Consider the following 115,343-nt stretch of genomic DNA (forward strand, 5'->3'; position numbering starts at 1 on the left):
GGAAAGTGAGTATCGCCCTTCATTTGGTGACCCGATGACAGGTCATCAAATTGCTGTCCATTGCCGGTTTACTTTGGAGGCGCTATCCGTTTGATCCTCTCGAACTTAGAAGGTTCAGATGAACAGAGCAATTCCAAATACGATCAGAATGCCGCCAGCGAATCTTTCTATAATGTGAATGCTTCGTTTTAAATAAGTTTGGACTCTCTGTTGACCTATCATTGAGGCAACTAAAAGATCCCAGATAAACACCGCGAAAACCATCCAGATACCGGAGCAGATTTGCTGGGTCAGGGTGACCTCGCTGCCCAGAATAACCGTCATTAAGCTCATATAAAATAACGCGTTTTTGGGGTTTAACAGCGCCGAGTTAATCCCTAGCACTAATTGTTTACTAACCGTAGGAAGGCTCTGTTCCTTGGTTTTGAGAACGGCATCACTTTTTTGACTGCGGAGCAGTTTGGATCCTATCCACAATAGATAGATAGCGCCGAGGGTTTCGACAACAGAAAAAATTTGAGGGGAGTCTCGGATGCTGGTCCATCCGATGATGGCGATTGCAATGTAAATTGCGTTTCCAGCCGCGACACCGACACAGATGTATTTACTTCCTTTCAGTTTATGTCTCACGGAGTGACCAATAATCAGAAAGAAATCTTGCCCCGGGCTTAACAAGGCAACGAAATGGGCAAGAGCCAGCGCAGGAAAAGCGGTCGGTAAAAGAGTACTTAACATGATAAAAGTGACCTATAGCTAATGAATCATCGAACTATAGGTTGATTGAGTCAGGATTTATTGTCGAAAAATGACTTTAACTGCTGATATTGGCGTGGTGTGGAAGCGGTGTAGTTCACAAAAGCTCGATGCAGTTGGCTTTGATCCGAATAGCCCACTTCGCTTGCGACATCGATAATATTTACTCCTGATTTTAAGAGGTATTTGGCCTTCTCAATCCGACTATTATTGAGAAACGATTTTGGCGTAATACCGAAGCAGCGCTTGAAGTTGCGAATGACAGACTCTGTTGAACAGCCTAGTTGTTGAGATATATCGTGGTTCGAAGGCGGAGAAACCATGTTATTTAGTAAATGTTGCTTAATTTGAAGTGCCAAGTTGTTGTCAGTTTTATTGAATACAGGCGCACAGTAGAGATTTAGAATATCAAATAATAGTGAATCTATATGCGAAGCGTTGTTTTTGGTTTTATTGGTCTTTTTTAATAAAGTATTTATTAAAAAAGAAAGCTCGTTTGCGATTTTCAGATCAGTGAGTCGAATATGGGTACATGTGATTTGATCAACTTGACGCTGGTATAATGCCGAGAGTGCTTCACAGCACCAGCTTTCATCAACATAGAGCATGTGGTAGCTACGAGCGTTGCCATTGACAGGGTTACAAGCGTGAACCGCATGTGGTTGAATCAAAACCATATCACCTTGATTTAAAAGTATTTTTTTATCTTTTATCGATAGGCAAGTGGTTCCGACTTCAATCAAGCCAATAGACAATGCTGAATGGCTATGGGCTTTGTAGCCTTGCATGCTGTTGTAGGTTGTTCTTACCTCGAGATGAGGAAGCTGTTGACTGCACCAAAACTGCTGTTCGATATGACGAACGCTGCCACTCACGTGATACTTGCTCCTGAACATTGTGCTGATTGAGCCTATTTTCACCTATATCATTCTAGAGTCAACTGAATGATAAAATATGTGGGCTTATGCTGCGGCATTCAATCAACCCAATACCTACCGCTTTTTAAGCGGCAATGCAGCGCATGATGGTGCTGCATTGCTATTTTATGAAGGCTTATAAGCCTCGTTTTTCCATCCAAAGAGCCAAGTCGACAAGGCGATTAGAGAATCCCCACTCATTATCATACCAAGCGAGGATCTTAACTAAATTGCCACCAATCACTAAAGTTGAGAGGCCATCGATAATTGAAGATCGAGGATCACCTTGATAGTCACTTGAGACTAAAGGCTCTTCACTATAACCGAGGATCCCTTTTAGCGGCCCGTTTTGCGCTGCCTGTTTAAATGCGGTATTAACTTGTTCTACTGTGACCTCGGTTTTTAATGTTACCGACAAGTCGACGATGGAAACGACTGGAACTGGCACGCGAAGTGAGTAACCATTAAGTTTACCGTCTAATTCTGGAATAACCCGGCCAATCGCTTTCGCTGCGCCGCTTGAATAGGGCACAATGGATAACGCCGCCGCCCGTGCGCCACGTAGATCTTTTTCGGGCTGATCATGCAGCGCTTGGCTCGCAGTATAAGCGTGAGTGGTATTCATTAAACCGTGTTCAATTCCAAAGGTTTGATGCAGAACCTGAGCTGCAGGGGCTAATCCATTAGTGGTACAACTCCCGTTACTTACCACAAAATGCTGACTTGGATCATACAACTGGTGGTTAATGCCCATCACAACGGTGAGTGCATCATTTTTGGATGGGGCTGAAATAATCACTCGTTTGGCTTTACCAAATTGAATATGCTTTTCGGCTTGCGACTTGTCAGTGAATAAACCTGTGGCTTCAATCACAATGTCTACGTCACAGCGCTCCCAGGGGATCTGCGCGGGCTCGCGTTCATTGAATACACGAATGGCTTGGCCATTGACCCAAATTGTTTCATCGTTGTTTTCAACATCGGCCGCAAGTACTCCCATTAAAGAGTCGTATTTAAGTAGATGTACCAAGGTATGGCTATCGGTTAAATCGTTAATTGCGACGACTTGAATCCGATCATTGTTTAAGGTTGCGCGAAGAACATTGCGTCCAATACGGCCAAAGCCGTTAATGCCCACTTTTAGCATAACTATTTCCTCATCAGTGTTATTGAGGAAAATTTTAATATGGATGCGGATGTCATAAATGACAACAAACAATCAATTTAAGACAGATTCTCTGCTGAAGGTTGGCGGATCGCGAAGCGTTCACGATAGGCTTTTGGCGTAACCTGTAGATGCCGTTCAAATACCCGTCGTAAGTTAAGGCTATTACCCAATCCGGTATCTTGGGCGATACGCTCTAATCTATCCATGCTTTGTTCAAGTTTGTCTCGGGCTGCGTTCAAGCGGATTTCTTCAATGTATTTTGCGGGGGTGATGCCCGTTTGCTTGCTAAATACTCGGGCGAAGTTACGCGGACTCATCGAGACTCGGTCAGCCAATCGTTCTATCGATAGATCATGATTGAGGTGTTCCTGGATCCAAATTTGTAGATCTCGGATTGGACCAAGCTCGGGTGTCTCAGGTAAGCGATAGCGACTAAATTGGGCTTGCCCACCGGGGCAGCGTAAAAACATCACCATTTCTTGCGCAACATCTCTTGCCAAGTGGTAGCCACAATCTTGTTCTATCATTGCCAGGGTCAAATCAAAGCCAGCGGTCACTCCGGCCGAGGTCCAGACTGGACCATCTTGAACAAACATTGGTCCGCGTTCTACGCTGACGTTGGGGTATTGTTCTGCCAGTAAATTAATTAGGCGCCAGTGGGTGGTCGCCTTTCTATGCTCCAAGAGTCCAGCTTGAGCAAGCAGTAGCGCTCCTCCGCAAATAGAGGCGGTGCGTATGGCATTAGGAGCGGCAAGTCTTAACCAATCGGCAATAATGCTACGCTCTTGTTCAATTCCCCCACGCCCTGTCACCATAATTGTATGGCGCTTGATGGTCGGGTCTAAGTCAATTAGCCGTGTGTTCGCGAGTAGCTTGAGTCCAGAATAACCATGCACAACATGATGAGACTGGGTGGTGGCGATTGTGACTTGATAAGCGATATCGTCGCCACTATCGGTGAGAAATTTATTTGCCCATTGCAAGAGATCGGCGATTCCGGTGGATTCAAATAGCATTCCACCTTCTGGGACGATAATCAGAAAGTCACGCATGATTTGTCCTTATTTGAATGAATACACAAATATAGACGCGTTGCGCTGGTTTTGTCTAGCAGGATGGTTTTTCTTTATTCGCTGATGTTGTGAGCAGTCTTTAGCGAAGCAAGTCAGTGCCAGCAATGCGACTGATGCGGTGGCTAAAATATATTCTGTGTCATTGGGTGAGCCGAAGCAACGGTGCCTTAGGGGGGGATCGTTGAGGTTTAGAGCCTCATACCGATCTAACTCATTATTTGTTCATTGTGGCTGGCTTAAATCACCGCTAACGGGGTTATGTATTTTGTAATTAGAGCCTCTAGTTACGGTACTTCATGGCTGGTTACCGACAAATTTATTCTGTGCAATAAGTTGATCACGTAATGAATCAGATTGGTATAAACAGCGCATGATGGGGTATAAAGCGGTACTCAGGAAAGGAGCCATATTGACTCAATGAGTTAAATTGCGTTGCTTGTCAAAGGTAAGTTGATTCGGTAAATAAAAAGCATAATCGAACCAACGATTATGCTTCGCTTGAGAGTTGTTTAAACAACTTCAACATTGGCCGCTTGTGGGCCTTTTTGACCGTCTTCAACGTCAAATGCGACTTTCTGGCCTTCTTCAAGTGATTTAAAACCTGTTCCTAGAATCGCGCGGAAGTGAACGAACACATCAGCTCCAGATTCTTGGGAAATAAAACCAAATCCTTTTTTTTCGTTAAACCACTTAACGGTACCAGTGCTTTTAGACATCGTGTCTCCTGAAACAATTGAAATAATACTCTATTTTTTATTTTGCTTAGTATTATTAGGGCTTGTAATTTGTATATTTTATGCTCTACCTAAATAAGCGCTGTCATCATAACACACAATAATGCGGCTAAGCCTAGTGACAAATTGCCGCAAATCAAGTTTTGCTTGATAACGTTTTCAATGCGTGAACTAGTTCACGAAACGTTCGGCTATTTTCTCGTTTTAGGGCGGATGTTAGAGCGTTTTCTACTGAAATGTACTCTTAGTAAGTTAGTGAAATCATTCAACTAATGGTTTCTTCCGGCCAAAGTTAATTGTGTAAATTTAATAAAACGCTGTTCCAAATATTGTGCGTTTTCTCTTTCATCATTTAAGGCGAGTAATTGAGCTGCCACTTCCGCAGTTGCCCATTGTGTTGTGATTGAACTAGAACGTAATCCATAGTTTGAGGCTGTACTGGGATGAATCGATATCACTGGAAATTGTTCCAACCAAGGACTTTGGTGAAACATTTTCCGTGCTTCTCGCCAGCTACCATCGAGCATAATGAACAGCGGTTTTACCCCTTGAGGCAAGCTGAGTTGGTAATTGACTCGCTCTGGTGGGCAAAAATGAGCAGGAAAAACTACATAGGGCTGCCATTGCACTTGTTGGCAAAGAGTGAGTAGCTCTTGACAGGCTTCGGTTCGTTGCCAAATAAAAGCGTAAGTATCAGGGATCACATCGGCGATAAATCGCCCAGTATTGCTCGGCCGAAGCACTTCTTTATTATGCATTAGCAGAGCGAAGCCACTTTGGCTCGCCTGTAATCTGGCTTGTGCGCAGAAGCAATGTGTTTGTGGCAGCTGGCAAATAGCACAGCGGGCTCGGCGGGCACCACGGCCCACAAATTGAGTGGTGGCTGCGGCTTTGCGCTCAGCATACAATTTTAAGAAACGGTTCACGACACGCGGCTCTACGTTATTCAATCAAGGGGCGAGTATAACCGAGCTTAAATCCAAGCACTATGTTCACAAAATCGACTTAGCGAAATAAATAAAGTCGAGGATAACCAAAGTAACGTCGGATCCGGTGATGTTGAAATAATAAGGCTGAAACGAAATGAAGGAGGCCGATAGCCCCAACAACAATCGCTATTTGTAACCATGCTTGAGGCAGGTCTTCTCGTTGAATGTAGATTTGGACGACGCGGTTGATCCACTCGCCACACAATAGCAACATGCCCGCCTGATTGAGCCTTAGGCAAATAGGATGTTTTACTAAGACGCTGCATAAGCTCAATACGCATAGCAATACATAAATCAGTTGCTGTGCTTGATAAAAATGAATCGCACTGAGGAGTAAGCAAAGGCAGCAAGGGCTGAGTAATAAACGGGGATGAGAAGTCATTCAATTACTCTATTGGCTAAAAATGGTGTTGCGATTGTGAATAGCTGTTTTATTCAAAGTACTGATTTAAATCAATATATTTATATTTACCAGCGCAGTTTTTGTGAAAGTAAGCGTTGGCTCTCACTCTAAGTCTTTCTGGTTTGGCTAGGGAGAACCGACCCGTCGTTATTTTGTGCAATCCGCTGTTGTTTGAATGCGCTATGATAAGCATTAGGGCAATATCTCAGTCGTCGTTTAATGGAGAGTTATCACGATGCGGATCTTAGTGATTGGTGCTTTTGGTACTGTTGGTCGCCAGTTAGTTCCGGCTTTAGTTGCTGCGGGGCACCAGCTGAGGGTGAGTTCTCGTGATGCCAATAAACCTTGGCCTTGGTCTGATTTGAGCTGTCAGCGCGTCACCTTAGATTTACTACAAGCCAATAGCTTGCCTTCGGCCTTGCTTGACATCGAGTTAGTCTATTACTTAATGCATGGCATGAGTGATGGGCAAAGTCACTGCGATCGAGAGATTCGCGCGGCAAGGCATTTAGCCCAGGCGGCCTCAGAAGCTAGCGTAAAGCGAATTATTTATTTGGGTAGCTTAATATCGGCTAAACCAAAATCAGAGCACATGCTAGCGCGGATTGCGACTGGCCAAGCCTTAGCGTCCACTGGTCTTGCGGTGACTGAGTTGCGAGCGGGGATCATTATTGCGCCAGGATCCGCGGCTTTTGAAGTGATGCGGGATTTAGTGGGACATATGCCTGTGGCGCTTGTCCCTCGGGCGATTGAGACTTTAACGCCGCCGATTGCCTTGAGTAACTTATTACACTATTTATTAGCTTTGGCGGAGTTGCCAGAGACCGCAGGTAAGGTGCTGGATGCGGCGGGTCCAGAATGGCTCACTTATCGACAGTTAATGTTAAAAATTGCCAAGGCTTTGGCGGCGCGGATCAAGATTATTGCTGTACCGGGCTTGCCGATCCGTTTGGCTTGCCTGGCTTTAGGCTTGATTACCTCGGTATCGCGCGAATTGGCAACGGCTCTGATTGCTGGGCTTGCTGAGCCGTTGCAAGCGAAACCCGATGAGTTACGGCGCTTAATCCCGCAACATTTATTGTCTGTTGATCAGGCAATTGCTCAGGTACTTCAAGAAGAGCGGGTGCTCTGTTATCCAAGTCGTTGGCGAGATGGTGTGCCAACTTTTCGAAAGTTTTCTCCCTTGCATGGTTTTTACGCTAAGTCAGCCAAACAGCAGCTTGTTGCCGTCGCCAGTCCGTCAGCTATTTGGCAAGTGGTGAATCTACTTGGCGGTAAGCATCGCTATTTTTATTTGAATAGCCTGTGGGCTTTACGCGAGTGGTTCGACTATATATTTGGCGGCCCCGGAAGAGAACATGGCCGAACTGATTACTTAAATCTGAATGTTGGTGAGCGGGTCGACTCGTGGACTATCTTAAGCGCCGAAGAAAATCGTTGTTTGGTGCTTGGTTTCGGAATGAAAGCGCCCGGTGGTGGTGGGATGCAAATTACTATTGAGCCGCTAGATAGTCAGCGTAGCCGTATAGAGGTGGGCTTATACTGGCATCCCGCAGGATTTTGGGGTTTGGTTTATTGGTATTTCTTTGCCCCTTGGCACCGATGGCTGTTATATGGCATGACTAAGAAAATGGCTTCGCTGGCGGAAAATAATGAGCAGGTTGAAGCGGCCTTGCGTAAATCGAAAATCCATTCAGGATCTACCGATGAAGGCCGCTTTGGCTGAATACAGATTTTGACTTTAGACCAGAACACCGAGTGCCCTAGTGATAAGCAACCGTCGCTGAAATCATTGGCGGTTGCTTATGGGGTGTCCAAATCCGATGTTTTAAGCTGCTGCTTAGAAGGGGGCTGGGTAGCGAGTTAGCACTTTACCTATATCGCTTAAGGCCCGAGAGCTAAGTGGTTTCGAAAAGGCCAAAATATCTTCTTCCAATTGCTGCATGTTGGTTGCGCCAATAATGGTAGAGGTGACTCCATCTACTTGGTCACACCAAGCCAAGGCGAGTTGCGCTGGGGTGTAGCCATGTTGCTTGGCAATCTCTACATATTCAGCAACCGCTTCGTGGCAGAGCTCGGTATTACGGAATAGACCCTTACGTTGAGTTAGTGACCAGCGACTCCCTTCTGGGCGCTGCCCATTGGCATATTTGCCAGTGAGTAAGCCTGTACAAAGTGGGGACCAGGGAAGATAGGCGATTTGTTCATGCACACAGTTCTCGATCAAATATGGCCAATCCTTGGTTTGTAGCAGGCTAAACTCATTTTGAATGGATACCATTCTCGGTAAATTATGGCTTTCGCTCAACTTAAGGTAGGTATTAATTCCCCAAGTGCTGTCGTCGGATAGACCACAATGGCGAATTTTACCCGCGTCAATACAACGTTGTAATCCTTGTAAAATATCGAGCATTTGGGCTTGGTGATCGGCCGCGTCTAACTGAGTAAATTGGATTTGATTTGGCCAGTGTTTTCCAAAGTGAGGCATTAAGCGATTTGGCCAATGTAATTGGTATAGATCAATGTAATCGGTATTGAGCCGTTGTAAGGAGGCGTCAACTGCGAGCTCAATGGCTTTTGCATTAATTGGCCCACCGTCGCGAACCCATTCAATGCCTGGCCCAGCAATCTTACTCGCGATAATCAAATCTTTACGCTGGTTTGGATTTTCTTTGAGCCATTGGCCGATGATCTGTTCGGTTTTTCCGTAGGTCTCTGCGGTTGGAGGGATGGCGTACATTTCGGCTGTATCGATGAAATTCACGCCTTGACTGATAGCATATTCAATTTGTTGATTTGCGTCTTGTTGGTTGTTTTGTACACCCCAAGTCATACTGCCTAGGCAAACTCGCGATACCGATAAATTGCTACTTCCTAGCTTCGAAAAATTCATGGATGTTCCTACATCAACTAAGTACTTAAATATTATATTACCGTATCAGAGGGTGATTAAAATAGTCTGAACTTTGGATAAAGCAATCAAGTGTTATCAGAAGGTTTTATTTTATTGTCTTTTTTACCGGTTTTATTCAAGCAAGTTTGTCTTGCCAACGCCTGGCAACCCTAGATGGGGAGGGCATTGAGGCTTGAATGAACAAGCTTCATCTCTTGCGGAGCTGAAAATGGTCCATAAAACCAGCGTGACTTTTCTAGGACTAGTATGTCAGCTGAGCTAGGGTTAATATTTGGCCATTATTTGTTGTAGATAGATGTGGGCGTTTGGTGGTTCGGGCAGAAACAAGATCGTTACCGATTGATAGTATTAAGTCGAAATTTTTATCGGATTTAGCGGATAATCATGTGGTGGTGGAAGCGGCTACTGGTTCAGGGAAGTCAACTCGTTTACCTCGTTGGGCGAGTCAGTTTGGTAAAGTTTTGGTAGTGCAGCCCAGACGAATTGCTTGCGAAGCTCTGGCGGCTTATGTGGCGCAGCAAGAGCGTGTAGAACAGGGAACTACCGAAGTTGGCTATGCCATTCGCTTTGCTTCCACGCTGACCTCGACCACCGACATTGCCTATGTGACACCGGGTATTGCCTTGCATTGGTTGGCAGAAAATAACTTAGCCAATTATGCAGTGATCATGATCGATGAGTTTCATGAGCGTCGTTGGGATAGTGATTTATTACTCGCCTTAGTGAAAGATTTACCATTACGGATCGTCGTGACGTCGGCGACTTTGGAAGGCGCGAAATTATGTGATTATTTGGGAGCTAAAGCGATACAGGCCCGTGGACGCGAATACCCCGTGTCGCTCAGTTATATCGCCAAACAAGCCCATCATTTACCCGACTTACAGCATTTGACCGAACGAGTAAGCGCTTGTGTTGAACAAGCCATGCTTAAAGATGACGGCGATATTTTGGTGTTTTTACCGGGGCGCGCAGAAATTCAAGCCTGTCAAACCAGCTTGTCGGGAATCGATGCCGAAATCTTACCTTTGCACGCCACCATTAGCGCCTCAGAGCGTCAGTACTTGCTAACGGCAATTGATGGGGAGCGAGCACGCCGGGTGATCTTAGCCACCAATGTGGCCGAAACAAGTTTAACCATTCCAGCGATTAGCACGGTGATTGATTCAGGTTTAGAGCGGCGAACCAAGCAGCGGGCAGGGCGTACGGTGCTTAGCTTAGAGCGGATTTCACGAGCCAGTAGTGAACAGCGTCGTGGTCGAGCTGGCCGGGTGCGCTCGGGTCATTGTTATCGTTTGTGGGGCGAATACGCACCTTTTGAAGCGGTCACTCCACCACAGATGCAGCGTGAAGAACTGCTGGAACCGATGCTGTTTGCTGCGAGTTGTGGCAAAGCGCTCACGCAGTTAGCATTTCTAGAAGCTTTACCGGATAAATCGTTACGGATCGCGAGCCAAAATTTAGCCAAAATGCAGGCTTTGGCGAGTGATAGTCAATTGAGTTCGCTGGGCAAACGACTAATGAATTTACCAATTGATAGTTATTTTTCTTATCTGGTTAATTTAATGCCGCGCGGGGCAGAACAGGAAGCAATGCTTGATTTGACTGCCGCTTTAACCATCAATCGTCGTTTGTGGCAGAAACCCAAGACGGAACATGGTTTGAAACAATTACAGCAGTGGCAACCGCTGGCTTGTGATATGACTGCAACCATCAGTTTGTTGCGTGGCCATTCTTGGCCCGAGGCGTTACAGCTGAACCTTGAAGCCTTAAAGCAAGCGAAGGAAATGGCAGAACAACTACGCAGCGTGATGGGGTTTGCCAAATTGAAACAGGCTCGGCCTTATCGTCGAGAGCTGATTATTGAGGCTTTATTAAGCGGTGCCAGTGAACTGGCTTATGTGCGCCGAGCTAAGCGTCATCAGGCGATGGGCAATGGTTATGCTGAATTACAGGTGGCTAGAGAAAGCTTATTTGATGATGAGCAGGTGGCTGCATTGGTGTTAGATCAATACAGCACGCCGGGACGTGGACTTAAGCAACTGACAAATATTGGCCTATGCTTGTTGCCAGTAAGTATTCAACAATTAATGCGGCATCAGTTAGGCGAGTTGAAGCCCAGCGGTGAGTTGGACGGACAAGGCCAACAGTTGATGCGGCGCTATTATGCTGGTCGATTCATTGGGTCTGAATATTTGGCGCTAACGGCAGCACAATATCGCCGCTCACTTGCCAAACGGATCTTAGCTCGGCAAGAGTTGTCTTTTACTGAGCTGAGTCTACAACAAGATGTTGATGCCTGGAATTTATGGGTGAGTCTCGGTGAAAAAAATGGCGGTGGCTCCGGTGAGCCCATTGATGCCGAGCTTTGGCTAAGTGAACACTTACAGCAACTTGGACTGGAGAGTGCCGAAGATCTTTGTCTTATTGATGCTAAGGATCTCACTTTTCCGGGGATCCCCGAATGGCAACGTGCAGCATTTGAACAAGCTTTTCCTCAAAGTCTACGCTTAGCCGATCTTCGTGTGCAGGTCGAATATGAGGTTCGCGTTAAGCGAGTGACGCTTCACTATCAAGCGGGGCGACGTAAAGATGGTCCTAAACGCTGGGAGTTGCCGAGTTGGGCTGGCTGGCGGGTGTTTTACCAAAAAGCCAGTAAACGCGTTGCGTTGACTTAGGGTTTATTCATGTTATTCGCTGCTTGTTGTGAAGCGCTAGTCGATGCTTCCAAGGCAATACAGCCGATTGAGCGAGTCAATCAGCTGGGGAATCTTGGTATACCGCTTAACCGGAGGTGATGCGCTTAAGCGTCTCGTCTTTGACCACAAAATGGTGATACAAGGCGGCTAATATATGTGCCGCTAATACTAAGTATAAAGCGGTTGCCGCAACCTCATGGATGGTCCCACTAATACTGTTGATGGTCGGTGATTTTTCGGCCCAACCACTAATGGTAAAAAAGTCGAAAAAGTTGATGTTATGTCCACCTGAAACGGACATGATTACGCCGGATATTGGCATGATTAACATGAGTAAATACAAGGCGTGGTGACCTAATTTGGCGAGGCTGAGCATTAACCCCATCCCCAGAGGGACAGGCGCTGCGCTGATTCTATGCCACACTATTCGCGCTAACACACATAACAATAGCAATACGCCGATGGCTTTATGCAAACCGATCATCTCCCATTTATCAGGACCTCTCTGCATTTCGTCCATGTATAAAGCAATGCCAATTTGAGCTATAAATAATGCGGCCATAAGCCAATGAAATAGCTTTGATATCATACCAAAATGGCTCGAGCTATTTTTTATCTTCATCAGTTATTTTTCCTTGAGACGGTTTGTTGATTTAATAAACAATTAATACTTGGGAGTCAAGCGGCTTGTTTGTTATATGGAACATGACGAAAGCAAAAAGCTTATGTTTATTCGATGCTTGAGCTTGTGCTAGCATGGTTGACCTTGTAATTATGGGCGGAGATGTACATTGAAACAATTTCTTGGCGTATTGCTGCTGGTTATCGTAGCGATGTTGCTAAGTCTCGTTGTCATCGACCGTTATATTTCAAAGCAAGTCGCCGGTCAGTGGTTTCGTGACATGGAACAGCTCCCAGCGGAGCCTGTGGCTCTGGTGCTTGGGACCAGTAAGTATGTAGGTAAACGGCTTAATACCTACTATCAGTTTCGTGTGGAAGCGGCAGCAAAACTCTACCATACCCACAAAGTGCGCGCATTGATCCTCAGTGGCGATAATGCCACCCGCTACTATAATGAACCTATTACCATGTTAAACGATGTGTTGCGGTTAAATGTGCCACGCGAGAATATAGCTTTGGACTATGCAGGCTTTCGAACCTTTGACTCAGTTGTGCGGGCAAAACAAGTATTCGGGCAACAAGCCTTGATTATTGTTTCTCAGCAGTTTCATGTCGAACGGGCTTTATACATAGCAAATCAATACGGTATTGAAGCCTATGGCTATGTGGTGGATGATGCGCCTTCTGAGTTTCATTGGCGAGTGCGTTTACGAGAAGTATTGGCTAGAGCCAAGGCTCTAATAGATTTACATATATTTAACACCCAGCCCCACTTCTTAGGTGACCCAGAACCAGTAAACTTACGCGGAGGTGACTCAACCCCCGAACTTTAGGACCAGTGCAATGCTTAAAAAGTTGCTTGTTGTCTTGTTGTTTAGCGTGAGTTTTTCTGTTCAAGCGAAACTTGAATCACCTTCTATTCCTATTGTGACCCCCTATATTGTTGGTGGTTATGATGCTCCCCAAGTTTACCCGTGGATGGCGCAGGTCTTTTTAGGTAATGTGCGGTGTGGCGGGGTATTAATTGCAGAGTCATGGGTGGTGACGGCTGCGCATTGTACCTATCGGTCTTATGCTCCCAACGCCCAGGTTGCGCCAGAACAGGTTACGGTGGTGTTAGGCCGATTGCTACGAACCACTCCCCTCGATGCGCAGTCGGTGACGGTGAGCGAAATTTATCAGCATCCTCAGTATATTAGTCCCACCATGGATGGCCCCAATTTTGATTATGATATCAGTTTGTTAAGGCTGTCGGAGTTTCAACAAGGTGAATTCCCGATTATTAATCTAAATATGCTTAGTGAGAGTTCCATGCTGGGAAGTTTTATGACGGTGATTGGTTTTGGCAGAATTAATTCCGATCCTTTTCATCCGGTGTATCCCGATGTATTGCAGCAAGGTAACTTGCGTTTAATCAGCCCTCAACAATGTGCTAATTATTGGGGAAGCTCAAAATTAACCGATCGAATGTTTTGCGCCTACGGCACCGATCAGGATGCTTGCGCAGGGGATAGCGGTGGTCCGGTATTTGTTAATCAAGGAGAAGACTATCGTTTACTCGGGATCGTGAGTTGGGGGAGTCTCGCTTGTCAGGGGCTCCCTGGCGTTTATACAGATATTGGGCGTGTTTGTGGTTGGATTAGCGATATTCTCAGCCAACAGGATAATATTACTATCGCTTGTGCCGAGATAGCACCTAATGCCTCGTCTGATAGTAGCGGTGGAGGCGCTGCAGCTTGGTTGCTGGTGTTGAGCTTACCGCTTTGGCTATTCAGGAGGGGGCGATTAGGTGCTAATTCACGGCGCTAAACCTTGCTATTACTGACTGCAATCACTAAAATCCTTGGCTTGTAAATTATTATTCATGCCAAAGAGTTGTACCTGTGATGCGCGTTGCCGATTTTTCTTTTGACCTTCCCGATGAGCTGATTGCTCGTTACCCAAAACAGCAACGCCGAGATAGTCGTTTACTTTGTCTCAATGGTCAAACGGGCGAGGTGCAACACCAACAATTTCCAGATTTGTTGGAGCATATTCAAGCTGATGATCTATTGGTGTTTAATAATACCCGAGTGATCCCAGCCCGTTTGTTTGGCCAGAAAGCGACGGGTGGCAAACTAGAAGTACTTATAGAGCGTGTGCTTGATGAGCATCGAGTATTAGCCCATGTTCGTGCTTCCAAATCGCCGAAACCGGGCAGCGAAATACGTTTAGCGGATGCTTTTGATGCGACGATGTTGGCCCGTCACGGCGCTTTATTTGAACTGCGTTTTGATGACTCAGCGACGGTCTTAGAATTACTTGAACAGCATGGTCATATGCCGCTTCCCCCCTATATCGATCGTCCTGACGAAGATGCCGATAAGGAACGCTATCAAACGGTTTATAACGAAAAGCCGGGCGCGGTTGCGGCCCCCACCGCCGGATTACATTTTGATGAAGACTTACTCGCACAGATTAAAGCCAAAGGCGCTGATACTGCCTTTGTGACTTTACATGTGGGGGCTGGTACTTTTCAGCCGGTGAAAGTTGAATCTATCGATCAGCATGTGATGCACTCTGAATATGCCGAAGTGAGCCAAGCGGTGGTGGATAAAATTGTTGCGACTAAAGCAAGAGGAGGGCGGGTGATTGCAGTTGGTACCACTTCGGTACGCTCTCTAGAAAGTGCAGCTAAAGATGCAAAGCTTAAAGGGCAGGCCCTGCAAGCCTACGCTGCAGAAACCGATATTTTTATTTTCCCCGGTTATCAATTTGAGCTAGTGGATGCGATGGTGACCAATTTCCATTTACCCGAGTCAACCTTAATCATGTTGGTGTCAGCCTTCGCTGGCAAAGATAACGTTAGCCGAGCTTATCAGACGGCTATCGATAACCAATACCGCTTCTTTAGCTATGGTGATGCGATGTTCATTACCAGTAAAGAAGCATAATTTAACGACAGTCGGACTGTTTATCTGACCTTGAGGCAAGTAATGAAATACCAGCTATTAGCAAAAGACGGCAAAGCTCGCCGTGGCCGTTTAGTGTTTGAACGGGGGAGTGTTGAAACACCAGCATTCATGCCTGTAGGGACTTATGGTACCGTAAAAGGTATGACCCCTGAAGAAGTATCACAAAGTGGCGCTGAAATCCTATTAGGCAATACTTTTCACTTGTGGTTGCGTCCGGGACAAGAGGTGATGCGCGCGCATGGCGACTTGCATGACTTTATGAATTGGCAGGGGCCAATTTTGACCGATTCCGGCGGTTTCCAAGTCTTTAGTCTGGGTGATATTCGAAAAATTACCGAAGAAGGGGTACATTTTCGAAACCCGGTCAATGGTGCAAAGATCTTTTTGAGTCCTGAAACGTCTATGGAAATTCAAAACGATTTAGGTTCCGATATCGTGATGATTTTTGATGAATGTACACCTTATCCTGCGACTGAAGATGAAGCCGAAAAGTCGATGTTAATGTCGTTACGCTGGGCTGCTCGTTCACGTCAGCGTCATGATGAGTTAGGCAACAAAAATGCTTTGTTTGGGATCATTCAGGGTGGAGTTTATGAGCATCTACGCGATGTTTCTTTGGAAGGTTTGACTCAAATCGGTTTTGACGGTTATGCCATTGGCGGCTTAGCTGTCGGTGAACCGAAAGAAGATATGCACCGCATTCTTGATTATGTTGCGGTTAAGGTTCCTGAAGATAAGCCTCGTTATTTAATGGGGGTTGGTAAACCCGAAGATTTGGTGGAAGGTGTACGCCGTGGCGTGGATATGTTTGACTGTGTTATGCCGACACGTAATGCGCGCAATGGTCATCTATTCACCAGTGACGGGGTGGTGAAGATCCGTAATGCACGCCATCGTGACGATACCAGTACCTTAGATAAAGAGTGTGATTGTTATACCTGTCAAAATTATTCTCGTTCCTACTTGCATCATTTAGATAAGTGTAATGAAATCCTTGGCGCTCGTTTGAATACCATTCATAACTTGCGTCACTACCAACGTTTGATGCAAGGTTTACGTGAGGCGATAGCCGACGGTAAGTTAGACGATTTTGTAGCCGCGTTTTACGCCAAGTTGGGTCGAGAAGTCCCGCCTTTGGCTGATTAATGCTCGATTGACCAGTAAAGCCTTGTTTTTGCTTGGTCAGTCTCCATTTAATAAGATAGTTGTTTTGTATCTTAGTTTTTTTAATTAGTAATGAGGGTAACAATGAGCTTATTTATTTCTCCAGCATATGCCGAAGGCGGCGCCATATCACCAGCTGGTGGTGGCATGGAATTAATTTTCATGATGGTCATCTTTGCGGTGATTTTCTATTTCATGATTTATCGTCCACAGTCCAAGCGTGTAAAAGAACATAAAAACCTAATGTCTTCCTTATCTAAGGGTGATGAGGTGCTAACTACCGGTGGTTTGGTCGGTAAAATCATCAAGATTTCTGATGAGGCGGATTATCTGCAACTGAGCTTAAGTGATGACACTACAGTCACCATTAAGCGCGACTTTGTTTCAGCGGTTCTGCCAAAAGGCACGTTGAAATCTCTGTAGTTACAAATTTGTCACTAGGGATATTATTTTGTTAAACAAATACCCGTGGTGGAAGAATTGGATGGTGATCGTTTTGATCGCCATCGGTTTTCTTTACGCCATGCCAAACTTATACGGTGAGGATCCTGCCGTACAAGTATCAGGCACTCGGGGCGCTCAAGTTGAGTTAGCCCAACTAGATGAGATTCGAAATTACCTTACGCAGCAGTCCATCGATTTTCGCTCTGTTGGCTTTGAAAATGGACTCGCTTTGGTGCGTTTGCGCAACGATGCTGACCAGCTTAAGGTAAAGAGTTTATTACATGATTTGCTTGGTGAAGATTATGTTGTTGCCCTAAACCTTGCCCCTGCAACACCCGGTTGGCTAGATGCCATTGGTGCAGGACCGCTTAAACTCGGTCTGGATTTACGTGGTGGTGTGCACTTTTTGATGGAAGTGGACATGAAAGCGGCCATTAGCAAGGCGCAAGAGGGAATGATTCAAGATTTCCGTACCGATCTTCGCGGCGAAAAATTACGTTATTCTGGGGTTCGTTCACAAGGTGAGGCTGTGGTGGTTAGTTTCCGCGATCAAGCCACTTTGGATAAAGCCGTTAGCTTCTTAAATCGCAAATATAAAGAGTATCAAATCTCTGATATTAGTGAGGGTGAACAGTTTCGTTTGAGTGCGAAAATGACCGAGCAGAAGTTGAAAGAAACTCGAGAATATGCGCTACAGCAAAACATCACGATTATCCGTAACCGGGTAAACGAGTTAGGTGTTGCTGAACCGCAAGTTCAACGTCAAGGTTCCGATCGGATTGTGGTGCAGCTACCTGGTGTTCAAGATACTGCTCGCGCGAAAGAAATTTTGGGTGCGACAGCGACTTTAGAATTCAGAATGGTCAACGTAGACGCTGATGTTCGCGATGCGATGGTCGGTCGAGTGCCACCAGGATCGCAATTGGCGAAACGAGTTGATGGTTCACCTGTGGTGCTAAAAAACCAAGTAATCCTCACCGGCGATCATATTGTTGGCGCACAGTCAGGCTTTGATGAATACAGTCGACCTCAGGTGAATATTAGCCTCGATAGTCAAGGTGGCAGCAAGATGGCCGCATTTACTAAAGATAATGTGGGTCAATCTATGGCAACGTTATTCATCGAGTACAAGCCGACAGGCAAGAAAGATGAAGAGGGTAAGTCAATACTGAAACGTCAGGAAGAAGTGATTAACGTTGCAACTATCCAATCTCGTTTGGGACGTAGCTTCCGGATCACCGGCATTGACTCACCAGCAGAAGCTAAAAATCTAGCTTTGTTATTGCGAGCAGGCGCCTTGATTGCTCCGATCCAAATTGTTGAAGAACGTACTGTTGGGCCAAGCCTTGGTCAGGACAATATCGATAAAGGTTTCTTAGCGATTGTCTTTGGTTTGATATCCTTGTTGGTGTTTATGCCGCTTTACTATCGTAAGTTTGGCTTGGTTGCGAACTTTGCATTGATTGTGAACGTTGGAATGATTATTGGCTTTATGTCGATGATCCCAGGGGCAACTTTAACCTTGCCTGGTATGGCCGGTATTGTATTAACCGTAGGTATGGCGGTGGATGCCAATGTATTGATCTTCGAGCGTATTCGTGAAGAATTAGCCGATGGACGTAGTCCTCAGCAAGCGATTCATCATGGCTACAGTAATGCCTTATCAACCATTTCTGACGCCAATATTACCACCTTCATTACCGCAATCATTTTGTTTGCGATTGGTACGGGTGCAGTGAAAGGCTTCGCGGTGACACTTGCTATTGGTATTGCGACTTCAATGTTTACTGCTATTGTTGGCACCCGTGTGGTGGTTAACTGGATTTGGGGCGGTAAGAAAATAGACAAGCTGTCTATCTAGGAGCAACAACGTGTTTTATTTATTTAAGCCCAAAGGCACGGTGCCCTTTATGGCGCACCGCAAACCATTTATTTGGTTTACCATTTTGTTAATGGTGGCATCGGTGGCCAGTTTAGCCATTAATAAAATCAATTGGGGGCTAGATTTCACTGGTGGTACGTTGATTGAAGTTGAGTTTCAACAGCCTGCCGATCTACCCTTAGTTCGTGATGTGATGAGCAAGAACGGATATCCAGACATTGTGGCACAGTACTTTGGTTCGCAAACCCAAGTGTTGTTGCGAATGATGCCTCGTGAAGGTCTAGATAGTCAGCACTTAGGCGACAGTATCATGGGATTGCTGCGCGATCAGGTTGATGCTCAGGTGCAAATGCGCCGAATTGAGTTCGTTGGCCCAACGGTTGGTAAAGAGTTAGCTGAGCAAGGCGGTTTGGCGATTATTGCTGCGCTGGCTTGTATTTTGCTCTATGTGGCAATGCGCTTTGAATGGCGTATGGCTGTGGGGGCGGTACTCGCGCTGGGACACGATGTGATTGCTACTTTAGGTTTGTTCTCCTTCTTGCAGTTGGAGTTTGATCTAACCGTGATCGCGGCCTTATTAACCGTGGTGGGTTACTCACTGAACGATACCATCGTGGTATCGGATCGGATCCGTGAGAACTTCCGTAAATTGCGTAAGGGTGATCCAGTTGAAATTATTGATGTTTCGCTGACTCAAACCTTTAATCGGACCATCGTAACTTCTTTAACCACGATTATGGTATTAATATCGTTGTTCGTATTGGGCGGTTCGTTAATTCATAACTTTGCTACTGCATTGTTATTTGGTGTGTTTATTGGTACCCACTCGTCGATATACGTCGCTAGTACGCTGGCCTTGTACTTAGGAATTAAGAAAGAAGACTTTATGCCTAAGGAGCTGGAAGAAAAAGAAGGCGCCGACCAAGACCCAATCATGTAGTCACATAAACCCGCCGCTGGCGGGTTTTTTTTAAGGAGAAAAAAATGGCTCACAATCCGCGGTTTTTAGCTTTGGTCGATGACTGTCGTCGTCGTATCAAAGAATGTGATGTGCATCAGGTAAAGCAGTGGCTCGACCAAGGTTTGGCTTTTCATTTGATTGATAATCGTGAACAGGACGAATGGCAGAAAAGCCGCATTCCGGGAGCTCAATACATGGGGCGAGGGATTTTGGAACGTGATATTGAGCAAGTGATTCCCGAGTTAGATAGTATGATTGTCATTTACTGTGGGGGCGGTTTTCGTTCGGCCTTAAGTGCCGATAATTTGGTCAAAATGGGGTATACCCAAGTCATCTCTATGGACGGCGGGATCCGCGGTTGGCGAGAAGCGAATTATCCCTTAGAGGAGTCATAAGATGTCAGCGCTTGCGACGACCATGATTTATGCCTTTGATGTTGCAGAACAGACTCATTATTACTTTGATCAAAGCGAAGCCAACCAGGCTTATGCGAAAGCTGAGTTAGCGGTGGAACACCCGGACTGGCGCGAGCCAATGACCGTTCTTGAACTACTGGAAATCAAAGATGCACTACTGGGCGAGTTTGTTAAGCGTATCGCTTTTTTGGAGCTGCAGTTAGAGCGTGTTGAGATGGGTAGTGATAGTTTTGATTTAGATGCTGATTAGACGCGCGAAATACTTTTCCTTCATTTCAGTTAAATAACCTTGGTTAAATCGCTTCGGTAAGGCTTAACCAAGTTATTATCTTATTTTACTGCTGCCTCCCTTGGCTTATTTTTACAATGTTGTACCGATACCTGCTTTAGCATTTATTACCGACATCGAGACTTTAATATTGCCAATTTATATTCATCTGGATTGTCGTTTTTAGAGCATTTTGTCTGTTTGAAGCTAATCCTCTTGCGAGTCCCACATTAAGCCTCAATCAATATCCTTTTGGTGGGGACCCGCATCCTATCGATGGCATTTTTATGATGTTGTTTTAAATACAAATTCTATATTTCTACGAAACACCACCTGAACTGTGCGCGAAATTCGCCACTGGCTTAGCATTTGCAATGAGCGAAGGGCTATTTGAGTACCTGGTTTATGTGTCTGAATGACTTGGCTGAGAACTGCTGGATAAGCGTTTTAGCTTAATAGCAATTGGAGCTGGATGTGGTCGTAAATGAGTGTCATCTAGTATGTCGATCGCGTGATGACGCGCTGCGTTCTATCTGGAAGGGAGTCTAGGTATATTTTCACTCTCAGCCGGTAAGGGGCCGCTCATCACTGGTGACGATGGTCGCTTGGGGGCATCTAATTGGACTCAAATGAGCAGTCTTTTAATTACTTACAAGGAATGTTGTATGGCTACTGTGTATTTTTCTTCGCCAGTGATGCGTAAGAACAAGAAAGTAACGGCGGTTGCAGGTAAGCGTGATGCGTTGCTAGGTTTAGCGGAAGATCATGGGGTGAAAATTCCCCACGAATGTAAAGATGGGCGTTGTGGCTCATGTTTGGTGGAAGTGACCCATTTAGATGGTGATCATATTAAAGGTGCTATGTTGACAGATAAAGAACGGGAGGGGCTTAAGAGTATTGGTAAACTATCTGAAAAAGATGCTGAACGTGCATCTGTGAGCGATATGCCACCAAAGTATCGCTTAGCGTGTCAGGCGATAGTGACCGATGAAGATGTATTGGTGAAGTTCACCGGAGAACCAGGAGGAGCTTAGCGCTACTGATGCTGCTAAGCGATTTGGCAGTGGGTCGAACGGTTTGAAGGATTTAAAAAACCAGTTGTGATTAACAACTGGTTTTTATTGCTCGGATATGTGTTTAAGCTTTAATTGCATCGGTTAAATGAGGACGAATGCAAGCCAACATATGTTTGAGTACCTTGGGACTTGCACAAACGACATTACCGCTTTGGTAAAATTCAGTATTACCGACAAAGTCTGTCACTATTGCGCCAGCTTCACGAGCGATTAACTCTCCTGCGGCGATGTCCCAAGGTTTTAGGTTTAATTCGAAGAAACCATCGTGGCGGCCAGCAGCCACATAGGCAAGATCAAGCGCTGCCGAACCCGTGCGGCGAATATCGCTGCATTCGGCGAAAATTGCGGCGAACATCGGCAGATAACTTTCAATGTAGTGTTTGCGCTTAAACGGAAAGCCAGTAGCTATGAGGGTGTTTTCAAGATCTTTTGCTTTGTTTACCCGCAAGCGGTAGCCATTCAGTTGAGCACCTTTACCACGAGAGGCCGCGAATAACTCATTTCGCAGGGGATCATATACGACGCCGTGTTCGGTTTTACCGCGGACACGTAGTGCAATAGAAATGGAAAAGTGAGGAATTCCTTTGATAAAATTGGTGGTTCCATCCAATGGGTCGATGACCCACTGGTATTCATCATCCTTGCCTGTACTTACGCCGCTTTCTTCCGCAATGATCGAATGATCAGGGAAAGCGTTACGTAGCGTGTCGATAATCGTTTTTTCGGCCGCTTTATCAACATTCGTAACGTAGTCGTTAGCACCTTTAGTTGTTGTTTCTATTTTGTCTAACTGTGCGTAAGCTTGAGTTACGACTTTGCCTGCGTTTCGCGCAGCGCGAATCGCAATATTTAGCATAGCATGCATGAATTACCACCAATTTGTAGAAAGAACATTAAATAACCGCCGGATTATAGAGAATCACTGAAACAAACTCAATCGATTATAGACCGTGTAGGTGAACTTTTTCCAACAGAGCCGCTACTGGCTGCTCACACAGAGGCTATGTTACAATCGGCGGCATCAAATTTAGGGTGAAGTAATCATAATGTTGGAAAATGTTCGAGTGGTTTTAGTAGGCACCAGCCATAGTGGTAATATTGGTTCTGCAGCTAGAGCTATGAAAACCATGGGGATCAGTCAGTTATATTTAGTGGCCCCGCAAGCCGAAATTGATGGTAAGTCGGTGGCCTTATCTGCTGGGGCTTCAGATGTTCTGGGCGGTACCACTATCGTTAATGAATTAGCGGATGCCGTTGCCGATTGCCAGTTAGTCATTGGCGCAAGTGCTCGTTCTCGGACTTTAGATTGGCCAATGGTCGATGGCCGAGAAGCCGGAGTTAAATTGGCAACAGAAGCACAGCAAGGTCAAGTGGCAATTGTATTTGGTCGAGAAAGTAGTGGCTTAAATAATACTGAGTTACAGCAGTGCCATTTTCATGTTTGTGTCCCAGCCAATCCCGAATACAGTTCTTTGAATTTGGCGATGGCAGTACAATTACTCAGTTATGAAGTAAGAATGGCTCATCTAGAATTACAAAACACCTATACTTCGAGCGATGTTGTCGTGGACTACCCGCATGCCGATGACTTAGAGCGATTTTATCAACATTTTGAGCAAAGTATCGCCGACAGTGGATTCATTATTAAACCTCATCCCGGCAAGGTTATGGAAAAAGTCCGTCGAATGTTTAATCGTATTCGCATGGAAAAACAAGAGCTTAATGTGATGCGTGGCATTTTGACTTCGTTCGATAAACATATCCCTAAGTCTGAAAAATAAACCTGAGTAATGCATAGGGTTTTATACTTGACTAAAACAGTAGGGTATGAAAAGATTGTGCGCAAGTTCACGCGATAAATAGGTTGATTATGCGCTTAACGTCTAAGGGACGATATGCTGTTACAGCGATGCTAGACGTTGCTCTGCATATGGAAGATGGTCCGGTTTCTTTGGCTGATATTTCTGAGAGGCAAGGGATTTCTTTGTCTTATTTGGAACAGCTTTTTTCAAAGTTACGCAAACAAGGTTTAGTGAGCAGCGTGCGGGGTCCTGGCGGTGGTTATCGTTTAGGGATGGATGCCGATGACATTGCTGTTGGGATGGTGATCCATGCCGTGGATGAGTCGATTGATGCGACTCGTTGTTTAGGCACTGCTGACTGTAAAGGGGGGAAACCCTGTTTAACCCACTCGCTTTGGAATGATCTGAGTGAGCGTATCGCCGATTTTCTGGATAACATCAGTTTAGGTGGATTAATGCGAGAACGGCAAATCGCCAATCTGGCGCTTAGTCAAGACCAATCCAAACATGTTGATACCAATACCATACAAATTAGTTTATGAGGCTTGGCTTGCGCCGAGTTGTAATGGAGAACTTTAATGAAATTGCCAATTTATCTTGATTATTCAGCAACCACTCCCGTCGATCCTCGAGTTGCTGAAAAGATGATGCAGTACCTAAGTGTCGATGGCGTATACGGTAATCCCGCATCTCGTTCCCATCGATTTGGTTGGCAGGCTGAAGAGGCTGTCGATATTGCGCGTAACCAAGTCGCCGAACTGGTGAATGCCGACCCTCGTGAGATTGTGTTTACCTCTGGTGCGACCGAATCAAATAACCTTGCCATTAAAGGTGCTGCACACTTCTATAGTAAAAAGGGCAAGCACGTTATTACCTGTAAAACAGAACATAAGGCTGTGCTAGATACATGTCGTCAGCTAGAGCGAGAAGGTTTTGAGCTTACTTATCTAGAACCAGAAAGTAATGGCATTATTGATTTGTCGAAGTTAAACGATGCGATGCGTGATGACACGGTATTAGTCAGCATCATGCATGTTAATAATGAAATCGGTGTTATTCAAGACATTCAGGCCATTGGTGAGTTGTGCCGTTCTCGTAAGATTTTATTCCATGTTGATGCGGCCCAAAGTGCGGGTAAAATTGACATTAATCTGCAAGCTTTACCAGTGGATATGATGTCTTTTTCGGCGCATAAGGTTTATGGACCAAAGGGCATTGGTGCCTTGTATGTTCAACGTAAACCACGGATCCGCTTAGAAGCACAAATGCATGGCGGTGGTCATGAACGCGGTATGCGCTCAGGCACCTTACCAACTCATCAAATAGTCGGTATGGGGGAAGCGTTTGCGATTGCCAAACGAGAAATGGCTAAAGATGAAGAACATCTTCATGCACTAAGAGACCGTTTCTGGGCTGGTATTAAAGATATCGAAGAAACCTACATCAACGGTGATTTTGAGCAGCGAGTGGTTGGTAACTTAAACGTGAGTTTTGCGTATGTAGAAGGCGAATCATTGATTATGGCCTTGAAAGATTTGGCGGTATCTTCAGGTTCAGCATGTACTTCAGCAAGCTTAGAGCCCTCTTATGTACTTCGAGCGCTAGGCCTTGATGATGAATTAGCCCACAGCTCGATTCGTTTTTCCTTTGGCCGTTTCACGACCGAAGAAGAAATAGATTATGCAGTGAAAGTAATTAATGAAGGAATTGGGCGTCTCCGCGATATGTCTCCACTTTGGGACATGTTTAAAGACGGAGTAGACCTGAGTCAGGTCGAGTGGGCACACCACTAAGCACAATCATTAACGGATTTGGAGAAATATCATGGCTTATAGTGAAAAGGTAATCGATCATTACGAAAACCCAAGAAATGTTGGTGCTTTCGAAGACAAAGAGGACAATCATATCGGTACGGGTATGGTTGGGGCACCTGCTTGTGGTGACGTGATGAAACTACAATTAAAAGTGAGTGATAGTGGTATTATTGAAGACGCGCGTTTCAAAACTTATGGCTGTGGTTCAGCGATTGCGTCAAGCTCATTGGTAACAGAGTGGGTAAAGGGCAAAAGTTTAGCTGAAGCAGAAACGCTGAAGAATACTGATATCGCAGAAGAGTTAGCCTTACCGCCAGTGAAAATCCACTGTTCTATTTTAGCGGAAGATGCTATCAAAGCGGCGATAGCCGATTATAAAAAGAAAACGCTTAATCGATAAAGGAGCCAGTATGGCTGTATCATTAACCGAAGCTGCAGCAAGCCACGTGAGTCAGTTCTTGGGTAATCGAGGTGTCGGTAAAGGGGTGCGCTTAGGCGTGAAAACCTCAGGATGTTCAGGAATGGCTTACATTTTGGAGTTTGTTGACCAGTTAGCTGAAGACGACAAAGTTTTCCAAAGCCATGGCGTGAATGTGATTGTTGACGAAAAGAGCTTACTTTACATTGATGGCACTGAATTGGATTTTGTTAAAGAAGGCTTAAATGAAGGCTTTGTATTTAATAATCCCAATATATCCGGAGAATGTGGCTGCGGAGAGAGCTTTAGCGTTTAAATGGAATACGCTATGAATTATTTCGAAATATTCTCTCTAAAGCCTTCAAATCAGCTAGACCTGCAAGGTTTAGCTGCTTGTTATAGAGAGCTACAACAGAAGTTTCATCCCGATAAGTTTGTGGTTGATGACGCTGAAGCGCAAGCCCTTGCAATGCAACGGGCGACTCAAATTAACGATGCTTATCAAACCTTAAAAGACCCTTTATTGCGGGCACAATATTTGTTGAGTTTGCAGGGCGTTGAAATAGCGGGTGAGCAACAAACCATTAATGACATTGAGTTTTTGATGAGTCAGATTGAACTGCGTGAGCAGTTAGCTGAAATTGAAACTGTCAGTGATCCCGAAAAAGCCATCGAAGATTTAAGTAAGTTACTGAAACAAAAGCGAAGTGACTTGAGCTTGAGCTTTGAAAAAGCCTACAATGAGCAGAATTTTGAGTTGGCGGCCGATCTGGTACGTAAACTTAAGTTTTTTGCACGTTTGCAACAACAGTTGCTACAACTCGAAGAAAAGATCCTAGATTATTAGTCACTATGGCATTACTACAAATTGCAGAGCCTGGGCAATCGGCTGTTCCTCATCAACATAAGTTAGCCGTAGGCATTGACTTAGGTACCACAAACTCATTAGTTGCAACTGTTCGCAGTGGTAAAGCGCTGACTTTAGCCGACCATGCCGGCGATATTTTATTACCTTCGGTAGTGCGGTATCTGACGAGTAGCGTTGAGGTGGGTAAGTTGGCAAAAGCTCAAGCCGTCACCGATCCGTATAACACCATTACTTCAGTTAAGCGTTTATTAGGTAAAAGTTTGGCAGAGGTAGAGCAACAAGCTTTACCTTATCACTTTGCCGAGTCTAGTTCTCCCCAGTTACAAACGGTGGCTGGTGTGGTTGATCCGGTGCAAGTCTCCGCGGAAATTTTGAAGTCGCTGGCGCAACGCGCACGAGAATCGCTGCAAGGCGAACCCGATGGGGTGGTGATTACGGTTCCAGCCTATTTTGATGATGCCCAGCGTCAGGGCACAAAAGACGCTGCACAGCTTGCCGGTTTACATGTTCTGCGCTTATTGAATGAACCCACCGCCGCCGCAATTGCTTATGGTTTGGATAGCGGTGATGAAGGCATTATTGCGATCTATGATTTAGGTGGCGGTACTTTTGATATTTCTATCTTACGTTTATCGCAAGGGGTATTTCAGGTCTTGGCGACTGGAGGCGATTCAGCGCTTGGCGGGGATGATTTTGATGATGCCTTAGTCGAATGGATCGCTAGCCAAGCTGGGATTACTCAGCTTAGATCGGCGCAGCTGCAACGTGAATTATCACGGATTGCCAATCAACTAAAAATAACTTTAAGTGATCAGTCGGAAGCAGAAGTTTGTTTGCAGATTGAAGGGCTCAACTGGCAGGGAATACTGCGCCGTGAGCAATTTGATGATCTAATTAGTGAGCTGGTGAAACGCACCATTCGCGCCTGTCGCCGTGCCTTACGTGACGCCGAGGTTGAGCTTGAGGAGGTCAGCAATGTGGTGATGGTTGGTGGTTCCACTCGAGTCCCTAAAGTACGGGGTGAGGTGGCTAATTTTTTTGGTAGAACACCCCTGACCAATATCGATCCCGATCAAGTCGTTGCCATTGGTGCTGCGATTCAGGCGGACACTTTGGTGGGCAATAAAAAAGATGACGAGTTATTGTTATTGGACGTAACGCCTTTATCTTTAGGGATAGAAACGATGGGGGGCTTAGTGGAGAAAGTTATTCCGCGTAATACCACCATTCCGGTTGCCCGAGCGCAGGAGTTTACTACCTTTAAAGATGGCCAAACTGCGATGGCAGTACATGTTGTGCAGGGCGAGCGTGAACTGGTTGATGATTGCCGTTCATTAGCTAAATTTAACTTAAAAGGGATCCCGCCTTTAGCCGCTGGTGCGGCACACATTCGGGTGACTTTTCAAGTGGATGCCGATGGCCTGTTATCCGTTACAGCGATGGAGAAATCGACCGGGGTTCAATCTTCGGTGGAGGTGAAACCATCTTATGGCTTGGAAGACGAACAAGTCGTTAAAATGCTCAAAGACTCTGTGAGTCATGCCAAACATGACTTATCGATGCGTATGCTACGAGAACAACAGGTGGAAGCGGCTCGTTTTATTGAAGATATGAGTGCCGCTTTAAGCGAAAGCGGCGAGCGCTTGTTGAATGATGATGAACGACAACAAATACAAGTAGCGATGCAGCACTTACAAGTCGTGGCCCAAAAAGAAGATGTTGCAAATATAGAACAGGCAATTAAACAGCTTGACAGTATTAGCCAAGATTTTGCTGCAAGACGTATGAATGATTCGATTAAACAGGCCTTAACTGGCCAGCAAGTAGACAGGATTTAGTATGCCTAAAGTAATTTTCTTGCCCAATCCGGACTTGTGTCCAGAAGGGGCGGTTGTAGAAGCCAAGTCAGGTGAAACGGTATTAGACGTTGCGCTGCGTGATGGTATTGATATTGAGCATGCTTGTGAGAAATCCTGCGCCTGTACTACCTGTCATGTAATTGTGCGTGAAGGTTTTGATTCTCTCGACGAAAGTGACGAGTTAGAAGATGACATGCTGGATAAGGCATGGGGTCTTGAGCCAGAATCTCGACTCGGTTGTCAGGCCGTTGTGGCCGATGAAGACCTTGTGGTTGAAATCCCTAAATACACCATTAATATGGTATCTGAACAACACTAAGGAGTCGCTTATGGGATTACGATGGATAGATACGCAAGATATTGCGATAGCGCTAGCCGAACGCTTTCCCGAGCAAGATCCGAAACAAGTGAGGTTCACCGATTTACATCAGTGGGTTTGTCAGCTAGAAGATTTTGCTGATGAGCCTCAACATAGCAACGAGCGTATATTGGAAGCGATCATTTTAGCTTGGATGGAAGAGCTAGATTAATACCTATTTGAGGTCAATCTCTGATCTGTTTGCGGGTTAAAATCGATAATAACGACCTTATAAATTTTGTAATTAGAACCAGCAATTACTTCAATTTCTGCTTTGTTACTCCCGATGTTCCGGAAGCTATGATTTGATCATTGTCTTGTCTAGTTTGCTATTTGTATCACCGCAATGGCTTGTTGTCAGATAAATAAATGAGGAAGTATAGATGACCACCGTGTTGGACGTTGTATTATGCGCGAAAGCCGCTCCTGCTCAATGGGGCAATAAAGCATTAATTAGTTTCACTGCAGATCAAGTTATCGTTCATGTCGTTTCAGAAGGCTCGACAAGGCTTCAAGATATTCAAAAAGCCGCGCGTCGCTTAGATGCCCAAGGTTTAAAACACTTGTCACTGATTGGTGACTCGTGGGATCTGGAAGCATGCTGGGCATTCTATCAAGGTTATTATAATGCTAAGCAGGACAATCAATTAGGTGTCGCGGTGCTAAGTGAGCAAGCGCAACATCAGTTTGAAGCTTTAAAAGCAGCAGCTGATTGGACGCGTGCAGTGATTAACCTTGGCCCCGCTGATATTTATCCACAAAGTTTGTGTGATTCTGCGATTGCATTTTTAACTGAGTTGGCACCAAAGCATATTAGCTACCGGATCATTACCGGTGAAGACTTGCTGGAGCAAGGTTGGGTTGGAACTTACACTGTAGGCAAGGGCAGTTGTCAGGCTCCGGCAATGTTGCAGCTTGATTACAATCCGAGTGGCGATGACGATGAACCGGTCGCGGTTGCTTTGGTGGGGAAAGGTATCACCTTCGATTCCGGTGGTTACAGCATTAAGCCTTCCGATGGCATGTCGGTAATGAAGAGCGATATGGGAGGCGCTGCCACCGTAACTGGTGGCCTAGGGCTGGCTATTGCTCAGGGCTTGAATAAACGAGTCAAACTATTTTTGTGCTGTGCTGAAAACTTAGTGTCCAGTAAAGCTTATAAATTAGGCGATGTGATTCATTATAAAAATGGTGTGAGTGTTGAAGTCTTAAACACTGATGCTGAGGGACGTTTAGTTCTCGCAGATGGTTTAATTGCTGCAAGTGAAGTGAAGCCTGGTAAGATCATCGATGCCGCAACCCTTACTGGTGCTGCTAAAATGGCCTTAGGGCGTGATTATAATGCGGTATTTGGTTTTGATAAAAACTTGGTTGAGCAAGCCTTAGTTGCGGCGAAGGCAGAAGCTGAAATGGCCTGGGCATTGCCACTTGAAGATTTTCATAAGCAACAAATAAGCTCATCTTTTGCTGATATCGCGAATGTTTCTTCTGGTGAAGGGATGGCTGGGGCTTCAACTGCGGCAGCTTTTCTTGCCTATTTCGTAAAGAATGCAGATCAGAATTGGTTACACTTTGATCTATCTGGTTGTTATCAGAAATCGGCTAATAGTCTATGGGCGACTGGTGCTAAAGGCCATGGGATCCGTACTATTGCACGCTTGTTAACTGAGTAGAGCTAACTTATTATCATTGGAGTTGTTTAGCTTTCGAAGCGATTTTTTTGCGATGACGTTTCATTTAAATGAGATTGACTCGAAGAACTGTAACTATCGACATTAATGATGAGCTAACGCTACATGAATAAGCGAAAGTTGATGACGAAAGATAAACAGCCTCTAGAGGTGCTATTAATAAATTTTGCAATGGAGCTGATAAATGGCCTTAGAACGGACTTTTTCTATACTTAAACCCGATGTGGTGGCGAAGAATGCGATTGGTGCAGTTTATGCGCGGATGGAAGCTGCAGGCTTGCGTTTAGTTGCTGCAAAAATGTTGCATTTGACTGAACAGCAAGCGGCTGGTTTTTATGCCGAACATGAGGGACGGCCTTTTTATCAACCACTCATTGATTTTATGACATCCGGACCCATCATGGTACAAGTACTAGAAGGAGAGAATGCAGTGCAGGGCTACCGTGAGTTATTGGGTGCGACCAATCCCGCAGAGGCTGCCGCGGGCACTTTACGTCACGATTTTGGGACTGGCATGCCACCAAACGGAACTCATGGTTCCGACTCACCTGAATCGGCGGCAAGAGAAATCGCTTATTTCTTTGATGATAACGAAATTTGTCCAAGATAAAACGAAAGAGGCTAAGGCCTCTTTTTTAATGGAATGTTACAGGGCGTTTTATCAATATGCCCCAAGCTTAAGGATTAGCGATATTCGCTGGTAATGTGCTGTCATTATTTGTACAATTCGGCGCTTTTTAATGGTCTGTCGTGGAGTTAGGCGATGAGTGAGACAAAAACAAATTTACTTGATTTTAACCGAGAAGGGCTGCGTCGTTTTTTCGCTGAATTAGGGGAAAAACCATTTCGTGCCGATCAAGTAATGAAGTGGATCTATCACTTTGGTGTAGATAACTTCGACCAAATGAACAATATCAATAAAACTTTGCGTGAAAAACTAAACAAAGTTGCTGAGATAAAAGCGCCGGAAATTAGTACCGAACAGCGTAGCGCTGATGGCACTATTAAATGGGCGATGTTGGTGGCAGGGCAAGAAATTGAAACGGTCTATATTCCTGAGGGTGATAGAGCGACGCTGTGTGTATCTTCGCAAGTAGGTTGTGCTTTAGAATGTACTTTTTGCTCCACTGGACAGCAAGGTTTCAATCGTAATTTAAAAGTCTCTGATATTATTGGTCAAGTGTGGCGAGCAGCGCAAGTGATCGGACACAAAGGTGTTGAAGGGAAACGGCCAATTACTAATGTAGTGATGATGGGCATGGGCGAACCATTGTTAAATTTATCCAATCTAGTTCCCGCGCTGGAATTAATGCTAGATGATAACGGCTATGGCCTAAGTAAACGTCGGGTTACAGTGAGTACTTCTGGCGTGGTACCTGCCTTAGATAAGCTAGGTGATCAGCTTGATGTTGCGTTAGCCATTTCCTTGCATGCCCCTAACGATAAGCTCCGCAGTGAAATTATGCCGATCAATGATAAGTATAATATTGAAGCATTTCTGGCGAGTGTTAAGCGCTATATTGGTAAGTCAAATGCCAACCGTGGCAAGGTTACGGTGGAGTATGTTTTATTGAATCAAGTGAATGACTCAATGGAACAAGCGCATGAATTAGCGGCCTTATTGCGCGACACACCCTGTAAAATTAATTTAATTCCTTTTAACCCTTATCCGGGCTCTCCGTTTACTAAACCGAGCAATAGTCGTGTCGATCGGTTTAGCAAAGTCTTGATGGAATATGGCTCTACCGTGGTCGTGCGAAAGACTCGCGGCGATGATATTGATGCTGCCTGTGGGCAATTGGCGGGTGATGTTGTCGACAGAACCAAAAGAAGCATGAGAAAACGGATGCAACAGCAAGAAATTTCAGTCACAATTCAATAACTAAGCTTATCGAAGGATGAATATGAAACGCTGGCTGTTTTTGCTAATACTAATGTTTTCGGTGACTGCTTGTGTTACTGAGACACGGGTAAATGGCCAAGAAGTTAACAATGACAATCGACAGCTAGATAAAGAAGCCGCGGCTAAAACTCGTATTAGTTTAGCGTTACGTTACTTACAGGCGGGTGATGCCGAACAAGCTAAAAGAAATTTAGAGTTAGCTCAACAGCTCGCGCCTAATTCGGTTGATGTATATGTGGCTCAAGCCCACTTCTATCAGCAGGTTCGCCAACCGGAGCGGGCCATCAGTGCCTATAAAAAAGCGCGCTCAATTGCCCCAAATAATGGAGACGTATTAAATAATTATGGTGTGATGCTATGTAAGCAGCAAGACTACGTGGAAGCGGATAAACTGTTTAAAAAAGCACTCGCAAATCCTGAGTATGTGCAAGTGGCTGGCACCAATGAAAATGCCGGTTTGTGCGCATTAAGTGCGGGGCATATCGATGATGCCTTAGCGTATTTCTCGAATGCCTTAGCCTATAATATTCGTCGCCCAGCGTCCTTATTAGGGACGGTTGAGATTTACTTACAAAAAAATAAACCAGAGCAGGCGCGAATATATTTGCAACGGTATGATAGTATGGCTGAAACCACTGCCGAAAGTGCATTTGCTTGGGTTCGTCTCGAAAATGCCGCAGATAACTTTGCCGAAGAAGCGCGTTGGGGCCTTACCTTGCAACAACAATTTCCGAAATCAGAACAGACAAAACGATATATAGCTAATGACTACTAAAGCAGAATTAGAGCCTACCGAGCTTAGCGAGGATATTGAAGTGCTTAGCCCCGGCCAAATGTTACAGGAAGCGCGGGTTGTGGCCGAATTAAGCCAACAACAGGTGGCGGATCGTTTAAAATTACGGATTCAAGTGGTGATTGATATTGAAGCGGATAGCTTTGACAGCGGTCTATCCACAACGTTTATCAAAGGCTATTTACGCGGCTATGCCCGGCTGGTTAATTTATCTGAAGATCTTGTCTTATCTAGCTATCAGCATTTAAACGCTGCGCAAGAACAACGCACCGAAATGCAAAGTTTTTCTAAGCGAATTAAGCAGGAAACCCATGATAGCCGATTAATGAAGTTCACCTACTTAGTGGCGTTAGGGATTGTTGCACTGTTGGTCATTTGGTGGCTACAAGAAAAGCAACTCGATCCGGTGTTTGGCTCATTGAGTTCTGAAAGTGCCAGCGTCGTTGAGCTAGTTGAATCAAATCATGTCGCTATCGAGCCAGGTAGCGTTGATGCTGAGCGAACATCAGAGATCCCAGCACCATCGGAATCGCAACCCGAAGAGAGCGGTGAGCCGTCAGAGGCTGATGCGTCAGTGACGGTTGTTAAGCAAGACACGTTAGTCTCGGAACCAAGCCCTAAACTTAGCGAGGCCAATCAGCTCGCGGAAAAAGAGGATGTGGTGGTAGCGGCTAAGCCTAGCTCAGAGGCGCAAGTGCCGGCAGTGCCAGTCCCGCCGCTGAAGACTTTAGTCATGAATTTTGAAAATGAATGCTGGGTGGAAGTTCGGGACGCAAACGGTAAACGTTTAGTTGCTGCGATTAAGAAACCGGGTGATAGCTTGAAACTTAGCGGTGTTGCACCTTACAGTATTGTTTTGGGGACGGCTGCTGGTGTGAACATTCATTATGGACAAGACAAAATAGACCTTTCTTCATTTAAGCGCGGTAAAGTCGTGCGTATGAATATCCCTCAATAATTAATAAAGACCTTCGAGTATTATGAACCAGCCAAGTCCAATAAAACGTCGTAAATCAACGCAGATTATGGTGGGCAATGTTCCGGTCGGTGGCGATGCCCCGATTTCGGTTCAGTCGATGACTAATACCCGCACCACTGATGTTGATGCAACGGTTGCTCAAATTAATCGTATTGCAGCGGTAGGTGCCGATATCGTGCGTGTTTCGGTACCAACCATGGAGGCTGCAGAAGCGTTTAAGTTGATTAAACAGCGAGTATCGGTCCCACTGGTTGCCGATATTCATTTTGATTATAGAATTGCCCTTAAAGTCGCTGAGTATGGGGTTGATTGTTTACGAATTAACCCCGGTAACATTGGTAACGAGCAGCGTATACGGGCGGTTGTCGATGCAGCTAAAGATCGTAAAATTCCGATCCGGATCGGTGTGAACGGCGGCTCCTTAGAAAAAGATATTCAAGAGAAATATGGTGAGCCAACACCAGAAGCATTGGTTGAATCGGCGATGCGCCATGTGGATATTCTCGACCGATTAAATTTCGATCAATTTAAGGTGAGTGTCAAAGCCTCCGATGTGTTTCTTGCGGTTGGCGCTTATCAAGGCTTAGCGTCTCGCATTGATCAGCCTTTGCATTTAGGGATCACCGAAGCTGGTGGTATGCGCAGTGGCTCTGTGAAGTCGGCCGTGGGCTTAGGTATGTTGTTGGCGCAAGGGATTGGCGATACGCTACGGGTCTCGTTGGCTGCAGATCCAGTTGAAGAGATTAAAGTTGGTTTTGATATTCTTAAATCGCTGCGGATCCGCTCTCGTGGTATTAACTTTATTGCCTGTCCTAGTTGTTCTCGTCAAGAATTTGATGTGATTGCTACGGTCAATGCATTAGAGCAACGCTTAGAAGATGTGGTTACGCCGATGGATGTATCAATTATTGGCTGTGTGGTGAATGGGCCCGGCGAAGCCCTTATTTCTGATCTTGGTATTACAGGTGGTCATAAAAAAAGTGGCTTCTATCAAGATGGGACTCGCCAAAAAGAGCGTTTTGACAATGATAATTTGGTGGATGCGCTCGAAGCAAAAATTCGGGCTCGGATCCCCGTCAAAGATATCAGCGGTCGCTAAACGGCAAACAAATTTACCTATTGAGCGAAAGCCCCTATAATCGAGGGCTTTTAGTAGTGATTACCTGTTTTATTCGAGATTAATGTGGCTAAACAAATACAAGCAATACGAGGCATGAATGACTGCTTGCCTAGCGACACACCCGCCTGGCAAAAAGTAGAGTCGGTGATTCGTGAGGTGGTGGCTGCTTATGGTTATAACGAAATTAGAATGCCAGTTGTTGAAAGTACTGAACTGTTCAAACGTTCCATCGGTGAAGTGACCGATATCGTTGAAAAGGAAATGTATACTTTTGACGATCGCAATGGTGATAGTTTAACACTGCGCCCAGAAGGCACAGCCTGTTGCGTCAGAGCCGGCAATCAAGCGGGTTTATTATATAACCAAGAACAACGGCTGTGGTATATGGGGCCAATGTTCCGCCATGAACGCCCACAAAAAGGTCGTTATCGTCAGTTCCATCAAGCGGGTGTTGAAGCCTTTGGCATGGCTTCGGCGGATATCGATGCTGAAGTTATTTTACTTTCGGCTCGTTTTTGGAAGGCTTTTGGTCTAGAAAAGCATGTTAGTTTACAGCTGAATAGTTTGGGCTCAAATGAAGCTCGCGCTAATTATCGCGATGCTTTAATTGCTTATTTGGAAGCGCATAAAGAAGTGCTTGATGAAGACGCAAAACGGCGTATGTACGATAACCCGCTCAGGGTATTGGACAGTAAAAATCCACAGGTACAAGCGGCCTTAGTCAATGCCCCAAGTTTGGCTGAGTATTTGGATCCTGAAAGCCAAGCACATTTTCAACAGCTTTGTGCCTTGCTCGATAATGCAGGTATTGCTTATCAATTGAATCCACGTTTGGTCCGTGGCTTAGATTATTATAATCGCACCGTATTTGAATGGGTCACTGATAGCCTTGGTTCACAAGGAACTGTTTGTGCAGGGGGCCGTTACGACGGTCTGGTTGAACAATTAGGTGGTAAACCGACGCCCGCGGTGGGTTTTGCTATGGGCATAGAACGATTGGTATTGATGCTCGAAACCTTAGATCTATTAGGTGATTTACCATCGAGTGCTGATGTTTATGTGATCAATGCTGGAGAAGCAACGCTTGGTGCGGCATTTTCATTAGCTGAACAATTAAGAGATGCGTTACCCTCAGTGCGAGTCATGAGTCACTGCGGTGGTGGTAACTTTAAGAAACAGTTTAAGCGTGCAGATAAATCCGGGGCGAGAGTGGCGCTGATCATCGGTGATGATGAGTTGGCTAATCATCAGGTTACCGTGAAATATTTACGTCAAGATATTCAACAGCAGTGCATCGCTCAAGACGAGCTGGTAGCCTTGCTTAACACAGTATTAGCATAGTTAAGGAGACACCGTGGAAATATACTCCACTGAGGAACAGCAAGTTCAAGCCATCAAAGACTGGTGGAAGAAAAATGGTACATCAGTCATTGGTGGCTCCGTTCTAGGCTTAGCTGCCGTATTTGGTTGGCGCTACTACGGTGATTATCAAGTCGCGCAACAAGACGCAGCCTCTGATGCTTATCAACAAGTTGTTACTCAAGTGGCGAGTAACTCCGATGAGCTTAGCTCATTAGTGAGTTACGTAGCCGATGAAAAAGGAAATAACTACGCGGTGTTTGCGTCGTTATTATTAGCCAAAGAGTTGGTCGCAAAAGAAGATTTTGCGCAGGCCGAAGAGCAGCTTAAATTGGCTTTAGCGGGAGCTCCAGAAGAGTTAAAAGGGATGATTTATGCTCGGTTGGCGCGGGTGCAAGCTCAGCAACAGTCTTTCGATGATGCCCTTGCAAGTCTCGCCTTAATTAATGAGCCAGCCTTAAGCGCAACGGTTGAGTTAATTAAAGGGGATATCTATTTACAGAAAGGTGAACCTGAATTGGCGCGTCAAGCTTATCAAGCTGCAGTTGCGGCTGGTGCCAGTGAACAAGATCCTAGTGTCAACTTGAAATTGAATGATTTAACACAAGCCGAGGCTGCGAATGGCTAAAGCATGGCGCGGTGCTAGCTTGGCCTTGTTGTTACTTGGGTTGTCTGCATGTTCTTTGTTTAATTCTGAAGAAGATGTGGTGCAAATGTCACCAGTGCCTGAGTTTAGTAATCAGTTTAAGGTAACAAAGCAATGGGAAGTTCGAGTCGGTAGTGGTGTTGAAGGGTATTATTCTGCTTTATCGCCAGTGGTCGCCTACGACTCTGTTTTTGCAGCTGCACGCTACGGTGAAGTGCATGCCTTTGATCTTAATGGCAAGTCCCTATGGAAAATCGACTTATCTAAGCTGGAAAGTAATAATCAATTTTCTGGTAATACTCCTAACGCCCGTATTTCGGGAGGCTTAACGGCCGCTTATCAGCGGATTTATCTGGGGACCGAGAACGCCGACGTGGTGGCTTTAGATGCCCAGACTGGTGAGATAGTTTGGCAAGTTAAAGTTGCTGGTGAAGTATTAGCGAAGCCAGCCGTTGAGGATAGTATTGTGGTGGTGATGACCAGTAATGGTCATTTGATTGCATTGGATGCACACAGCGGTGAGCAAAAATGGGACACCAAGATAGATCAACCCGCTTTGTCATTGCGTAGTAAAGCCCCACCGCTGATCTCCAGTGGTGCGATTATCCTTGGCCGGAGTGATGGTAAAGTTGGTTTATATTTATTGGAAAACGGGCAGTTGATCTTTGACACGAAGTTGGCTCAACCAAAAGGTTCCACTGAAATCGACCGCATTGTTGATGTTGGTAGTAAGCCGATATTGATTGATTCGCAGCTCTATGCTGTGGCCTATAACGGTAATTTAGTTTCGGTGAACTTACGTAGTGGCGAAGAGCACTGGAAACGCAGTTACTCCGCTTATCAAAATATTGCCTCCGCTGGTTTAAGTTTGTTTGTTACGGATGCTAGCGATACGGTCTATAGTTTAGAACGTAATAATGGTGTTGAAAACTGGGCACAATCGGGTTTAGCGTACCGTATTGTTACCGCACCAGCGATAGACGGTGATCAAGTCTTAGTGGGTGATAGTGAAGGTTATTTATACTGGTTAAATCGTGAGACTGGTGAATTTATGAGTAAGCAGTTGTTAGATAGTAGCGGCTTATACGTCGCACCTGTGGTAACCTCCGATAAAATTATTGTTCAAACACGAAATGGTAAGCTAATTGCGCTAAATCGCAGTTAAATTGTTATAATTGTGTATAAAAGGCTCATGGTGAAATCATCATGAGCCTTTGTCATCTCATCTATTCTAAAAAAGAGGCCCTTATGCTTCCTGTTGTTGCCTTAGTGGGACGTCCTAACGTCGGCAAATCTACATTATTTAATCGCCTTACACGCAGTAGGGATGCACTGGTTGCCGATTTCCCAGGGTTGACTCGTGACCGTAAATACGGCCAAGCAAAAGTGGCTGAGCAAGAGTTCATCGTGATCGATACTGGCGGTATTGATGGGGATGAAGAAGGTATCGATGCGATGATGGCACAGCAATCGTTGCAGGCCATCGAAGAAGCTGATGCGGTACTGTTTTTAGTGGATGCTCGGGCTGGAATGACAATCGCCGATGAAGCGATTGCTCACCATTTGCGTAGACAAGATAAAAAAGTATTTTTGGTCGCTAACAAAACTGACGGTATCGATGCAGATACGGCTTGTGGTGAATTTTATGCTTTAGCCTTGGGCGACGTGCATCATATTGCCGCGGCACATGGTCGTGGGGTTAATATCTTGCTGGAAGAAGCCTTGCGTCCTTTTGTGACCGAACAACATGCGCAACAAGCGCTAGAAGGTGAAGATACCGAACTCGATTTAGACAATGAATTGAGTGAAACTGAGCTCGATCAGTTAGCTCAGCAGTTTGCTGATATGCCTATTAAATTAGCGATTGTCGGCCGACCTAACGTCGGTAAGTCAACACTGACCAACCGAATTTTAGGTGAAGAGCGGGTCGTCGTTTACGATATGCCGGGCACTACGCGTGATAGCATCTATATCCCTATGCAACGTGAAGACCAAGATTATATTTTGATCGATACTGCTGGCGTGCGTAAGCGTGGCAAGGTGACCGAGACGGTTGAAAAATTTTCGGTGATTAAAACCTTGAAAGCCATCGAAGATGCCAATGTAGTGATGTTGGTCATTGACGCACAATCGGGGATTTCTGATCAAGATTTAAGTCTGCTAGGTTTTGTGCTTAATGCGGGGCGCGCGCTGGTTTTAGCGGTCAATAAATGGGATGGATTAGATAACGACCATAAGGAGCGAATTAAGAGTGAATTAGATCGCCGATTAGGGTTTATTGACTTTGCTCGAGTGCACTTCATTTCTGCATTGCATGGAACAGGCGTCGGCCACCTATATGAATCGGTACAAGAGGCTTATAGCAGCGCCACCAAACGTGTTTCAACTTCTTTACTGACTCGTATCATGCAGATGGCACAAGATGATCACCAACCTCCATTGGTTCGTGGTCGTCGAGTTAAGTTGCGTTATGCGCATGCGGGTGGATATAACCCACCAAGAATTGTGGTCCATGGTAATCAAGTGAACTCCTTACCTGATTCTTATAAACGTTACTTAATGAATTATTATCGTAAGGCGCTAGAGATTATGGGAACGCCGATCCGTGTAGAATTTAAGGAAGGCGAAAATCCATTTTCTGATAAAAAGTCAAAATTGACTTTGGCACAAGAGCGTCGCCGTAAAAAAATGCAAAGCGTGAGTAAATATAAAAAATAGCTGGAGTGAGTCATGAGTCATGAAATCGCTTGTCCTGAATGTGACGGTGAGTTAATCCCTGAACATGAACATTGGTTATGTGTTGCTTGCCATCACCGATATTTACAACGGGTCCATTGCGATAAATGTGATGCAGAATTGGAAATACTGAAAGCTTGCGGTGCGGTGGATTATTTCTGTAAGCACTGTAATGAACTAAAGTCCAAAAAGGCGATGATTCAGCGCTTTGAACGCTGTGAATAAACGAAAGGCGGTTTTTACCGCCTTTTTTATATCGTTAAATACCCGCTATGTTTGCTATGAGGTGCGTTTGGCGATGCTATGTAAAATATTTGACCATTGTTGGTAGATCATAAAATGCCCTTGTTTAGGGATGACTTTTAGTTGAGCATTTGGTACCGATGTTGCGAATCGTTCGGCGAGAACTAAAGGAATATGCCGATCAACTTCGCCATGCCATAAGCTTGTCGGAATTTGAATATCGGCAATATTAAAGCCCCAGTCTTTCATGACTCGTTGTACTTCATCAGAAAATGCGCTGCCACCCTGTATTTTGGCTTCTTTGAGGTAACGCGTAAATTTGTCTCGAAACTGTGGGCTATTAAATAACTCGACATCGGCTCCGTCCAAATCTTTGGCTAATACTTTAAACAGCTTATTCGGATCTTTGTGTAAACCTTTTTCTAAGATATTGGTAAATAGTCGGTGCATGCTGGGAAAGTCACGCGCCAATTTCATATGCATTCGGTATAGCTTGGCGGTGGCTTGATAGTCACTATCTAAAACTAGTGCATCACCAGAACTCACCATGGTGAGATGGCTAATTTTACTCGGTATTTTGGCGGCGCAACAGGCTGCGTATACTCCTCCGGTGGCATAGCCAAGTAACTCTACTTGATCAATATTTAGGTATTCGAGCAAGGCACAGAGATCTTCAGACCATTGCACAAAACTATAATTTGGATGGTAGTCGGAGCCGCCAAAACCAGGTCGATCGATGGTGATTAAACGCAGCCCTAGCTGCTTTGCTAAGTCTTGTTCATCGAAGAAGTTCTCTAAGCGACTGCCTAGAATGCTATGGCAGTAAATTACCGGTGTCCCTTTGTCGCTACCAAATTCTTGATAACATAAGCGGCGTTGATCTGGCAGGGTAAAAAACAAGGTTTGATTACTAGCGTTATGCTCGTCTAACGGGAGTAAAGCTCTACTATTTTGCGATAACATTCCCCAAGGTCCAGTAAGTACCAAGCTGGCTAACTCACTTTGACTACTGACCCCTGTTTTTTTAAAAACCGATTTTAGCTGAGTTCGAACGGTGTTATAGCTGACGTAAATTTTGTCGGCAATATCGGATGGAGACATTCCTTGGGCAATGTAGTTTACAATTCGTGCTTCTTTTGGACTTAAGCTATAGCCTTCGGCAAAAGCGCGTAAATCTAGCTCAATATCCGGCCGTGAGGGCGAGATGAATACCACCACACTGGCATTGCGCTCCAAGGCAGGGTTTTGTAAATGATCGACAGGACTTAAGATCACCATCGTTTGAGCTGTACTTTGATTATCGATTTGGATCGGTAGCCCGCGACTACTTGACTCTCCTGGCCCCAAATTTGATAACTCTGTGACGTATTGTTTCAGTAACGCTGTTGATTTACTTTGCTGTGTGGTTAAGGTTCTGCCTTGTTGATAAAGCCCCTGCTTTAACTGAAGAGTCTCTTCGGCGAGTTCATTGGTTAATAATATTTCGTTTTGGGCATTGACTAAGATCACACCCACAGGAATGTGGTCTAACAGCGAATTTAATGAATGATTTTTTTCTTCCAGCTTATAGATGCGCTTGGCGATGTTTAACGCTTGGTTGAAGTGCTCTAGTAGCAACTGATTGCGTTCTGAATGATGGGTTTGTTCCATCAATAGGGTTGGAGAGACGGCGTTTAGCATTTGGCTTAATTTGGCTGATGAGTTGTCGTGCTCAGTTTCAACTTGAGTTCGTTGAATCTCAGGCATCATATACAGCTGTTCAAGCAGGTCTGGCCAATATTCGGGTTCTGCCGCTGCTCGGTAGATCATGCCGATTAACTGTTCCCGATTATCGACGAAGGTTAGCTCGAGTTCCTTGGTGCTATCCAGAGATTTCATATTTTTACTGCTAATTTACTTGTATTACAATTAATTGATTATATGCGATTGGCATACACTTTTCGTCTTCTTGGGTTTAGATGCTGAGTTTATTTATAGCAAAAATTTCGGCGTCTAGTTTAGCCCCTTTAATTTTAAGATAGTTTTACAAAAAAACACATCAAATTTAACGCTTCACTCATAAGTTGTGAAGCGTACGAAAGATTGTCGATAAGATTAGAGTTTGTTGATTTGTAATGATTATTTTTTCATTGGTTTGTGACTTGTGGGGTAAATTGTTCATATAAAGTGTACCTCTCTAAAACAAAGTAGACCCTGTAGCATCAAGTGTCACAAGCGCTGAAAAAAAGGATTCGCTAAAGCATTTTACTCTTTATTGAGTGGGTTTGCTTGGCGAAATATCTCTGGTTGCGTTGTAAGCTCGCTCTACGAACATGATTTGCTACAAGAGGTTAGCTGTGTTTAAGAACTGATGTTTGCTTTTCGTTGTCCATCGACAAATTGCAGCGTGACTTCGTCTCCAACTTGTAATTCGGCGGCATGATGCACGAGTTGTTGTTTATGACTTACCATTGTAAAACCTCGTTCTAAAACCCGCAGCGGGCTTAGGGCATCTAATTGTCGAGTTTTGGCGATGAGTTGTTGTTGATAACGGGCTTGTTGCTGCGTGATTATTTGTGACATATTTTTTAATAAGTTATCGAATTGATTTGCTTGCTGCGTGAGTTGTGCAGGAAGTTGGCTTGCGATAATGGCTCGACTGACTCTGTTATATCGGTAGTTAGCCTGCGCTAAGCTGCTAGACATCGCGCGCTCCAAGCGTAGTGATAGATGGTCAAACCGTTGTTGTTGTTGTTGCAATACGTGCTCAGGGGATTGTGCATAAATGCGCTGTTGTAAATTTGTCAGTTGCCATTGCTGTTGTTTCAGCAGCTGAGAATAGCGGTTGTTTAGCTGTTGGTTGAGATAGCTTAATCTTTGCTCGATGTGGCTAGCTTGTTGGCTGATGATTTCCGCTGCAGCAGAAGGGGTTGCCGCTCGTACATCGGCAACTAGATCGCTGATACTATGATCAATCTCGTGGCCAACCGCCGAAATGATGGGCAGGTTAGAGTTAAATATGCAATTGGCTAACCGTTCATCATTGAAGGCGGATAAATCTTCTTTAGAACCACCCCCACGGCCAACAATCAACAAATCAACTTCCTGACGTTGATTCGCTCGTTCGATCATGGCGCAAACTTGAATGGCTGCTTGTTCGCCTTGCACCGCTGCTGGGTAGACGATGACTTTGATGGCTGGTGCTCGTCGAGCCAGTACCGACAAAATGTCCTGTAAGGCGGCCCCTGATGCGGAACTTACCACTCCAACCGTTGACGGATACTCCGGTAGTGCTTGTTTAGCTGCTTCGGCAAATAAGCCTTGCGCGGCGAGCTTATACTTTAATTGCTCAAATGCTTGCTGGATGGCGCCATCCCCGGCGGGATGAATGGCTTCAATGATTAACTGGTAATCCCCTCGAGGCTCATACATGGTGATGTTGGCTTTCACTAGCACCTGCATTCCAGACTCGGGCTTAAAAAGTACTTTGCGATTGGTATTTTTAAACATGGCACAACGGACCTGCGACCGTGAGTCCTTCAGGTTGAAGTACCAATGCCCTGAAAATGGCGCTGAAAAGTTAGATATTTCACCTTCCAACCAAACTGTCCCCAAACAACGCTCTAGTAAACGTCTAACTTCCTGGTTTAATTGACTTACGCTGAAGACATTTTGGGTGATTTGATTCGCTTGCATCAGCGCTCTCGTGGGTAAATTGAAAATAATGTAAGAAAATAACATTTTTCAATTTACCTTGACTAGCTTTATACCTATAATCCGTCCGCAATATTTTCCCGTTTATTAACTGATTTAGGCGAATGTTGCTATGCTGAGAATTTCCAAAGAAGCCTTAACCTTCGATGATGTACTACTACTTCCTGCACACTCTGAAGTACTCCCTAACACTGCCAGTTTGGCCACTCGTCTAACTAAAGATATCAATTTAAATATTCCGATGGTTTCTGCGGCCATGGATACTGTTACTGAGGCGAGTTTTGCGATCGCTTTAGCTCAGGAAGGTGGCATTGGCTTCATTCATAAAAATATGAGTATCGAACAACAAGCCAATGAAGTGCGTCGCGTGAAAAAATTCGAAGCTGGGATTGTGCTTGAGCCGATTACGGTGACGCCAGACTTAACTTTGGGGCAGATTGCGAAGTTACGCCAAACTCATGGTTTTGCGGGCTTCCCCGTGGTGACAGAAGCTAATGACTTAGTTGGTATTGTCACAGGACGTGATTTACGTTTCGAAACCGATTTTTCTAAAACAGTTTCGCAGGTGATGACCCCGAAAGAACGTTTGGTAACCACTACCGATACTTCCCGTGAAGTGGTTGAAAAGCTAATGCACGAACACCGTATTGAGAAAATGTTGGTGGTTGACGATGCCTTTAAACTCACAGGTTTAATCACCGTAAAAGATTTTAAAAAAGCAGAGCGTAAGCCGAACGCTTGTAAAGACAGCTTTGGCCGCTTGCGTGTTGGTGCTGCTGTTGGCGCTGGTGCTGGCAACGAAGAGCGGGTTGATGCGCTGGTAGAAGCGGGGGTTGATGTCTTATTGATCGATTCATCTCACGGGCATTCGCAAGGAGTGCTTGATCGCATTAAGGCCACTCATGATAAATACCCTGACTTACAGATTGTTGGTGGTAACGTTGCCACTGCCGCTGGTGCGATAGCCCTCGCGGATGCTGGTGTTAGTGCAGTAAAGGTGGGGATTGGCCCAGGTTCAATTTGTACAACACGTATTGTTACTGGTGTGGGTGTCCCACAAATTACCGCGGTAGCTGATGCGGTGGAAGCGCTTAAAGGTCGTGATATTCCGGTGATCGCCGATGGTGGTATTCGTTTCTCTGGTGATATTGCGAAAGCCCTGGTCGCCGGTGCATCTTGTGTGATGGTGGGTAGTATGTTTGCTGGCACCGAAGAAGCGCCTGGAGAAATTGAACTTTATCAGGGGCGTTCGTTTAAATCTTACCGCGGTATGGGCTCTTTAGGTGCAATGTCTCAGGGTTCATCAGACCGTTATTTCCAAACCGATAATGCGGCAGATAAATTGGTGCCCGAAGGGATTGAAGGTCGGGTGGCTTACAAAGGTCCAGTGAAAGCGATTATTCACCAGCAAATGGGTGGTTTGCGCTCTTGTATGGGGCTGACTGGCTGTGCCACTATCACCGAACTGAATACCAAAGCCGAATTTGTTCGGGTGACCAGTGCCGGAATGGGCGAAAGTCATGTCCATGATGTGACCATTACTAAAGAAGCACCAAACTACCGTATGGGGTAGATTTTTATAGCATAACTACTCTCTAAGCACCTGCAGGTGCTTAGTTTTATCAGCCTAATGAAGTAAGTGATTATGAGCAGAGATATCCACGAACATCGTATTCTAATTTTAGATTTTGGATCGCAATATACCCAATTGATCGCCCGCCGTATTCGTGAAATAGGGGTTTACTGTGAACTTTGGGGCTGGGATGTAGAAGAAGCCGACATTAGAGAATTTGCACCTAACGGTATTATCTTAGCGGGTGGGCCAGAGAGTGTCACAGAACATGATTCGCCTCGAGCCCCCGAGTATGTGTTTAGCGCTGGCGTTCCTGTATTAGGGATTTGTTATGGCATGCAAACAATGTCTGAGCAGCTTGGCGGGAAGGTGATTCAAGGTGAAGGTGAGCGGGAGTTTGGTTATGCTCAGGTTGAGGTTATTAGCCCATCACCTTTATTTAAAGCGATTGAAGACACGGTTGCCGATAATGGTAATGCCTTGTTAGATGTTTGGATGAGCCATGGCGATAAAGTTTCGGCTATTCCTGCAGGATTCACCACGATTGCGAAAACACCGAGCTGTGAATTTGCCGCGATGATGAATCAAGACAAGCAATTTTATGGCGTTCAGTTTCACCCTGAGGTGACTCACACTCGCCAAGGTTTACGGATGTTAGAACATTTTGTGAAAGATATCTGTGGCTGTGATGCTTTGTGGACTTCTGAATCGATCATTGAAAATGCGGTCGCAAAAATTAAGCAGCAAGTGGGTGATGATGAAGTTATTCTTGCGCTAAGTGGTGGCGTTGATTCCTCGGTTGTTGCCATGCTTATTCAGCGAGCCATTGGCGATAAACTTACTTGTGTGTTCGTGGATAACGGTTTATTGCGTTTGCACGAAGGCCAACAAGTAATGGACATGTTTGGCAATCACTTTGGTTTGAACATTATTCATGTGCAGGCACAAGATCGTTTCTTAGATGCGATGGCGGGTGAAAGTGACCCAGAGAAGAAGCGCAAAATTATCGGCCATGTTTTTATTGATGTTTTTGATGAAGAGTCGAAGAAACTAAAAAATGCCAAGTGGCTTGCCCAAGGTACGATTTACCCGGATGTGATCGAGTCTGCGGGTGCTAAAACCGGTAAGGCACATGTGATTAAATCTCACCATAACGTCGGTGGCTTACCCGATGATATGGAAATGGGCTTGGTTGAACCTTTGAAAGAGCTATTTAAAGACGAAGTGCGCAAAATTGGTCTGGAGCTAGGCTTACCCTACGACATGTTATACCGCCACCCATTTCCTGGGCCTGGTTTAGGGGTACGGGTACTCGGTGAGGTGAAGAAAGAGTACTGTGATCTATTGCGCCGTGCCGATGCTATTTTCATCGAAGAATTGCATAAACATGATTTATACAATAAGGTAAGCCAGGCTTTCACGGTATTCTTACCTGTGCGTTCAGTCGGTGTGATGGGCGATGGACGTAAGTACGATTGGGTTGTATCGCTGCGTGCTGTTGAGACTATCGATTTTATGACAGCACATTGGGCTCATTTACCCTATGACTTCCTTGGTCATGTGAGCAACCGAATTATCAATGAAGTCGATGGTATTTCTCGTGTGGTCTATGACATTTCGGGTAAACCGCCTGCGACGATTGAGTGGGAGTAGACTAAGTTATAAACAGTTAACCAGGTCTTTATAAATCAATGAAATGCCAGTCAGTAATACTGACTGGCATTTTTTATGGTGATTCTTACTCTTCAATCGTCGGCTTGGTAGCCTCTGCGAATTGCCTAGCGATAATTAGTGGAACTCTGTTTCAGCTTATTCACTTTTCGCATCAACCACCAAGCGAAAATGGCGGTTTATCAGAGAAGTGTGTTCAAACGTGGCTGTCTCGCCGTTTATCTTGAGCTTTCGAGTACCATCACATAGTGCATGAACATCATGTTGTTTCCAACACTGATTAAAGTCGGCTGACACGTTTTTCAATTCATCCTCTAAGGCTTTGATATCGCTATCGTGACTTGTATTAGCATGGTCACGACGACACTGGATAATATGTGGGGGTGCTTCCTCTTCCCTATGGAGAAAAATTTCCCGCAGAGCAGGGTTAGTAAAAAGCATTGGTAATAGATTACGTCTCTCGGAAGGGCGACTCGAAACTAAACAGATGGTTGGCTGCATCGTTATAAGCAAACACAACACACCGTTTTGCGTTTGATTTGAATATAATCATGTTGATTGGCTGGGGCATGTCTTGATGGTATGTTGCAGTGACAAGCTGAGCATGTGTACTTATCATTATCAACATAATGGGTTATTTTAATTGGCTTGTTTAAGTCCTTCTTATTTTCCGTGACCCAGCTCTAAGATTATTTTTTTTAATGCTTATTTCGTTTGTTTGTTGTTCGCGCTTTACTTTGTTGAGTCATATTTAGGGCATAAAAAAAGCCACTGCAATAGCAGTGGCTAAAAATTCTTTTTGACAGACAGGGTCAAAATTAGAAACAGGGAGTCAGCAAAAGGCTGACAAATGCAAACACAACATAGCAATCAAAGTAACTACAAATCCGGTATTTACTTAAAGGGGCCTGACGTAACACCCTGTATTATGGCGCTATGTCAGGCCCCTTCACTTGATTGCGTGTGCATAGTAGTCTGCAACTAGCCGTACAACAACAGATAATTTATAATGCAGAAAGATTAGAAAAACTTATCCGTTAATGGGGTGTAAATATGGCGCGTCGTTTGCCGCCTTTAAATGCTTTAAAAGCATTTGAGGCCGCCGCAAGGCACCTAAGCTTTACTCGTGCAGCTGAAGAACTATTTGTGACTCAAGCCGCTGTGAGTCACCAAATTAAAGCTTTGGAAGAATTTCTCGGCCTCAAATTGTTTCGTCGTAAAAATAGAGCCTTATTATTAACAGAAGAAGGACAAGGTTACTTCTTAGATATTAAAGATATTTTTATTTCGCTTACTGAAGCGACAGATCGCTTGTTGGCGCGAGGTGCCAAAGGGACGATCACAGTCAGCCTCCAGCCGAGTTTCGCGATCCAGTGGTTGGTACCGCGTCTATCTCAATTTAGTGAGATGCATCCAGACATTGATGTACGGATCAAGGCTGTTGATCTTTATGAGGGGTCCTTGAGTGAAGACGTTGATGTGGCGATTTATTATGGTCGAGGCAATTGGGCAGGCTTGCGAGCCGATAAGTTGCATACTGAGTATTTAGTGCCAGTGTGTTCACCAAGTTTATTAGTGGGAGATAAGGCGCTCACTAAACCAGAGGACTTACAATTTCATACCTTGTTACATGATACCGCTCGTCACGATTGGAAAGCCTGGTTTAAGTTAGTCGGCCTAAGACAAATGAATGTGAATCATGGGCCGATATTTTCTCACTCAACTATGGTGTTGCAAGCTGCGGTATACGGTCAAGGCGTGGCCTTGGGGCATAGTGTGTTGGCAAAGCCTGAAATAGAAGCTGGGCGTTTAGTATGTCCTTTTGAACAAGTTTTGTTGAGTAAGAATGCCTACTATATGGTGTGTAAGCCTAGTCAGGCAGAACAAGGGAAATTAGTTGCTTTTCGTGAGTGGATGATTTCGTTAGTGGAACATGAGCAGCAAGAATTCGTTAATGAAGGCTTGGTGGAAATATAAGAAAGGTTAGTCATGAAGCAATTCACTTGGCCATTTAGGGCCTTGGTCGCTGTGTCTGGTGCTTTTTGCGTGATTATGGGTGCAGGAGCCGCCCATGGTTTTAGTCGTTTTTTGGGCGCAGAGCAGCTGCAATGGATAAATACTGGCGTGTTTTATCAATTAGTTCACCTCGCGGCTGCATTGGCTGTGGTTCAGCGCCATCGATTAACGGCTCTGTTGTGGGTTGTCGGTGGTTGGTTGTTCGCGGGTAGCTTATACTGTTTAGCTTTTTTCGGTTCTAAGGTATTTGGGCCAATTACGCCTCTAGGTGGACTGATATTGATTATTGGTTGGTTATCTTTGGTTTGGTCTAGTAAGAATATGAGTTATGACAAATAGTATCATTTTATATTGTCGCACTGGTTTCGAGAGTGATTGTGCAGCAGAAATCCAGTTTCATGCGGAACAATTGGAATATTTTGGTTATGCCAAGGCTGCTGCAGAGTCTGGTTTTGTTGAGTTTAGCTGTTATCAAAATGAGCACACCATAAGCCTCTACCAAGCGATTGATTTTCGAAATTTGATTTTTGCACGTCACTGGTTTTTGGCTTTACTGGAACTGGAATTAGATGAGCGTAATCGGGTTGCATCGATATTGGCGATTGATCAGAAGTTACCACTTTGTGGCAGCTTGCGTTTGGAATATCCTGATACCAATGAAGGAAAATCTTTATCCGCATTTTGTAAGAAATTTACACGTCCCTTAGAGCATGCGCTGATAAAACACCAGTGGTTAAGTAAAACGCAGAACTTAAAGTTGCCTGCGATGCAATTGTTCTTTACGAGTGGAACCCATTGTTGGTTGGGTTATTCAGATACCCGTAACGGTAATCCGCAAGCGAATGGTATCTTACGACTCAAGTTTCCCAACCAAGCACCCAGTCGTTCGACCTTGAAGTTAGATGAAGCGTTTATGGTTTTGCTGAATGATCAAGAACGAGAACAATATTTAGAAAATGGTCAGCATGCGGTTGATTTAGGCGCCTGCCCCGGTGGATGGACCTATCAATTGGTGAGACGAAATATGTTCGTCGCAGCCGTTGATAATGGGCCAATGGCGCAGTCTTTGATGGAGACGGGTCAGGTACAGCACTTTCGTGAAGATGGTTTTAAGTTTCAGCCGGAACGCAACAATACTAGTTGGTTAGTCTGCGATATGGTTGAGAGACCAGCCAAGGTGGCTAGGTTGATGTTGAAATGGCTCGCTAATGGTTGGTGCCGTTATGCAATGTTTAATTTAAAATTGCCAATGAAGCAACGTTTTGCTGAAGTAAATCAAGATCTGAATATGTTACGTGAAGGTTTAGCCGAATTAGGATTTGAGTCTGAGGTGAGGGCTAAGCAGTTATATCATGATAGAGAAGAGATCACGGTATTTGCTCGAATTATTTGAGCTGAATTGGGACTCGTCAGAAATGTAAATATAAGCTATCTAATTGCGGTATAAAGGCAGTCTATGCTGCCTTTCATCGGTGCTCTGTGTCGCTTATAGGCGCTCTAAGATAGCTTGAGTGAATTCCTTCGTGCCTGCAATACCACCCAAGTCTCGAGTGGTTCTATCGCCGCTGGCAATCACATCTTTTACTGCGCTTAAAATGGCCGTGGCCTGCGTTTCCATACCCAAGTATTCGAGCATCTGAATACTCGCTAAAATAACCGAGGTGGGGTTGGCAATGTCTTGGTCAGCAATATCTGGGGCGCTACCGTGAACGGCTTCAAAAATTGCGGCTTGTTCACCGATATTTGCGCCTGGAGCCATGCCCAGGCCGCCAACCAAACCTGCACAAAGGTCTGAAAGGATATCGCCAAATAGATTGGTTGTGACCATCACGTCGAAGCGCTCTGGGTACATCACTAAGTTCATACAAGCGGCATCAACAATCATCTCTTCCGATTCGATATCCGGATACTGCCGAGAAATTTCTCGAGCAACCTCTAGAAATAAGCCTGAGGTGGATTTCATGATGTTGGCTTTATGGATGGTGGTTACTTTCTTACGGCCTTCTCGGCGAGCTAGTTCATAAGCAAATTTTACGATGCGCTCGGCACCTTCGCGAGTCACTATACTCATGGCTTCGGCGCTGTTGCCATCTTCGCTACGTTTTTGACCCAGGCCTGAGTACATCCCTTCGGTATTTTCACGTACGGTAATAATATCTATGTTTTCGTAACGTGCTTTAGTCCCAACAAATGAACGTACTGGGCGAATATTCGCATATAGGTCGAAGTGCTTACGCATAGAGACATTAATTGAAGTGAAGCCGGTTCCGACTGGCGTGGTTAATGGGCCTTTTAGGGCAATACCATTTTGTTCAATCAGTTGTAATGATTTTTCGGGTAATAGGCTGCCATCACTTTCTAATGCGGCGAGGCCCGCATTGGCATAATCATACTCGAAACCACAACCTGCTTTGTCCATTATTGCGATGGCGCTTTCGATAATACTTGGTCCAATACCATCTCCAGGTATGACGGTGATTCGTCTTGTTGACATATATCTTCCTAATTCGTAGGTATTTTTATTATCTAAATAAGGGGAGGAGGTAACACTCCGTGTTATTACCCGAGCGAATGGGTTCGGGCAACAATGAGTTTACAATTTTTTAACTGAATACTCAAAAATATTTAGTTTCCAACACTGATTATAGGTCAGATTTCGCCCCAAATAACAACATTTTGAATGCTGAAGAGATCTTATCTCGGTAGGTTTTGATTGGTTTTAATACAGTTTAGCGCAGACTATTCTCTACAATTTACGCTGGTCTTGATTAGCAGGAAAATAATTATCGACGATCAACAGGCCTTGGGGTTATAACGTAATAGTTTCAATGAAAAACCAAGTTTTAAATCGGTTCTTAAGCTGAGCAATTTATGCGCGAGTTGTAGCTCATTAGCGTGCGCTTGAACTTTTGAGGCAAGCTTGTTATTGGTGCTGTTATCATCGAGAATCGCTTGGGTATCAGGATAATTTTTAAGTAGCGTTTGCGCACTTTTCTTACCAATACCGGGTACGCCTGCCACATTCACTCCATTGATGCCAACCAAGGCCCAATAATCGTTTAGTTGTTTGATCGCGATCCCAAACTTCTCTTCGACTTGCTCGATTGAAATATACTCCCGTCGAAAATAGTCATATAAACCGACACCAGCTGAGAGTAATGAGTAGTAGCCTTGATCAGTGGAAATAATGGTTACCGGGTAGTTAGCTGCAATTGCTTTACTGGCGAGCGTGGCACAAATGTCATCGGCCTCTTCGTTAGCCGCAAAGATTGAATCGATCCCCATATCTAATAGTTGGTCTTTTAATGTCTCCAATTGTTCAGCTAATAGCTCGGGCATTGGAGAGCGGTTTTGTTTGTATTGTGGATAAAGCTGCTCTCGCCAAGCCGAACGTTCGCCATCGAATACAGCGACAATATGGGAAGGCTGAAGGCTTGACACTATTCGTTTACAGGCGCTCGAGAGCGCCTGCTGAGTTGATTGACTTAACGAGTCGCGAGGGCTACGTTGCTGCTGAACCGCATAAATTCTACGGATTAAATTTAAAGCATCTATCACGACGAAGTGTTGACTCATTGAGGCAGTTCTCTGTCTTGTTTAATTTGATTTTTAGCGATTTTATAGCATGGCTCATAGTTGCTACCAGGTAATTTCATCCGCTGCTGTTTTACAAAATCTTGCAGTAGCTTATCTAGCATGTTCATTATTTCAGGAGCACCATCGATAATGAATGGCCCATGCTCTTCGATTTGTTTTATACCTTCATCTTTTACATTACCACTCACGATGGCGGAGAACGCTCGTCGTAAATTTGCAGCTAATTCTTGGGGGGCTTGATCGTAGTGCAAATTTAACTTTTCTACGTTTTGATGAATAGGAAGAAAAGGATGTTGAAAGCTACTTTCTATTTTTAGGCTCCAGTTGAAGGAATAGGCATCACCAATAGCACGTCGATAGTCTTGGATCTTGGACATCGATGATTTGACGACTTGCGCGGCACTTGCAGGGTCGTCGATAATAATTTGATAGTGTTTCTGTGCTTCGATACCGAGAGTTTTGCCGATGAATTTGTCAATGCTTCTAAAATAAGCTTCACTAGATCTAGGTCCGGTGAGGACGATTGGTAAGGGCTGACGAGCATTTTCCGGATGCATCATAATGCCAAGTATATACAGTAATTCTTCAGCGGTTCCCGCACCACCGGGGAAGATAACGATGGCGTGGCCCATTCGAACAAATGCTTCTAAGCGTTTCTCTATATCGGGTAGAATGACAAGCTCATTAACAATGGGGTTTGGTGGTTCGGCTGCGATGATGCTGGGCTCCGTTAAACCAATGTAACGACCGTTGTTTACTCGTTGTTTGGCATGTCCGACAGTGGCACCTTTCATTGGACCTTCCATTGCTCCAGGGCCACAGCCAGTGCAGATGTTTAATTCTCGCAATCCCAATTGGCTTCCCATCTCTCGAGTATATTGATACTCGTTTTCGTTGATCGAATGTCCGCCCCAGCAAACGACTAAGTTTGGTTCAATTCCAGGGTGAATCACTCGAGCATTACGTAGCATGGAAAAAACTAAATGGGTGATATGTGGTGATTGATTAAAATCTAAATAAGAGAGTTTTTGGATTTCATTAGAAACATACAAAATATCACGTAAAACGCTAAATAGGTGTTCTTGAATACCGCGGATAATTTCGCCATCCACAAATGCTTCTTCTGGTGCATTGATTAACTCGAGTTTTACGCCACGTTCCCTACTAAGGACTTTAATGTCAAAGTTTCGATAGCGTTCTAAAATCTCACGGCTGCTGTCGGTTTTACTTCCCGAATTGAGTACTGCAAGGCTGCAGTTTCGGTATAGGAGATAAATATCTTTAGAGGCACTTAAAGCAAGTTGGTCGACTTCTAGTTGTGATAACAAGTTCATGCTACCAACAGGATTTATATGGGTAATCATCAACACCTCACGTCTATTTCAGGTTACTTTACCATAACAGTATAACGTGAGGAGTTGTGTTAGCTGATACTTATTTCGTATTACTTCATAAATAACTAGTTGATTAAGTTGACTTTGTCACGACCACTGCTTTTTGACTCGTATAAAGCTTGGTCTGCACGCTCGAATGCATCAAGCGGTTTATCGCTATCTTTAAAAAGGGTTGCACCAATAGAAACTGTAATTGAAACCTGTTTTTCTTTAAATCGAAAGGGCAGGGTCTTAATCTGTTCGCGAATATTGTCAAGTGGCACCATCACTGCGTCAGGTGAGATATTCGGCATCAATAAAACGAATTCTTCACCGCCAAAACGAGCTAAAAAGTCGGTATCTCGAAGGCTATTCTGCAACGCTCTGGCGATCACTTTGAGTGCTTTATCACCAGCCATATGGCCAAACTGATCATTAATTGATTTAAAGTGGTCAATATCAATAATAGCCATGCCCAAATTATAACCATAACGCTTCCAGCGTTTGTACTCGAGCTCTAAACGTTCGTCTAAGGCTGCTCGGTTGTATACTTGAGTGAGACTATCGATGAACAATTTATGTTTGTGAGCATTGAGTCGCTTTTTATACTCTTGAGTTTCTTCTCGAACCAAACGAAGCTTTAATTCAACTTCACCAAGTTCGTTCAATAACTCAGTCGTTCGTTGCTCTAGTTGTTCTTTTTCTTTGAATACGTCGGTAATCTGAATTAAGCGATTTTGGATTGAATGCTTTAAACTATCTAAGTTACTGCTAGAGCGTACTTCCGCACCGAGCTCTAGTATACGGTCTTTTAATACGCTGTTATTTTGCTGCTGATTTTGATGGATTGACTTAGATTGACTTAGCGAGTCGACAAACTGATCGTGGGCACCGCCTAAACTTTCGTTTAAAGAGTATAAAAACTCTTGAGCGGCTTTACGTTCTTCACGACTGCCTTCGATGATGAGTTGAATCACATTGATACACAAGCTAGGCAAGTCGCTAGGTTCTATACCTACTAATAAGTCAGAACGTATCTGTGCCAGTTTGTTACCAACTTCACCGCTATAATCTAGTTCGGTGATCAAACGTTGTAAATCATCACAAATGCGAGTGTGTAAACGACTATCTAAAATACTTTCTTTCGGCTTTACAGCGGTAACATTTTCATTACTGGTGTGAGCTCCGCCTATTGAAGGTTTATTGAGTAGCGCTTGATAATAATAATTGAGTAACTGTTCGATACGAGCCTGATTATCGCTGTGAGAATAAGCTGGGCTCTGCTCTAAAAAATCAGTAAGTTTGCGGCGTAATTGAGGAGGTAAACCATTAATTCGTTTAAGTGATTCCCCCGACGTTTTGATAATTCGTTGGTTGTGAGCGAGGACCGTTTTTAAGGTCTTACTATGTTGTTTAAATAGGCCATCTAATTCGTTTTGATATTGCGAAATAGCTGACAAGTCGTCATTACTCTCAACATCCTTGATTAGTTGCTGTAGTTTATTATCAAGTTGTTCATCTAAGCCATAACAAATTTTAGAAAGGCTTGAAATTAGTTGGCTTATTGATTTCTTTTCCATTCTAACCTTTGCCTCTTGGCCTAAAACATTCTGGGTGGAGTTTTCTATATTGTTTCTCACCAACGCGAGGCGTTTCTTAATCGTGATGATATCGCTCATCGTTTAAACCAACACATCCTAGTATGCCTAATAACTGCGATTAGCATAACACGAGATCTACGACAACTATAGTTGTTGGGTCTGCAAATGTTAAGGCAAATAGTCATCTATACCTACCAATTGATTATGCTCTTATCAGTGGATGAATTCACTTTTACTAAGCCCTTGCTTATTGCCTGTTTTACATCTTGTCTTATATCACTACAGAAAAATGCAGCATGTGAACCTTTCATTGCTGTTAACTCTACCCATTGGTTCTGTTGCGTGTGAGCAGATAGTTGTTGAGCCCCTTCTAAAGCGAGCCATAAAACTTCGGTCATTCCGCTATCGTCAATTGCATCTTCGGCTTTAGTTAAAAATGGGGCAATACAAGTGCCAATCGAAATTATCAACTTAAGCTTTTGCTTTATAGCATATCTTTCTGCTTCATCAACCACCATTCTGCAAATTTGTTCTGCGGATAGTTGCTTCAAAGAGAGGCAAATAAGTAGCTGATGATCGTTGATATGTCCTAACTGATAATCTTTATCAAACTGAGTTATCAGCGCTTCAATCACATTTTTGTTGAATTCCCTACGAAGTTTAAACCCTAAGCTGTGTTGGCCAACGGTGCTGAGATGCTCAATAGATATTAGCAACAGAACTTGCGGTGATTGCGTTGATGAGAGATGTTGCTTGCGTAAATATTGTAAGGGGCTATCGCTGTTGGCTAGTTGTTGCCAACCCGTAATGGGATGCTGGTTCAGCTGTTGGTTTAGATGCCTCACTAAGGCTTTTCTTGATAACAGTTTCTGCCTAGTGATTAAGAATAAAAATAATATCATCACTGCAAAAACGCAGACTAAGACTAAGACCAGTTGCTGAAAGCTACTTTGTTGCTGTATTAAGGCTTTTTCTTTGGTCAGGTCGGATAACTGTTGGGCTTGTTCAATATACTGATAGTGTTGCTTAAATTGTTCACGTTTTAGCTCGTTACTTATCTGTTGATATTGTTGGTTTAAGCTGTGGTAAATTTTAAATTCTTCTAAGGCGAGGGCGTAATTGCCATTTTGCTCGTAGGCTTCGGTGAGTAACTTGTATACTTTGCTATGGCTATTCGATAAGCCAATGGTGTTGGCTAAAGCTTCGGCTTTTTCTAGTTGTAAAATAGCTAAGCCACTCTCATGGTTGTTGATATGTAATTCGCCTAACAGTAGTAAGCTATGTAACAATTTACTGGGTTGATTTAATCGAGTAAATAATTGTCTAGCGATTTGTAGATGAACTAAAGCTGGCGTGTAGTCTGTGAATTCCATATAGGTGCTGCCTAGGCGCAGTTCAATGTCGGCCAATAGCGGTAAGTTATGATTGGCCTTTGCTATTTCTTTTGCATTTAGATAGTGCACCAGAGCTGCGTCATTGTCCTTGGCGAGCTTGGTCATATCCGCTAGTTTAGTTATTTCTTCAGCCTGTAGATCGAGATTATTGAGACTTGCTGCATCATCGATGGCATCCTGTTGAAACTGCTGAGCGATAACCAGCTCACCTTGCTCCAAATAGACCTGTGCCATATTGGCTTTGAGTTTGCTGTTGAGTAGCAAGGCTTCATTATTGTGGATGTCTTGATCATCTAACTCCGCCTCTGTTAGGTGATTGAGCGCTAATTCAGGCTGTTTATTTAACAAGTAATAATCTGCCAGTAAGGCTTCAGACCACGCCCTGAGTATCGGTGATTTACTGGTATAAGCCTCTTCCTTCGCTTTTAATAGATGGTTTTTGGCTTCGTTATTTTTACCTTGGTTTTGGTAGTAAAGCGCTTGCACTTTTTGTAGTTGAAAGCGCATGTTAGATAAGGGGAAGATCTTTAGTTTTTCGATACCAGCTTGTGCTAAAGCGATATAATCTTGTGCCTGTATTGCCCATTTGGGGTCACTACTCATGGCCAGTGCTGCAATAATATAGGCTTGAGTTAAATGGGTTGGCTGTTGTTTTGCTAAGCGAATGGCGTGATGAATATAGACCTGAGCTTGTTGTGGATTATTGGTGCGGTAGGCACATAAAGCGGCAATTTGATAGCGGAGTATGTCGATTGTACCTGTTGTTACCGTTTGCTCAGTGGTCGTCTCCTGTTGGTTCAGTGTTTTCGCTAAATGTTCTAGGCAATTCCTAGGGTTGGCTATCAGCTGTTGGCGTAACGGTTCTAATGTTTTAGGAACATTGATAAAGCCATTTTCATAGGCCCAGCTATTGGCAGAAAACGGCCCGCAGAGTAATACAAGGGCAAACCATAAATACGATTTTAGCGAGAAATTGGGCATTATATTATTGGCGAATTAAGCGCCAATTTCCTAGTTTTGTGCTTGCTAGGGGATCATCGCTGCGCATTGGATTAATATCTAAGCCGCCACGCCGCGTATATCTGGCATAGACTGTGAGCGTCTTGGGCTGGCAATAATGTTTTAGGTCGGTGAAAATTCTTTCAACACATTGCTCATGAAATTCATTATGTTGGCGGAATGAGACTAGATATTTTAATAAGGCTTGCTGATTGATTTTAGGCCCTTGGTAATCGATATATAAACTTGCCCAATCTGGTTGATTGGTTACCAAACAGTTAGACTTGAGCAAGTGGCTGTTAAGTGATTCATGTACGATAAGATTAGGATCTGCGGCACCTTCAAGTAAAGAAGGATCGAGTTGATAACTTAAAATTTTAATATCATCTTGCAGGTCGATATTTAGGCCCGGTATCGGGCGAGTGTCGAAGGTGCTATCAATGTTGCTCAGTGTTACTTCTACCTCACCTTCGGCGCATTGCGCTAGATCGCGTCTTAGTACTTTTTCAACGGCAGAAAAGTTGGCAAAGTGGCTCTGGTTAAAGCTATTGAGATATAACTTGAATGATTTTGATTCGATCAAACATCGAGAGCTAGCCATTATTTTCACTTCAGCGACGGCTACGGTTGGAAGTCCGTTCTCATTTAGCCACGAGAGTTCGTAGAGGTTCCATAAGTCATATCCCGAAAAGGGCAGTGTTTGCGCTTCTACAATATTTAATTGTTGACGATTTAATTGGCGTGGTACGCCTTGTAACAGTTGCGGTGAATAATGACTAATGTAGTCGGTCGGTTTACCGAGACTTAATCGCTCTTTTAGCTGTTCAGTGGTGTTTACAGGCTGTTTTGTCATGGTTTTATTCGATCGAATTGGTTAGGCTTAGTTTATCTTAAATCGAAACGAAACACATCAATGAGCAGTACGATATCCTCACCACTGGCCTCTATTTATGCGAAGTTTGAACAGCAATGGCAAAATTCGAGCTACCCTAAACTCGATTATGATGAACAATGGCTTTCACCATGTATTCTAAGCTCTCCTCAACAACAGCAAGTCGATTGGCACCCGGTTGTTCGGAAAATAGTTGCAGATTTTAGTGGTATCGAAACGGCTTTAGAATTGACACTACATCCAAGTATTAAATCTTTTTATGGCGATTATTATGCCTCAAGCCTGGTAGTTAATTTTCAAAATAATCGCATTGAATTAGTTCAACCGTGGAATGAGCAAGATTTCGAGCTATTGTTGGAAAATATGATAGGTCATTTACTCATGCAGCGTCGTTTAAAGCAGCCTCCAACGGTATTTATTGCGACAACTGATGACGAAATGCAAATCGTGAGTATTGATAATAATAGCGGTGAAGTGTTACTTGAGCAGTTAGGTAAGGGGGTTGAGCGCGTGCTGGCGAGCACGCTTGATGAGTTTTTAGAGCAATTGAGCTTAGCGGACTAAGATTTAAAATCCCAAGAGATATTCGATACCAAGCGGCAGCGTTCGCATTTAAAGTCTAAAATATCGTGTAGGTTTTCTGTTAATCGCCATGGCTGGTTGCAGCTGGGACAGTGACGTTGGCTTTCGGCTAATAAGCTGTCGCCGCCGACGCGATATAAATATAAGTAGGTCGGGGTCTTCGTTAAGTATTCTAGGCGCTTGCATAAATCTGAGCCGCGTTGAAATAAGCGGCTATGGGTACTACTTATTTCTTGTATAGCACTGAACTCCAATATACTGCCATTCATTTGCAATTGGTCGCAAGCAGACCAGTCTTCTTGCCATTTTATCAACTGTCGATGGTCACCATTTGCAACGGCAGGAAAGTGATAAAGGGGCATCGGTGTAAAGTGTTCTCCACAACGCAGCGGAGAACAGGTTTGTAAATAATTGGTATAGAGAATTTGCCACGAGGGGCTAAGGCAATTATCACTGTCATCGGCATTAATGTCGCGGCCTAATATTTTTACTTTGGGGCTGAGTAAACTTGCTTCGCTTAGGGCCTGTTTGGCGTGTTTGACCTGCTGACTCTGATAGTTTTCTTGTAGACTATCGACTTCTGGACAAAGCACTCGGACACTAAATACGGCATCTTTTAAGACTATTGGAAATTCTCGACCAATGATCTGACCGTTATAGCGCCAGCAATCAAGTAGTTGGTTAATTGCTTTTTCTGCTTGGCTAATGGTGGTATCAGCAAAGCATTCTAGCTCTATGATTGCGAGATACATCTTAGGATTTTGACTCAAGTTGATTAATACGAGTGACTAACAGCGCAAGCTGCGATTCTAAATGCGTGATACGCTGCTCCAATGATTGTCGCTCGCTTTTGTTAGTCGTTACGGGCTGCTCTATGGTGAGTTGCTTGATGATAGTCGGATCTCGTTTATAGGCATTCAATGCGGCGATAACGACTGGCATGGGTTGGCGAACACTGAGCCGAGCTTTAATCAGCGCTAAGCTGGGTTGCTTATTCTCGTCAATCAGGGATTTGATAGCTAATAGAACGATATTTTGTGACATCTTGATGGACCTTAGTGGCTGGTAGCAGGTTGGTAACTTCGCACTAACTGTTGAATCGCTGCTTGTAAATTGGTGCTGTTGTTGGGATCCCTCAATTGGGCGAGAACGAAGCTGCGTAACGAAGGAATAAACACCAGATCAGCAAAGATTTGCTGAAATAATTGGTCATCTTGTTGTGTTGCGAGAGCCTCAAGAAATATTCTGAGCTGGTGTGGTTGTTCTAAAACACGCCATAAGCGACCAGCAATGGCAATAAAGCTATGGATTGACTGGGCAGCTCCGAGCTGAGCGTTGAGGGCTTTGTTCACTATGCTGGGAACGGTACAACCCGCTAAGGCTCGAAGGTAAAGGCTCGCTAAATTCTCATCTCTTGTCAAAGTTAGAGTGTGCTGTTGTGCAATCACGTGACTGAGTTGTTGATCGATACTGGCGTGTTCCAGTAACTCTAGAGTTTTGTTTGCGACTTCCATTGGTAAGTGAGGGAAAGCCTTTGCCAGTAGTTTACTATTATCATCTCTATCGAGCCGAGCAACAATATCGGCGAGCCCCTGTAGAGCTAGCTGCGGCCATTTATCCCAAGCGGAGCCTTGTAAGTAGCCCCGTACTGACGGGTAATGTTTGGAAGGTGGCAGTGCGCAATGCTTTTTATAGAGCGCATTAAAATAAGCCAATTTTTCTTCAATCGGCTTAAAAATGTACTGGTTATTTGCTAAAGCTTGTTGTTGCTGTTGATTGGGTTGTTGGTCAAGCTGTTGCCCCAAGGCTTCAATCACCAATTGAATAAACTGGTCACGTGCCCCGAGTTGTATGAAACCTTGTTCATCAACCGGGAATTGTAAAAACCAGATATAGGGGGTATTGGCTTGCTGCTTTTGCCAAAAACATAAAGCAAATCGAGCTTGCTGTTGAATTGGCGCGGGGTAGGGTAAGTCATTAGTTTCAACTTTTTGGAAATCTTGATTATCAATCTGCTGAATTTGTCTGCCCATTTCATAGACGCGTAGTTCACTGCCGGAAAGCAACAGGATGTCACTTAGTGTGTTTGTATTATTCATAACTTAAGATTAGTTTTTGTTTTGAGTTGACGCTGTTGGCCTCAGTATCCACATTTATCTTCTTGAGAGCAATTATTGGGGAAGCTTTAGCTTATGCAGCGTTAAGCTGCCGTTCACCAGTAAGCAATGTTATAATCGCGGCTTTTAAGATTAACATTGTATGCGTTTTAAGATCAGAGAGCAGTTATTCGCCATTGAGCGCTGCTTAAAGAAAAATCAATGTTGGCAAGATTTACCGCCTCATCCCGATTTATTACAAAGCACTCAACCATTTTGTGTAGATACACTGAACTTAGAGCAGTGGCTACAGTTTATTTTGCTGCCTCGGCTGCATACTTTATTGGATGAAGGTCGCCCGCTGCCTCGCCGCATTGCTATCACGCCCTATGCCGAAGAGGCATTGAAACACTCTCCAAAGGACAATCGTGATTTGTTGTTGCTTTTGAGCCTATTTGATCAGAGTTTTAACGATGACTGAAAACCTAGATTTAAACACAGAGCTGGTTGAAGCGATCCCTTGTGAATTGACCGTGTTATATCAAGATGAGCACTATGTTGCGATATATAAACCAGCAGGCTTATTGGTTCATCGTAGTTGGATAGCTAAAGAAGCCACTCAATTTGCGCTGCAAATTTTACGCGATCAATTGGGTCATTATGTTTACCCGGTACACCGACTCGACCGTCCTACCTGTGGAGTTTTGGTGATGGCAACCTCTTCGGAGGCAGCAAAAAAATTGGCAGAGCAGTTCGCCAGTCACCGAGTATATAAAGAGTACTTAGCGGTGGTTAGAGGTTATGTGGAAGGCGAGCATCAGTTGGATTACCCATTAAAAGAAAAGCACGACAAGATGGTCGATGGAAGGGCCCAACAGGATAAACCAGCTCAGTCGGCCTTTACCTGTTATCGTGGTTTAGCTCAGGTCGAGTTACCTTACCCGAGTGGAAAATTTGCAACATCACGATATAGTTTGTTGAGTTTGAAACCTAGAACAGGAAGAAAGCACCAACTGCGTCGGCATATGCATCACCTGAGTCACCATATTATTGGTGACACCACCTATGGTGATGGGCGACATAATCGACTGTTTAAAAGCTTAGGGCACCCAGGGCTTTGGTTGATTTCTAAGCAAATTGGTTTTGTGCATCCTTATTCTGCTAAAGATATTCTGATAGAGAGTCCCCTTCCTGAGCGCTGGATTAAGCTATTTAAGCTGATGTCTTGGAATTAGTTCCATTATTATGTGTGATACATATCACAAAACGGAAAGCTTTTTTGAACCATGAAAGGGTTTTCATTGTCGCGTAATAAAATTACCACCTTTAGGGTTTTACTTTAACTTTTAGTTATAAATTTGGTTATTTGACTACTGAAAGGGTTTTCAATGTGCTTGAAAACATTTTCAAGTGTTTTGTCGCTGACAGTCTTCAACGTGATCTAACGCAAGATTTATCGCTAAATACCTTGTTTTCAAGCCATTTTCATAAAAATTAAACTGTGATCCAGTTCAAGGTTGCGAGGGATCCTGCTCCCTATAATCCTCCTCAGTTAGCGGTTATAAGCACACTTACAAATGCGCCGTTAGCGCTTACCGTTCAAGGTAAGGGATGAGTATACAAAAGGAAAAGGATTAGATTATGAAACTGAAAACACTTGCTGTAGCAGTCGCTGCCGCAACAATTTCTTCAAGCGCCTTCGCAGTTGATTTTCACGGTTATATGCGCTCAGGTATTGGCCTTGGTGCCGATGGAGGCCAAAGCTGTTCTGTTAGCAAAACTTACGTTGGTCGTTTAGGTAATGAATGTGACACCTACGCAGAATTAATTCTAGGCCAAGAGCTATATAGTAAAGGCGGAGTTAAATTTGATTTTGGTAGCAATCTTGCTTATACATCTAACCAAAATAATGACTGGGAAGGGACGAAGACAGGTACTGGTAATAATGAGGATGGTGATACAGATATCGCCATTCGTGAAATGAACGTTGTTGCAAAAGGCGTTCTACCTTTCGCTCCTGACGCTTCTGTCTGGGCGGGTAAACGTTTCTATAAACGTAACGATATTCATATTCTTGACTTTTATTACTGGGATGTTTCAGGTCCAGGTGCAGGGATTGAAGATATCCCAGTGGGCCCTGGTAATCTGAGTTTTGCCTGGACTCGCAGTGATCGTCAAGAAGGCTTTGTAACTAAGGCAAGTCATGATAGCAACGGTGATTATGTAGAAGGTACAGGTTCTGCTCGTAACCAAAACTTGTTTGATGTTCGCTATACTGGCTTGTCGATCGGTGGTTCGAATACCCTTGACTTTGGTGTAACTTATGCTTACGTCAATAAGACTGAAGCGCAAGACGCAGAAAATAAGGGTGAAAAATCAGGTGTAATGTTAACCTCGCAGTTGACCACTGGTATTGCTGGCGGCTTTAACAAATTTGTGGTTCAGTATGGTACAGAAGGTTACGCACATGCCCTTCGTTACACTGGTGGTGGTAACTGGTATGGTTCTGAGAACAGTGGTCATGGTGGTAAGGCATATCGTGTAATTGATCATGGTGTGGTCACCTTTGGTAAGTCTGTAGATTTGGCTTACGCGGCTGTTTATGCTTCCTATGATCGCGATGATTTTGCCAGCAGCCATAATTACTGGAATGCAGTTGTGCGCCCAAGTTATAAATGGAGCGATTATCACAAAACTATTCTAGAGTATGGTTACTATGATGCCGATGATGATTCATGGGGTAAATCTAAAAACAGTAAGTTGACTTTAGCACAAGCGATCTCCGCGGGTCCTGGTTTCTGGGCTCGTCCTGAAATCCGCTTATTTGGTTCTTATGTGAAAGACCATGAAAATGATAGCTTAGCTAAAGGTAAAAACAACGAGTTTGAATACGGTGTACAAGTGGAAGCTTGGTGGTAAGGCTTAGCCGATACACTATAGTTCAAACAAACTGATATTTTATCTAGCCAGACCCTCAAAAACATATTATTTTGAGGGTCTTTTTGTTTATTTAAGGGAGTCTCTTGTGCGACATAATTGGTTTTGGATAGTAGTGGCCGCATTGGTCTTGAGTGCATGTTCCTCTAATAATGGACTTAAAGGATTGAATGTAAGTGGTGGTAGTGGTGACTATTACTATAGTCCTCAAGTTTCAAATCAACTTTTGGATTCTGCTGCTTTATGTTGCAATTCCTTAGCGGATATTGATTATAAAACTGTAGACTTTAATTATTTAGCTGATGAAGTGCTTGGGAAAGGGAGTCCTGCGTTTAATTTCGATAGTGGGAAAAGTTTTTTTCTAGCTTATAAAATTCCAAACAGTACCACAGACTTTCCAATTACGGTGTCGAGTTATATTCGTGAATCGTTATTTGCCCCAAAAGTCGTACTATTAAATAGTAATTTTGAAGTCACACGCGTGGTTCCTGGAAAGAATTTTATTTATAAACCAGCAAGAGGCTTTAGCCGCGACCGCTTGACCTCTAGTTTTTCGATCCGCCGAGCGGCTCTCCCGCAAGAAAAGGAAGAATACTTACTTATTTATACGACGGATGCCTTAAAAACGGGCAAAACTCAGATCACGCATCCAGCCAAGGTGGAGGCAGAAGCAAGAGGCAATGATATCCCTCAGATCCCTGATCCGATGCTTCCCAATGTAGCAACAGGTGTGGTTGAGGTTCAGTTTAATGTCGCAGAAAATTCGCTTAACTGGTTATCTGGACCTTTATTTAGTAGTTCCAGCTCAAATGCAACTCCCGCAGTGGCTGTTCAAGCGAATCAGAAAGCGGTTGTTAGTCAGTCTGCAGTTGGTGAGCCAGTTATTCGTGACCATCGCAGTAAGCGCCATTCTGGAATGTTGGCCGAAACCGAACTATTTTATAATCAGTTGATCCAAAAAATGGTGACTGACGGTCATATTGAAAAGGCCTTACAATTGGTTGAAGAAGCCGAATATGCTGGCTCTCAGACGGCTCGTGATACTTTTATTAAAGCAGTTAAAAATTAATAATATTCATTTATGTGGATATCGTGAGTGAGCCTAGCTCGGTTTATCGCAAAAAAACTTTTAATCTCGCTTATTGCTAAAGGCCACCGATATATGGTGGCCTTTATTTTGAGTGAGTAAAATTCCTGTTTAGCTTACCACCAGGCTTCCGCTTGTAGACCAAAAGTTAATTCATCTTTAGAGCTTGTGTCACGGGAGATCCGTTGATCAGACTTAGCGTAAGTGGCAAATGCACGTAACGCTGGGCGGGCAAATACACTTGGGCCTGCTTGCCATTGCTGCGCGAGTGTTACCTTCGCGAGTTTATTGTCTTGTTCACCGTTGGCTTTTGCCACATCTTGGAATTCAACGATGTCGTAACCCACGTCGAGGATAGTCGATAAGTGATTATTCCAGTTGTATTGTGGGCGAACACCAACCGTGAATAATGAAGATCCCTGTTGGTCGTCCTTATCGTAGTTCTCGTAGTTAACCACGTAAGTAAGGGCCAGATTCTGCTCAGAAAAGCTGAGCATACCGTGGTTCAGTATCCGGTAATAGCTGGCTTGGTTTGAGCTGGTTTCTTTATAGTTGAATCCGCTAAGTTGACCAAAAGCTCCAATTTTCGCCATTGCGTCCGTCGCATAGGTGATAGAGAGTTGATTAAAGCCACCAAAGAAGTTTTCTTGAGTATGTTCTGCAAGAATGAAGAGTCCACTGTTTTCAAAATTGTGGTTGGGCTGTTGACCTGCGAAGTCTTGACCTTGTTGGTCGCTGTATGCACCGTAAATTGTAGCAATACCTAAGTAACCATCTCGATTGGTTTGAATACCATCTAAACGTAAATCAATATTGTTACCTGAGTAATTTTCTAATCCTTCATCATTTACAATGGGTTGTTGTTTGTTGGTGAAATAAGCTTCTTCTGTATTGCGGATCCATGCGGCAGAAAGTTTTGCAAAACCAAGGTTTATATTTTCTATCCCTCCACCAGCTCCGGCATTTGCTAAGTAGTAGTAATCGATTTGATGCACGTCTCGACGTTGGTAATAACGTTTTCCGGCCCAGATGTTTGCACCAGCCAATGATTCGATCATATTTTCACCGGCAACATACATTTCGCGAGTCGCGGGGGCTTCAGCTTCCCAATCTTTTTCTTGGGCAACTGAATAAGCGAAGAGAGTATTCACCGACATCTTTTGGTTACCTTCTTCCCAAGCATTGGCTTTTAAACCTATTTCTGCATAGGTTTCACATTCGTTGCCTAAGCGGTGTTTGTAGGGCGATCCATCGGCTTGAAAGCACATTTGATCGCCTCCGGAACCAGTTGCACCAATGCCTGATCGCATATAACCGTGAAACTCAGGATTAATCGCAAAGGTTTGAGAGGATATTGTTGCAGCTGCCAAAGCAAGAGATAGTGTTTTTAACTTCATTGAGTGGACCTTGTATTTTAAATAGTTAATGACGACACGCCAGCATCCTGTGCTGAATTTTATATCCATTGTAAAATAATATGTCGAAATAAATTGTCTCAGTAGTTTGTAAATTTGTCTTGAGATCTTGCTCACACAAATAATATGAAAATCCTTTCAGTGCTGATAAATTCAAATTTTTTTGGTCATTTAATTTTTATTTTTTATTTAAAATAGATTTTTATATCAAAATTTGAGGTTTTTACTAGTGAGCTGTAGTGGCTTAGAACTCATTGATAATCGTACTTTGTTACCAAAAAAAGCTAATTTATCAACAAGGTATAAAGTCGTTACAAACTGTTACAAAATGAGGGCTTTAACTTGTTCTAAATCGCATTTTTTTGAAACGTATGCCCCTACACTTACGCCCAGAAATCGCGATAAACAATTTAGCGGTGACTTTGAAGTAAATATTTAATCTGGTAATAAGTTGGTCGTATCGTCAATTTATTACCAAGGCTATATTTTGTACAACAAACAGCCCTTTAGGAGCTTACTATGTTTAAAAATTTGTTTGCGCAAGCGCAAAAGGTAGGTAAAGCATTGATGCTACCCGTATCAGTGTTACCGGTTGCGGGTATTTTGCTAGGGGTTGGCGCAGCTGACTTTAGCTGGATGCCTCACATCATATCGCAACTCATGATGAATGCAGGTGATGCTGTATTCGGTAATATGGCGTTGCTATTCGCTGTGGGTGTTGCTCTTGGTTTTACCAATAACGATGGTGTTGCTGCGTTAGCATCTATTGTTGGCTTTTACATTATGTCCAAAACACTAACTGTTATGGCAGTGGTTATGGGCGTTGATTCTATTAATACAGGTGTGCTCGGCGGTATCCTATCAGGTGGCGTCGCAGCTTGGGCCTTTAACCGTTTCTTCCGACTCCAGCTTCCAGCGTATTTAGGCTTCTTTGCTGGTAAACGTAGTGTGCCGATTATCACTGGTTTCCTAACCATATTTTTAGGTGTTGCGCTTGCGTTTATTTGGCCTCCTATTGGAAATGGCATTGCGGTATTCTCTCATTGGGCGGCAGAACAAAACCCAACATTAGCCTTTGGCATTTACGGCATCGTTGAGCGTTCACTCATTCCATTCGGTCTTCACCATGTTTGGAACGTGCCATTTTTCTTCGAAGCGGGAACTTGTACGACAGCTTCCGGTGAGATTGCTCACGGTGTATTGACTTGTTACCTACAGGCCGATGAAGCGTCACGTGTCGCTGGTAACGGTTTTGGTCAGTTAGCGGGTGGCTACTTGTTCAAAATGTACGGTTTACCTGCAGCGGCTATTGCGATTTGGCATGCTGCTAAACCAGAGAACCGCGCTAAAGTTGGTGGTATTATGGTGTCTGCGGCATTGACATCATTTCTAACTGGTATCACCGAACCAATTGAGTTTGCATTCCTATTTGTTGCGCCATTGTTATATGCGATTCACGCGCTGTTAGCTGGTTTTGCTTTTGTTATTACTAATAGCTTAGGCATGGTTCATGGTACTTCTTTCTCACATGGTTTAATTGATTTCATCGTGTTATCAAGTAACGCTCAGAAACTTTGGTTATTCCCTGTTGTGGGTATCTGCTATGCAGCTCTTTACTATGTTGTATTCCGTGTTGTGATCGCTAAATTTGACCTGAAAACTCCGGGTCGTGAAGACGAAGACAGCGCTGAGATTGGCGTTATATCTGAAGATAAAATGTCTCAAAGTTTAGTGGATGCTTTTGGCGGTAAAGACAACATCGTTAGCTTAGATGCATGTATTACTCGCTTACGTATTCAAGTGAAATCGGTTGAGTCCGTTAATCAGCCGGCACTGAAATCCTTAGGTGCTGCTGGTGTGGTGATCGCGGGCCAAGGTGTTCAAGCCATTTTTGGTACTAAATCTGATAACCTAAAAACTGACATGGAAAGTTATTTAAAAACGGTATAAGTTTTTAAATATCTAGAAAAGGAGGCTTAGGCCTCCTTTTTATTTGATAATAAAAAGTACGCTTTGTTGGTGGTACGACCCTAACTTAAAAGACTAGGCTTCATTATGTGTTCGTCGGCTATGAATACCAGTGATCGCTATTAGATATCATCGGTTTATTCTTTAGTACTAGAGAAGTGAATTTAAGCTTGGTTGTAGACATGACGAATGGTGCAGCTCTGCTAATACCAATCTGATTCATGATATGAGCAACTAATTGTGCTGATAACGAGGCATGAAGTGCAGTCATGAGTAGCGCTAATTGTAAGATACATAACCTAGTTTGCGGTGATTTGGGCAGTAACAATGAACAGATAATGAGTTAGATTGGTATCAATCGATAAACTTGTTAATATTTTTATTTCAGCCTAAAATACAAAACGCCCGATGGAAGTGCATCGAGCGTTTATACTGAAATAAGTGCCAAGCGATAATATTAGGGGAGTTAATATTTATTGCTTAAAGTCTTTCTAACTTAGCTTCAATTTCAGCAATTTTGCTACTCACTACTTTTTCCAGATGTCGCAGCTCTGCCAGCACTTGCTGTTTGGTATCTTTTTCCTGTTGATCTCGGCGGGTGATTTTGTCTAATTCTTCAACAATAAAGCGCAGGTTGGTGTTGATTTCAGAGACATCTTTATAGGTACCACGTCCACCATCCACTAATACGGTTTTCTTTTGGCGAGGGTATTTAAACTTAACACTGCGTGTTAAAAAATCACCTTTTTCTTTATGGAAGTATATTTTTAGTGTGTCAGACATCGCTTCTTGGCGAAGGCTGTAACGCTCTATATCTGCTGGGTTGGTGATGCCAATACTTTTTAGATTGTCGTACATAGATTTTCCTTCATAACAAATCGCTAAACTGAAGACTGGAACAGCTGCCACCGCAACATACTGCAGAGCCTGTTATTAGCAGCATAGCGCATTAGGGATCAGAAGGAATCTGAAATAAGTGGTTTTTTGAATTTGATGATGAAATATTTAGATACAACCAAATGGCTGAGCGCCACTTGGTTGTATGATGGCTTAGTTATGGGCGTGCAGCGCTTCATTTAGCGCAATTGCTGTTTTATTGGTTAGGCACTCGATGGCACCACTGATACTATTACGGCGGAATAATAGGTCTGATTTACCTGCTAATTCACGGGCCTTAACGGTTCCAAGCGATTGTTTGTTTTCATCGATTAAGATGACTTTAGTTCCTGCTGTAATATATAGGCCTGATTCGATGGTACAGCGGTCACCCAAGGGGATACCTGTTCCGGCATTAGCACCAATTAGTGATTCTTCTCCTACCGCAATTACCATGTTACCGCCCCCAGAGAGGGTACCCATAGTTGAGCAACCACCACCAAGGTCGGAGCCTTTGCCAACAAATACACCAGCAGATATCCGCCCTTCAATCATGCTGGTGCCAGCGGTTCCCGCATTAAAGTTGCAGAAACCCTCATGCATGACGGTTGTGCCTTCACCAAGATAGGCTCCCAAGCGTACCCGAGAGGTCGCAGCGATACGTACCCCATTCGGCACAACGTAATCGGTCATTTTAGGGAACTTATCCACTGAACTAACTTGCAGTAACTCGCCTTTGGCTCGTGCTTCCAGTTGGCGAGCCGGTAGCTCGCTTAGGTCGATAGCGCCTTGGTTAGTCCATGCAACATTTGGCAATACCGCAAAGATACCACTTAAGTCAGTCCCATGTGGTTTGACTAAACGATGCGACAGTAAATGCAGTTTTAGATAGGCTTCTGGAGTGGACTCGGCTGCATTATCTTCCTCGAGTAAACACAATACACGAGGTTGTTGGCTACTGGCTAAAGCTTCTAAGGCACTCACTTGCGCGTTTAGCCCCAAGGATTTAGCATTGTTCAGTAGGCTAGTCATTGCTGCGTCATCAAGCTCTATTACTTGTTTTCCCGAGGTATAATTGAGCCCCTTAGTCAATTCACATACTTCTGCTTTGCTTGGGTGTAATACAGGGCTTGGGTAAAAAACTTCTAGCCATTGGCCATTTGCGTTTTTACTGCCAACGCCAATGGCGTAACTAAAAAAGTCTTTAGACATGATTGTCTCCATTTATTGTTTGAGTCTGCATAAATATTATTGTTTGAGTGCTTGTTCCAGAATAGATTTAAGCTGTTGCTTTTGTTCTGGACTAAGTTTTTCCCGTTCAGCATTACTAATACTAAAGAAATCTTCGGCTTTTTCACCAATAGTGGTGATTTTAGCTGCATGAATGGTGTAATTAAAAGATTGAAAGACTGCACTGATCCGAGCCACTAGGCCAGGCTTATCCAAAGCAATGATTTCAATTAAAGTCCGTTTCCCTTTTGTGGGTAAAAATTCAACTCGAGGCGCAATAGAAAACTGTTGCACTTGTCTGGGGACACGACGTTGTTTTAGATCGATGGGCACCGCAACGTGTAATTTGGTTGCGAGTGTTTGTTGTAACAATATACCACGTTCAACTGATAACGGTTGGCCTTCTCGGTCCAGCACCATAAAGGTATCTAATACAAATCCGTCGCGACTCGACATGATTTGAGCGTCGTGAATATTGAGGTTTTTTTGATCGAGTTCAGCAGCCACCGATGCAAATAAGTGAGGGATGTCGGGGCAGTGGATAAAAATCTCAGTACCGCCACGGGTCGCTCTGCGGCTTACTAAAACCAATGGTTGCTCGTCACTGTGGCCCCATAAATGGTCACTATGCCAAGCAATTTGCTGCGGTGTATGTCGTAAAAAGTAGTCGGCCCTAAAACGCTGCCATAGAATACGGGTTTGTTCTTCGGAATAGCCTTTTAAGGCAAGCCGTTCGATCGCTTTCTGTTGCTTATCACGGATTACGCCACGAATATCGACAGGATTTTCTAAACCACGACGCAAGGCTTTTTGAGTGGCACTGTAAAGTTCATGTAATAGCGTTCGTTTCCAACTATTCCAAGTATCATCGTTAGTGGCACAAATATCTGCAACTGTTAAGCACAATAACATATCTAAATGACGTTGATCGCGAACGGTTTTGGCAAATGTAGCGATCACTTCGGGATCATAAATATCACGTCGTTGTGCGGTCACAGACATCAGTAGATGGTGTTTGACTAACCAAGCAACGGTTCTTGCTGAGGGTTTACTAAAACCATGCGCTAAACAAAATTCTTCTGCATCAACGGCACCTAAGATGGAATGATCACCTTTACGGCCTTTCGCAATGTCATGGAATATTGCAGCCAGAACCAATAAGTCGGGGCGCTCTAGTCGAGGGTAAATTTCGCAACACAGCGGATGGACCGTTTTAGTCTCTGTGTCATTGAAGGAATGGATCTTGGTTATCAGGCGATGGGTATGCTCGTCGACGGTAAAAGCATGAAATAAATCGAATTGCATCTGTCCAACAATTCGACTCCAGGCCGGGAAATAGGTCGAAAGCACGCCGTAGCGATGCATCAAACTTAACGGTAAACCAGTGACGTTGGGATGTTTGATTAGTTGTTTAAAATAATATCGACACTCAGCATCATCTTGAAGCCAATGGGTTAAACGCCGTCTGGCCTCACGGAGCTGGCGAAGGGTCGCTGAGTAAATCCCCGTGATCTTGGGGTTTTCAGCGATGTGCAAGAACATCATGATGATTTGTTCGGGTTGTTGAAGAAACAACTGGGCATCGTTACTGTCGATGAGATTGCCACGTAGCATAAAGTGTTGGTCGACGACCCGCACATCCATGGCGGTATTACCCAAGATTGCTTCATCAAATAGCTGAAGTAGCATCTCATTGAGCTCAGATATTCGTCGTATTGTTTGGAAAAAATGCTTCATGAGCCGCTCTACAGGAGCGTTGTGTTGGCCGCTATAACCCAGTGACTTTGCGACAGCTAGTTGCCGATCAAATAGTAGTCGGTCATCACTCTTGGGTAAGTGAATATGTAAAGCAAAACGGACTCGCCACAGAAAATCACGACAGTCCTGTAACTCTCTACATTCTGCTTGAGTTAAGAAGTTTTGTTTGGTGAGCTCTTCTAAATCGCTACTGCCAAAGTGCCGGCCGGCAACCCAACAAATGGTTTGAATGTCACGTAAACCGCCAGGATTGGCTTTAATATCGGGTTCTAAAGAATAAGCATTGCCTTTGTATTGGCGATGTCGAGTCAGCTGTTCTTGTTTCTTCGCTTGGAAAAAAGAATCACTTGGCCAGAAACTATCGGCGCATACAGCTAAACAAAGTTTTTGATAAAGTGCTCTGTCACCAAACAACAATCTGGATTCTTGTAAGTTGGTGGCGATGGTGATGTCTATTAAGCCTAGCTCTAGGCATTCATCTAGCGTACGGACACTTTGTCCAACATCGAGCCGAATATCCCAAAGAAAGGTAATAAAGGCGCTAATTTTGTCTGCAATCTGACTTGCCGCAGCTTGTTGGCTAAGGATTAATATATCAATATCAGAACGCGGGTGAAGTTCTCCGCGGCCATATCCGCCTACGGCAAGCAAAGAGATTGCCGACTCATCGGCCAAGCCGAAGTGCTGCCACAATTGGGTGAGTAATAAGTCCATCTTTCGCGAACGCAACAGAACCAATTCGACAACATGTACGCCTTGGTCAAATTGGTCTGTTAGGTATTCTTGTAATTGGTCAAGATACGACTTACAGCTGCTTAACGATATCTCATCTGGCTTGGGTAAGGGCGGGGATACTAACGTCGTTTCCATGACTTAACCTGTGTGACTAAAATGAATTAACACTAATACTTAATGATGCGAGGAAAGTCTTCTTCGTCTCTTAAAGTCAGCACTTCGACGCCATCATTAGTCACCAGCAGGGTATGCTCCCATTGGGCTGAATTTTTGCCGTCGCTGGTTCTTGCTGTCCAGCCATCTTCTTCATCAACCCAGTTACCTTTCTTACCTTGGTTGATCATCGGTTCAATCGTGAAACACATCCCCGGTTTTAGCACGGTACGGTCATTATTGCGGTAGTGCATAATCTGTGGCTCTTCATGAAAGCCCTCACCGATGCCGTGGCCACAAAAATTATCCACGATGCCATAACGATAATTGCCTTTTTTCAAATATTTCTGAATTGCGTTACCAATGTCGCAAACTTTATTACCTGGCTTCACCACTCTTATCGCTTGATAAAGGGCTTGTTGGGTGACGCGACAGAGCAATTTATCGGCTGGGCTAGTTTCTCCCACCAAAAACATTTGAGAGGTATCTCCGTGATAGCCGTCTTTGATCACGGTAATGTCCAGATTCACTACGTCGCCATCTTGCAAAATATGCGACGCAGAAGGGATCCCGTGGCAAACCACTTCGTTGACCGAGCTACAAATTGACTTTGGAAAGCCGTGGTAGTTTAAGGGGGCAGGTATGGCGACCTGTTCATTGACGATATAATCGTGACAACGCTGGTCCAGTTCTTCAGTGCTGACGCCAACCCTGACGTAGGGCGCTATCATGGTGAGTACATCGGCCGCTAAACGACCAGCGACGCGCATTTTTTCAATTTGTTCTGGGGTTTTTATTACTATGCTCATGAGTTTAATAGTTGAGTATTTACCTAGGTTATGGCGTTAGTTTACCGTAAGGACACGAGGAGTTGTAGTGGCTGAGGAAAATAGCGAAAACTTCGCCTTTTTCTTTATCCATAAGGCGAATTATGGTATAAAGCGCGCCGTAAGTAATTACTCAGATTTTCGAATTTGAGCGGATGCTAACATTAATTGAATATTTATATTTTAAACACACACACACATCGACACGTTTTCCGGGGTGCTGAACAGTAATGTTTGGTCGGTAAAATGGGATGTGTGGAGGCCTAACCCCATTTGAGGAAATTATAATGGCAAACGTTTCAATGCGCGATATGCTTCAAGCAGGCGTACACTTCGGTCACCAAACTCGTTACTGGAATCCAAAAATGAAGCCTTTCATTTTTGGTGCGCGTAACAAAGTTCATATCATTAACTTAGAAAAAACTGTACCTATGTTTAATGATGCAATGTCTGTTCTTAAGAAAGTTGCATCTAAGAAAGGTAAAGTTCTTTTTGTTGGTACCAAGCGTGCTGCAGGCGAAGTGATCAAAACTGAAGCGCTTCGTTCAGATCAATTCTACGTTAACCACCGTTGGTTAGGTGGTATGTTGACTAACTGGAAAACAGTACGTCAATCAATCAAACGTCTTAAAGATCTTGAAGCTCAAAGCCAAGACGGCACTTTCGAGAAGCTCACCAAGAAAGAGGCGCTTATGCGTACTCGCGAAATGGAAAAGCTTGAGAAAAGTCTTGGTGGTATCAAAAACATGGGCGGATTACCTGACGTATTGTTTGTGATTGATGCTGAACACGAGCATATTGCGATTCGTGAAGCAAACAACCTAGGTATTCCAGTAATCTCTGTGGTTGATACTAACTCTGCTCCAGACGGTGTTGATTACATCATTCCTGGTAATGACGATGCTATCCGTGCAATTAAATTGTACCTAGGCGCAGCTGCGGATACGGTTCTTCAAGGTCGTCAAGAAGATATCGTAGTACAAGCTGAAGAAGATGGTTTCGTTGAGGAAGCTGCTGAGTAATTAATGCTTAAGCATTAATACTGAGTGAGCTTGAAGATTAGCAGGGGGCAAACTTGCCCCCTGAGTTTTATCCGATAAATAATCGAGGATCAAACAAATGGCAATTACTGCTGCCCAAGTAAAAGAACTGCGCGACCGTACTGGCGCAGGCATGATGGATTGTAAAAAAGCGTTGACTGAAACTGATGGCGACATCGAGTTAGCGATTGATAATATGCGTAAAAGCGGTGCCGCTAAAGCTGCTAAAAAAGCTGGTAACATTGCTGCTGATGGCGCAATCATTATTAAACAAGGTGCCGGTTTTGCGGCCTTGTTAGAAGTTAACTGTCAAACTGACTTCGTAGCCAAAGATGCTAACTTTACAGCGTTTGCTGAGAAGGTAGCTGAAGCTGCAGCTGCAGAAAAAACTGACATCGAGACTTTGAAAGCTAGTTTTGAAGAAGAACGCGTTCAGTTAGTGGCTAAAATCGGTGAAAATATTTCAATTCGCCGTGTTGAATACTTAGATGGTGCTCCAATTGCTTCATATCGTCACGGTGAGCGTATTGGTGTTGCTGTTACTGGTGAAGCGGATGCCGAAACGCTTAAGCACGTAGCGATGCACGTAGCTGCTTCTAAACCTGAGTATCTTTCTGCTGATGACGTCCCAGCTGACGTTGTTGAAAAAGAGAAAAAACTGCAAATCGAAATTGCCATGAACGAAGGCAAGCCTGCAGATATCGCTGAGAAAATGGTAACCGGCCGTATGAAAAAATTCACCGGCGAAATCTCTCTAACCGGTCAAGCATTTATTATGGAACCAAAGAAAACTGTTGGTGCCATTTTGAAAGAAAAAGGCGCGACTGTTGCTGGTTTCATTCGTCTAGAAGTTGGCGAAGGCATCGAGAAAAAAGAAGAAGATTTTGCGGCTGAAGTTGCGGCACAAATCGCAGCAGCTAAAAAGTAATTTTAGTTGTCGCTCAGGTTGCGGTATCATGCCGCAACCTTCTTGTATTCTTTATCAATGAGAGAACATCATCACTATGAGTACCAATCCTAAACCTGCATATCGTCGTATTCTTTTAAAACTTTCAGGTGAAGCCTTAATGGGTGAAGAGGGTTTTGGCATTGATCCCAAAGTATTAGACCGGATGGCTCTTGAAATTAAAGAGCTGGTGGAACTAGGGGTTCAAGTCGGGCTGGTTATTGGTGGTGGCAACTTGTTTAGAGGTGAAGGCCTCGCCAAAGCAGGAATGAATCGGGTTGTTGGCGATCACATGGGGATGTTAGCCACCGTGATGAACGGGCTAGCGATGCGTGACGCTCTTCATCGAAATTTTGTGAATGCTCGCCTTATGTCAGCAATTGAGTTGAATGGCGTGTGTGATTCATATAATTGGGCCGATGCTATTGGTAACCTTAAAGCGGGGAAGGTGGTTATTTTTTCTGCGGGTACTGGTAATCCTTTCTTCACCACCGATTCTGCGGCTTGTTTACGTGGCATTGAAATTGAAGCTGAAGCCGTGCTAAAGGGAACCAAGGTGGATGGGGTATTTACTGCCGATCCAGTTAAAGATCCGAGTGCAAGCTTGTACCGAGAATTAGACTACAACGAAGTCTTAGAAAAAGAATTAAAAGTGATGGACTTGGCCGCCTTCACGTTGGCTCGTGACCACAATCTACCGATTCGTGTTTTTAATATGAATACTCCAGGTAGTTTGAAAAACGTTGTTATGGGCGCTGATGAAGGGACCACCATTCATCGTATATCAAAGAACGCTGAAACAGAGTAGGGATAGTTATCGTGATTAACGCAATTAAAGAAGATGCTCAAGTTCGTATGAGCAAAAGTATTGAATCGCTTAAAACTCAGATGTCGAAAGTTAGAACTGGACGGGCTCATACTAGTCTTTTAGATGGCATTATGGTTCCTTATTACGGTGTTGATACGCCTCTAAAACAAGTGGGTAATGTGTCAACCGAAGATTCGCGAACCTTAACCGTAACGGTATTCGATGCGAGTTTGATTAGTGCGGTAGAAAAAGCGATTATGAGTTCAGATCTCGGCTTAAATCCGTCTTCCGCGGGTACCTTGATTCGCATTCCGTTGCCAATGTTGACCGAAGAACGTCGTCGTGATTTGATTAAAATTGTTCGCGCGGAAGCAGAGCAGGCTCGGGTAGCAGTGCGTAATATTCGTCGTGACGCAAATGGTGACATTAAAGACTTGCTGAAAGAGAAAGAAATCGGCGAAGATGATGATCGTAGAGCGCAGGACGACATTCAAAAAATTACTGATGCAGCGGTAAAATTAGTCGACGAGGCTTTAGCTGCAAAAGAAGCTGAATTGCTGGAAGTTTAAGCATTTTGGGATTGGAAATTAGCCGTGTCTTGGAACACGGTTTTTTTTTGTAAGTACGAGTAGTGATAATGACGGTATCCGAAGAACAGCAATTACCAATTAAAGACGCCATGCCGAAACATGTGGCCATCATTATGGATGGCAATGGGCGCTGGGCGAAACAACGCGGTAAAATGCGAATGTTTGGCCATCAGGCTGGGGTTAAGTCGGTAAGGCGTGCTGTTAGTTTAGCTTCACAATTAAAAATTCAAACCTTGACCTTGTTCGCTTTTAGTAGCGAAAACTGGCGCCGTCCCGAAGAAGAAGTGTCAAGTTTGATGAATTTGTTTTTAACTGTTTTGCAACGTGAAGTTAAAAAACTTAAAAACAATAATGTACAACTACGAATAATTGGCGATACTTCTCGCTTTAGTCAGAAACTACAACAGCGTATTGCTCAAGCGCAGAGTGATACTGCGGATAACGATGGTCTAGTGCTGAATATTGCTGCCAACTACGGTGGGCGATGGGATATATTACATGCCAGTCAGTTGTTGGCCAGGCAAGTACAAGAAGGTTCGTTGGATATCGAGGATATGACTGAGCAACGCTTTTCTGAAGTGATGGGGCTAGAAACCGCAGGCGATGTCGACTTGTTGATTAGAACTGGTGGGGATCACCGTATCAGCAACTTTTTGTTGTGGCAGGTAGCCTACGCTGAATTGTATTTTTGTGATGTTTTATGGCCAGACTTTGATGAGCGAGCATTTAGCGATGCTGTTGCCGCCTTCGTGAGTCGCGAGCGTCGATTTGGTTGCACTGGTGAACAGTTACAGGCGCAGCTTAAGAATAATCAGTTTAATGAGGGTCATTTTGCTTAAGCAACGAATCATCACCGCATTGGTATTGGCACCGCTAGTGCTTGCCGCTATTTTTAAATTGCCGCTTTTCGGTTTAGGCTTAGTATTTGCCTTGGTCATCTTACTTGCCGCGCGTGAATGGTCGCGGGTTGTTTCCGATAAAAACAATCAACGCCTTAGCTTCTTTTTGATTTTTTGCTTGGTATTTGGACTTAGTCTCTGGCAGATACCGTTAAGCTTGGTCGCTCACTCCATATGGTTTAGTGGATTGCTGGCGGTCGCCGTTATCGCTTGGTCCGCTAGCGTTTATTTATTGGCTTCATTTCCATATCGAGCAAAATTTTGGCATAACAATCATTTCTTTAAAGTCATGGTTGGCTTGATTGTACTCGTTCCGTTCTTCTGGTCGTTACTGTTTTTACGCTCTATCGACGAGGATAATCCACTTGTGGGTGGTGCTTGGGTCGTGTATGTGTTTTCGTTGGTATGGGCGGCTGATAGCGGCGCCTATTTTGTAGGTAAGCGTTTTGGTAAACGAAAACTGGCTAAAAATGTGAGCCCTAAGAAGACCATCGAGGGTTTGCTTGGCGGTTTACTGTTTGCAAGTGTTGTCACTATTGCAGCTTTGGTCTTTTTAGATATTCCCGAAGGTAAAACATTGGTGTTAGTTATCGCCAGTGCATGTACGGTGTTAGCTTCTGTTGTTGGGGATTTGGTTGAGAGTATGTTTAAACGTCAAGCAGGGATTAAGGATAGTGGCACCTTGTTACCTGGGCATGGTGGTTTGCTCGACCGGATCGATAGTTTAACGGCTGCAATGCCGGTATTTGCATTTTTCTTCCTACATTGGATGTAAGCGCTAATGACTAAAACCTTGGTTATTTTGGGTGTGACTGGTTCTATTGGTGCGAGTACCTTGAAAGTTGTGCGAGAAAATCCTAACGCTTACCAGCTGTTTGGAGTAAGTGGGGGCTGGAATGTTGCTGCAATGCTGGCTATTTGTGTTGAGTTTCAGCCTAAATTTGCAGTTATGGCTGACGCCGAAAGTAACCAGCAGCTCCGTATCGCTTTAAGAGATTTAGCGCTTGATACCGAAGTGCTTAGTGATGCTGACTCAATCGTTCAGTTAGCGGCAGAACCTGAAGTTGATATGGTGATGGCGGCCATCGTTGGTGCTGCTGGTTTGTTACCGACTTTGGCAGCAGTTCAGGCAGGTAAAACAGTCTTATTGGCGAACAAAGAAGCCTTGGTGATGAGTGGTGCCATTTTTATGGATGCTGCGCGTACTAGTGGTGCGAAAGTATTACCCGTTGATAGTGAACATAATGCCATCTATCAATGTATGCCTGAAGCGGTTCAGCAATCTCTGGGATACTGTGATTTAAAACAACAGGGTATCAATAAAATTTTGTTGACTGGTTCCGGTGGTCCGTTTCTACGTTCTGATGTTGCTATGCTTTCTAGCGTTACACCAAAGCAAGCCTGCGCACATCCCAATTGGAGTATGGGCCAAAAAATTTCGGTTGATTCTGCAACGATGATGAATAAAGGTTTGGAGTATATTGAAGCGAAACGATTATTTAATACCCAACCAAAACAAATTGATGTGATTATTCATCCCCAATCGATTATTCACTCGATGGTGCAGTACTGCGATGGTTCGGTATTGGCGCAAATGGGCCAGCCGGATATGGCGACTCCAATTGCGCATGTGATGGCTTACCCACAGCGCCAAGTTTCGGGCGTAGCGCCTTTAGATTTTTTTAGCCTTGGAGAGTTAACCTTTACCCCTCCCGACTTTTCCCGTTATCCTTGTTTGAAGTTGGCGATCGATGCTTGTTATGACAGTCAAACCGCAACCACTTGTTTGAATGCGGCCAACGAGCAAGCTGTGAGTGCCTTTTTAGCGAAACGAATAAAATTCACACAGATCGCTGACGTTGTAAGCGTTTGTTTAGATGATTTATCGTATATGGGTCAAGACTCGGAACTTTCGGTGTTACTTGAGGTCGACCAATGGGCACGAATGCACGCTGGTAAAGTGATAAAAAGGATCTGTGGATGAACGATGTGATTTGGAATGCCTCCTTTTTTGTTATTACTTTGGGCATTTTGGTTACCGTACATGAATTTGGTCACTTTTGGGTGGCTAGACGTTGTGGGGTAAAAGTTGAACGATTTTCGATCGGTTTTGGAAAGGCTCTTTGGCGGAAAACGGGTACGGATGGCACCGAGTATGTGGTTGCGCTCATTCCTTTAGGTGGCTATGTTAAAATGCTTGATGAACGTGTCGCGCCAGTCGCAGCAGAGTTTCGTTCGCAAGCTTTCAATAATAAGAGTTTAACTCAGCGTAGTGCAATCGTTGCTGCTGGACCTGTAGCTAACTTCGCTCTGGCAATTTTGGCTTTTTGGTTGATGTTTGTGATTGGTGTTCCTGCGGTTAAACCAATCTTGGGCGATATCGAAGCCAATAGTGTGGCGAGTCAAGCGGGTTTACGTGCGGGTCAGGAGATCATTGCTATTGCTGATCAGCGCACCCTAGATTGGGAGAGTGTCAACCTTGCTTTAGTGAGTCACCTCGGTAGTGACTCATTAGCCTTTAAAGTGAGACAAGCACACTCCAGCCGAGAATCTACGATAATTTTGGATACTCAGGATTGGCACTTAGATAGTCAGCAACAGAGCCCCATCCTGAGTTTAGGCCTACGGCCATATAGTCCTGAAGTTTCTTTACTGGTGGCTCAGGTGGTGAATGGTAAGCCTGCAGACCTAGCGGGGATTCAAGTGGGTGACCGCTTAGTGGCTGTTGATGGCCAAAGATTAAGCCAGTGGCAAGAGTTTGTTAAATATGTTCAGGCTAGGCCTTCACAAACATTACAATTAGAGTTGGCTAGGAATGGACAAAAGCAACTGATTAGTATTTCTCCGGAGAGTCGAGAGTATCAAGGTGTTGTCACCGGATATGTCGGTTTAGCACCAGAAGTGGCGAACTACCCAGAAGAATATCGTATTGATTTACATTATGGTTTTTTTGAATCAATTGGTAAATCCTTGGAACGAACTTGGCATTTAAGTAAATTGACCATCGTAATGATTGGTAAATTAGTGACAGGGGTTGTTTCATTAGATAACCTTAGCGGCCCAATCTCTATTGCTAAGGGTGCGGGAGCAACGGCTGATTATGGTTTAGTTTATTTTTTAGGGTTTATAGCCTTGGTCAGTATCAATTTGGGCATTATTAATCTATTTCCATTGCCGGTACTTGATGGTGGTCATTTGGTATTTTTTGCGATTGAAGCGGTGACAGGTAAACCGGTTTCAGAGCGTGTACAAGAGATAGGTTTTAGGATCGGTGCAGCATTAGTCATGGCGCTTATGGGGCTGGCTATTTTTAACGATGTTATGCGCTTATAACAAATTTAATAGGACGTTTTCTTTTCTTATGTTCAAAAAGCAGTTAGTTGTTGGACTCATTCTGGCTTGTATTACTGGTTCATCTTTTGCTGAAAGTGAATCTGCGTTTACGGTTGCAGACATTCGTATTGAAGGATTACAACGGGTTTCGTTGGGGGCCGCGTTATTACAGATTCCGCTACGTATTGGTGATGACGTTGATAGTGGGCAAATCAGCGATAGCATTAAGCGTTTATATGGCAGTGGTAATTTCGAAGATGTTAAAGTCTTTCGCGATGACCAGACCCTGATTTTTAAAGTCTTAGAAAGACCGACTGTGAGTAATATTGAATACTCAGGTAACAAAGATATTAAAACTGAGCAGTTGGAAGAGTCGTTGCGCTCTTCTGGGATCAAAGTGGGTGAACCATTAGATAAGACCAATTTACGCAATATTGAAAAGAGCCTCGAAGACTTTTATTACAGTGTTGGTAAATACAGCGCTCGGGTAACGGCCATTGTCACGCCGCTTCCACGCAACAGGGTTGACTTGAAATTTAACTTTCAGGAAGGCCTTTCAGCTGAAATTCAACAAATCAATATTATTGGCAATAAGAAATTTTCTTCAGGAGAGTTACTGAAGCGCATTAGTCTGACCGACCGAGCCCCTTGGTGGAATATTCTAGCCGATAAAAAATACCAAAAACAGAAATTGGCTGGTGATTTAGAAACGATCAATAGCTTCTATTATGACCGGGGTTATATCAGGTTTAAGGTGGACTCGACCCAAGTTGCGTTAACGCCAGATAAAAAAGGTATCTATATCACCATCAACGTTGATGAGGGCGAGATCTATAAGGTCGAAAAAGTCGAGCTTTCTGGTAACCTTTTGGATAAAGGTGACGAGATGAATGGCTTAGTGACAATTAAGCCTGACGATACATACAGTGGGGCAGAAGTGACTAAAACGGAAGACTTGTTGTCTAAGTTTTTAGGTCGTTATGGTTATGCTTATCCACAGGTGAATGTCTTTCCTGTGATAAATGATGAAGATAAAACGGTAGTCCTTAATATTAATGTTGACCCTGGGAATCGTATTTATGTACGCCGGGTTAACTTTAGTGGCAATACCATTACCAAAGATGAAGTTCTACGTCGTGAGATGCGACAATTTGAGGGCACTTGGTTATCCAGTCGTTTGGTCGAACAGTCGCGCTCGCGTTTAAGTCGTCTTGGTTTTTTTGAAACGGTAGAAGTTGAGACGGTAAAAGTTCCAGGAACCAATGATAAAGTCGATGTTAATTTCTCAGTGAAAGAGCAGCCGTCGGGCTCGTTTAACGCGGGGATCGGTTTTGGTACAGAATCCGGTCTGAGTTTATCTGCTGGGGTACAGCAAGATAACTTTTTGGGAACGGGTAACAAAGCTGGGGTTAATGTTAGTACCAATAAGTATTCGAAAAATTTCGATGTGAATTTCACCGACCCCTATTTTACCAAAGACGGGGTTAGTTTTGGTGGTCGTTTCTACTACACCGATTTTGAGGCCTCAGAAGCAGGGATCGTCGATTATAATAACGAAACAATTGGCTTGCGAGGCACATTAGGTTTTCCGGTGAATGAAGATAACCGTTTAAGTTTAAGCCTTGGACTGGAACAAAATAAAATTTCGCAATTGAACGCTTATGCTCAGGTTCAACAGTTCTGGAATATTTATTCCAATCACCGAAATGATGATGGCTCGTTAACTTTCCTGAGTCTTGATACTACACTGGGTTGGACGCGAAATACCTTGAATAATGGTTCGATGCCCACTTCCGGTTCGTCTCAATCCTTTAATACTAAAATAACGGTGCCGAGCTCAGATGTTCAGTATTTCAAAATGAGTTTTGATACCCGTCACTTTTTCCCGATTACCGATAATCATGATTGGACCTTCTCTCTGCGAGGCAAAGTTGGCTATGGTAACGGTTATGGGCAAGTTGACGGCAATGACCAAATATTACCATTTTTTGAAAACTTCTATGCCGGAGGTTATTCAAGCCTTAGAGGTTTCCGTTCTAATTCTGTCGGTCCCCGAGCGCTATATGTAGTTGGTGCTGGTGGTAGCAATCAAATCGCAGCTTCCGAAGATTCGGTGGGTGGTAATGCGATTGCCGTCGGTAGCGCGGAAATAATTTTCCCGACGCCGTTTTTAGATGAAGCCTATATTCGTCAAGTGCGCAGCTCTGCTTTTGTCGATGTTGGTACGGTATGGGATACTGAATTTGATTATGATAAGTACAGTCAAATGCAGTGTACAAGCTATTGTGAGCGCTTTGGTGATTACTCGTCACTCGATAGGATCCGAGCGTCTGTTGGGGTATCGATTCAATGGCTCTCGCCGATGGGCCCCTTGGTATTCTCATTAGCTAAACCAATTAAGAGTTATGAGGGCGATCGCTCAGAAACGTTCTCGTTTAATATTGGCCAAACTTTTTAATTTTGATTTAGGAGTCATCTTTTGAAAAAACTAATTACTGCTGTTGCCTTAGCTGCAACGATCAGCATCCCTAGCTTTAGCGTGCTTGCTGATACCAAGATTGCTGTGATCAATATTGCAGAGGTGTTTAAGCAGTTACCACAGCGAGATGCATTACAGAAAAGCTTGAAAGACGAATTTGAAGTGCGAGTACAAGCGGTTCGTTCTTTAGAAGCCGAAATGCAGCGTTTGTATGATAAGCGTGAGAAAGATGGTGAATTGTTGGGTCAGCAAGAGGTGACCAAAATAACCCGTCAATTAGAAACCATGCAGGCTGAGTATAAAATTAAGCGTAAAAACTTAGAAGAAGATCAGCGTCGTCGCGGTGCCGAAGAGCAGCAAAAACTGATGGTTAAAGTTCAAGATGCGGTTGTTGCCGTTTCTAAATCTAAAGGTTATGACTTGGTATTGCCGTTAGATGCGACAGCCTATTCAGTTGATGCATTAGATATTACCAAACAAGTTATTCAACAAGTGAGTAAGAGCAAGTAACTATGTCTTTGAGCCTTGGCCAAATTGCTGAGCAGCTTGGCTTATCTATAAAAGGGAACGCAGAGCAAATTATTACTCGTATTGCGCCTTTTGAAATAGCCAGTGAGCAAGAAATTAGTTTTTTAACTAATGCGAAATACAAGCCTTTGTTGGCCAGTTGTAAGGCTGGTGCCTTAATCTTGAGTCCGAGCGATGCAGCGGATTTCACTGGCAATGTATTACTGAGTGATGATCCTTATGTGAGCTACGCTTTACTCGCTCAGCTATTTGATGACACCCCTCGCTGTGCTACCGGTGTTGCTGATAGTGCCGTGATTGGTGAAGACGTTCAGTTGGGTAAAGACGTTAGTATTGGCCCGAATGCGGTCATCGAAAGTGGTGTTATTCTTGGTGATGGTGTACAAGTTGGTGCCGGTTGTTTTATTGGCTGTTCTGCAAAAATCGGAGCCAATACTAAGTTGTGGCCAAATAGTTGTATTTACCACCGCGTTGAATTAGGCCGTGATTGCCTGATCCAAAGTAACACCGTGATCGGTAGCGATGGCTTTGGTTATGCCAATAAGCAAGGTCAATGGCTTAAGATCCCTCAAGTCGGTAGCGTTGTGATTGGCGATAAAGTTGAGATCGGCGCTTCCGTATCGATCGACCGAGGCGCTTTAGACAACACGATTATCGAAGACAACGTCATCATCGATAACCAAGTGCATATTGCACATAACGTGACGATTGGTTGTGGTACCGCCATTGCGGGGACCACTGGTATTGCCGGAAGTACTCATATTGGCCGTTATTGTATTATTGGTGGTGGTGTTGGTATTAATGGCCATATTAGTATTTGTGATCATGTTACGGTTACAGGTTATTCGATGGTGACTAAATCGATTAGTGAGCCAGGTATGTTCTCTTCTGGCATGCCAATCCAAGCAAATCGACAATGGCGGAAGTCGATGGCTCGTTTAACTCAAATAGACGAGATGCATAAACGTATTGTGAGCTTAGAGCGTAAATTAGACGCACAGCAAGATTAAAAACTTAGGAATAGATTGTGACCAGTAAATTAAATCGCTTAGAAATTCAAGATATTATGGAATTATTACCGCATCGGTATCCATTCCTGTTAGTTGATCGAGTCCTTGATTTCGAAGCCGGAAAAACCTTACATGCGGTTAAAAATGTGACTTATAATGAACCGTTTTTTACTGGACATTTTCCTAGTCAACCAGTGTTTCCCGGTGTTTTAATATTAGAAGCTTTAGCCCAATGTACTGGGATTCTGGCCTTTAAATCAACCACAAAACCTGCAGAAAACGAGCTTTACTATTTTGCAGGTATTGATGGTGCGCGTTTTAAAAGACCTGTCGGGCCAGGGGATGTATTACATTTGGAAGTTGAATTGTTACGTGACCGTCGAGGCGTGGGTAAGTTTAATTGTGTCGCTAAAGTCGACGATGAAGTGGTCTGTAGTGCCGAAATTATGTGTGCTCGCCGCGCTTTCAAATAGGTAGAACAAGTTATGATAGACAGTACTGCAGTCATCCATCCTAGCGCGATCATTGAGGGTGATGTAAACATTGGGGCAAATACCCAAGTGGGCGCTTTTACCATTATTCGTGGTGATGTGGAAATTGGTGAAAACTGTCAGATTGCCTCGCATGTTGTGATTAAAGGGCACACTAAAATTGGCAAAAATAACCGTATTTTTCAGTTTGCTTCGGTAGGAGAAGATTGCCAAGATCTGAAATATGCGGGTGAAGATACTTATCTTGAAATTGGCGATAATAATACCATCCGTGAAAGTGTTACGATCCACCGTGGTACAGCCCAAGATAAAAGTATCACTAAAATCGGTAACAATTGCTTATTTATGATTAACGCTCATGTTGCTCATGATTGTGTGGTTGGTAACGGTTGTATTTTTGCGAATAACGCGACCTTGGCTGGCCATGTCACGATTGGCGATAATGTTATTTTTGGGGGGCAGGCTGCGATCCATCAGTTTGGCAAAGTTGGTTCTTACGCATTTGTCGGTGGCTGCGCTGCGGTAAATAAAGACATTCCTCCTTACGTGATGGCTGTGGGTAACTACGCGCGACCAGTTGCGGTGAATACCGAAGGCTTATTACGTCGCGGTTTTAGTAAGGATGCCATTAAGGCTATTCGCCAAGCGTATAAGGTGTTGTACCGTAGTGGTAATACGCTAGAGCAAGCTTTGACCCAGATAGAGCTTTCCGCTGAGCAATTTCCTGAGGTGAAATTACTAGCTGATTTCCTTAAAGAAAACGGTCGTGGCATCGTTCGCTAATGAGGTCTATTTAAACCGATCATTATGGGGTTTGATTTGCCAAAGCCCATAATGATGACGTCCTACGAGTATCGCTCAAAAGCAAATTTGAGCATCAAAGCATCCTCCCGCACGGCATTTTAAATTCTATTCTCTATTTCTTATATATAAGACCCGGCATTGGCCTTATTCGCCTATTTATTGCACCGGTTTGCGGATCTTCAGAGAGAAGGGTTTTTAGCTGCTAATTAAACAAAAGGCTGCGACACGGTTTTAATGAAAGGAGTGGGGTCTGCTCAGAAGTGAAGCAAGTAAGCGCCTATCGATGACGATGTGCCGAGGGGCTGCTCGGAATATGCTCAGGCATTTTTATTTGCTTGTGGTATTATGCTGGCGGCTGTTTAGATGGCTTAATTTGCTTACTGTTTTAAACTATTTATTTTGCTCGCCAATGAGCCCAATATGTGAATGTTAGAGTCTTAAAAATATAACATAATGATAAATAAAGATAATTTACACATTGCCATTGTTGTTGGCGAAGTTTCCGGTGATATTTTAGGGGCCGGTTTAATTGCAGCGCTGAAGCAGTATTATCCTAATGCTCGCTTTACAGGTATTGCAGGGCCATTGATGCAAGCACAAGGTTGTGAGCCATTATTCGATATGGAAGAGCTCTCGGTGATGGGCCTAGTGGAAGTATTAGGACGTTTGCCGCGGATCTTAAAAATACGTAAGCAACTCATTTCGCATTATTTAGCAACACCTCCCGATGTATATATTGGAATTGATGCACCTGATTTTAATTTGGGTGTTGAACTGAAATTACATAAACAAGGGATAAAGACCGTTCATTACGTGAGTCCTTCGGTTTGGGCATGGAAGCAGAAACGAGTCTTTAAAATTAAGCAAGGCTGCAATAAGATTTTGGTATTTTTACCCTTTGAAAAAGATTTTTATCAGCGTTTTGATGTTCCCTGTGAGTTCATCGGTCATACCTTGGCCGACCAAATACCATTGGACAATCCTCAGTTGCCGGCAACTCAGCAATTGGGTTTAGACCCGCATCGTCAAGTTTTGGCCATTTTGCCGGGAAGCCGCAATGCCGAAATTGCACTACTCAGCCCGGTTTTTTTAGATGTAGCAAAACGCTTGTCGGCAGAGCTCCCCGGCTTGCAGCTTGTCGCCCCGATGGTCAACCCGAGAAGGCGTCAACAGTTTGAGTTATTGATCGCGGAACATGCCCCCGACTTAGATATTTTGTTGCTGGATGGTCAAGCGCGGATGGCGATGACAGCCGCAGATGCGATTTTGTTAGCCTCCGGGACGGCAACATTGGAAGCGATGTTGGTGAAGCGTCCAATGGTGGTGGCTTACCGATTTAAAGCGCTAACTTATCGAATCGCCAAGTTAATTGTAAAAGCTAAATTTGCCGCTTTACCTAATCTATTAGCGGATAACATGATTGTTCAAGAATTCGTGCAAGATGATTGTACCAGTGACAATATTGTTGCGGAACTCAGTCGTTTGTTAAGTGGGGATAATCGTCAATTATTGGCCAAGTTTACTCAGTTACATCAAATTATTCGGTGCGGTGCCGATCAAAAAGCAGCTAAAGCCGTGATTGATGTGATCAATAGCTAAACTCTGGCGTTGCCCTTCATTGGAGTATTCATGACACAATTTGTATATCCTTCAGGCTTTACAGTTTTTGCTGGCGTTGACGAAGTGGGTCGAGGCCCTTTAGTGGGCGATGTGGTGACCGCAGCGGTTATCTTAGATAAGCAAAGACCGATTATGGGCTTGAATGACTCGAAAAAACTTTCCGAGAAGAAAAGAACGCAGTTAGCCGAGCTGATCCGCCAAGATGCAATATGTTGGGCTATTGGCCGTGCATCACCAGCAGAAATTGATCAACTAAATATTCTTCACGCGACTATGCTCGCGATGAGTCGGGCAGTTGCAGCCCTCTCGGTTCAGCCTGAATTTGCATTAATCGATGGGAATCGAGAGCCACAGCTGAACATACCATGTCAGGCGATTGTCAAAGGGGATGGTTTAGTCGCTGAAATTAGCGCCGCTTCTATTATCGCTAAGGTGGTTCGGGACGAAGAGATGAATCAGTTAGATTTAAAGTACCCAAAGTATCAATTTGCCAAACATAAAGGCTATCCAACGGCAGTACATTTGGCAAAATTAAAAGAATATGGCCCAATTGAAGAGCACCGTCGTAGTTTCAAACCCGTTAAAAACGTATTAGGAGATCTTTAGTTGTCAGATAGCGTTAAATCACCAGCTTTTGTGCATCTGCGGGTTCACTCCGATTTTTCTATGCTTGACGGCCTGAAAAAAGTGAAACCGATTGTTGCGAAAGCGGCAGAAATGGATATGCCAGCGATTGCGTTGACCGATCAGACAAACTTTTGTGGTTTAGTGAAGTTTTATGGCGAAGCGCATAACCAAGGTATTAAGCCAATAATCGGTTGTGATTTTTTTGTTAGATCCGATGACTTTGCTGATGATTTATTTCGCTTGGTATTACTCGCTAAAGATAACCAAGGCTATCAAAATATCACGATGCTGATTTCTCGAGCATATTTGCGCGGTCAGTTTCAAGGGAAGCCAGTGATTGATAAAGCCTGGCTTGTCGAATATGCCCCTGGTGTTATTGTTCTTTCTGGTGGGCGTCAAGGGGATGTGGGTAAAGCTTTGCTAAAGGGGAATCAGCCGCTGGTAGAAAGTTGTATCAACTTCTACCAACAAGTATTCCCTGATAATTTCTTTCTTGAATTGATCCGCACGGGTCGCTCAGACGAAGAAAATTATTTACATATGGCGGTTGAACTAGCCAGTCAACGTCAGTTGCCAGTTGTCGCAACCAATGAAGTGGTTTTTTTAGAAGAAGAGCAATTCCAACCTCATGAAGTGAGGGTTGCTATCCATGATGGCTTTGCCATCGATGATAGCCGTCGACCTAAAAAATATAGCTCTCAGCAATACTTGCGTAGTGAACAAGATATGTTGGCATTGTTTGCTGATATTCCCGAGGCTCTGCAAAATTCGGTAGAAATCGCTAAACGTTGTAACGTGACAATACGTTTAGGGGAGTATTTCTTACCTGATTTCCCGACTGGCGGTCTTCCCATCGATGAATATTTTTGTCAGGTGTCGCGGGATGGTTTGGAAGAGCGGCTTGAGTTTTTATTTCCTGATCCCGAAGTACGTAAACAGCGTCGCCCCGAGTATGACGAACGTTTACAGATTGAACTTGACGTAATTAATCAAATGGGATTTCCCGGTTACTTTCTTATCGTAATGGAGTTTATCCAATGGAGTAAGGATAACAATATTCCGGTGGGGCCGGGGCGGGGTTCTGGTGCCGGTTCTTTGGTGGCTTATGCACAAAAAATCACTGATTTAGATCCCTTAGAATATGATCTATTATTCGAACGTTTTTTGAATCCCGAACGGGTTTCAATGCCTGATTTCGATGTTGATTTCTGTATGGACCGACGCGACGAGGTGATCGACCACGTTGCTGAATTATACGGTCGTGATGCGGTATCACAGATTATCACTTTCGGTACCATGGCTGCTAAGGCGGTGGTTCGCGATGTAGGGAGGGTGCTTGGCCACCCTTATGGTTTTGTGGATCGAATTTCTAAACTTATTCCACCTGATCCAGGAATGACCTTGGCCAAAGCGTTCGAAGCGGAACCTCGGCTACCAGAGCTGTATGATAGTGACGAAGAAGTTCGTGAACTCATCGACATGGCTAGGGTTCTTGAAGGCGTCACGCGAAACGCTGGTAAACACGCCGGGGGGGTGGTGATCTCACCCACCACAATTACCGACTTCGCTCCGCTTTATTGTGATGCGGAAGGTAAGAATCCCGTAACCCAATTTGATAAGAACGATGTTGAATATGCTGGTTTAGTTAAGTTTGACTTTCTGGGCTTAAGAACTTTAACCATTATCCAGTGGGCTCTGGATATGTTGAATCCAGTGTTGCAGGCAAAGGGTGAACCGCCCATTGATATTGCAGCGATTTCCACCACCGACCCGAAGTCGTTTAAGGTCTTGCAAGCTTGCCAAACCACCGCTGTGTTCCAGCTGGAATCTCGCGGGATGAAAGATTTGATCAAGCGGCTCAAACCCGATTGCTTCGAAGATATGATTGCACTGGTGGCTTTATTTCGTCCGGGACCGCTGCAGTCGGGCATGGTGGACAACTTCATCGAGCGGAAACATGGCCGCGAAGTGGTGTCTTATCCCGATGAAACTTGGCAGCACGAAAGCTTGAAGCCGATCCTCGAACCGACCTATGGCATCATCTTATATCAAGAACAAGTGATGCAGATTGCTCAGGTTCTGGCTGGTTATACGCTTGGCGGCGCAGATATGTTGCGTCGTGCAATGGGTAAGAAAAAACCCGAGGAAATGGCAAAGCAGCGCGCGGTATTTGAAGATGGCGCTATCAAAAATAATGTCGACGGCGAGTTGGCCATGAAGATTTTTGATTTGGTAGAAAAATTTGCTGGTTATGGCTTCAATAAGTCTCACTCGGCAGCTTATGCTTTAGTTTCCTACCAAACGCTATGGATGAAGACCCATTATCCAGCTTATTTCATGGCTGCGGTGATGTCGGCGGATATGGATAATACCGACAAAATTGTTACCTTAGTGGACGAGTGTAGCAATATGGGCTTGCAGTTAGTGCCGCCCGATGTAAATACTGGCTTATTTAAGTTTTCGGTAAATGAGCAAGAACAAATTGTTTACGGGATCGGTGCGATTAAAGGGGTTGGGGAAGGTCCAATTGAGGCTATTTTGGCCGCTCGGCAAGACCGACCATTTATTGATTTGTTCGATTTCTGCAGCCGACTGGACCTGAAAAAAATTAATCGTCGAGTCATTGAAAAGCTCATTATGGCTGGAGCCTTGGATAAACTTGGCCCACACCGCGCTGCGCTGATGGCGACCTTACCCTCGGCAATGAAGGCCGCTGCCCAGCAAGCCCAAGACACGGCTCGAGGTCAAGAAGATTTGTTTGGGGTGTTGACGGTTGAAGATGATGTTCGGCCTAGCTTTGTGGAACAGCCCAAGTGGAGCGAAAAAGTTTGGTTGGAGGGAGAAAAAGAAACCCTTGGTTTGTATCTTACTGGCCATCCGGTGAATCGTTATATTAAAGAGTTTCGACATTATACCTCTGGCCGCTTAGTGGATATTCGTCCAACGTCTCGAGATACCACTTCTACGGTGGCTGGTTTGGTATTATCCACGCGAGTGATGATGACCAAGCGGGGCTCGAAGATGGGACTGATTCAGCTGGATGATAAAAGTGCCCGCTTAGATATTATGTTCTTTAGCGAAGCTTTTGAAACCTATCAAGAATTACTCGAGAAAGATCGCATGTTGGTGATTCAGGGACAGGTCAGCGTTGATGATTTCTCCGGAGGCATTAAAATGACAGCTAGAGAAGTCATGGATCTGTCGACGGCTCGTGAGCGTTGGATGAAGAACTTACATTTAAGCTTGTCTTGTGAGCAGCTTAGTGAAGTTTTTTGGCAACGTTTTTACACAATTTTAGAGCCTTATCGCGCGGGGACTTGTCCGGTCACGATAAGTTATGAGGGCGATCGCGCCAGCGGCATGTTAAGCTTAGGCACCGACTGGCGGATTACGCCGAGTGAAGATTTAATAGAGGCGTTGACCCAACTATTGGGACAACAGCAAGTCACCCTAGAATTTAATTAAGAATAAGATTATATGAATCCCAATTTTCTAGAGTTTGAGCAGCCGATTGCCGAGCTGCAAGCACAAATCGAAGAGTTACGTATTGTGAATGAAGATTCTGTAGATGTTGATCTACAAGATGAAATTTCTCGTTTACAGGAAAAACAAAACGATTTAACAAAAAAAATATTTTCAGATTTAGGTGCTTGGCAAGTTGCGCAGTTAGCGCGTCATCCCAATCGTCCTTATATGCTTGATTATATTGAGCATATATTCACTGATTTTGATGAATTGGCCGGTGATCGCGCTTATGCCAACGACGAAGCTATTATTGGCGGGATGGCGCGTTTGGATGGCCAACCGGTGATGGTGATTGGTCAGCAAAAAGGTCGCGAAACCAAAGAGAAAATTCGACGAAATTTTGGTATGCCAAAGCCTGAAGGCTATCGTAAAGCCCTTCGTTTAATGGAAATGGCTGAGCGCTTTAAAATGCCCATTATCACTTTTATTGATACTCCAGGGGCTTACCCTGGTGTAGGAGCAGAAGAGCGTGGGCAAAGTGAAGCGATTGCCAAAAACTTATTGGTGATGTCTGGCCTTAAGGTCCCCACGATTTGTACCGTGATTGGTGAAGGCGGTTCCGGTGGTGCTTTAGCGATTGGCGTCGGTGATCGAGTCAATATGTTGCAATACAGTACTTATTCGGTTATTTCTCCAGAAGGCTGCGCGTCTATTTTATGGAAGAGTGCCGATAAGGCTCCGGTTGCTGCCGATGCAATGGGCATTACTTCAGAACGACTTAAAGAGCTGGATCTAATTGATGACATCGTTGTGGAACCATTGGGCGGAGCACATCGTGATGTGGCAATGATGGCGCATAACCTGAAAATCAAGCTATTGAGTGATTTGGAAACGTTAACGGCTTTAGACGTTGAAACCTTGCTTGAGCAACGCTACCAGCGTTTGATGTCCTACGGTTACTGTTAACTGTTTATTGGCATTGAGCCTTAAAGGCTTCAATGCCCGTTTTTCTAGGATTAGCAGTGTCACTTTTTCGCAACTTTGAGCGGTCTTTTACTAAACTGGATATTCCATTTACCAAGGTAGTGGTCGCTTATAGTGGTGGATTAGACTCTAGTGTATTGCTTAAACTTAGCCAGCAACTTTTCACTAAACACCCTCATATAGCACTTGTTGCGGTTCATGTGAATCACGGTTTACAACAACAGGCGAAGCAATGGCAGCGACATTGCCAAGAACAAGCTGAACTGTTCGGTGTGCCTTTTGTCGCGGAGTCTGCCGAGCTTCAAATAAAACCCCGAGAAAGTATTGAAGCTGCTGCGCGAACTGCTCGTTATGCGGCATTAGCAAAACATGTTGATAGTGAGAGCTTGTTATTAACCGCACATCATGCGGATGATCAGTTTGAAACTTTGATGCTTGCCTTAAAAAGGGGGAGTGGCTTAAGCGGTTTAGCGGCAATGCCAGATTGTCGCCGTTTTGCCCAAGGACATCTATTTCGGCCTCTATTGGTTTCAACTCGCGCTGATTTACAGTGTTATGCTCAAGAATCAGACTTATCTTGGATTGAAGATCCGAGCAATCAATCGATGCAATTTGACCGTAATTTTTTACGCCATCAAGTCTTACCCGAGCTCACTCAGCGTTGGCCTCAACTACTCCAGACAGTGCAGCGAAGTGTTACCCATCTACAGGAATCTAAACACCTAATTGACGAACTTGCCGAAAGTGATATGCGAAATTGTGCGCTTGCAGACTCGATAGATTGTGCTCAATTATTACTATTATCTGAGGCGCGTTGTAAGAATGTGTTGCGATTTTGGCTGAATGCCCAGAGCTGGTCTTATCCGAGTCAGGCTCAGCTGCAACAAGTAGTCGTGCAATGTCAGGCTAAAGCTGATGCTAAGGTGACGATCTCGTTGCCGCAGGGTCAGATCCGCCGATTTAAAGGGCGGCTTTATTTAGTCGATAAAGCTAGTCTATTTGAACAGTCAGAAGTAGATGTCTGGGATATGAATGCGCAACCCTGTTTGGAGTTACAAAATGGAAGTCGTTTAAGTTGGCACAAAGGTGGCCGTTTATTGCCGCCTGGTTCAGCGCAACGAGTTTCTATTCGTTTTCGTGATGAGTTAAGCATCGATAGTTTTAATTCTGCAGAGCGTCATGGGCATCGAAGTATTAAAAAATTATTGCAAGAAGCACATTTAAAACCTTGGTTGCGTAATCGCATCCCTTTTGTATTTTATGATGAGCACTTGGTCGCAATTGCCGATCTCTACACGAGTAAAGCATTTCTAGCTGAGCGTTCTGAAGGGATAAGGCTAAAATGGCAGGCGAGTCATTAAGCTACAGTATTTGTCTTTGCTTGATTGAGATAAGTTACATGGGCATTTCTGAGCGAAGCGAAGGGCCCAAGCATTTCTTTTAAATATTACTTGTCATTCATTTCGGCCCAAGACAGTTTTAGTGATAAATAATCGCAATGATGAGGCTTCAAGCGCTAGCTGCCTTGCTAGATCCGATCCCCTAAGCTATTAATTTTTTTGTGTGTCAGACTTATCTGCATAGAGCTGAGTATCGGCCTGTTGGATTAATTGCTTACTATCTAATCCTGGTGTCCAAGAACTCACACCGATACTGGCCGAAACATTATATTGGGCTAATAAAGGAGTATTTTGTAGCTCTTGATTCAAACGATTGATCACCATTCGCGCCGACTGTTCGGTCGCGGGTCTGAGTAGCATGGCAAATTCATCGCCGCCGATCCGAAAAGCTTGGTCACCGCTACGGATGACAGATTGTAACACCTGCGCAAAGCTGATGAGTACTTGATCTCCCACTGGATGCCCAAGTGTATCGTTAATTTCTTTGAACTTATTTAGGTCTAGTAGCATTAATACGAGACCTGCATCTTGTTGCTGGTTTTGCCTCGTTTGCTGTTTAATTGAGGTATTCAATGATTCGTCGAAATGGGCTCGATTACCAATACCTGTTAAATAGTCATTTCTGACTCGCTCTTGTAAGCGATTAATTTGTAAGGCATGTTTTAATGGCAATTGAAGCAACTGGACTAGTTGGCGGAGTTTTGATATCTCGCCTTGTTGAAAGGGAGTGTCACGAGTAAAGGTCGCAATGGCTAAGCTATTTTGTTTATGGTTTAGGCTAAAGCTACGATAATAGCGTTGTCCTTCAAACAGGCTCACTTGCTGTTGGATATCGTCACTCACTAGACGCAAAGCAGAAAAATTCACAAAGCGAGTTGCCATAGCGGCAAAGTTTTGCAGTAGCTCCTCTAGCTGCAAGCTTTCTTGTAGGGAGTCTATAATACTCAGTTTTTGTATAGGATTTAGCTTCGCGTCATTAGGAAAATGCGATACTTTTCCATGACTTACTACTTCATTTTGCGCTAATTGTAGAGAATCCATAGTGACTTTACTCATCGTTAAATCTTTAAATCGGCGTCAATAACGCTGCTCTATTAGATATAAAGCAAATCTTGGGCCAATTAATCCTGAATAAAAGTCAAAATCTTGTCAATCTGTGCTGATGCGTCTTTATAGCCATGGTTGAGTAAGCAAGTGGTGTAGGCTTGTTCAAACATCAAAAAGCTGGTAATTGAAGAGGGTTTAGCTTGTTTAATCCCAAGAGTGGCTAGCATTAGCTTGACGCTTAAAGGGAGGTGCTGGTAATAGTTGTGGGCGAGTTGGTCAAAATCAATGCTTGGTTTAATGCTGAGGCTTGTAATCGGTCGTAAGTTTAATTGCTGTTGTTGTTGTTCGCTGAGAAGTTCGATGGTGCGATTAATTCGTTCGAGCCGCTCTAGATCTGAGTTTAAGGTGTCGGAAAAGATTGAATCCAACAAATGACCTGCAATTGCAGCGCTATTCGGCGCTAGGGGAGTCAGCATTGATGATGAGCGACGTTGTTGCTCTAAGTGGATGGTGACTATTTTATCTGCGCCTAAGTGGATGGCTGGGCTGAGGGGGCAAAGCTGATGAATCGAACCATCGCCGTAGTAATCTTGTCCTACTTTTGCAGCAGGGAAGATTAAGGGAATAGCGGCAGATGCTAGCAAGTGGGTTGTGTGGATTTGGGTCTTATGACCTAATCTTCGTGCTCGCTGCCAGTTTTGCTGAGCCTCTTCAGCTTGAAAGAATGATAGTGAGTTACCGTCTTGATAATTTGAAGCGGTAACCGCTAAGGCATGTAAATGTTTACTTGCGATATTTTGGTCTATTCGCTTGTAGTTGAGATAGTTATTGAGTAATTGTTGTAAGGGTTCGTTGTTTAACAGTGAAAATCCATGTTGACGGCCATAATCGGCATGTAAGCTTTTACAAAGCAGAGACGACAATTGTTTGGCAATCGTGAGGCCGTCAGTTTTGAATACTTGTTTACAATGAAAGTTTCGCCAAATATATTCGAGTTTTTTAACGCCAAGTCGAAAGCAAGATGCATAAACCGCTAGCGCGGTTGCATTAATCGCCCCCGCTGAAGTACCACAAATAATTTGAAAAGGACTGGCGTGATTACGAGGATATTGTTCGGCAATAGCCTTGAGTACCCCGACTTGATAGGCAGCTCTAGCCCCTCCTCCTGTGAGTACTAAAGCGACTTTTTTATTGGTGTGGTTATTAGCTTTTGGATCCATAATTATATGTTAGCACAGCCATTTATAAACGTTTGTTTGGAGCATCAGGACAAACGACAATAAAAAAGCTGGCTATAGCCAGCTTCTAAAGTTTGCAGGTTGCGGATTAAAATTGTTCAAAAACTTGCTCAATGGTTACTTCAACCTTTTCACCACTGCGTCGGTTTTTGTATTCAATTACACCTTTATCCAAACTACGATCACCAATTACAATTACATGTGGAATTCCAATTAACTCAATGTCGGCAAACATCACGCCTGGGCGTTCTTTGCGATCATCAAATAATACTTCGATTCCGCGCTGTTTGGCTTCTTCATAAAGCTTGTTGGCGACTTCTTGAACCCGATGAGATTTATGCATGTTCATGGGAACGATCGCAAGGGTAAACGGCGCGATGGCTTCCGGCCAAGTAATGCCGTATTTATCATTGTTTTGCTCGATTGCTGCGGCAACGATACGCGATATGCCAATGCCGTAACAGCCCATGGTAAGGACTTGATTTTTTCCTTGCTCGTTGAGAACAGCAGCATTCATCGATTTGGCATAAGCTTCGCCTAGTTGGAAAATATGGCCAACTTCAATCCCTCGTTTAATCGAAAGTGTACCAGAACCGCAAGGGCTGGGGTCACCTTCAATGACATTGCGTAAATCAGCAACCTCTCCAAGGGCGACATCGCGATCCCAGTTAATACCAAAGAAGTGCTTATCATCGATGTTTGCTCCCGCGCCAAAGTCACTGCAGTGTGCGGCACTTCTATCGACAATTACTGGGATTGCTAAATTGACTGGACCGAGGGAGCCTGGACCTGCACCAATGACTGCTCGAATCTCTTCTTCACTGGCAAACTCTAAAGGCGCTGCAACTAGCTCAAGTTTTTCGGCTTTAATTTCGTTAAGCTCGTGATCGCCTCGAAGAATTAGCGCGATAAGTTGGTGCTCTGATGTTTCACTTGCTTTAACAATCAGGGTCTTCACTGTTTGTTCAATGTTAAGCTCAAATTGCTCTACTAATTCAGCGATGGTTTTTGCATTAGGGGTCGCAACTTCGCGCATCTCTTGACTTGGCATCGCACGCTCACCTTTAGGAGGAAGCGCTTCGGCTTTTTCAATATTGGCGGCGTAATCACTGCCATCAGAGAACACAATTGCATCCTCGCCTGACTCTGCAAGTACGTGAAATTCGTGTGAATGACTACCACCAATGCTACCCGTATCGGCTAATACGGGGCGATACTCTAAGCCTAGGCGTTCAAAAATACGACAATAGCTTGCATGCATCTCATCATAAGTCTCTTGTAAGGACTCTTCAGACAAATGGAAAGAGTAGGCATCTTTCATCAAGAATTCACGCGAGCGCATCACACCAAAACGAGGACGGACTTCATCACGGAATTTGGTTTGAATTTGATAAAGATTTAGCGGCAGTTGCTTGTAGCTATTAATCTCTTTTCGGACTAGTTCTGTGACCACTTCTTCGTGGGTTGGGCCTAATACAAAATCGCGTGAATGGCGGTCTTTAAAACGTAATAACTCGGGACCAAATTTGTCCCAGCGACCGGTTTCATGCCATAAATCACTTGGTTGAACAACTGGCATACGGATCTCAACAGAACCACTGGCGTTCATTTCTTCACGAACAATTTGTTCAACTTTAGAAAGCACTCGCAAGCCATTAGGGAGCCAAGTGTAAAGACCTGAGGCCAGCTTTCTAACCATGCCTGCACGTAGCATCAATTGATGAGATACAATCTCAGCATCACTTGGCGTTTCTTTCTGGGTAGCCAGAAGATATTTGCTAGAACGCATATCTGTCCTTTCATTTTATTAGTAGTAAATTGCGGCGATTGTAGCAGGCTAACTATTGTCTGTCAGGCCTTGTCACGTCGGTCACCGATGATTTTTGCAGGGTTTCCGGCAACAATCGCCCATTTGGGAATATCTTTGGTGATCACCGAGCCCATACCAATGACCGCATGGTCTGCAATCGTGACACCATCAATGATACAACAATTAGCACCAACCCAAACATCTTGGCCGATACGAATGCCTTTCGAGGTATTGTTTTGTTGCCAAACAGGGGTGTCAGGATGCATGCCATGATTAAAGGCGTATATTTTAACGCCATTGGCGATTCGGCTGTGGTTGCCAATGGTTACGCCCTTCTTCCCGCCATCAATTGAGCAGCCATGATTAATGGCAACATCTTCTCCGATTTGAATAGGCCCATGCAAAAAGCATTGAGCGGCCACGAAAGTGCGTGCGCCAAGTTCAATGTTTCGACCCGGTTCTGCAAATAGTTGGGCGTCGGGGGCGATGAAGCAATGTTCTCCAAAAGCAACGGTTTCCAGAGCACTTAGTTGTTGTTGTAGTTGCTGTTGCCAAGGTGTTGCCCACTCTAGGTGTTTCGCTTTGAGTTTAAAATATAACCAGGGCATCCATGCCAAACGTTGCTTATGTTGGCTCTGATAGTCGGGTGGCTTAACAGGCATGCTGCACCGACAGAATAAGTAACTGCTGCGCTTCTGAAGGTAAACCGAATACCTGCCAGCGAAGGTTAAATTGGTAGAGTCTCACGCCATAAACTTTGTCATCCAGTTTAAGGCGTTTATAAGCGGGTCGCGGATCTTGCGCTAAGACTTGCTCGATGACTAAAGATTGTTCGGTGTTTATATTAAGCTGCAGCGCTTGTTGTTTCGCGGTGTCTGTCCAGCCAACAGATAATTCTGATCTGGGTTGGTTTTGTGCATAGCCTGCTTTTGCGTCGATAACACTGTCACTATAGGGAAGGTAGGGTTTAACATCATATATTGGGGTGCCGTGAACCAAATCCCCACCTTTAAAATGTAACACTGGGGCGCTTGTATTGCGTTCTACATGGCTTAGTTCCATCAGTGAGAGTCCAAGATGATTCGGTCTAAAACTTGAGCGAGAAGCCAATACGCCGACTTTTTTATTACCGCCTAAACGTGGGGGACGAACTTTGGCTTTCCAACCAGCTGAAATGTTTTGATGGAAAGCAAACATTAACCAAAAGTGACTAAACTGCTCAATTTCATCGAGCATGTCGAGATCATTGAAAGGTGCTGTAAATATCAGTTGAGTCGAGATTGCAGTGACTAAACCGGGTTGTCGAGGGACTGAAAATTTCTCAGCGTATGGTGACTGAATATAGCCTAAAGGCTCAATGGTCAGGCTCATAAATTCTAAATCTTGTAAGCTTTTCCGAAACAACTCAGCATCGCTAGGCATGCTGGAGGCTCATTAATGGGATAACACTGCTGAATGACGACAGCATTTGCGCCTAGTGCGGCCGCTTGTTCACGTAAATCATTACGCGCATCGACCATTTGAGGTGGCGCTTGATTGACTTTTTCTTGGCAACTCACACCTTCTATAATACCTAAGTATTCTGAATTTAAAGGGTCAATATGTTCTTCTGCGTAGATAGTAACATTGGCCGCGGGCAGATAGTTATCGAAATTTTGTTTGTCGATATTGCTGTTGAAAGAGTAATTACCGCTACAAGCTGTAGCCGTTATGGCCAGTGCGGCAAGAAATAATTGGCGCATAATCTTCCTAATAGTTATTTAACTTGAACTGAGTCATCGCTTGAGAGATTAGAGATGTACTTATTGATAATTTGAGGTTTATTATACCATCACTTTGTTGCACTTGCTGATGCTAATTATTTGTGATGAATAACTTGAAGGGTCTGGCGTTTACCGAGGAAGGGGAATGTATAAACCTAATCTGCGTTTTCCGATTAAATCGAGCATAGCGTGGCGCAATAGTTTGCTACTGCTGACCATACTTGTCAGTTTAGCGGGCTGTCTCTGGTTTAGCCAAAGCCAAAATTGGCAACTTTCACCTAGATGGGTAATTTTAGTTGACCTTGGTATTCTTCTATCATCGTTTTTCATTAGTTTTTTATGTCGCTATTACTATCGCCGCAGCGATAGCTACTTCATGCTGGTATTTAGTCTCGGTTTCTTTACCTTGAGCGCTATAGAACTTTGTTTTTTTCTGGTTCGTTACCAACTGTTCTTTTCGTTTTCTGTTGTTAGCCATAGTCATTTAGTGATTTGGGCGGGGTTGATTTCCCGAGGGTGTTTAGCTTTTATTTTATTGACCTCGGGGATGTTAGTGCATCGGCTCTATCGGTTAGCGAACGGCGGTAAAATGAGTCCTTCAGTATTGATTATCGCCAGTGTTAGTTTTGCTTTACTTAGTATTGCCTTTCTATATGTCGTCTCTTTGCCTTTTATGCAAAGTTCATTAAGTTATTTGCAGTTACCCGCAGAGTTTGCAGTGAGCTGTGCTTTTGTTTTGCTGATTGTGTCTTATGGTGTAAGGCTACGCTGGTTAAGTGAACCGCTTGAATATGGTATCTTGATCTTCACCTGTATTCAGTTCGTTTTGTATTTCTGGGCTGCACCATCGCAACTTGCAGCTGATAATTTTATGCAACTTGTTATCGCTTTGAGTAAACTTTTTAGTTACTTGGTCGTGATTGCTGCCGTTTTTTTACAGGCTAAATCTGCTACACCGCTGAATGGCGGGACTCGGACTTTGCGCCGAGAATCTCGCTTGATCCGATTATTTGAACGTTCTCGGAACCGACAATATCCTTGGTTTGTACGGGTTAAAAACTCGCTTAGTAGTTATGTCTCTTTGCTGAGTGCTTGTTTAGTGGTGATGGGCGTGGCTAGCACCTCACTTATATTTTATTTTGCCTTTGTGTCAAGTTTAGAAAATGAACGAAAACAGCAGCTAAGTTTACATAGTTCTATTCAAGTGGAGCACTTGGATCGTCGTATCAAACTCGCTTATGACGAAATAAGTTTATTTTCAAGGCGAGATGTTTTAGTTGGTTTTTTCCAGCAACAATTTATTGAAGGGAATTTTATAAATATAGAGCCCTTATTTTGGAAACCTTGGTTACGTAGCAACATTAATAAGTTATTTTCGAGGGTGCCAGCTTTGCGAGCGGTGCATTTAGTTGTTGTGGCACAAGGTCAACAATTTGATTACCTATCGGTGGCTAAAGGAAAGACACCTGACTCACCTAAATCCTTGCTATTGCTTGCCGCACAGCAGCCTAGCGTGGTGCATGCTCAAGCTATCCGCGAAAATAATGATGATGTCTGGTCTTTGGCTAAGGCTGTGACGAAGAGCGATGGAAAAGTTGCTGCTATCTGGGTGTTTCAATATCAACAAAGTAGTGTGTTTAGTTTGGTATTACAAGAGCCTCCAAGCTATTTAGCCGATCATGGTTTGAGTGATTCAAATGGTGATGATTTGTTAGTTTTCGACGTTAACGGAGAGCGATTATGGCGTAAAGAACAAGTTATTGCTGTGAATGATGAATTTCAAGCTGCAGAGTATCAAAGGGTTAAGCAGCTACTGGCTTCTCCGGTGAAAAATGTCGCGGAACAAGTTATCAAATATGGCTCGTACCTTCTGAGCATCCAGCGATTAGCGTATATGCCTAACAATTCGCAAGAATATTTAGATTTGGTGCTGGTGGCTGATTACCAACGCACAATCGCTGGGTCAAAATTGGCAGCCAAGCAGGCTTTGATCGTGGCCTTAATCGTTATGGGTTTCATGGTGTTATTTGGCTGGTTTTTTGCGCATACCATTGTGTCGCCGTTGCGTTATATCACGCATGCGATGTTGTTGTATGGTAAACGGAATCTTCGAGTCGTTTTACCAGAGCAATCTAATGATGAAGTTGGGGTGCTTGCGAGTACTATTAGTCAAATGATGGCAGGGATTGATAAACGAGCAGAACGGTTAAATAGCCAGTTGCAATCTTCTCGGAAAAATCAACAGCAACTCAAGCTTACACAACAAAAAGCTAAAGTCTCTACGCGAGTCAAAAGTGATTTTTTGGCGATGATGAGCCATGAAGTTCGCACACCTATGGACTGTATCGTCAATATGACTGAGTCATTGAGTTCATCGCCACTCAGTTCAGAACAGATGGAATATGTCAATACGATACGTTTGTCGAGTAAAGCCTTATTAGCCGTGGTAAATGATATTTTTGATTATTCAAAAGTTGAAATGGAGACTATGGCGCTGCGTTTAAATACCTTTAATCTGAAGTTAACCTTATCAGATGTTGTTAAGATGTTTTCCTTGCAAGCAAAGGAGAAACACATTCAACTGCGTTTAGATTATCCAGCTTCATTGCCTAGCTCATTTTTAGGCGATCAAGGGAAGATCCAGCAAATTTTCATTAATTTAGTCAGTAATGCCCTGCGGCATACTGAAGTTGGACATATTACGCTTAGTGTTCAATTTACCGAGCAGTCTACGTTAGGAGAAATGGTTGAAATCTCGGTGAGTGATAGTGGCGTCGGCATTTCTGAGGAAGCACAAGAAGATATGTTTCGCTCTTTTGCCAAGAGCGAAAATCTAAATCATCATTGTTTTGCAGACATAGGTTTAGGCTTGATGATATGCCAGAGACTTACGAGCCTAATGAATGGCGATGTAAAAATTCGCTCACGTCTTGGCTTAGGAACTGAAGTTTCGATTCATTTACCGCTCTCTAGTGTTGATAGCTATGATCAGCATTCTGTGAAGCGAACGATTGTATTGGAACGTCTATATGGGCAAGTTTTACTGATTGAAAGTGACATTGTTAAGCAGCGTATTGTTAGTCATGTTTTGAATAGTTTTGGGCTTAAAGTGATTCTCGCGAATAACGGACATGAAGCGATCGAAATGTTTAAAGGTTGGGGGACACAATTATCCTTGATCCTTATTAATTGCCAGATAGCGGATAAATCTGCCTTTCATGCAAGCTCGGTGATTCGAAACTTAGAGAGTAATACCCAACGGATCCCAATAGTTGGTTTGACCACTGATCTAAATGATGAAATGAAACAAGTTAGTATTGACTCAGGAATTGATGAAATGCTAATTCAGCCCTGTGAACGCGAAGTACTATATGGCTGCCTATCTCAATGGCTTGGTACGAATGCATCCGCGGGTAGGGTTATTCAGTCGAAAACCTAGCCAACTATTGCGTGATGTAAGCCATTTATTGATCTTAGTCTAGTCAATTAAATAAGTAATTATCTGAACAATTGAAATAACCCATTCGCCTTTTAGTGTTGTAGAATCGGTAGTCTAGTTATTAAGATAAAGTGTATTTAATGAAACAAGCTGCAGTTTTCCTCGACCGAGATGGTGTTATCAATCATGACCATGGCTATGTATCTAAGGTTGACGATTTTGAGTTTATTGAGGGTGCAATTGAAGCGATGCAACAGCTCAAAAAAGCTGGGTGGTTATTGGTGGTGGTGACTAATCAAGCAGGTATTGCGCGAGGCTATTTCTCTGAGCAACAGTTTTTAAGCCTAACAGAATGGATGGATTGGTCCCTAGCTGATAGAGGCGTTGATTTGGATGGGATCTATTTTTGTCCTCATCATAAAGATTATGGTAGTGAGGATTACCGAATTGATTGCAATTGTCGCAAGCCAAAGCCGGGAATGTTACTTGAGGCTGCTAAAGAGTTAGGTATTGATTTGACTAATTCCTGGCTGGTTGGCGATAAAGGCTCTGATTTGTTAGCCGCTAAAAACGCCGGAGTAAGCAACCGTATACTGGTGAAAGGACAATATCCGCTTAAAGCTGAAGAACTTCAGTTAGCGAGCAGCCAAGTATCATCATTGAAAGAAGCGGTGAGTATCATTCTGCAAGATGAACGCTAACAAGCATTAGGGTTACCATGAAGGTTCCTCGTGATAATACTTAACTTGCTTGTTTTATCGACATTTTTTAGCCGGATACGCTTGCATTGTTCGATATCTGAGCAGTTAAACAAAAAACTGTGATTTTCTTCAAAAAAGGCTTGCACCGTAAGCGCGGATCCCTATAATGCGACTCCACTGACACGGCGGGCAGCACGCAAAAAGCGCAGCAGCAAGCAGTCAGGGTTGGTAAGGCCTGAGGCTTTATCAGCGGCGGTTAAACGCTTCAAACTTTCCTTAGAAAAGTTCTTCGGAAAAGATTGAAAAAAGCGGTTGACAGTCACCGAGGATGGCGTAGAATGCGCACCTCGCTTCGCAAGAAGCAACGCTCTTTAACAATTTATCAAGCAATCTGTGTGAGCACTCACAGAGCACTAAGCGAAAAAAATTAGCTTAAGTGGACTGGAGTGACACACTGTTTTAACAGTAATAATTTCAGTATTTACTTTGAGCGAAAAAACTTTGATTGAAGAGTTTGATCATGGCTCAGATTGAACGCTGGCGGCAGGCTTAACACATGCAAGTCGAGCGGTAACATTTCTAGCTTGCTAGAAGATGACGAGCGGCGGACGGGTGAGTAATGCTTGGGAATATGCCTTTACGTGGGGGACAACAGTTGGAAACGACTGCTAATACCGCATAATGTCTTCGGACCAAAGGAGGGGACTCTTCGGAGCCTTTCGCGTAGAGATTAGCCCAAGTGGGATTAGCTAGTTGGTGGGGTAATGGCTCACCAAGGCGACGATCCCTAGCTGGTTTGAGAGGATGATCAGCCACACTGGGACTGAGACACGGCCCAGACTCCTACGGGAGGCAGCAGTGGGGAATATTGCACAATGGGCGAAAGCCTGATGCAGCCATGCCGCGTGTGTGAAGAAGGCCTTCGGGTTGTAAAGCACTTTCAGTTGTGAGGAAGGCAATATGCTTAATACGTATATTGTTTGACGTTAGCGACAGAAGAAGGACCGGCTAACTCCGTGCCAGCAGCCGCGGTAATACGGAGGGTCCGAGCGTTAATCGGAATTACTGGGCGTAAAGCGTACGCAGGCGGCTTTTTAAGCCAGATGTGAAATCCCCGGGCTCAACCTGGGAATGGCATTTGGAACTGGGAAGCTAGAGTTTTGTAGAGGGTGGTAGAATTTCAGGTGTAGCGGTGAAATGCGTAGAGATCTGAAGGAATACCAGTGGCGAAGGCGGCCACCTGGACAAAAACTGACGCTCATGTACGAAAGCGTGGGGAGCAAACAGGATTAGATACCCTGGTAGTCCACGCCGTAAACGATGTCTACTAGTTGTCTGTGGGTTTAACCCGTGGGTAACGCAGCTAACGCATTAAGTAGACCGCCTGGGGAGTACGGCCGCAAGGTTAAAACTCAAATGAATTGACGGGGGCCCGCACAAGCGGTGGAGCATGTGGTTTAATTCGATGCAACGCGAAGAACCTTACCTGCCCTTGACATACTAAGAACTTTCCAGAGATGGATTGGTGCCTTCGGGAACTTAGATACAGGTGCTGCATGGCTGTCGTCAGCTCGTGTCGTGAGATGTTGGGTTAAGTCCCGCAACGAGCGCAACCCTTATCCTTATTTGCCAGCACGTAATGGTGGGAACTCTAGGGAGACTGCCGGTGATAAACCGGAGGAAGGTGGGGACGACGTCAAGTCATCATGGCCCTTACGGGCAGGGCTACACACGTGCTACAATGGCATGTACAGAGGGATGCGACCTCGCGAGAGCAAGCGGACCCCAGAAAGCATGTCGTAGTCCGGATCGGAGTCTGCAACTCGACTCCGTGAAGTCGGAATCGCTAGTAATCGTGGATCAGAATGCCACGGTGAATACGTTCCCGGGCCTTGTACACACCGCCCGTCACACCATGGGAGTGGGCTGCAAAAGAAGTGGGTAGTTTAACCTTCGGGAGGACGCTCACCACTTTGTGGTTCATGACTGGGGTGAAGTCGTAACAAGGTAGCCCTAGGGGAACCTGGGGCTGGATCACCTCCTTATTATGAACGTTTATGTTTTGTGACGTGTTCACACAGATTGCTTGATAGAAGATAAAGAGAGAAGTCTGACCTCGAGTTAGGCGAAGGGTTTTGCATTGATGGCAAGGCTCACGAAGGCGCAGTGAGGGCGTGTAGAGAACTACATTACCGAGCGAGCACTGAGTGGTAACGCAGCCAGCGACGCAAAAGACCCGCATAACAGTGTCCCGTTCGTCTAGAGGCCTAGGACACCGCCCTTTCACGGCGGTAACACGAGTTCAAATCTCGTACGGGATACCATTTCTCTCTTGGTTTAAGAAAATAAAGCTAAGCATTATGTTGATACAGTGCTTAGCTTTGGTTTCTAAGAAGCCGAATGCTCTTTAACAATTTGGAAAAGCTGATAAAAAATATCTCAAAAATACGAGTGAAATAACAAGTGTTTTTGGTATTCAAAAAAATAAGGTGATCGTACTCGAGTGGCAGGATTTATACAGCCTGACCATTCAAGTGATTTAAGCGACAACATTTAGGTGTTGTATGGTTAAGTGACTAAGCGTATACGGTGGATGCCTTGGCAGTCAGAGGCGATGAAGGACGTGTTAATCTGCGATAAGCCATGTTGAGTCGATAAAAGACGCAATAGACATGGATTTCCGAATGGGGAAACCCACTGCATTTTATGCAGTATCGTAACGTGAATACATAGCGTTGCGAGGCGAACCCGGGGAACTGAAACATCTAAGTACCCGGAGGAAAAGAAATCAACCGAGATTCTGGTAGTAGCGGCGAGCGAACCCGGATTAGCCCTTAAGCTTCTTATAATTTAGTGGAACAAGCTGGAAAGTTTGGCCGTAGCGGGTGATAGCCCCGTACACGAAAGGTGATTTGAAGTGAAAACGAGTAGGACGGCACACGTGATATGTTGTCTGAATATGGGGGGACCATCCTCCAAGGCTAAATACTCCTGACTGACCGATAGTGAACCAGTACCGTGAGGGAAAGGCGAAAAGAACCCCTGTGAGGGGAGTGAAATAGAACCTGAAACCGTATACGTACAAGCAGTGGGAGCCTCTTTGTGGGGTGACTGCGTACCTTTTGTATAATGGGTCAACGACTTAATTTCAGTAGCAAGGTTAAGCGAATAGCGGAGCCGTAGGGAAACCGAGTGTTAACTGCGCGCATAGTTGCTGGGATTAGACCCGAAACCCGGTGATCTAGCCATGGGCAGGTTGAAGATTGGGTAACACCAATTGGAGGACCGAACCGACTAATGTTGAAAAATTAGCGGATGACTTGTGGCTGGGGGTGAAAGGCCAATCAAACCGGGAGATAGCTGGTTCTCCTCGAAAGCTATTTAGGTAGCGCCTCGGACGAATACTAGTGGGGGTAGAGCACTGTTAAGGCTAGGGGGTCATCCCGACTTACCAACCCTTTGCAAACTCCGAATACCACTAAGTACTATCCGGGAGACACACGGCGGGTGCTAACGTCCGTCGTGAAAAGGGAAACAACCCAGACCGTCAGCTAAGGTCCCAAAGTCATAGCTAAGTGGGAAACGATGTGGGAAGGCTTAGACAGCCAGGATGTTGGCTTAGAAGCAGCCATCATTTAAAGAAAGCGTAATAGCTCACTGGTCGAGTCGGCCTGCGCGGAAGATGTAACGGGGCTAAGCTATGCACCGAAGCTACGGGTACTTGCTTTGCAAGTGCGGTAGAGGAGCGTTCTGTAAGCCGTTGAAGGTGATTCGTAAGGATTGCTGGAGGTATCAGAAGTGCGAATGTTGACATGAGTAACGATAAAGGGGGTGAAAAGCCCCCTCGCCGAAAGACCAAGGTTTCCTGTTCAATGTTAATCAGAGCAGGGTGAGTCGGCCCCTAAGGCGAGACTGAAAAGTGTAGTCGATGGGAAACAGGTTAATATTCCTGTACTTCGTATAATTGCGATGGGAGGACGGAGAAGGCTAGGCCAGCGCGGCGTTTGGTTGTCCGCGTTTAAGGTTGTAGGCTGGACACTTAGGAAAATCCGGGTGTCTAAGGCTGAGGATTGATGACGAGTCACTAAGGTGATGAAGTGGTTGATGCCCTGCTTCCAGGAAAAGTCTCTAAGCTTCAGATTATACGAAACCGTACCCCAAACCGACACAGGTGGTTGGGTAGAGAATACCAAGGCGCTTGAGAGAACTCGGGTGAAGGAACTAGGCAAAATGGTACCGTAACTTCGGGAGAAGGTACGCTGCTGTTGGTGATGGGACTTGCTCCCTGAGCTGACGGCAGTCGCAGATACCAGTTGGCTGCAACTGTTTATTAAAAACACAGCACTGTGCTAAATCGAAAGATGACGTATACGGTGTGACGCCTGCCCGGTGCCGGAAGGTTAATTGATGTGGTTAGCGCAAGCGAAGCTATTGATCGAAGCCCCGGTAAACGGCGGCCGTAACTATAACGGTCCTAAGGTAGCGAAATTCCTTGTCGGGTAAGTTCCGACCTGCACGAATGGCGTAATGATGGCCAAGCTGTCTCCACCCGAGACTCAGTGAAATTGAAATTGCCGTGAAGATGCGGTGTACCCGCGGCTAGACGGAAAGACCCCGTGAACCTTTACTACAGCTTGACACTGAACATTGACCCTACATGTGTAGGATAGGTGGGAGGCTTTGAAGCGTTGTCGCTAGATGATGTGGAGCCGACCTTGAAATACCACCCTTGTAGTGTTGATGTTCTAACGTTGTCCCGTTATCCGGGATGCGGACAGTGTCTGGTGGGTAGTTTGACTGGGGCGGTCTCCTCCCAAAGAGTAACGGAGGAGCACGAAGGTTGGCTAAGTACGGTCGGACATCGTACGGTTAGTGCAATGGCATAAGCCAGCTTAACTGCGAGACAGACACGTCGAGCAGGTACGAAAGTAGGTCATAGTGATCCGGTGGTTCTGTATGGAAGGGCCATCGCTCAACGGATAAAAGGTACTCCGGGGATAACAGGCTGATACCGCCCAAGAGTTCATATCGACGGCGGTGTTTGGCACCTCGATGTCGGCTCATCACATCCTGGGGCTGAAGTCGGTCCCAAGGGTATGGCTGTTCGCCATTTAAAGTGGTACGCGAGCTGGGTTTAGAACGTCGTGAGACAGTTCGGTCCCTATCTGCCGTGGGCGTTTGAGAATTGAAGGGAGCTGCTCCTAGTACGAGAGGACCGGAGTGGACGAACCGCTGGTGTTTGGGTTGTTATGCCAATAGCATTGCCCAGTAGCTACGTTCGGAACTGATAACCGCTGAAAGCATCTAAGCGGGAAGCAGGCCTTGAGATTAATTCTCACTAGGACTTTAAGTCCTCTGAAGGGCCGTTGGAGACTACAACGTTGATAGGCAAGGTGTGTAAGTGCTGTGAGGCATTGAGCTAACTTGTACTAATTACCCGTGAGGCTTAACCATACAACACCTAAAGGGTGTTGCTTATAGATACTTTATTTTAGAACCAAGAGTGCTTGTTATGCTCGTGGGATATATCAGTTTTTTCGAATGTTAAAGACAACAAGTTTTTGCCTGGTGGCAATAGCGTTGTGGAACCACCTGAACCCATGCCGAACTCAGAAGTGAAACGCAACTGCGCCGATGATAGTGTGGGGTCTCCCCATGTGAAAGTAGGTCACTGCCAGGCGCCTATACTAAGCCCTCGTCTGACGACGAGGGCTTTTTTATTGTCTGAGATTTAGCAAGGGCAGCCAAGATGAACTGGTGTTCATGATGATGCGGGCTGCGAAAATTGAAGTCTGATCCTGCGATAAATCAGATAAATGCAGTTTTCACTATATGAAAAAGCCTTTCAGGGTATGAAAGGCTTTTTTGCTTTCTAGACTTCGACTCTTGCGTAGGAAGTTCGGGAAGAATTTGGACGCTCACATCATCTTTCACCAAGACGAGAGCATTTATACCAATTGCATTAATTAATTGAACACTTTGGCCATTCCCTCTGACACAAATGAGTGACTCTCTCTGTATCCTTCCTAAAGGTATTCCATGCGCGTGAAACTTGTTCCACAATTTGCTTATAATTGTTGAACATGCGATTAGACAAACAGCGTTGACGCAGCCATTGCCAAACTTGATCTATCGGATTTAATTCTGGTGAGTACGGCGGCAACTTGATTAAAATGAGATTTGAAAAGGCAAAGGCCGTATCGCTTGTGTGCTAACCCGCACCGTTTACGATAACCACTGCATGTCTACCGGCTGGTGTTGCCTCTGAAATTTGCTGTCAGTGTTTTTCCATCACCTCTTTATTCACCCAAGGGCGAACCAATGCTTCCGTCTTTCCATTCCCCGGGCATTCCGCTCCAAAAATGTAACCGTAGTCGAACTGTTGCTGTTTAACCGCTCTGGGCCGACTCCCTTTTGCAGCCTAAATTTTAGTTGTCTGATTTTGTTGACCAAATCTCGCTTCGTCTTGAAACCAAACATCGACATATGCTCAAGCGCTTGATGTCCGGGGATGTGAAGGATCGTTTCCAGAAGGAAGTTTTTTAAAAGCTTCTTGAGCCTCTTGCGATTGCTTTGGGTGCTTGGAACGGCTGGTTATCCAACTAAATCTAAGTGCATGGTGGAGTCCGTAAATATTTCTATATTGGTCAGGAATACCAAACTGGAGGCTAATGTATAAGCGAATATCTTCAGCAATGAGTCGTCCTCCACCCTTCTTGATAGCGTTGTCTTCAATGAATGAATCGTTTGAGAGTGTCGAGCTGAGGAGCTGATAGTTTGTTAGGCCTTCCAGGACAACTTTTAGAGTGGAGTTCTTCTATAAAATATTTGCTGACCTGCCTTTGGCTACTCCAAGCACTTCCGCTATCTGTGTGCGCTTGTAGCCACGCTTAAAGGGGTAGATAGTCATGAAGCGAATTTTTAATCTAGGATCTGAGGTTTTTTTAAAGAGTCGTTTCAGTTCATCAGGTGTATGCAAGCGGATAAGTACTTGAATGAGCGATAAGCTATTAGATCGGATAGTTAGTGCAATTGTTATTAGATCAGCAGCCTCGAGTTCTTACATATGAGGGTGAATATCTAGAGTTTAGAATTTACATTAAAACCCTTAGAGATTATTCGGGTAATTGTTAACTGCTTATTGAGGCAACAGACATAAAAAAACGAGCTTAAAGCTCGTTCTTTATTTCACTGCTTAATAATTACTGAGCAGTTGAAGTGCTAGTAGAGGTAGAAGTACCACCAGTTACACTATCATTGCTTTGGTTTGATGCGATACCAACTACAGCGGTAGTAGCTACAACACCACCAACAACTGCGCCAGTTACACCAGCAGCACCGCCAGCAGCGCCACCGGCACCAGCTGCACCAGCTGCTGCTTCAGCAGCAAATACATTACCAGACATTGCCAAAGCGGCAGCTGCGACTAAAACTAATTTTTTCATGAAATTTCCCTGTATAAATTGTATAACTATGTCATTGTATGACTTAGTTAAGATGCTTTCCACATCTACTTACATATTTATCACTGATTACGATTATTTTCCAGTGAATCTGCGTTTATAATTTTAGTTCCTTTAGGTAGTTTTGAAAGCGATCTTTGAGTTCGGGGTGACGTAGCGCAAACTCTACGATGGCTTTTAAGTAACCAAACTTGCTACCGCAGTCGTGGCTTTTGCCCAGCATATAATAAGCTTGGGTTGTTTCTTTTTCCATCAAGCTTGCAATTGCATCGGTGAGTTGGATTTCATCTCCGGCGCCAGGTGGCGTTTTGGCCAACTCTTTCCATATCTGCGCAGATAAAACATAACGTCCAACGACAGCAAGGTTTGATGGCGCATCAGCGATGTTTGGTTTTTCAATGGTGGCTACCATATCAGCCGATTCACCGGGTTTGATATTATTGCCATTAATATCGACAATCCCAAATTTGCTGACATCTTCGTTAGCAACCGCTTCAACCATGATTTGACTAGAGCCCGTTTGGTTGTATTTGTTCACCATGTCAGCGAGGTTTTCAGTTTTTAAGTTCGATGTAGAGTCATCTAGAATTACGTCAGGTAACAATACCGCAAAAGGATTATCTCCAATCAGCGGATGTGCACACAGTATCGCGTGCCCGAGGCCCTTAGCAACACCTTGGCGGACATGCATGATGGTGACATCTTTTGGACAAATAGAGCGAACTTCTTCTAATAATTGTCGTTTCACCCTTTTTTCTAAGGTAGCTTCTAATTCAAAACTGGTATCAAAATGATTCTCAATAGAGTTTTTACTAGAATGAGTGACTAAAATTATTTCTTTAATGCCTGCCGCTATTGCTTCTTGGACTACATATTGGATCAATGGCTTATCGACGATGGGCAGCATTTCTTTGGGGATGGCTTTAGTGGCGGGCAACATTCTGGTGCCTAAACCGGCTACCGGTAGTACCGCTTTTTTGACTGATGTAGTCATACTCAGTTCCTTGAATAGGGAGGAATAATGCAGCGCACTTTAGCACGGAGAAATGACAATTAAAATTGAGTTTGTTAAGAAATGGGGAGGCTTTACACGAATTAATAAAATTTCTTTGAGAACATTAACTTAAAGATGAAGTTCGCCCTTGAATAGCTGTTTGATAGCGGGGTCAAGGGCGAGTGTTGTATCGAAAGGCTAAATCATTAATTTACTCGACATATAGATTATCTTTATTATCCAAGTAAATTTTTTCTCCGATCCCTGGTACTAAGACAATTTGTTCAATGTTCTTAAAGTTGCCATGGGTTTGACGATATTCAATGATAGCTAATGATTTACTTTTACCTACGCCTTTGAGTGTCACTAGTTGTTCGGAGTTGGCGGTATTTAGGTTTAATACTTGGTTTGTTTCTTGGGCATAAACGTAGTTCATACTAGCAAGACAGAATATTAGAATTAGTCTTTGGATCAATCTCATGGTTTGCTCCTTTTGTGCTTAAACCATGGTTAACCTTAGAATAAATAGTTAAATAACAAATCACTCAATTGGGTTATTTAGATATGTACTACTAGTAGAAAGCTAGGCAGTAGACTTTGCCTAGGGATCTTTTAAGGAAGTGCTTTCTTGAAGGGTTTCACGATGACCTTAGCGTATACGCCGGCTTCGACATATGGATCGGCATTTGCCCAAGCGACGGCTTGCTCCAAGTTTTGAAATTCGGCGATAACTGTTGAACCGGTGAATCCAGCTTCAGCAGGATCCTCTGCATCAATCGCTGGGTTTGGGCCTGCGACCAGCAGTCGTCCTTCATTTACCAGTGCTTGCAGTCGTGCTAAGTGGGCGGGTCTGGCTTGTTTGCGTTGTTCTAGGCTATTTTCTACGTCTTCAGCAAAAATTACATACCACATGCTTAATTATCCTTTTTTTCCGATAGCGATTGCTGCTGTTCTTTAGGGAGATGTTTATACAGATAAGCAACAGTTGCAACGGTGAATACCAAGGTTAGCCCAAGTAATCCAAATACTTTAAAGTTCACCCAGAAGTCTTCTGAAAAGTTAAAAGCGATGTAGAGGTTAAGCGTGCCACAGCTCATAAAAAAAAGAGCCCAAGCAACATTCACTTTACCCCATATGGATTCAGGAAGCGTCATCTCCTTACCAAGCATTTTTTTGATTAAGGGACTTTTGAAAACAAACTGACTGACTAATAAGACTAAACCGAATAGCCAATTGATCACTGTGGGTTTCCACTTAATAAAGTCATCATCGCGTAGAATTAGCGTGAGACCACCAAAAACCAAGATCAAGACAAAGGAGATTAAATGCATCTTCTCAATTTTTTTATTTTTTATGTAAGAGGCTGCTA

The 115,343-nt window shown here is 44.2% G+C and carries 101 protein-coding genes, 1 tRNA gene, 3 rRNA genes and 1 pseudogene (1 of these 106 running past the window's edge); 67 read left to right on the plus strand and 39 right to left on the minus strand.

What is annotated here, in order from left to right:
* Positions 1-114: 114 nt before the first annotated feature.
* From ACRRS1_RS06750 to ACRRS1_RS06780, 7 genes are all read right to left on the minus strand, one after another.
* Positions 115-735, minus strand: coding sequence for a LysE family translocator (locus ACRRS1_RS06750; protein ID WP_432453921.1), 621 nt, complete (start codon positions 733-735; stop codon positions 115-117).
* 50 nt (positions 736-785) lie between these two features.
* Positions 786-1,541 (minus strand): AraC family transcriptional regulator, encoded by a 756-nt coding sequence (locus tag ACRRS1_RS06755; protein ID WP_439033351.1) that lies wholly within the window; start codon positions 1,539-1,541, stop codon positions 786-788.
* A 265-nt stretch (positions 1,542-1,806) separates the two neighbouring features.
* Positions 1,807-2,817 (minus strand): type I glyceraldehyde-3-phosphate dehydrogenase, encoded by a 1,011-nt coding sequence (gene gap, locus ACRRS1_RS06760; protein WP_432468106.1) that lies wholly within the window; start codon positions 2,815-2,817, stop codon positions 1,807-1,809.
* A gap of 77 nt (positions 2,818-2,894) precedes the next feature.
* A complete protein-coding gene (locus tag ACRRS1_RS06765; RefSeq protein WP_432468104.1) occupies positions 2,895-3,890 on the minus strand; it encodes a GlxA family transcriptional regulator in 996 nt (331 codons plus the stop codon).
* A gap of 530 nt (positions 3,891-4,420) precedes the next feature.
* Positions 4,421-4,627, minus strand: coding sequence for a cold-shock protein (locus tag ACRRS1_RS06770; RefSeq protein WP_432453917.1), 207 nt, complete (start codon positions 4,625-4,627; stop codon positions 4,421-4,423).
* Positions 4,628-4,914: 287 nt separating this feature from the next.
* A complete protein-coding gene (locus tag ACRRS1_RS06775; RefSeq protein WP_432453916.1) occupies positions 4,915-5,571 on the minus strand; it encodes a tRNA-uridine aminocarboxypropyltransferase in 657 nt (218 codons plus the stop codon).
* A gap of 79 nt (positions 5,572-5,650) precedes the next feature.
* Positions 5,651-6,016 (minus strand): hypothetical protein, encoded by a 366-nt coding sequence (locus ACRRS1_RS06780; protein WP_432453915.1) that lies wholly within the window; start codon positions 6,014-6,016, stop codon positions 5,651-5,653.
* Positions 6,017-6,272: 256 nt separating this feature from the next.
* Here ACRRS1_RS06780 and ACRRS1_RS06785 point away from each other — a divergent pair, with 256 nt between their 5' ends.
* Positions 6,273-7,763, plus strand: a complete 1,491-nt coding sequence (locus tag ACRRS1_RS06785) for a DUF2867 domain-containing protein (protein WP_432464665.1) — start codon at positions 6,273-6,275, stop codon at positions 7,761-7,763.
* Between the two features lie 114 nt (positions 7,764-7,877).
* Here ACRRS1_RS06785 and ACRRS1_RS06790 read toward each other — a convergent pair whose 3' ends face one another.
* Entirely contained in the window at positions 7,878-8,930 is a 1,053-nt protein-coding gene (locus tag ACRRS1_RS06790; protein WP_432468103.1) for an aldo/keto reductase, read from the minus strand.
* Positions 8,931-9,259: 329 nt separating this feature from the next.
* Between ACRRS1_RS06790 and ACRRS1_RS06795 the strand changes: the two genes are divergently transcribed.
* Positions 9,260-11,626 (plus strand): helicase-related protein, encoded by a 2,367-nt coding sequence (locus ACRRS1_RS06795; protein ID WP_432453912.1) that lies wholly within the window; start codon positions 9,260-9,262, stop codon positions 11,624-11,626.
* Between the two features lie 106 nt (positions 11,627-11,732).
* Here the strand turns inward: ACRRS1_RS06795 and ACRRS1_RS06800 are convergent, their stop codons facing one another.
* Positions 11,733-12,269: a cytochrome b gene (locus ACRRS1_RS06800; RefSeq protein WP_432468102.1), complete on the minus strand. Its 537-nt coding sequence runs from the start codon at positions 12,267-12,269 to the stop codon at positions 11,733-11,735.
* Between the two features lie 169 nt (positions 12,270-12,438).
* Between ACRRS1_RS06800 and ACRRS1_RS06805 the strand changes: the two genes are divergently transcribed.
* From ACRRS1_RS06805 to ACRRS1_RS06850, 10 genes are all read left to right on the plus strand, one after another.
* Positions 12,439-13,101, plus strand: coding sequence for a SanA/YdcF family protein (locus ACRRS1_RS06805; protein WP_432453910.1), 663 nt, complete (start codon positions 12,439-12,441; stop codon positions 13,099-13,101).
* Between the two features lie 10 nt (positions 13,102-13,111).
* The gene (locus tag ACRRS1_RS06810) at positions 13,112-14,077 is read left to right on the plus strand and encodes a serine protease (protein WP_432468101.1); all 966 of its coding nucleotides are present in this window, start codon (positions 13,112-13,114) and stop codon (positions 14,075-14,077) included.
* A gap of 77 nt (positions 14,078-14,154) precedes the next feature.
* On the plus strand, positions 14,155-15,201 hold the full coding sequence (queA, locus tag ACRRS1_RS06815; RefSeq protein ID WP_432456194.1) for a tRNA preQ1(34) S-adenosylmethionine ribosyltransferase-isomerase QueA: 1,047 nt from the start codon (positions 14,155-14,157) through the stop codon (positions 15,199-15,201).
* A gap of 42 nt (positions 15,202-15,243) precedes the next feature.
* The gene (tgt, locus tag ACRRS1_RS06820; protein ID WP_432453908.1) at positions 15,244-16,368 is read left to right on the plus strand and encodes a tRNA guanosine(34) transglycosylase Tgt; all 1,125 of its coding nucleotides are present in this window, start codon (positions 15,244-15,246) and stop codon (positions 16,366-16,368) included.
* Between the two features lie 102 nt (positions 16,369-16,470).
* Positions 16,471-16,809: a preprotein translocase subunit YajC gene (gene yajC, locus ACRRS1_RS06825; RefSeq protein WP_432453907.1), complete on the plus strand. Its 339-nt coding sequence runs from the start codon at positions 16,471-16,473 to the stop codon at positions 16,807-16,809.
* Positions 16,810-16,837: 28 nt separating this feature from the next.
* A complete protein-coding gene (gene secD, locus ACRRS1_RS06830) occupies positions 16,838-18,691 on the plus strand; it encodes a protein translocase subunit SecD (RefSeq protein ID WP_432453906.1) in 1,854 nt (617 codons plus the stop codon).
* 10 nt (positions 18,692-18,701) lie between these two features.
* The gene (gene secF / locus ACRRS1_RS06835) at positions 18,702-19,652 is read left to right on the plus strand and encodes a protein translocase subunit SecF (protein ID WP_432453905.1); all 951 of its coding nucleotides are present in this window, start codon (positions 18,702-18,704) and stop codon (positions 19,650-19,652) included.
* Between the two features lie 44 nt (positions 19,653-19,696).
* On the plus strand, positions 19,697-20,068 hold the full coding sequence (locus ACRRS1_RS06840; RefSeq protein ID WP_432453904.1) for a rhodanese-like domain-containing protein: 372 nt from the start codon (positions 19,697-19,699) through the stop codon (positions 20,066-20,068).
* 1 nt (position 20,069) lies between these two features.
* The gene (locus ACRRS1_RS06845; protein WP_432453903.1) at positions 20,070-20,339 is read left to right on the plus strand and encodes a hypothetical protein; all 270 of its coding nucleotides are present in this window, start codon (positions 20,070-20,072) and stop codon (positions 20,337-20,339) included.
* 683 nt (positions 20,340-21,022) lie between these two features.
* On the plus strand, positions 21,023-21,391 hold the full coding sequence (locus tag ACRRS1_RS06850) for a 2Fe-2S iron-sulfur cluster-binding protein (RefSeq protein ID WP_432453902.1): 369 nt from the start codon (positions 21,023-21,025) through the stop codon (positions 21,389-21,391).
* 103 nt (positions 21,392-21,494) lie between these two features.
* On the opposite strand, the gene suhB is transcribed toward ACRRS1_RS06850, so the two are convergent.
* On the minus strand, positions 21,495-22,298 hold the full coding sequence (gene suhB / locus ACRRS1_RS06855) for an inositol-1-monophosphatase (protein WP_432453901.1): 804 nt from the start codon (positions 22,296-22,298) through the stop codon (positions 21,495-21,497).
* 181 nt (positions 22,299-22,479) lie between these two features.
* Between suhB and trmJ the strand changes: the two genes are divergently transcribed.
* From trmJ to ACRRS1_RS06955, 20 genes are all read left to right on the plus strand, one after another.
* The gene (gene trmJ / locus ACRRS1_RS06860; RefSeq protein WP_432453900.1) at positions 22,480-23,214 is read left to right on the plus strand and encodes a tRNA (cytosine(32)/uridine(32)-2'-O)-methyltransferase TrmJ; all 735 of its coding nucleotides are present in this window, start codon (positions 22,480-22,482) and stop codon (positions 23,212-23,214) included.
* 89 nt (positions 23,215-23,303) lie between these two features.
* Positions 23,304-23,777 carry a Fe-S cluster assembly transcriptional regulator IscR gene (iscR, locus tag ACRRS1_RS06865; protein ID WP_432453899.1) on the plus strand — a complete coding sequence of 158 codons (474 nt, stop codon included), beginning with the start codon at positions 23,304-23,306 and terminating at the stop codon, positions 23,775-23,777.
* Positions 23,778-23,813: 36 nt separating this feature from the next.
* Complete coding sequence (locus tag ACRRS1_RS06870; protein WP_432453898.1) at positions 23,814-25,028, plus strand: IscS subfamily cysteine desulfurase; 1,215 nt, start codon at positions 23,814-23,816, stop codon at positions 25,026-25,028.
* A 31-nt stretch (positions 25,029-25,059) separates the two neighbouring features.
* The gene (iscU, locus tag ACRRS1_RS06875; protein ID WP_432468100.1) at positions 25,060-25,449 is read left to right on the plus strand and encodes a Fe-S cluster assembly scaffold IscU; all 390 of its coding nucleotides are present in this window, start codon (positions 25,060-25,062) and stop codon (positions 25,447-25,449) included.
* A gap of 10 nt (positions 25,450-25,459) precedes the next feature.
* Complete coding sequence (gene iscA, locus ACRRS1_RS06880; protein ID WP_432453896.1) at positions 25,460-25,783, plus strand: iron-sulfur cluster assembly protein IscA; 324 nt, start codon at positions 25,460-25,462, stop codon at positions 25,781-25,783.
* Between the two features lie 12 nt (positions 25,784-25,795).
* Complete coding sequence (gene hscB, locus ACRRS1_RS06885) at positions 25,796-26,314, plus strand: co-chaperone HscB (RefSeq protein ID WP_432458984.1); 519 nt, start codon at positions 25,796-25,798, stop codon at positions 26,312-26,314.
* Positions 26,315-26,319: 5 nt separating this feature from the next.
* Positions 26,320-28,173 (plus strand): Fe-S protein assembly chaperone HscA, encoded by a 1,854-nt coding sequence (gene hscA, locus ACRRS1_RS06890; RefSeq protein WP_432453894.1) that lies wholly within the window; start codon positions 26,320-26,322, stop codon positions 28,171-28,173.
* 1 nt (position 28,174) lies between these two features.
* Positions 28,175-28,513, plus strand: a complete 339-nt coding sequence (fdx, locus tag ACRRS1_RS06895; protein ID WP_432453893.1) for an ISC system 2Fe-2S type ferredoxin — start codon at positions 28,175-28,177, stop codon at positions 28,511-28,513.
* Positions 28,514-28,523: 10 nt separating this feature from the next.
* The gene (gene iscX / locus ACRRS1_RS06900; RefSeq protein ID WP_432453892.1) at positions 28,524-28,724 is read left to right on the plus strand and encodes a Fe-S cluster assembly protein IscX; all 201 of its coding nucleotides are present in this window, start codon (positions 28,524-28,526) and stop codon (positions 28,722-28,724) included.
* Positions 28,725-28,935: 211 nt separating this feature from the next.
* On the plus strand, positions 28,936-30,225 hold the full coding sequence (gene pepB, locus ACRRS1_RS06905) for an aminopeptidase PepB (protein WP_432468099.1): 1,290 nt from the start codon (positions 28,936-28,938) through the stop codon (positions 30,223-30,225).
* A 202-nt stretch (positions 30,226-30,427) separates the two neighbouring features.
* Complete coding sequence (gene ndk / locus ACRRS1_RS06910) at positions 30,428-30,853, plus strand: nucleoside-diphosphate kinase (RefSeq protein WP_432453890.1); 426 nt, start codon at positions 30,428-30,430, stop codon at positions 30,851-30,853.
* A gap of 153 nt (positions 30,854-31,006) precedes the next feature.
* Complete coding sequence (locus ACRRS1_RS06915) at positions 31,007-32,125, plus strand: bifunctional tRNA (adenosine(37)-C2)-methyltransferase TrmG/ribosomal RNA large subunit methyltransferase RlmN (protein WP_432453889.1); 1,119 nt, start codon at positions 31,007-31,009, stop codon at positions 32,123-32,125.
* Positions 32,126-32,147: 22 nt separating this feature from the next.
* Positions 32,148-32,921, plus strand: coding sequence for a type IV pilus biogenesis/stability protein PilW (gene pilW / locus ACRRS1_RS06920; protein WP_432453888.1), 774 nt, complete (start codon positions 32,148-32,150; stop codon positions 32,919-32,921).
* Complete coding sequence (locus tag ACRRS1_RS06925; RefSeq protein WP_432468098.1) at positions 32,911-33,897, plus strand: RodZ domain-containing protein; 987 nt, start codon at positions 32,911-32,913, stop codon at positions 33,895-33,897. Before pilW ends, ACRRS1_RS06925 begins: the two co-directional genes overlap by 11 nt.
* 22 nt (positions 33,898-33,919) lie before the next feature.
* Positions 33,920-35,017, plus strand: a complete 1,098-nt coding sequence (ispG, locus tag ACRRS1_RS06930) for a flavodoxin-dependent (E)-4-hydroxy-3-methylbut-2-enyl-diphosphate synthase (protein ID WP_432464675.1) — start codon at positions 33,920-33,922, stop codon at positions 35,015-35,017.
* A gap of 84 nt (positions 35,018-35,101) precedes the next feature.
* On the plus strand, positions 35,102-36,379 hold the full coding sequence (hisS, locus tag ACRRS1_RS06935; RefSeq protein WP_432453885.1) for a histidine--tRNA ligase: 1,278 nt from the start codon (positions 35,102-35,104) through the stop codon (positions 36,377-36,379).
* Positions 36,380-36,392: 13 nt separating this feature from the next.
* Positions 36,393-37,025: a YfgM family protein gene (locus ACRRS1_RS06940; protein ID WP_432453884.1), complete on the plus strand. Its 633-nt coding sequence runs from the start codon at positions 36,393-36,395 to the stop codon at positions 37,023-37,025.
* On the plus strand, positions 37,018-38,208 hold the full coding sequence (bamB, locus tag ACRRS1_RS06945) for an outer membrane protein assembly factor BamB (RefSeq protein WP_432468097.1): 1,191 nt from the start codon (positions 37,018-37,020) through the stop codon (positions 38,206-38,208). Before ACRRS1_RS06940 ends, bamB begins: the two co-directional genes overlap by 8 nt.
* Before the next feature lie 83 nt (positions 38,209-38,291).
* Positions 38,292-39,761 (plus strand): ribosome biogenesis GTPase Der, encoded by a 1,470-nt coding sequence (der, locus tag ACRRS1_RS06950; protein WP_432453882.1) that lies wholly within the window; start codon positions 38,292-38,294, stop codon positions 39,759-39,761.
* Between the two features lie 12 nt (positions 39,762-39,773).
* Positions 39,774-40,004: a zinc ribbon domain-containing protein gene (locus ACRRS1_RS06955; protein ID WP_432453881.1), complete on the plus strand. Its 231-nt coding sequence runs from the start codon at positions 39,774-39,776 to the stop codon at positions 40,002-40,004.
* A gap of 54 nt (positions 40,005-40,058) precedes the next feature.
* Here the strand turns inward: ACRRS1_RS06955 and ACRRS1_RS06960 are convergent, their stop codons facing one another.
* Together ACRRS1_RS06960 and xseA are read right to left on the minus strand one after the other, a co-directional pair.
* Complete coding sequence (locus ACRRS1_RS06960; protein ID WP_432464679.1) at positions 40,059-41,900, minus strand: alpha/beta fold hydrolase; 1,842 nt, start codon at positions 41,898-41,900, stop codon at positions 40,059-40,061.
* A gap of 462 nt (positions 41,901-42,362) precedes the next feature.
* On the minus strand, positions 42,363-43,742 hold the full coding sequence (gene xseA, locus ACRRS1_RS06965) for an exodeoxyribonuclease VII large subunit (RefSeq protein ID WP_432468096.1): 1,380 nt from the start codon (positions 43,740-43,742) through the stop codon (positions 42,363-42,365).
* Between the two features lie 85 nt (positions 43,743-43,827).
* Here xseA and guaB point away from each other — a divergent pair, with 85 nt between their 5' ends.
* Entirely contained in the window at positions 43,828-45,288 is a 1,461-nt protein-coding gene (guaB, locus tag ACRRS1_RS06970) for an IMP dehydrogenase (RefSeq protein WP_432453878.1), read from the plus strand.
* Between the two features lie 72 nt (positions 45,289-45,360).
* Positions 45,361-46,941, plus strand: coding sequence for a glutamine-hydrolyzing GMP synthase (gene guaA, locus ACRRS1_RS06975; RefSeq protein ID WP_432453877.1), 1,581 nt, complete (start codon positions 45,361-45,363; stop codon positions 46,939-46,941).
* Between the two features lie 156 nt (positions 46,942-47,097).
* Here guaA and ACRRS1_RS06980 read toward each other — a convergent pair whose 3' ends face one another.
* Positions 47,098-47,460, minus strand: coding sequence for an MmyB family transcriptional regulator (locus tag ACRRS1_RS06980; protein ID WP_432453876.1), 363 nt, complete (start codon positions 47,458-47,460; stop codon positions 47,098-47,100).
* Between the two features lie 552 nt (positions 47,461-48,012).
* Here ACRRS1_RS06980 and ACRRS1_RS06985 point away from each other — a divergent pair.
* From ACRRS1_RS06985 to rlmM, 3 genes are read left to right on the plus strand one after another with little or no spacing between them, the layout of a single operon-like run.
* Positions 48,013-48,936 carry a transcriptional regulator GcvA gene (locus ACRRS1_RS06985; protein WP_432453875.1) on the plus strand — a complete coding sequence of 308 codons (924 nt, stop codon included), beginning with the start codon at positions 48,013-48,015 and terminating at the stop codon, positions 48,934-48,936.
* 12 nt (positions 48,937-48,948) lie between these two features.
* Positions 48,949-49,314: a DUF423 domain-containing protein gene (locus ACRRS1_RS06990; protein ID WP_432453874.1), complete on the plus strand. Its 366-nt coding sequence runs from the start codon at positions 48,949-48,951 to the stop codon at positions 49,312-49,314.
* Entirely contained in the window at positions 49,304-50,368 is a 1,065-nt protein-coding gene (rlmM, locus tag ACRRS1_RS06995) for a 23S rRNA (cytidine(2498)-2'-O)-methyltransferase RlmM (protein WP_432453873.1), read from the plus strand. The genes ACRRS1_RS06990 and rlmM overlap by 11 nt, the downstream gene beginning before the upstream one ends.
* Positions 50,369-50,461: 93 nt before the next feature.
* Here the strand turns inward: rlmM and ACRRS1_RS07000 are convergent, their stop codons facing one another.
* The 6 genes from ACRRS1_RS07000 to queF all read right to left on the minus strand — a co-directional run bounded on the left by ACRRS1_RS07000 (position 50,462) and on the right by queF (position 58,792).
* Complete coding sequence (locus tag ACRRS1_RS07000) at positions 50,462-51,469, minus strand: isocitrate dehydrogenase (protein ID WP_432453872.1); 1,008 nt, start codon at positions 51,467-51,469, stop codon at positions 50,462-50,464.
* Between the two features lie 299 nt (positions 51,470-51,768).
* Entirely contained in the window at positions 51,769-52,551 is a 783-nt protein-coding gene (gene xni / locus ACRRS1_RS07005) for a flap endonuclease Xni (RefSeq protein WP_432453871.1), read from the minus strand.
* Complete coding sequence (gene ppnN, locus ACRRS1_RS07010) at positions 52,548-53,936, minus strand: nucleotide 5'-monophosphate nucleosidase PpnN (RefSeq protein ID WP_432468095.1); 1,389 nt, start codon at positions 53,934-53,936, stop codon at positions 52,548-52,550. Before ppnN ends, xni begins: the two co-directional genes overlap by 4 nt.
* 95 nt (positions 53,937-54,031) lie before the next feature.
* On the minus strand, positions 54,032-55,624 hold the full coding sequence (locus ACRRS1_RS07015; RefSeq protein WP_432453869.1) for a GGDEF domain-containing protein: 1,593 nt from the start codon (positions 55,622-55,624) through the stop codon (positions 54,032-54,034).
* Between the two features lie 113 nt (positions 55,625-55,737).
* On the minus strand, positions 55,738-57,921 hold the full coding sequence (locus ACRRS1_RS07020; RefSeq protein ID WP_432453868.1) for a tetratricopeptide repeat protein: 2,184 nt from the start codon (positions 57,919-57,921) through the stop codon (positions 55,738-55,740).
* A gap of 4 nt (positions 57,922-57,925) precedes the next feature.
* Positions 57,926-58,792, minus strand: a complete 867-nt coding sequence (queF, locus tag ACRRS1_RS07025; protein ID WP_432453867.1) for an NADPH-dependent 7-cyano-7-deazaguanine reductase QueF — start codon at positions 58,790-58,792, stop codon at positions 57,926-57,928.
* 60 nt (positions 58,793-58,852) lie between these two features.
* Here queF and syd point away from each other — a divergent pair, with 60 nt between their 5' ends.
* Positions 58,853-59,395, plus strand: coding sequence for a SecY-interacting protein (gene syd, locus ACRRS1_RS07030; RefSeq protein ID WP_432453866.1), 543 nt, complete (start codon positions 58,853-58,855; stop codon positions 59,393-59,395).
* Here the strand turns inward: syd and ACRRS1_RS07035 are convergent.
* The 3 genes from ACRRS1_RS07035 to ACRRS1_RS07045 are packed head-to-tail and all read right to left on the minus strand — an operon-like array spanning position 59,392 to position 61,512.
* Positions 59,392-60,165 carry a Zn-ribbon-containing protein gene (locus ACRRS1_RS07035; protein WP_432453865.1) on the minus strand — a complete coding sequence of 258 codons (774 nt, stop codon included), beginning with the start codon at positions 60,163-60,165 and terminating at the stop codon, positions 59,392-59,394. The genes syd and ACRRS1_RS07035 overlap by 4 nt on opposite strands.
* Position 60,166: 1 nt before the next feature.
* Positions 60,167-60,457 carry a hypothetical protein gene (locus tag ACRRS1_RS07040; protein ID WP_432453864.1) on the minus strand — a complete coding sequence of 97 codons (291 nt, stop codon included), beginning with the start codon at positions 60,455-60,457 and terminating at the stop codon, positions 60,167-60,169.
* Positions 60,458-60,468: 11 nt separating this feature from the next.
* Positions 60,469-61,512 (minus strand): DUF3549 family protein, encoded by a 1,044-nt coding sequence (locus ACRRS1_RS07045; RefSeq protein WP_432458997.1) that lies wholly within the window; start codon positions 61,510-61,512, stop codon positions 60,469-60,471.
* Positions 61,513-61,672: 160 nt separating this feature from the next.
* Here ACRRS1_RS07045 and ACRRS1_RS07050 point away from each other — a divergent pair, with 160 nt between their 5' ends.
* From ACRRS1_RS07050 to ACRRS1_RS07065, 4 genes are all read left to right on the plus strand, one after another.
* Positions 61,673-61,990, plus strand: coding sequence for a YqcC family protein (locus tag ACRRS1_RS07050; protein WP_432458998.1), 318 nt, complete (start codon positions 61,673-61,675; stop codon positions 61,988-61,990).
* Entirely contained in the window at positions 61,983-62,744 is a 762-nt protein-coding gene (gene truC / locus ACRRS1_RS07055) for a tRNA pseudouridine(65) synthase TruC (protein WP_432458999.1), read from the plus strand. Before ACRRS1_RS07050 ends, truC begins: the two co-directional genes overlap by 8 nt.
* A 406-nt stretch (positions 62,745-63,150) precedes the next feature.
* Positions 63,151-64,428, plus strand: a complete 1,278-nt coding sequence (locus ACRRS1_RS07060) for a maltoporin (protein WP_432464687.1) — start codon at positions 63,151-63,153, stop codon at positions 64,426-64,428.
* Between the two features lie 106 nt (positions 64,429-64,534).
* Complete coding sequence (locus ACRRS1_RS07065) at positions 64,535-65,515, plus strand: MalM family protein (RefSeq protein WP_432464689.1); 981 nt, start codon at positions 64,535-64,537, stop codon at positions 65,513-65,515.
* Between the two features lie 134 nt (positions 65,516-65,649).
* Here the strand turns inward: ACRRS1_RS07065 and lamB are convergent, their stop codons facing one another.
* A complete protein-coding gene (gene lamB, locus ACRRS1_RS07070) occupies positions 65,650-66,930 on the minus strand; it encodes a maltoporin LamB (RefSeq protein ID WP_432468094.1) in 1,281 nt (426 codons plus the stop codon).
* Positions 66,931-67,467: 537 nt separating this feature from the next.
* Here lamB and ptsG point away from each other — a divergent pair.
* Positions 67,468-68,898, plus strand: a complete 1,431-nt coding sequence (gene ptsG / locus ACRRS1_RS07075) for a PTS glucose transporter subunit IIBC (protein WP_432453857.1) — start codon at positions 67,468-67,470, stop codon at positions 68,896-68,898.
* A gap of 498 nt (positions 68,899-69,396) precedes the next feature.
* On the opposite strand, the gene ACRRS1_RS07080 is transcribed toward ptsG, so the two are convergent.
* From ACRRS1_RS07080 to map, 4 genes are all read right to left on the minus strand, one after another.
* On the minus strand, positions 69,397-69,774 hold the full coding sequence (locus tag ACRRS1_RS07080) for a DUF3461 family protein (protein ID WP_432453856.1): 378 nt from the start codon (positions 69,772-69,774) through the stop codon (positions 69,397-69,399).
* Positions 69,775-69,966: 192 nt separating this feature from the next.
* Positions 69,967-71,004, minus strand: a complete 1,038-nt coding sequence (gene dapD, locus ACRRS1_RS07085) for a 2,3,4,5-tetrahydropyridine-2,6-dicarboxylate N-succinyltransferase (RefSeq protein WP_432464691.1) — start codon at positions 71,002-71,004, stop codon at positions 69,967-69,969.
* Positions 71,005-71,040: 36 nt separating this feature from the next.
* The gene (gene glnD, locus ACRRS1_RS07090; RefSeq protein ID WP_432464692.1) at positions 71,041-73,650 is read right to left on the minus strand and encodes a bifunctional uridylyltransferase/uridylyl-removing protein GlnD; all 2,610 of its coding nucleotides are present in this window, start codon (positions 73,648-73,650) and stop codon (positions 71,041-71,043) included.
* 32 nt (positions 73,651-73,682) lie between these two features.
* Positions 73,683-74,477 carry a type I methionyl aminopeptidase gene (map, locus tag ACRRS1_RS07095; RefSeq protein ID WP_432468093.1) on the minus strand — a complete coding sequence of 265 codons (795 nt, stop codon included), beginning with the start codon at positions 74,475-74,477 and terminating at the stop codon, positions 73,683-73,685.
* Between the two features lie 305 nt (positions 74,478-74,782).
* On the opposite strand from map, the gene rpsB reads away from it, so the two are divergent.
* From rpsB to tilS, 18 genes are all read left to right on the plus strand, one after another.
* The gene (gene rpsB, locus ACRRS1_RS07100) at positions 74,783-75,517 is read left to right on the plus strand and encodes a 30S ribosomal protein S2 (RefSeq protein ID WP_432453852.1); all 735 of its coding nucleotides are present in this window, start codon (positions 74,783-74,785) and stop codon (positions 75,515-75,517) included.
* A 97-nt stretch (positions 75,518-75,614) separates the two neighbouring features.
* Positions 75,615-76,463, plus strand: a complete 849-nt coding sequence (gene tsf, locus ACRRS1_RS07105; RefSeq protein ID WP_432453851.1) for a translation elongation factor Ts — start codon at positions 75,615-75,617, stop codon at positions 76,461-76,463.
* 76 nt (positions 76,464-76,539) lie between these two features.
* Positions 76,540-77,289 (plus strand): UMP kinase, encoded by a 750-nt coding sequence (pyrH, locus tag ACRRS1_RS07110; RefSeq protein WP_432453850.1) that lies wholly within the window; start codon positions 76,540-76,542, stop codon positions 77,287-77,289.
* 11 nt (positions 77,290-77,300) lie between these two features.
* Entirely contained in the window at positions 77,301-77,858 is a 558-nt protein-coding gene (gene frr, locus ACRRS1_RS07115) for a ribosome recycling factor (RefSeq protein WP_432453849.1), read from the plus strand.
* Positions 77,859-77,926: 68 nt separating this feature from the next.
* Positions 77,927-78,718 (plus strand): polyprenyl diphosphate synthase, encoded by a 792-nt coding sequence (gene uppS / locus ACRRS1_RS07120; RefSeq protein WP_432453848.1) that lies wholly within the window; start codon positions 77,927-77,929, stop codon positions 78,716-78,718.
* Positions 78,711-79,553 carry a phosphatidate cytidylyltransferase gene (locus ACRRS1_RS07125; protein ID WP_432453847.1) on the plus strand — a complete coding sequence of 281 codons (843 nt, stop codon included), beginning with the start codon at positions 78,711-78,713 and terminating at the stop codon, positions 79,551-79,553. Before uppS ends, ACRRS1_RS07125 begins: the two co-directional genes overlap by 8 nt.
* Before the next feature lie 6 nt (positions 79,554-79,559).
* Complete coding sequence (gene ispC, locus ACRRS1_RS07130) at positions 79,560-80,762, plus strand: 1-deoxy-D-xylulose-5-phosphate reductoisomerase (protein ID WP_432468092.1); 1,203 nt, start codon at positions 79,560-79,562, stop codon at positions 80,760-80,762.
* On the plus strand, positions 80,759-82,111 hold the full coding sequence (gene rseP / locus ACRRS1_RS07135; RefSeq protein ID WP_432464694.1) for a sigma E protease regulator RseP: 1,353 nt from the start codon (positions 80,759-80,761) through the stop codon (positions 82,109-82,111). The genes ispC and rseP overlap by 4 nt, the downstream gene beginning before the upstream one ends.
* Before the next feature lie 28 nt (positions 82,112-82,139).
* Positions 82,140-84,569, plus strand: a complete 2,430-nt coding sequence (gene bamA / locus ACRRS1_RS07140; protein ID WP_432453844.1) for an outer membrane protein assembly factor BamA — start codon at positions 82,140-82,142, stop codon at positions 84,567-84,569.
* Between the two features lie 21 nt (positions 84,570-84,590).
* Positions 84,591-85,100: an OmpH family outer membrane protein gene (locus ACRRS1_RS07145; protein WP_432453843.1), complete on the plus strand. Its 510-nt coding sequence runs from the start codon at positions 84,591-84,593 to the stop codon at positions 85,098-85,100.
* Between the two features lie 2 nt (positions 85,101-85,102).
* Positions 85,103-86,128: a UDP-3-O-(3-hydroxymyristoyl)glucosamine N-acyltransferase gene (lpxD, locus tag ACRRS1_RS07150; protein ID WP_432462860.1), complete on the plus strand. Its 1,026-nt coding sequence runs from the start codon at positions 85,103-85,105 to the stop codon at positions 86,126-86,128.
* A gap of 17 nt (positions 86,129-86,145) precedes the next feature.
* Positions 86,146-86,601: a 3-hydroxyacyl-ACP dehydratase FabZ gene (fabZ, locus tag ACRRS1_RS07155; RefSeq protein WP_432459006.1), complete on the plus strand. Its 456-nt coding sequence runs from the start codon at positions 86,146-86,148 to the stop codon at positions 86,599-86,601.
* Between the two features lie 12 nt (positions 86,602-86,613).
* The gene (lpxA, locus tag ACRRS1_RS07160; RefSeq protein ID WP_432453840.1) at positions 86,614-87,402 is read left to right on the plus strand and encodes an acyl-ACP--UDP-N-acetylglucosamine O-acyltransferase; all 789 of its coding nucleotides are present in this window, start codon (positions 86,614-86,616) and stop codon (positions 87,400-87,402) included.
* 474 nt (positions 87,403-87,876) lie between these two features.
* A complete protein-coding gene (lpxB, locus tag ACRRS1_RS07165) occupies positions 87,877-89,022 on the plus strand; it encodes a lipid-A-disaccharide synthase (protein WP_432468091.1) in 1,146 nt (381 codons plus the stop codon).
* Between the two features lie 30 nt (positions 89,023-89,052).
* Positions 89,053-89,649, plus strand: a complete 597-nt coding sequence (rnhB, locus tag ACRRS1_RS07170; RefSeq protein ID WP_432468090.1) for a ribonuclease HII — start codon at positions 89,053-89,055, stop codon at positions 89,647-89,649.
* Between the two features lie 60 nt (positions 89,650-89,709).
* Positions 89,710-93,135: a DNA polymerase III subunit alpha gene (gene dnaE, locus ACRRS1_RS07175; protein ID WP_432461102.1), complete on the plus strand. Its 3,426-nt coding sequence runs from the start codon at positions 89,710-89,712 to the stop codon at positions 93,133-93,135.
* A gap of 12 nt (positions 93,136-93,147) precedes the next feature.
* Positions 93,148-94,101, plus strand: coding sequence for an acetyl-CoA carboxylase carboxyl transferase subunit alpha (accA, locus tag ACRRS1_RS07180; protein ID WP_432453837.1), 954 nt, complete (start codon positions 93,148-93,150; stop codon positions 94,099-94,101).
* Between the two features lie 56 nt (positions 94,102-94,157).
* Entirely contained in the window at positions 94,158-95,480 is a 1,323-nt protein-coding gene (gene tilS / locus ACRRS1_RS07185; RefSeq protein WP_432468089.1) for a tRNA lysidine(34) synthetase TilS, read from the plus strand.
* A 189-nt stretch (positions 95,481-95,669) separates the two neighbouring features.
* Here tilS and ACRRS1_RS07190 read toward each other — a convergent pair whose 3' ends face one another.
* The 6 genes from ACRRS1_RS07190 to rcsF form a co-directional block, all read right to left on the minus strand.
* A complete protein-coding gene (locus ACRRS1_RS07190; protein WP_432468088.1) occupies positions 95,670-96,575 on the minus strand; it encodes a GGDEF domain-containing protein in 906 nt (301 codons plus the stop codon).
* A gap of 65 nt (positions 96,576-96,640) precedes the next feature.
* Positions 96,641-97,786 (minus strand): patatin-like phospholipase family protein, encoded by a 1,146-nt coding sequence (locus ACRRS1_RS07195; protein WP_432453834.1) that lies wholly within the window; start codon positions 97,784-97,786, stop codon positions 96,641-96,643.
* Between the two features lie 106 nt (positions 97,787-97,892).
* Positions 97,893-99,593 carry a proline--tRNA ligase gene (locus tag ACRRS1_RS07200; protein WP_432462865.1) on the minus strand — a complete coding sequence of 567 codons (1,701 nt, stop codon included), beginning with the start codon at positions 99,591-99,593 and terminating at the stop codon, positions 97,893-97,895.
* 62 nt (positions 99,594-99,655) lie between these two features.
* Positions 99,656-100,276 carry an acyltransferase gene (locus ACRRS1_RS07205; protein ID WP_432453832.1) on the minus strand — a complete coding sequence of 207 codons (621 nt, stop codon included), beginning with the start codon at positions 100,274-100,276 and terminating at the stop codon, positions 99,656-99,658.
* A complete protein-coding gene (gene tsaA / locus ACRRS1_RS07210) occupies positions 100,266-101,036 on the minus strand; it encodes a tRNA (N6-threonylcarbamoyladenosine(37)-N6)-methyltransferase TrmO (protein ID WP_432468087.1) in 771 nt (256 codons plus the stop codon). The genes ACRRS1_RS07205 and tsaA overlap by 11 nt, the downstream gene beginning before the upstream one ends.
* A complete protein-coding gene (gene rcsF / locus ACRRS1_RS07215; RefSeq protein WP_432453830.1) occupies positions 100,991-101,356 on the minus strand; it encodes an Rcs stress response system protein RcsF in 366 nt (121 codons plus the stop codon). Before rcsF ends, tsaA begins: the two co-directional genes overlap by 46 nt.
* A gap of 166 nt (positions 101,357-101,522) precedes the next feature.
* Here rcsF and ACRRS1_RS07220 point away from each other — a divergent pair, with 166 nt between their 5' ends.
* The 6 genes from ACRRS1_RS07220 to rrf all read left to right on the plus strand — a co-directional run bounded on the left by ACRRS1_RS07220 (position 101,523) and on the right by rrf (position 111,197).
* Positions 101,523-104,816 carry an ATP-binding protein gene (locus tag ACRRS1_RS07220; protein ID WP_432468086.1) on the plus strand — a complete coding sequence of 1,098 codons (3,294 nt, stop codon included), beginning with the start codon at positions 101,523-101,525 and terminating at the stop codon, positions 104,814-104,816.
* A gap of 140 nt (positions 104,817-104,956) precedes the next feature.
* The gene (gene gmhB, locus ACRRS1_RS07225; protein ID WP_432468085.1) at positions 104,957-105,517 is read left to right on the plus strand and encodes a D-glycero-beta-D-manno-heptose 1,7-bisphosphate 7-phosphatase; all 561 of its coding nucleotides are present in this window, start codon (positions 104,957-104,959) and stop codon (positions 105,515-105,517) included.
* Positions 105,518-106,019: 502 nt separating this feature from the next.
* Positions 106,020-107,562, plus strand: a 16S ribosomal RNA gene (locus tag ACRRS1_RS07230).
* A gap of 203 nt (positions 107,563-107,765) precedes the next feature.
* A tRNA-Glu gene (locus tag ACRRS1_RS07235) sits at positions 107,766-107,841 on the plus strand.
* 242 nt (positions 107,842-108,083) lie between these two features.
* Positions 108,084-110,971 (plus strand): 23S ribosomal RNA (locus ACRRS1_RS07240).
* Between the two features lie 110 nt (positions 110,972-111,081).
* Positions 111,082-111,197: ribosomal RNA gene (gene rrf, locus ACRRS1_RS07245) — 5S ribosomal RNA — on the plus strand.
* Together the 16S, 23S and 5S rRNA genes with 1 tRNA gene alongside form the textbook arrangement of a ribosomal RNA operon.
* A gap of 282 nt (positions 111,198-111,479) precedes the next feature.
* Here the strand turns inward: rrf and ACRRS1_RS07250 are convergent.
* From ACRRS1_RS07250 to ACRRS1_RS07275, 6 genes and pseudogenes are all read right to left on the minus strand, one after another.
* A pseudogene (locus ACRRS1_RS07250) lies at positions 111,480-112,496 on the minus strand (IS630 family transposase).
* A 223-nt stretch (positions 112,497-112,719) separates the two neighbouring features.
* Complete coding sequence (locus ACRRS1_RS07255; protein WP_432453827.1) at positions 112,720-112,962, minus strand: hypothetical protein; 243 nt, start codon at positions 112,960-112,962, stop codon at positions 112,720-112,722.
* Between the two features lie 115 nt (positions 112,963-113,077).
* Positions 113,078-113,974: a UTP--glucose-1-phosphate uridylyltransferase GalU gene (galU, locus tag ACRRS1_RS07260; RefSeq protein ID WP_432453826.1), complete on the minus strand. Its 897-nt coding sequence runs from the start codon at positions 113,972-113,974 to the stop codon at positions 113,078-113,080.
* A gap of 211 nt (positions 113,975-114,185) precedes the next feature.
* The gene (locus ACRRS1_RS07265; RefSeq protein ID WP_432453825.1) at positions 114,186-114,455 is read right to left on the minus strand and encodes a ComEA family DNA-binding protein; all 270 of its coding nucleotides are present in this window, start codon (positions 114,453-114,455) and stop codon (positions 114,186-114,188) included.
* A gap of 131 nt (positions 114,456-114,586) precedes the next feature.
* Positions 114,587-114,886 (minus strand): YciI family protein, encoded by a 300-nt coding sequence (locus ACRRS1_RS07270; RefSeq protein WP_432453824.1) that lies wholly within the window; start codon positions 114,884-114,886, stop codon positions 114,587-114,589.
* Between the two features lie 2 nt (positions 114,887-114,888).
* Positions 114,889-115,343, minus strand: partial view of a septation protein A gene (locus ACRRS1_RS07275; RefSeq protein WP_432468084.1) — the 3' portion only. It continues 109 nt past the right edge of the window; 455 of the gene's 564 nt are visible here — the last part of the coding sequence; its start codon lies off the right edge, out of view; it ends in the stop codon at positions 114,889-114,891.

This window comes from Agarivorans sp. Z349TD_8, assembly GCF_050870825.2.
Classification (GTDB): Bacteria; Pseudomonadota; Gammaproteobacteria; order Enterobacterales; family Celerinatantimonadaceae; genus Agarivorans.

Bases quoted from the DNA above. Each gene is read 5' to 3' on its own strand.
- ACRRS1_RS06925 (WP_432468098.1), top strand. From the start codon at position 32,911: ATGACTACTAAAGCAGAATTAGAGCCTACCGAGCTTAGCGAGGATATT.
- pyrH (WP_432453850.1), top strand. From the start codon at position 76,540: ATGAGTACCAATCCTAAACCTGCATATCGTCGTATTCTTTTAAAACTT.
- guaA (WP_432453877.1), top strand. From the start codon at position 45,361: ATGAGCAGAGATATCCACGAACATCGTATTCTAATTTTAGATTTTGGA.
- ACRRS1_RS06800 (WP_432468102.1), bottom strand. From the start codon at position 12,269: ATGAAGATAAAAAATAGCTCGAGCCATTTTGGTATGATATCAAAGCTA.
- der (WP_432453882.1), top strand. From the start codon at position 38,292: ATGCTTCCTGTTGTTGCCTTAGTGGGACGTCCTAACGTCGGCAAATCT.
- tgt (WP_432453908.1), top strand. From the start codon at position 15,244: ATGAAATACCAGCTATTAGCAAAAGACGGCAAAGCTCGCCGTGGCCGT.
- iscX (WP_432453892.1), top strand. From the start codon at position 28,524: ATGGGATTACGATGGATAGATACGCAAGATATTGCGATAGCGCTAGCC.
- ACRRS1_RS06750 (WP_432453921.1), bottom strand. From the start codon at position 735: ATGTTAAGTACTCTTTTACCGACCGCTTTTCCTGCGCTGGCTCTTGCC.
- queA (WP_432456194.1), top strand. From the start codon at position 14,155: ATGCGCGTTGCCGATTTTTCTTTTGACCTTCCCGATGAGCTGATTGCT.
- dnaE (WP_432461102.1), top strand. From the start codon at position 89,710: ATGCTTGACGGCCTGAAAAAAGTGAAACCGATTGTTGCGAAAGCGGCA.
- ACRRS1_RS07190 (WP_432468088.1), bottom strand. From the start codon at position 96,575: ATGAGTAAAGTCACTATGGATTCTCTACAATTAGCGCAAAATGAAGTA.
- ACRRS1_RS07080 (WP_432453856.1), bottom strand. From the start codon at position 69,774: ATGTACGACAATCTAAAAAGTATTGGCATCACCAACCCAGCAGATATA.
- xseA (WP_432468096.1), bottom strand. From the start codon at position 43,742: ATGTTATTTTCTTACATTATTTTCAATTTACCCACGAGAGCGCTGATG.
- ACRRS1_RS06780 (WP_432453915.1), bottom strand. From the start codon at position 6,016: ATGACTTCTCATCCCCGTTTATTACTCAGCCCTTGCTGCCTTTGCTTA.
- xni (WP_432453871.1), bottom strand. From the start codon at position 52,551: ATGAGTCAACACTTCGTCGTGATAGATGCTTTAAATTTAATCCGTAGA.
- ACRRS1_RS07040 (WP_432453864.1), bottom strand. From the start codon at position 60,457: ATGTCACAAAATATCGTTCTATTAGCTATCAAATCCCTGATTGACGAG.
- ppnN (WP_432468095.1), bottom strand. From the start codon at position 53,936: ATGATTACCCATATAAATCCTGTTGGTAGCATGAACTTGTTATCACAA.
- ACRRS1_RS07035 (WP_432453865.1), bottom strand. From the start codon at position 60,165: ATGTATCTCGCAATCATAGAGCTAGAATGCTTTGCTGATACCACCATT.
- ACRRS1_RS07200 (WP_432462865.1), bottom strand. From the start codon at position 99,593: ATGCGTTCTAGCAAATATCTTCTGGCTACCCAGAAAGAAACGCCAAGT.
- ACRRS1_RS06915 (WP_432453889.1), top strand. From the start codon at position 31,007: ATGAGTGAGACAAAAACAAATTTACTTGATTTTAACCGAGAAGGGCTG.
- gmhB (WP_432468085.1), top strand. From the start codon at position 104,957: ATGAAACAAGCTGCAGTTTTCCTCGACCGAGATGGTGTTATCAATCAT.
- ACRRS1_RS07060 (WP_432464687.1), top strand. From the start codon at position 63,151: ATGAAACTGAAAACACTTGCTGTAGCAGTCGCTGCCGCAACAATTTCT.
- rnhB (WP_432468090.1), top strand. From the start codon at position 89,053: ATGACACAATTTGTATATCCTTCAGGCTTTACAGTTTTTGCTGGCGTT.
- galU (WP_432453826.1), bottom strand. From the start codon at position 113,974: ATGACTACATCAGTCAAAAAAGCGGTACTACCGGTAGCCGGTTTAGGC.
- lamB (WP_432468094.1), bottom strand. From the start codon at position 66,930: ATGAAGTTAAAAACACTATCTCTTGCTTTGGCAGCTGCAACAATATCC.
- ACRRS1_RS07045 (WP_432458997.1), bottom strand. From the start codon at position 61,512: ATGAATAATACAAACACACTAAGTGACATCCTGTTGCTTTCCGGCAGT.
- iscR (WP_432453899.1), top strand. From the start codon at position 23,304: ATGCGCTTAACGTCTAAGGGACGATATGCTGTTACAGCGATGCTAGAC.
- ACRRS1_RS06840 (WP_432453904.1), top strand. From the start codon at position 19,697: ATGGCTCACAATCCGCGGTTTTTAGCTTTGGTCGATGACTGTCGTCGT.
- ACRRS1_RS06765 (WP_432468104.1), bottom strand. From the start codon at position 3,890: ATGCGTGACTTTCTGATTATCGTCCCAGAAGGTGGAATGCTATTTGAA.
- hscA (WP_432453894.1), top strand. From the start codon at position 26,320: ATGGCATTACTACAAATTGCAGAGCCTGGGCAATCGGCTGTTCCTCAT.
- ACRRS1_RS06850 (WP_432453902.1), top strand. From the start codon at position 21,023: ATGGCTACTGTGTATTTTTCTTCGCCAGTGATGCGTAAGAACAAGAAA.
- ACRRS1_RS06770 (WP_432453917.1), bottom strand. From the start codon at position 4,627: ATGTCTAAAAGCACTGGTACCGTTAAGTGGTTTAACGAAAAAAAAGGA.
- ACRRS1_RS07000 (WP_432453872.1), bottom strand. From the start codon at position 51,469: ATGTCAACAAGACGAATCACCGTCATACCTGGAGATGGTATTGGACCA.
- guaB (WP_432453878.1), top strand. From the start codon at position 43,828: ATGCTGAGAATTTCCAAAGAAGCCTTAACCTTCGATGATGTACTACTA.
- rlmM (WP_432453873.1), top strand. From the start codon at position 49,304: ATGACAAATAGTATCATTTTATATTGTCGCACTGGTTTCGAGAGTGAT.
- ACRRS1_RS07195 (WP_432453834.1), bottom strand. From the start codon at position 97,786: ATGGATCCAAAAGCTAATAACCACACCAATAAAAAAGTCGCTTTAGTA.
- fdx (WP_432453893.1), top strand. From the start codon at position 28,175: ATGCCTAAAGTAATTTTCTTGCCCAATCCGGACTTGTGTCCAGAAGGG.
- lpxA (WP_432453840.1), top strand. From the start codon at position 86,614: ATGATAGACAGTACTGCAGTCATCCATCCTAGCGCGATCATTGAGGGT.
- ACRRS1_RS06985 (WP_432453875.1), top strand. From the start codon at position 48,013: ATGGCGCGTCGTTTGCCGCCTTTAAATGCTTTAAAAGCATTTGAGGCC.
- pepB (WP_432468099.1), top strand. From the start codon at position 28,936: ATGACCACCGTGTTGGACGTTGTATTATGCGCGAAAGCCGCTCCTGCT.
- ACRRS1_RS06960 (WP_432464679.1), bottom strand. From the start codon at position 41,900: ATGAAATCTCTGGATAGCACCAAGGAACTCGAGCTAACCTTCGTCGAT.
- ACRRS1_RS07015 (WP_432453869.1), bottom strand. From the start codon at position 55,624: ATGAGCGATATCATCACGATTAAGAAACGCCTCGCGTTGGTGAGAAAC.
- glnD (WP_432464692.1), bottom strand. From the start codon at position 73,650: ATGGAAACGACGTTAGTATCCCCGCCCTTACCCAAGCCAGATGAGATA.
- syd (WP_432453866.1), top strand. From the start codon at position 58,853: ATGAGCAGTACGATATCCTCACCACTGGCCTCTATTTATGCGAAGTTT.
- ACRRS1_RS07205 (WP_432453832.1), bottom strand. From the start codon at position 100,276: ATGCCTGTTAAGCCACCCGACTATCAGAGCCAACATAAGCAACGTTTG.
- rcsF (WP_432453830.1), bottom strand. From the start codon at position 101,356: ATGCGCCAATTATTTCTTGCCGCACTGGCCATAACGGCTACAGCTTGT.
- ACRRS1_RS07050 (WP_432458998.1), top strand. From the start codon at position 61,673: ATGCGTTTTAAGATCAGAGAGCAGTTATTCGCCATTGAGCGCTGCTTA.
- ACRRS1_RS06755 (WP_439033351.1), bottom strand. From the start codon at position 1,541: ATGCAAGGCTACAAAGCCCATAGCCATTCAGCATTGTCTATTGGCTTG.
- accA (WP_432453837.1), top strand. From the start codon at position 93,148: ATGAATCCCAATTTTCTAGAGTTTGAGCAGCCGATTGCCGAGCTGCAA.
- gap (WP_432468106.1), bottom strand. From the start codon at position 2,817: ATGCTAAAAGTGGGCATTAACGGCTTTGGCCGTATTGGACGCAATGTT.
- ndk (WP_432453890.1), top strand. From the start codon at position 30,428: ATGGCCTTAGAACGGACTTTTTCTATACTTAAACCCGATGTGGTGGCG.
- tsaA (WP_432468087.1), bottom strand. From the start codon at position 101,036: ATGCCTAGCGATGCTGAGTTGTTTCGGAAAAGCTTACAAGATTTAGAA.
- ACRRS1_RS06980 (WP_432453876.1), bottom strand. From the start codon at position 47,460: ATGCAGCCAACCATCTGTTTAGTTTCGAGTCGCCCTTCCGAGAGACGT.
- lpxD (WP_432462860.1), top strand. From the start codon at position 85,103: ATGTCTTTGAGCCTTGGCCAAATTGCTGAGCAGCTTGGCTTATCTATA.
- bamA (WP_432453844.1), top strand. From the start codon at position 82,140: ATGTTCAAAAAGCAGTTAGTTGTTGGACTCATTCTGGCTTGTATTACT.
- ACRRS1_RS06790 (WP_432468103.1), bottom strand. From the start codon at position 8,930: ATGAATTTTTCGAAGCTAGGAAGTAGCAATTTATCGGTATCGCGAGTT.
- iscU (WP_432468100.1), top strand. From the start codon at position 25,060: ATGGCTTATAGTGAAAAGGTAATCGATCATTACGAAAACCCAAGAAAT.
- truC (WP_432458999.1), top strand. From the start codon at position 61,983: ATGACTGAAAACCTAGATTTAAACACAGAGCTGGTTGAAGCGATCCCT.
- ACRRS1_RS07265 (WP_432453825.1), bottom strand. From the start codon at position 114,455: ATGAGATTGATCCAAAGACTAATTCTAATATTCTGTCTTGCTAGTATG.
- rpsB (WP_432453852.1), top strand. From the start codon at position 74,783: ATGGCAAACGTTTCAATGCGCGATATGCTTCAAGCAGGCGTACACTTC.
- suhB (WP_432453901.1), bottom strand. From the start codon at position 22,298: ATGCATGCTATGCTAAATATTGCGATTCGCGCTGCGCGAAACGCAGGC.
- bamB (WP_432468097.1), top strand. From the start codon at position 37,018: ATGGCTAAAGCATGGCGCGGTGCTAGCTTGGCCTTGTTGTTACTTGGG.
- lpxB (WP_432468091.1), top strand. From the start codon at position 87,877: ATGATAAATAAAGATAATTTACACATTGCCATTGTTGTTGGCGAAGTT.
- tsf (WP_432453851.1), top strand. From the start codon at position 75,615: ATGGCAATTACTGCTGCCCAAGTAAAAGAACTGCGCGACCGTACTGGC.
- ACRRS1_RS06990 (WP_432453874.1), top strand. From the start codon at position 48,949: ATGAAGCAATTCACTTGGCCATTTAGGGCCTTGGTCGCTGTGTCTGGT.
- ispC (WP_432468092.1), top strand. From the start codon at position 79,560: ATGACTAAAACCTTGGTTATTTTGGGTGTGACTGGTTCTATTGGTGCG.
- ACRRS1_RS06810 (WP_432468101.1), top strand. From the start codon at position 13,112: ATGCTTAAAAAGTTGCTTGTTGTCTTGTTGTTTAGCGTGAGTTTTTCT.
- hscB (WP_432458984.1), top strand. From the start codon at position 25,796: ATGAATTATTTCGAAATATTCTCTCTAAAGCCTTCAAATCAGCTAGAC.
- ACRRS1_RS07255 (WP_432453827.1), bottom strand. From the start codon at position 112,962: ATGAAAAAATTAGTTTTAGTCGCAGCTGCCGCTTTGGCAATGTCTGGT.
- iscA (WP_432453896.1), top strand. From the start codon at position 25,460: ATGGCTGTATCATTAACCGAAGCTGCAGCAAGCCACGTGAGTCAGTTC.
- ispG (WP_432464675.1), top strand. From the start codon at position 33,920: ATGAACCAGCCAAGTCCAATAAAACGTCGTAAATCAACGCAGATTATG.
- pilW (WP_432453888.1), top strand. From the start codon at position 32,148: ATGAAACGCTGGCTGTTTTTGCTAATACTAATGTTTTCGGTGACTGCT.
- ACRRS1_RS06845 (WP_432453903.1), top strand. From the start codon at position 20,070: ATGTCAGCGCTTGCGACGACCATGATTTATGCCTTTGATGTTGCAGAA.
- ACRRS1_RS06785 (WP_432464665.1), top strand. From the start codon at position 6,273: ATGCGGATCTTAGTGATTGGTGCTTTTGGTACTGTTGGTCGCCAGTTA.
- ACRRS1_RS07020 (WP_432453868.1), bottom strand. From the start codon at position 57,921: ATGCCCAATTTCTCGCTAAAATCGTATTTATGGTTTGCCCTTGTATTA.
- ptsG (WP_432453857.1), top strand. From the start codon at position 67,468: ATGTTTAAAAATTTGTTTGCGCAAGCGCAAAAGGTAGGTAAAGCATTG.
- rseP (WP_432464694.1), top strand. From the start codon at position 80,759: ATGAACGATGTGATTTGGAATGCCTCCTTTTTTGTTATTACTTTGGGC.
- ACRRS1_RS07220 (WP_432468086.1), top strand. From the start codon at position 101,523: ATGTATAAACCTAATCTGCGTTTTCCGATTAAATCGAGCATAGCGTGG.
- dapD (WP_432464691.1), bottom strand. From the start codon at position 71,004: ATGTCTAAAGACTTTTTTAGTTACGCCATTGGCGTTGGCAGTAAAAAC.
- map (WP_432468093.1), bottom strand. From the start codon at position 74,477: ATGAGCATAGTAATAAAAACCCCAGAACAAATTGAAAAAATGCGCGTC.
- ACRRS1_RS06870 (WP_432453898.1), top strand. From the start codon at position 23,814: ATGAAATTGCCAATTTATCTTGATTATTCAGCAACCACTCCCGTCGAT.
- ACRRS1_RS07270 (WP_432453824.1), bottom strand. From the start codon at position 114,886: ATGTGGTATGTAATTTTTGCTGAAGACGTAGAAAATAGCCTAGAACAA.
- trmJ (WP_432453900.1), top strand. From the start codon at position 22,480: ATGTTGGAAAATGTTCGAGTGGTTTTAGTAGGCACCAGCCATAGTGGT.
- yajC (WP_432453907.1), top strand. From the start codon at position 16,471: ATGAGCTTATTTATTTCTCCAGCATATGCCGAAGGCGGCGCCATATCA.
- ACRRS1_RS06955 (WP_432453881.1), top strand. From the start codon at position 39,774: ATGAGTCATGAAATCGCTTGTCCTGAATGTGACGGTGAGTTAATCCCT.
- queF (WP_432453867.1), bottom strand. From the start codon at position 58,792: ATGACAAAACAGCCTGTAAACACCACTGAACAGCTAAAAGAGCGATTA.
- uppS (WP_432453848.1), top strand. From the start codon at position 77,927: ATGACGGTATCCGAAGAACAGCAATTACCAATTAAAGACGCCATGCCG.